General features: G+C 65.7%; 116 protein-coding genes (2 of these 116 running past the window's edge). 46 read left to right on the top strand and 70 right to left on the bottom strand.

From position 1 onward, the window contains the following. Nucleotides 1-424 carry the 5' end (the start) of a glutaminase gene (locus G9408_RS15540; protein ID WP_168454829.1) on the bottom strand. It extends 506 nt beyond the left edge of the window, so the window shows 424 of its 930 coding nt (coding positions 1-424); its start codon is at nt 422-424; its stop codon lies off the left edge, out of view. A 229-nt stretch (nt 425-653) separates the two neighbouring features. Here G9408_RS15540 and G9408_RS15535 point away from each other — a divergent pair, with 229 nt between their 5' ends. From G9408_RS15535 to G9408_RS15515, 5 genes are all read left to right on the top strand, one after another. After that, the gene (locus G9408_RS15535; RefSeq protein ID WP_168454828.1) at nt 654-3,062 is read left to right on the top strand and encodes a ligase-associated DNA damage response DEXH box helicase; all 2,409 of its coding nucleotides are present in this window, start codon (nt 654-656) and stop codon (nt 3,060-3,062) included. Between the two features lie 220 nt (nt 3,063-3,282). Further along, nucleotides 3,283-4,344 (top strand): retroviral-like aspartic protease family protein, encoded by a 1,062-nt coding sequence (locus G9408_RS15530; protein ID WP_168454827.1) that lies wholly within the window; start codon nt 3,283-3,285, stop codon nt 4,342-4,344. A gap of 28 nt (nt 4,345-4,372) precedes the next feature. After that, entirely contained in the window at nt 4,373-5,089 is a 717-nt protein-coding gene (pdeM, locus tag G9408_RS15525) for a ligase-associated DNA damage response endonuclease PdeM (RefSeq protein ID WP_168454826.1), read from the top strand. Nucleotides 5,090-5,281: 192 nt separating this feature from the next. Then, nucleotides 5,282-7,990: a TonB-dependent receptor gene (locus tag G9408_RS15520; protein WP_168454948.1), complete on the top strand. Its 2,709-nt coding sequence runs from the start codon at nt 5,282-5,284 to the stop codon at nt 7,988-7,990. Nucleotides 7,991-8,242: 252 nt separating this feature from the next. Continuing rightward, complete coding sequence (locus G9408_RS15515; protein WP_168454825.1) at nt 8,243-11,050, top strand: TonB-dependent receptor; 2,808 nt, start codon at nt 8,243-8,245, stop codon at nt 11,048-11,050. 199 nt (nt 11,051-11,249) lie between these two features. Here G9408_RS15515 and holA read toward each other — a convergent pair whose 3' ends face one another. From holA to G9408_RS15495, 4 genes are all read right to left on the bottom strand, one after another. After that, nucleotides 11,250-12,281 carry a DNA polymerase III subunit delta gene (gene holA / locus G9408_RS15510; protein WP_168454824.1) on the bottom strand — a complete coding sequence of 344 codons (1,032 nt, stop codon included), beginning with the start codon at nt 12,279-12,281 and terminating at the stop codon, nt 11,250-11,252. A gap of 6 nt (nt 12,282-12,287) precedes the next feature. Continuing rightward, nucleotides 12,288-12,824, bottom strand: a complete 537-nt coding sequence (gene lptE / locus G9408_RS15505) for an LPS assembly lipoprotein LptE (protein WP_168454823.1) — start codon at nt 12,822-12,824, stop codon at nt 12,288-12,290. Nucleotides 12,825-12,957: 133 nt separating this feature from the next. Next, the gene (leuS, locus tag G9408_RS15500) at nt 12,958-15,507 is read right to left on the bottom strand and encodes a leucine--tRNA ligase (protein ID WP_168454822.1); all 2,550 of its coding nucleotides are present in this window, start codon (nt 15,505-15,507) and stop codon (nt 12,958-12,960) included. 51 nt (nt 15,508-15,558) lie between these two features. Continuing rightward, nucleotides 15,559-16,020: a DUF3576 domain-containing protein gene (locus G9408_RS15495; RefSeq protein ID WP_168454821.1), complete on the bottom strand. Its 462-nt coding sequence runs from the start codon at nt 16,018-16,020 to the stop codon at nt 15,559-15,561. 282 nt (nt 16,021-16,302) lie between these two features. Here G9408_RS15495 and G9408_RS15490 point away from each other — a divergent pair, with 282 nt between their 5' ends. Beyond that, nucleotides 16,303-17,016 carry a hypothetical protein gene (locus G9408_RS15490; RefSeq protein ID WP_168454820.1) on the top strand — a complete coding sequence of 238 codons (714 nt, stop codon included), beginning with the start codon at nt 16,303-16,305 and terminating at the stop codon, nt 17,014-17,016. A 90-nt stretch (nt 17,017-17,106) separates the two neighbouring features. Here G9408_RS15490 and G9408_RS15485 read toward each other — a convergent pair whose 3' ends face one another. After that, the gene (locus G9408_RS15485) at nt 17,107-17,748 is read right to left on the bottom strand and encodes a thiamine phosphate synthase (protein ID WP_168454819.1); all 642 of its coding nucleotides are present in this window, start codon (nt 17,746-17,748) and stop codon (nt 17,107-17,109) included. A 56-nt stretch (nt 17,749-17,804) separates the two neighbouring features. Between G9408_RS15485 and G9408_RS15480 the strand changes: the two genes are divergently transcribed. Further along, nucleotides 17,805-18,470 carry a YggS family pyridoxal phosphate-dependent enzyme gene (locus tag G9408_RS15480; protein ID WP_168454947.1) on the top strand — a complete coding sequence of 222 codons (666 nt, stop codon included), beginning with the start codon at nt 17,805-17,807 and terminating at the stop codon, nt 18,468-18,470. A 75-nt stretch (nt 18,471-18,545) separates the two neighbouring features. After that, a complete protein-coding gene (locus G9408_RS15475) occupies nt 18,546-19,466 on the top strand; it encodes a hypothetical protein (protein WP_168454818.1) in 921 nt (306 codons plus the stop codon). 28 nt (nt 19,467-19,494) lie between these two features. Here the strand turns inward: G9408_RS15475 and G9408_RS15470 are convergent, their stop codons facing one another. After that, nucleotides 19,495-20,007, bottom strand: a complete 513-nt coding sequence (locus G9408_RS15470) for a DUF4402 domain-containing protein (RefSeq protein ID WP_328804483.1) — start codon at nt 20,005-20,007, stop codon at nt 19,495-19,497. An 86-nt stretch (nt 20,008-20,093) separates the two neighbouring features. Between G9408_RS15470 and G9408_RS15465 the strand changes: the two genes are divergently transcribed. The 5 genes from G9408_RS15465 (at nt 20,094) to G9408_RS15445 (ending at nt 25,697) form a co-directional block, all read left to right on the top strand. Continuing rightward, nucleotides 20,094-21,173 (top strand): type III polyketide synthase, encoded by a 1,080-nt coding sequence (locus G9408_RS15465; RefSeq protein WP_168454817.1) that lies wholly within the window; start codon nt 20,094-20,096, stop codon nt 21,171-21,173. After that, nucleotides 21,170-21,883 carry a methyltransferase domain-containing protein gene (locus G9408_RS15460; RefSeq protein WP_235957859.1) on the top strand — a complete coding sequence of 238 codons (714 nt, stop codon included), beginning with the start codon at nt 21,170-21,172 and terminating at the stop codon, nt 21,881-21,883. Before G9408_RS15465 ends, G9408_RS15460 begins: the two co-directional genes overlap by 4 nt. Beyond that, nucleotides 21,880-22,977 (top strand): NAD(P)/FAD-dependent oxidoreductase, encoded by a 1,098-nt coding sequence (locus G9408_RS15455; RefSeq protein WP_168454816.1) that lies wholly within the window; start codon nt 21,880-21,882, stop codon nt 22,975-22,977. The genes G9408_RS15460 and G9408_RS15455 overlap by 4 nt, the downstream gene beginning before the upstream one ends. A 94-nt stretch (nt 22,978-23,071) precedes the next feature. Next, entirely contained in the window at nt 23,072-23,470 is a 399-nt protein-coding gene (gene msrB / locus G9408_RS15450) for a peptide-methionine (R)-S-oxide reductase MsrB (RefSeq protein ID WP_168454815.1), read from the top strand. 55 nt (nt 23,471-23,525) lie between these two features. After that, on the top strand, nt 23,526-25,697 hold the full coding sequence (locus tag G9408_RS15445; RefSeq protein WP_168454814.1) for a transglycosylase domain-containing protein: 2,172 nt from the start codon (nt 23,526-23,528) through the stop codon (nt 25,695-25,697). 3 nt (nt 25,698-25,700) lie between these two features. Here G9408_RS15445 and G9408_RS15440 read toward each other — a convergent pair whose 3' ends face one another. Genes G9408_RS15440 through G9408_RS15430 form a run of 3 tightly spaced genes read right to left on the bottom strand, consistent with a single transcriptional unit; the run spans nt 25,701 to nt 27,500 of the window. After that, entirely contained in the window at nt 25,701-26,459 is a 759-nt protein-coding gene (locus G9408_RS15440; protein WP_168454813.1) for a M48 family metallopeptidase, read from the bottom strand. Then, nucleotides 26,413-26,859, bottom strand: a complete 447-nt coding sequence (locus G9408_RS15435; RefSeq protein ID WP_168454812.1) for a YcgN family cysteine cluster protein — start codon at nt 26,857-26,859, stop codon at nt 26,413-26,415. Before G9408_RS15435 ends, G9408_RS15440 begins: the two co-directional genes overlap by 47 nt. After that, entirely contained in the window at nt 26,856-27,500 is a 645-nt protein-coding gene (locus tag G9408_RS15430; RefSeq protein ID WP_210423396.1) for an SCO family protein, read from the bottom strand. Before G9408_RS15430 ends, G9408_RS15435 begins: the two co-directional genes overlap by 4 nt. Before the next feature lie 86 nt (nt 27,501-27,586). On the opposite strand from G9408_RS15430, the gene G9408_RS15425 reads away from it, so the two are divergent. The 4 genes from G9408_RS15425 to G9408_RS15410 are packed head-to-tail and all read left to right on the top strand — an operon-like array spanning nt 27,587 to nt 30,618. Then, nucleotides 27,587-28,207: an ankyrin repeat domain-containing protein gene (locus tag G9408_RS15425; protein WP_168454811.1), complete on the top strand. Its 621-nt coding sequence runs from the start codon at nt 27,587-27,589 to the stop codon at nt 28,205-28,207. A 57-nt stretch (nt 28,208-28,264) separates the two neighbouring features. Next, on the top strand, nt 28,265-29,539 hold the full coding sequence (gene ribB, locus G9408_RS15420; protein ID WP_120218367.1) for a 3,4-dihydroxy-2-butanone-4-phosphate synthase: 1,275 nt from the start codon (nt 28,265-28,267) through the stop codon (nt 29,537-29,539). 1 nt (nt 29,540) lies between these two features. Continuing rightward, entirely contained in the window at nt 29,541-29,966 is a 426-nt protein-coding gene (gene ribH, locus G9408_RS15415; RefSeq protein WP_168454810.1) for a 6,7-dimethyl-8-ribityllumazine synthase, read from the top strand. After that, nucleotides 29,959-30,618, top strand: a complete 660-nt coding sequence (locus G9408_RS15410) for a hypothetical protein (RefSeq protein ID WP_168454809.1) — start codon at nt 29,959-29,961, stop codon at nt 30,616-30,618. The genes ribH and G9408_RS15410 overlap by 8 nt, the downstream gene beginning before the upstream one ends. Before the next feature lie 96 nt (nt 30,619-30,714). Here the strand turns inward: G9408_RS15410 and G9408_RS15405 are convergent, their stop codons facing one another. Beyond that, the gene (locus G9408_RS15405; protein ID WP_168454808.1) at nt 30,715-31,800 is read right to left on the bottom strand and encodes an alkene reductase; all 1,086 of its coding nucleotides are present in this window, start codon (nt 31,798-31,800) and stop codon (nt 30,715-30,717) included. A gap of 113 nt (nt 31,801-31,913) precedes the next feature. Between G9408_RS15405 and G9408_RS15400 the strand changes: the two genes are divergently transcribed. From G9408_RS15400 to G9408_RS15375, 6 genes are all read left to right on the top strand, one after another. Continuing rightward, the gene (locus G9408_RS15400) at nt 31,914-32,825 is read left to right on the top strand and encodes a DMT family transporter (protein ID WP_168454807.1); all 912 of its coding nucleotides are present in this window, start codon (nt 31,914-31,916) and stop codon (nt 32,823-32,825) included. Next, nucleotides 32,825-33,496, top strand: a complete 672-nt coding sequence (locus tag G9408_RS15395; protein WP_168454806.1) for a COQ9 family protein — start codon at nt 32,825-32,827, stop codon at nt 33,494-33,496. The genes G9408_RS15400 and G9408_RS15395 overlap by 1 nt, the downstream gene beginning before the upstream one ends. A gap of 52 nt (nt 33,497-33,548) precedes the next feature. Then, complete coding sequence (locus G9408_RS15390; protein ID WP_120217752.1) at nt 33,549-33,800, top strand: FeoA family protein; 252 nt, start codon at nt 33,549-33,551, stop codon at nt 33,798-33,800. Continuing rightward, nucleotides 33,797-35,668, top strand: a complete 1,872-nt coding sequence (gene feoB / locus G9408_RS15385; protein WP_168454805.1) for a ferrous iron transporter B — start codon at nt 33,797-33,799, stop codon at nt 35,666-35,668. The genes G9408_RS15390 and feoB overlap by 4 nt, the downstream gene beginning before the upstream one ends. Before the next feature lie 31 nt (nt 35,669-35,699). Continuing rightward, nucleotides 35,700-36,242 carry a single-stranded DNA-binding protein gene (gene ssb / locus G9408_RS15380; RefSeq protein WP_168454804.1) on the top strand — a complete coding sequence of 181 codons (543 nt, stop codon included), beginning with the start codon at nt 35,700-35,702 and terminating at the stop codon, nt 36,240-36,242. A 130-nt stretch (nt 36,243-36,372) separates the two neighbouring features. Further along, the gene (locus G9408_RS15375; RefSeq protein ID WP_168454803.1) at nt 36,373-36,843 is read left to right on the top strand and encodes an MmcB family DNA repair protein; all 471 of its coding nucleotides are present in this window, start codon (nt 36,373-36,375) and stop codon (nt 36,841-36,843) included. A gap of 80 nt (nt 36,844-36,923) precedes the next feature. Here G9408_RS15375 and G9408_RS15370 read toward each other — a convergent pair whose 3' ends face one another. From G9408_RS15370 to G9408_RS15350, 5 genes are all read right to left on the bottom strand, one after another. Continuing rightward, nucleotides 36,924-37,538, bottom strand: a complete 615-nt coding sequence (locus G9408_RS15370; protein ID WP_168454802.1) for a riboflavin synthase — start codon at nt 37,536-37,538, stop codon at nt 36,924-36,926. A 9-nt stretch (nt 37,539-37,547) separates the two neighbouring features. Continuing rightward, nucleotides 37,548-38,522, bottom strand: coding sequence for a bifunctional diaminohydroxyphosphoribosylaminopyrimidine deaminase/5-amino-6-(5-phosphoribosylamino)uracil reductase RibD (gene ribD / locus G9408_RS15365; RefSeq protein ID WP_235957858.1), 975 nt, complete (start codon nt 38,520-38,522; stop codon nt 37,548-37,550). A gap of 4 nt (nt 38,523-38,526) precedes the next feature. Continuing rightward, nucleotides 38,527-38,994 carry a hypothetical protein gene (locus G9408_RS15360; protein ID WP_235957856.1) on the bottom strand — a complete coding sequence of 156 codons (468 nt, stop codon included), beginning with the start codon at nt 38,992-38,994 and terminating at the stop codon, nt 38,527-38,529. Between the two features lie 261 nt (nt 38,995-39,255). Beyond that, a complete protein-coding gene (locus G9408_RS15355; RefSeq protein WP_168454801.1) occupies nt 39,256-39,717 on the bottom strand; it encodes an acyl-CoA thioesterase in 462 nt (153 codons plus the stop codon). 7 nt (nt 39,718-39,724) lie between these two features. After that, a complete protein-coding gene (locus G9408_RS15350; RefSeq protein ID WP_168454800.1) occupies nt 39,725-41,551 on the bottom strand; it encodes an aminopeptidase P family protein in 1,827 nt (608 codons plus the stop codon). 69 nt (nt 41,552-41,620) lie between these two features. Here G9408_RS15350 and G9408_RS15345 point away from each other — a divergent pair, with 69 nt between their 5' ends. Together G9408_RS15345 and G9408_RS15340 are read left to right on the top strand one after the other, a co-directional pair. Continuing rightward, entirely contained in the window at nt 41,621-43,783 is a 2,163-nt protein-coding gene (locus G9408_RS15345; RefSeq protein WP_235957854.1) for a S9 family peptidase, read from the top strand. Between the two features lie 107 nt (nt 43,784-43,890). After that, the gene (locus G9408_RS15340; protein ID WP_168454799.1) at nt 43,891-45,336 is read left to right on the top strand and encodes a serine hydrolase domain-containing protein; all 1,446 of its coding nucleotides are present in this window, start codon (nt 43,891-43,893) and stop codon (nt 45,334-45,336) included. Here the strand turns inward: G9408_RS15340 and G9408_RS15335 are convergent. The 6 genes from G9408_RS15335 to G9408_RS15310 all read right to left on the bottom strand — a co-directional run bounded on the left by G9408_RS15335 (nt 45,321) and on the right by G9408_RS15310 (nt 51,238). Continuing rightward, on the bottom strand, nt 45,321-45,932 hold the full coding sequence (locus G9408_RS15335; RefSeq protein ID WP_168454798.1) for an HAD family hydrolase: 612 nt from the start codon (nt 45,930-45,932) through the stop codon (nt 45,321-45,323). The genes G9408_RS15340 and G9408_RS15335 overlap by 16 nt on opposite strands. A gap of 97 nt (nt 45,933-46,029) precedes the next feature. After that, nucleotides 46,030-46,155 (bottom strand): type B 50S ribosomal protein L36, encoded by a 126-nt coding sequence (ykgO, locus tag G9408_RS15330; RefSeq protein WP_003046794.1) that lies wholly within the window; start codon nt 46,153-46,155, stop codon nt 46,030-46,032. A 186-nt stretch (nt 46,156-46,341) separates the two neighbouring features. Next, nucleotides 46,342-47,811 (bottom strand): RNA polymerase factor sigma-54, encoded by a 1,470-nt coding sequence (rpoN, locus tag G9408_RS15325; RefSeq protein ID WP_168454797.1) that lies wholly within the window; start codon nt 47,809-47,811, stop codon nt 46,342-46,344. A 192-nt stretch (nt 47,812-48,003) separates the two neighbouring features. Continuing rightward, nucleotides 48,004-48,822: an LPS export ABC transporter ATP-binding protein gene (gene lptB / locus G9408_RS15320; RefSeq protein ID WP_168454796.1), complete on the bottom strand. Its 819-nt coding sequence runs from the start codon at nt 48,820-48,822 to the stop codon at nt 48,004-48,006. Between the two features lie 191 nt (nt 48,823-49,013). Continuing rightward, nucleotides 49,014-50,396 (bottom strand): phosphoglucomutase/phosphomannomutase PgmG, encoded by a 1,383-nt coding sequence (gene pgmG, locus G9408_RS15315; RefSeq protein ID WP_168454795.1) that lies wholly within the window; start codon nt 50,394-50,396, stop codon nt 49,014-49,016. A gap of 32 nt (nt 50,397-50,428) precedes the next feature. Next, entirely contained in the window at nt 50,429-51,238 is an 810-nt protein-coding gene (locus G9408_RS15310; protein WP_120218366.1) for a division plane positioning ATPase MipZ, read from the bottom strand. An 82-nt stretch (nt 51,239-51,320) separates the two neighbouring features. Here G9408_RS15310 and panC point away from each other — a divergent pair, with 82 nt between their 5' ends. Both panC and G9408_RS15300 read left to right on the top strand, forming a co-directional pair. After that, nucleotides 51,321-52,160, top strand: coding sequence for a pantoate--beta-alanine ligase (gene panC / locus G9408_RS15305; protein ID WP_168454794.1), 840 nt, complete (start codon nt 51,321-51,323; stop codon nt 52,158-52,160). A 140-nt stretch (nt 52,161-52,300) separates the two neighbouring features. Continuing rightward, nucleotides 52,301-52,615 carry an SEL1-like repeat protein gene (locus tag G9408_RS15300; protein WP_120217736.1) on the top strand — a complete coding sequence of 105 codons (315 nt, stop codon included), beginning with the start codon at nt 52,301-52,303 and terminating at the stop codon, nt 52,613-52,615. On the opposite strand, the gene G9408_RS15295 is transcribed toward G9408_RS15300, so the two are convergent. From G9408_RS15295 to G9408_RS15280, 4 genes are read right to left on the bottom strand one after another with little or no spacing between them, the layout of a single operon-like run. Then, the gene (locus G9408_RS15295) at nt 52,612-53,760 is read right to left on the bottom strand and encodes a GNAT family N-acetyltransferase (protein ID WP_168454793.1); all 1,149 of its coding nucleotides are present in this window, start codon (nt 53,758-53,760) and stop codon (nt 52,612-52,614) included. The two genes, G9408_RS15300 and G9408_RS15295, sit on opposite strands and share 4 nt — an antisense overlap. Nucleotides 53,761-53,768: 8 nt before the next feature. Continuing rightward, nucleotides 53,769-54,233, bottom strand: coding sequence for a RidA family protein (locus tag G9408_RS15290; RefSeq protein ID WP_168454792.1), 465 nt, complete (start codon nt 54,231-54,233; stop codon nt 53,769-53,771). A 10-nt stretch (nt 54,234-54,243) separates the two neighbouring features. Then, complete coding sequence (locus G9408_RS15285; RefSeq protein WP_168454791.1) at nt 54,244-54,885, bottom strand: HAD family hydrolase; 642 nt, start codon at nt 54,883-54,885, stop codon at nt 54,244-54,246. Continuing rightward, on the bottom strand, nt 54,882-55,145 hold the full coding sequence (locus G9408_RS15280) for a DUF3572 family protein (protein ID WP_168454790.1): 264 nt from the start codon (nt 55,143-55,145) through the stop codon (nt 54,882-54,884). Before G9408_RS15280 ends, G9408_RS15285 begins: the two co-directional genes overlap by 4 nt. A gap of 89 nt (nt 55,146-55,234) precedes the next feature. Between G9408_RS15280 and G9408_RS15275 the strand changes: the two genes are divergently transcribed. Beyond that, complete coding sequence (locus G9408_RS15275; RefSeq protein ID WP_120217731.1) at nt 55,235-55,597, top strand: response regulator; 363 nt, start codon at nt 55,235-55,237, stop codon at nt 55,595-55,597. A gap of 200 nt (nt 55,598-55,797) precedes the next feature. Here the strand turns inward: G9408_RS15275 and G9408_RS15270 are convergent, their stop codons facing one another. Continuing rightward, nucleotides 55,798-55,950 carry a hypothetical protein gene (locus tag G9408_RS15270; protein ID WP_168454789.1) on the bottom strand — a complete coding sequence of 51 codons (153 nt, stop codon included), beginning with the start codon at nt 55,948-55,950 and terminating at the stop codon, nt 55,798-55,800. A gap of 136 nt (nt 55,951-56,086) precedes the next feature. On the opposite strand from G9408_RS15270, the gene G9408_RS15265 reads away from it, so the two are divergent. Continuing rightward, nucleotides 56,087-56,572 carry an Lrp/AsnC family transcriptional regulator gene (locus tag G9408_RS15265; protein WP_168454788.1) on the top strand — a complete coding sequence of 162 codons (486 nt, stop codon included), beginning with the start codon at nt 56,087-56,089 and terminating at the stop codon, nt 56,570-56,572. Between the two features lie 126 nt (nt 56,573-56,698). On the opposite strand, the gene rpmG is transcribed toward G9408_RS15265, so the two are convergent. From rpmG to G9408_RS15235, 6 genes are all read right to left on the bottom strand, one after another. Further along, nucleotides 56,699-56,866, bottom strand: a complete 168-nt coding sequence (rpmG, locus tag G9408_RS15260) for a 50S ribosomal protein L33 (RefSeq protein WP_058818055.1) — start codon at nt 56,864-56,866, stop codon at nt 56,699-56,701. A gap of 217 nt (nt 56,867-57,083) precedes the next feature. After that, a complete protein-coding gene (locus G9408_RS15255) occupies nt 57,084-57,818 on the bottom strand; it encodes an energy transducer TonB (protein ID WP_168454787.1) in 735 nt (244 codons plus the stop codon). A 148-nt stretch (nt 57,819-57,966) separates the two neighbouring features. Continuing rightward, on the bottom strand, nt 57,967-59,277 hold the full coding sequence (gltX, locus tag G9408_RS15250; protein ID WP_168454786.1) for a glutamate--tRNA ligase: 1,311 nt from the start codon (nt 59,275-59,277) through the stop codon (nt 57,967-57,969). A 53-nt stretch (nt 59,278-59,330) separates the two neighbouring features. Continuing rightward, nucleotides 59,331-59,750: a DoxX family protein gene (locus G9408_RS15245; RefSeq protein WP_168454785.1), complete on the bottom strand. Its 420-nt coding sequence runs from the start codon at nt 59,748-59,750 to the stop codon at nt 59,331-59,333. 107 nt (nt 59,751-59,857) lie between these two features. Then, nucleotides 59,858-61,525, bottom strand: a complete 1,668-nt coding sequence (locus tag G9408_RS15240; RefSeq protein WP_168454784.1) for an NAD+ synthase — start codon at nt 61,523-61,525, stop codon at nt 59,858-59,860. Nucleotides 61,526-61,564: 39 nt separating this feature from the next. Next, a complete protein-coding gene (locus G9408_RS15235; protein WP_168454783.1) occupies nt 61,565-62,065 on the bottom strand; it encodes a DUF2306 domain-containing protein in 501 nt (166 codons plus the stop codon). 144 nt (nt 62,066-62,209) lie between these two features. Here G9408_RS15235 and G9408_RS15230 point away from each other — a divergent pair, with 144 nt between their 5' ends. The 9 genes from G9408_RS15230 (at nt 62,210) to G9408_RS15190 (ending at nt 71,227) form a co-directional block, all read left to right on the top strand. After that, on the top strand, nt 62,210-62,992 hold the full coding sequence (locus G9408_RS15230) for a LytTR family DNA-binding domain-containing protein (RefSeq protein WP_168454782.1): 783 nt from the start codon (nt 62,210-62,212) through the stop codon (nt 62,990-62,992). A gap of 72 nt (nt 62,993-63,064) precedes the next feature. After that, nucleotides 63,065-64,000: a ribose-phosphate pyrophosphokinase gene (locus tag G9408_RS15225; protein ID WP_120217724.1), complete on the top strand. Its 936-nt coding sequence runs from the start codon at nt 63,065-63,067 to the stop codon at nt 63,998-64,000. Between the two features lie 4 nt (nt 64,001-64,004). Further along, entirely contained in the window at nt 64,005-64,787 is a 783-nt protein-coding gene (gene hisN, locus G9408_RS15220; protein WP_168454781.1) for a histidinol-phosphatase, read from the top strand. Between the two features lie 137 nt (nt 64,788-64,924). After that, the gene (gene rpmI / locus G9408_RS15215; protein ID WP_120217722.1) at nt 64,925-65,128 is read left to right on the top strand and encodes a 50S ribosomal protein L35; all 204 of its coding nucleotides are present in this window, start codon (nt 64,925-64,927) and stop codon (nt 65,126-65,128) included. Nucleotides 65,129-65,141: 13 nt separating this feature from the next. Beyond that, on the top strand, nt 65,142-65,507 hold the full coding sequence (gene rplT / locus G9408_RS15210; RefSeq protein WP_120217721.1) for a 50S ribosomal protein L20: 366 nt from the start codon (nt 65,142-65,144) through the stop codon (nt 65,505-65,507). Nucleotides 65,508-66,022: 515 nt separating this feature from the next. Beyond that, complete coding sequence (locus G9408_RS15205) at nt 66,023-66,925, top strand: helix-turn-helix domain-containing protein (protein ID WP_168454780.1); 903 nt, start codon at nt 66,023-66,025, stop codon at nt 66,923-66,925. A gap of 80 nt (nt 66,926-67,005) precedes the next feature. Next, nucleotides 67,006-68,100 carry a phenylalanine--tRNA ligase subunit alpha gene (gene pheS, locus G9408_RS15200; RefSeq protein ID WP_168454940.1) on the top strand — a complete coding sequence of 365 codons (1,095 nt, stop codon included), beginning with the start codon at nt 67,006-67,008 and terminating at the stop codon, nt 68,098-68,100. Further along, nucleotides 68,097-70,484: a phenylalanine--tRNA ligase subunit beta gene (pheT, locus tag G9408_RS15195; RefSeq protein ID WP_168454779.1), complete on the top strand. Its 2,388-nt coding sequence runs from the start codon at nt 68,097-68,099 to the stop codon at nt 70,482-70,484. The genes pheS and pheT overlap by 4 nt, the downstream gene beginning before the upstream one ends. A gap of 191 nt (nt 70,485-70,675) precedes the next feature. Then, nucleotides 70,676-71,227 carry a methylated-DNA--[protein]-cysteine S-methyltransferase gene (locus G9408_RS15190; protein WP_168454778.1) on the top strand — a complete coding sequence of 184 codons (552 nt, stop codon included), beginning with the start codon at nt 70,676-70,678 and terminating at the stop codon, nt 71,225-71,227. Here the strand turns inward: G9408_RS15190 and G9408_RS15185 are convergent. Both G9408_RS15185 and mutS read right to left on the bottom strand, forming a co-directional pair. Continuing rightward, nucleotides 71,224-73,983, bottom strand: a complete 2,760-nt coding sequence (locus tag G9408_RS15185; protein WP_168454777.1) for a [protein-PII] uridylyltransferase — start codon at nt 73,981-73,983, stop codon at nt 71,224-71,226. The two genes, G9408_RS15190 and G9408_RS15185, sit on opposite strands and share 4 nt — an antisense overlap. Continuing rightward, nucleotides 73,980-76,643, bottom strand: a complete 2,664-nt coding sequence (mutS, locus tag G9408_RS15180; protein ID WP_168454776.1) for a DNA mismatch repair protein MutS — start codon at nt 76,641-76,643, stop codon at nt 73,980-73,982. The genes G9408_RS15185 and mutS overlap by 4 nt, the downstream gene beginning before the upstream one ends. Nucleotides 76,644-76,933: 290 nt before the next feature. Here mutS and G9408_RS15175 point away from each other — a divergent pair, with 290 nt between their 5' ends. Continuing rightward, a complete protein-coding gene (locus tag G9408_RS15175) occupies nt 76,934-79,198 on the top strand; it encodes an NADP-dependent malic enzyme (protein WP_168454775.1) in 2,265 nt (754 codons plus the stop codon). Nucleotides 79,199-79,307: 109 nt separating this feature from the next. Here G9408_RS15175 and G9408_RS15170 read toward each other — a convergent pair whose 3' ends face one another. After that, entirely contained in the window at nt 79,308-79,793 is a 486-nt protein-coding gene (locus G9408_RS15170) for an outer membrane protein assembly factor BamE (RefSeq protein ID WP_168454774.1), read from the bottom strand. Nucleotides 79,794-79,976: 183 nt separating this feature from the next. On the opposite strand from G9408_RS15170, the gene G9408_RS15165 reads away from it, so the two are divergent. Further along, nucleotides 79,977-80,507, top strand: a complete 531-nt coding sequence (locus tag G9408_RS15165) for a ubiquinol-cytochrome C chaperone family protein (protein WP_168454773.1) — start codon at nt 79,977-79,979, stop codon at nt 80,505-80,507. Next, on the top strand, nt 80,504-81,034 hold the full coding sequence (locus tag G9408_RS15160) for a YceD family protein (RefSeq protein ID WP_168454772.1): 531 nt from the start codon (nt 80,504-80,506) through the stop codon (nt 81,032-81,034). The genes G9408_RS15165 and G9408_RS15160 overlap by 4 nt, the downstream gene beginning before the upstream one ends. Before the next feature lie 130 nt (nt 81,035-81,164). Here the strand turns inward: G9408_RS15160 and G9408_RS15155 are convergent, their stop codons facing one another. The 29 genes from G9408_RS15155 to rpsL all read right to left on the bottom strand — a co-directional run bounded on the left by G9408_RS15155 (nt 81,165) and on the right by rpsL (nt 98,943). Beyond that, nucleotides 81,165-81,863, bottom strand: a complete 699-nt coding sequence (locus G9408_RS15155) for a hypothetical protein (protein WP_168454771.1) — start codon at nt 81,861-81,863, stop codon at nt 81,165-81,167. A 47-nt stretch (nt 81,864-81,910) separates the two neighbouring features. Next, nucleotides 81,911-82,570, bottom strand: coding sequence for an adenylate kinase (locus G9408_RS15150; RefSeq protein ID WP_210423394.1), 660 nt, complete (start codon nt 82,568-82,570; stop codon nt 81,911-81,913). 48 nt (nt 82,571-82,618) lie between these two features. Next, entirely contained in the window at nt 82,619-83,992 is a 1,374-nt protein-coding gene (secY, locus tag G9408_RS15145; RefSeq protein WP_120217709.1) for a preprotein translocase subunit SecY, read from the bottom strand. Between the two features lie 220 nt (nt 83,993-84,212). Next, entirely contained in the window at nt 84,213-84,737 is a 525-nt protein-coding gene (rplO, locus tag G9408_RS15140; protein WP_168454770.1) for a 50S ribosomal protein L15, read from the bottom strand. A 59-nt stretch (nt 84,738-84,796) separates the two neighbouring features. Next, nucleotides 84,797-85,003, bottom strand: a complete 207-nt coding sequence (locus G9408_RS15135; protein WP_067180143.1) for a DUF1737 domain-containing protein — start codon at nt 85,001-85,003, stop codon at nt 84,797-84,799. Between the two features lie 7 nt (nt 85,004-85,010). Then, entirely contained in the window at nt 85,011-85,196 is a 186-nt protein-coding gene (gene rpmD, locus G9408_RS15130; RefSeq protein ID WP_120217707.1) for a 50S ribosomal protein L30, read from the bottom strand. A 4-nt stretch (nt 85,197-85,200) separates the two neighbouring features. Further along, nucleotides 85,201-85,893: a 30S ribosomal protein S5 gene (gene rpsE, locus G9408_RS15125; protein ID WP_120217706.1), complete on the bottom strand. Its 693-nt coding sequence runs from the start codon at nt 85,891-85,893 to the stop codon at nt 85,201-85,203. Nucleotide 85,894: 1 nt separating this feature from the next. Next, entirely contained in the window at nt 85,895-86,248 is a 354-nt protein-coding gene (gene rplR / locus G9408_RS15120; protein ID WP_120217705.1) for a 50S ribosomal protein L18, read from the bottom strand. A gap of 3 nt (nt 86,249-86,251) precedes the next feature. Further along, nucleotides 86,252-86,785 carry a 50S ribosomal protein L6 gene (gene rplF, locus G9408_RS15115; RefSeq protein ID WP_120217704.1) on the bottom strand — a complete coding sequence of 178 codons (534 nt, stop codon included), beginning with the start codon at nt 86,783-86,785 and terminating at the stop codon, nt 86,252-86,254. Continuing rightward, nucleotides 86,785-87,189, bottom strand: a complete 405-nt coding sequence (gene rpsH, locus G9408_RS15110) for a 30S ribosomal protein S8 (RefSeq protein WP_120217703.1) — start codon at nt 87,187-87,189, stop codon at nt 86,785-86,787. The genes rplF and rpsH overlap by 1 nt, the downstream gene beginning before the upstream one ends. 12 nt (nt 87,190-87,201) lie before the next feature. Continuing rightward, nucleotides 87,202-87,507, bottom strand: a complete 306-nt coding sequence (gene rpsN, locus G9408_RS15105) for a 30S ribosomal protein S14 (RefSeq protein WP_120217702.1) — start codon at nt 87,505-87,507, stop codon at nt 87,202-87,204. Between the two features lie 52 nt (nt 87,508-87,559). Next, a complete protein-coding gene (gene rplE, locus G9408_RS15100; RefSeq protein WP_168454769.1) occupies nt 87,560-88,138 on the bottom strand; it encodes a 50S ribosomal protein L5 in 579 nt (192 codons plus the stop codon). Then, nucleotides 88,131-88,448, bottom strand: coding sequence for a 50S ribosomal protein L24 (rplX, locus tag G9408_RS15095; RefSeq protein WP_058805189.1), 318 nt, complete (start codon nt 88,446-88,448; stop codon nt 88,131-88,133). Before rplX ends, rplE begins: the two co-directional genes overlap by 8 nt. A 2-nt stretch (nt 88,449-88,450) precedes the next feature. After that, nucleotides 88,451-88,819, bottom strand: coding sequence for a 50S ribosomal protein L14 (rplN, locus tag G9408_RS15090; RefSeq protein ID WP_168454768.1), 369 nt, complete (start codon nt 88,817-88,819; stop codon nt 88,451-88,453). Nucleotides 88,820-88,879: 60 nt separating this feature from the next. After that, nucleotides 88,880-89,161: a 30S ribosomal protein S17 gene (gene rpsQ / locus G9408_RS15085; protein WP_120217698.1), complete on the bottom strand. Its 282-nt coding sequence runs from the start codon at nt 89,159-89,161 to the stop codon at nt 88,880-88,882. Between the two features lie 11 nt (nt 89,162-89,172). Beyond that, complete coding sequence (rpmC, locus tag G9408_RS15080) at nt 89,173-89,376, bottom strand: 50S ribosomal protein L29 (RefSeq protein ID WP_120217697.1); 204 nt, start codon at nt 89,374-89,376, stop codon at nt 89,173-89,175. 5 nt (nt 89,377-89,381) lie between these two features. Further along, nucleotides 89,382-89,813, bottom strand: coding sequence for a 50S ribosomal protein L16 (gene rplP, locus G9408_RS15075; protein WP_011543081.1), 432 nt, complete (start codon nt 89,811-89,813; stop codon nt 89,382-89,384). Between the two features lie 11 nt (nt 89,814-89,824). Further along, nucleotides 89,825-90,532 (bottom strand): 30S ribosomal protein S3, encoded by a 708-nt coding sequence (gene rpsC, locus G9408_RS15070; protein WP_120217696.1) that lies wholly within the window; start codon nt 90,530-90,532, stop codon nt 89,825-89,827. A gap of 1 nt (nt 90,533) precedes the next feature. Continuing rightward, the gene (gene rplV / locus G9408_RS15065; protein WP_011543083.1) at nt 90,534-90,914 is read right to left on the bottom strand and encodes a 50S ribosomal protein L22; all 381 of its coding nucleotides are present in this window, start codon (nt 90,912-90,914) and stop codon (nt 90,534-90,536) included. Continuing rightward, entirely contained in the window at nt 90,914-91,189 is a 276-nt protein-coding gene (gene rpsS / locus G9408_RS15060) for a 30S ribosomal protein S19 (protein ID WP_037556370.1), read from the bottom strand. The genes rplV and rpsS overlap by 1 nt, the downstream gene beginning before the upstream one ends. 3 nt (nt 91,190-91,192) lie before the next feature. Continuing rightward, nucleotides 91,193-92,029 (bottom strand): 50S ribosomal protein L2, encoded by an 837-nt coding sequence (rplB, locus tag G9408_RS15055; protein ID WP_120217695.1) that lies wholly within the window; start codon nt 92,027-92,029, stop codon nt 91,193-91,195. A 21-nt stretch (nt 92,030-92,050) separates the two neighbouring features. Further along, nucleotides 92,051-92,359, bottom strand: a complete 309-nt coding sequence (locus G9408_RS15050) for a 50S ribosomal protein L23 (protein WP_058806667.1) — start codon at nt 92,357-92,359, stop codon at nt 92,051-92,053. Then, nucleotides 92,352-92,978 carry a 50S ribosomal protein L4 gene (gene rplD / locus G9408_RS15045; protein ID WP_120217694.1) on the bottom strand — a complete coding sequence of 209 codons (627 nt, stop codon included), beginning with the start codon at nt 92,976-92,978 and terminating at the stop codon, nt 92,352-92,354. The genes G9408_RS15050 and rplD overlap by 8 nt, the downstream gene beginning before the upstream one ends. A gap of 2 nt (nt 92,979-92,980) precedes the next feature. After that, entirely contained in the window at nt 92,981-93,757 is a 777-nt protein-coding gene (gene rplC / locus G9408_RS15040) for a 50S ribosomal protein L3 (RefSeq protein ID WP_168454767.1), read from the bottom strand. Nucleotides 93,758-94,056: 299 nt separating this feature from the next. Beyond that, on the bottom strand, nt 94,057-94,368 hold the full coding sequence (gene rpsJ / locus G9408_RS15035) for a 30S ribosomal protein S10 (RefSeq protein WP_011543089.1): 312 nt from the start codon (nt 94,366-94,368) through the stop codon (nt 94,057-94,059). 147 nt (nt 94,369-94,515) lie between these two features. Continuing rightward, complete coding sequence (gene tuf, locus G9408_RS15030; RefSeq protein ID WP_168454766.1) at nt 94,516-95,709, bottom strand: elongation factor Tu; 1,194 nt, start codon at nt 95,707-95,709, stop codon at nt 94,516-94,518. A 119-nt stretch (nt 95,710-95,828) separates the two neighbouring features. Next, complete coding sequence (gene fusA / locus G9408_RS15025) at nt 95,829-97,922, bottom strand: elongation factor G (RefSeq protein ID WP_168454765.1); 2,094 nt, start codon at nt 97,920-97,922, stop codon at nt 95,829-95,831. A gap of 105 nt (nt 97,923-98,027) precedes the next feature. Further along, nucleotides 98,028-98,498: a 30S ribosomal protein S7 gene (rpsG, locus tag G9408_RS15020; protein ID WP_033074359.1), complete on the bottom strand. Its 471-nt coding sequence runs from the start codon at nt 98,496-98,498 to the stop codon at nt 98,028-98,030. Between the two features lie 73 nt (nt 98,499-98,571). Beyond that, the gene (rpsL, locus tag G9408_RS15015) at nt 98,572-98,943 is read right to left on the bottom strand and encodes a 30S ribosomal protein S12 (RefSeq protein ID WP_058805196.1); all 372 of its coding nucleotides are present in this window, start codon (nt 98,941-98,943) and stop codon (nt 98,572-98,574) included. Between the two features lie 306 nt (nt 98,944-99,249). On the opposite strand from rpsL, the gene G9408_RS15010 reads away from it, so the two are divergent. Next, complete coding sequence (locus tag G9408_RS15010; RefSeq protein ID WP_168454764.1) at nt 99,250-99,753, top strand: DNA-deoxyinosine glycosylase; 504 nt, start codon at nt 99,250-99,252, stop codon at nt 99,751-99,753. 143 nt (nt 99,754-99,896) lie between these two features. On the opposite strand, the gene G9408_RS15005 is transcribed toward G9408_RS15010, so the two are convergent. Both G9408_RS15005 and G9408_RS15000 read right to left on the bottom strand, forming a co-directional pair. Next, complete coding sequence (locus G9408_RS15005) at nt 99,897-101,198, bottom strand: metal-dependent hydrolase family protein (RefSeq protein WP_168454763.1); 1,302 nt, start codon at nt 101,196-101,198, stop codon at nt 99,897-99,899. Between the two features lie 42 nt (nt 101,199-101,240). After that, nucleotides 101,241-103,601 (bottom strand): S8 family peptidase, encoded by a 2,361-nt coding sequence (locus G9408_RS15000; protein WP_168454762.1) that lies wholly within the window; start codon nt 103,599-103,601, stop codon nt 101,241-101,243. A gap of 232 nt (nt 103,602-103,833) precedes the next feature. On the opposite strand from G9408_RS15000, the gene G9408_RS14995 reads away from it, so the two are divergent. The 3 genes from G9408_RS14995 to G9408_RS14985 all read left to right on the top strand — a co-directional run bounded on the left by G9408_RS14995 (nt 103,834) and on the right by G9408_RS14985 (nt 107,564). Beyond that, nucleotides 103,834-104,511, top strand: coding sequence for a pyrimidine 5'-nucleotidase (locus tag G9408_RS14995; RefSeq protein ID WP_168454761.1), 678 nt, complete (start codon nt 103,834-103,836; stop codon nt 104,509-104,511). Next, nucleotides 104,508-105,350: a 2,3,4,5-tetrahydropyridine-2,6-dicarboxylate N-succinyltransferase gene (gene dapD / locus G9408_RS14990; protein WP_168454760.1), complete on the top strand. Its 843-nt coding sequence runs from the start codon at nt 104,508-104,510 to the stop codon at nt 105,348-105,350. The genes G9408_RS14995 and dapD overlap by 4 nt, the downstream gene beginning before the upstream one ends. 123 nt (nt 105,351-105,473) lie before the next feature. After that, entirely contained in the window at nt 105,474-107,564 is a 2,091-nt protein-coding gene (locus G9408_RS14985) for a TonB-dependent receptor (protein WP_168454759.1), read from the top strand. A gap of 54 nt (nt 107,565-107,618) precedes the next feature. On the opposite strand, the gene gpmA is transcribed toward G9408_RS14985, so the two are convergent. Continuing rightward, complete coding sequence (gpmA, locus tag G9408_RS14980; RefSeq protein ID WP_168454758.1) at nt 107,619-108,305, bottom strand: 2,3-diphosphoglycerate-dependent phosphoglycerate mutase; 687 nt, start codon at nt 108,303-108,305, stop codon at nt 107,619-107,621. A gap of 188 nt (nt 108,306-108,493) precedes the next feature. Here gpmA and G9408_RS14975 point away from each other — a divergent pair, with 188 nt between their 5' ends. Beyond that, nucleotides 108,494-108,955 carry an Hsp20 family protein gene (locus G9408_RS14975; RefSeq protein WP_120217686.1) on the top strand — a complete coding sequence of 154 codons (462 nt, stop codon included), beginning with the start codon at nt 108,494-108,496 and terminating at the stop codon, nt 108,953-108,955. A gap of 279 nt (nt 108,956-109,234) precedes the next feature. Here the strand turns inward: G9408_RS14975 and G9408_RS14970 are convergent, their stop codons facing one another. Together G9408_RS14970 and G9408_RS14965 are read right to left on the bottom strand one after the other, a co-directional pair. Then, nucleotides 109,235-109,717 carry a GNAT family N-acetyltransferase gene (locus G9408_RS14970; RefSeq protein ID WP_328804480.1) on the bottom strand — a complete coding sequence of 161 codons (483 nt, stop codon included), beginning with the start codon at nt 109,715-109,717 and terminating at the stop codon, nt 109,235-109,237. After that, nucleotides 109,714-110,716: the 3' portion of a M14 family metallopeptidase gene (locus tag G9408_RS14965; protein WP_168454757.1), read on the bottom strand. 107 nt of this gene lie beyond the right edge of the window; only the last 1,003 of its 1,110 coding nucleotides appear in the window; the start codon falls outside the window, past its right edge; its stop codon occupies nt 109,714-109,716. Before G9408_RS14965 ends, G9408_RS14970 begins: the two co-directional genes overlap by 4 nt.

Genomic DNA, 110,716 nt, shown 5'->3' with positions numbered 1-110,716 from the left:
TGAATTCGACAATCTCTTCGGCCACCGTGTCGCCGTCCCGCCCGTCGATCAGCCGATCGGTCGTGGCGATCGCCCCTGCGTTGATCAGCGGGTTGCGCGGGATGCCCGATTCATTTTCGAGCTGGACGATCGAGTTGAAGGCGCTGCCCGACGGCTCGCGCCCGACGCTGTCCCATAGCGAGCTACCGACGCGGCGCAGCGCGAGCGCGAGCGTGAAGACCTTCGACACCGACTGGATAGAGAAGGCTTCGTCGGCGTCGCCCGAGGTGAGGACGCTGCCGTCGGGGAGCGCGAGCGCGAAGCCGAGCTTGTTCGGATCGACCTTGGCCAGCGCCGGAATATAGTCAGCGACACGGCCCTTGCCGAGCTGTGCGGTCGCCAATTGCATGGCTTCGTCGATATGCTGGCGGAGGTTTTCGGTCATGCACGGTGGGTACCGCAGGAGCGCGATGGAATGAAGCCATTTGAACCCCTTCGTCATCGTTGTCCACTTGCGCCAAGCAAGCGGCTGCTCCCCGGCGAAAGCCGGGGAACATATAGTTGTTCCAATGGGACAATCACCGTTCAAGTCCGGGGTGACGACGAAAGAGAGGGTCCGTGAGCCGGAGGCGAGAAAGCTTGCCCCTCACCCTCAGGCACGCCACATCCTGTCCATGGCCCTCCCCGCTCCTTTCACCGACTGGTTCGCCGCGCGCGGGTGGCGGCTGCGGCGGCATCAGGTGGATATGCTCGGCGCGGCGGAGCGGGGCGAGCATGCGTTGCTGGTCGCGGCGACGGGGGCGGGGAAGACTCTCGCGGGATTCCTGCCGACCCTCGTCGATCTCGCGGCGCATCCCTCCGACCGGCTGCACACGCTCTATGTGTCGCCGCTCAAGGCGCTGGCCGCCGACGTCGAACGCAATCTGCTCGGTCCGATCGCCGAGATGGGGCTCGACATCAGCGTCGAGAGCCGCAGCGGCGACACCAGTTCGGACAAGAAGGCGCGGCAGCGCAGCCGGCCGCCGAACATATTGCTCACCACTCCCGAATCGCTGTCGCTTCTGCTCTCCTATCCCGACAGCTTCGCGATGTTTGCCGACCTGAAGACGGTGGTGATCGACGAGATCCACGCCTTTGCGCCGGGCAAGCGCGGCGATTTGCTGAGCCTTTCGCTGTCGCGGTTGCAGCAGATCGCCCCCGCGATGCGCCGCGTCGGGCTGTCGGCAACAATTGCCGATCCGCCGCAATATGCCGAATGGCTGGCGCCCGAGGCGGCGGACGAAAGCGTCACCATCGTCACCGGCGAGGCGGGGGCCGATCCCGACATTTCGATCCTGCTGCCCGAGGGTGCGGTGCCCTGGTCGGGGCATTCGGGGCGCTATGCGGTGCATCAGGTGATGGAAGAGGTCGCGAAGAACCGCACGACGATCATCTTCTGCAACACGCGCGGGCTGGCCGAGCTGATCTTTCAGGAGCTGTGGAAGGTCAACGACCTCGGCCTCCCCATCGCGATCCATCACGGCAGCCTCGACCGCGAAGCGCGCCAGCGCGCCGAGGCGGCAATGGCCGAGGGGCGGCTGCGCGCGCTGGTGGCAACCTCCAGCCTCGACCTCGGGCTCGACTGGGGCGACGTCGATTGCGTGATCCAGATGGGGGCGCCCAAGGGGTCGTCGCGGCTGCTCCAGCGTATCGGGCGCGCGAACCACCGGCTCGACGAGCCGAGCAAGGCGCTGATCGTCCCCGGCAACCGTTTCGAATATTTGGAAGCGCAGGCGGCGCTCGATGCAGTCGAGGCGGGCGAACGCGACGCCGACCGCTTTCGCCCCGGCGCTCTCGACGTGCTCGCGCAGCATGTGATGGCGCTCGCCTGCGCCGCGCCGTTTAGGGAGGATGCGCTGCTCGCCGAAATTCGCAGCGCCGCGTCCTATCAATGGGTCGACGCCGCGCTGTTCGCTCGCCTGCTCGGATTCGTGCGCGATGGCGGCTATGCGCTCAAAAGCTACGACCGCTTCCGCCGCCTTGCCCCCGACGGACAGGGTGGCTGGCGGATCGCGCATCCGCGGCTCGCGGCGCAGCACCGGCTCAACGCCGGGATCATCGTCGATGCCCCGACGCTCGACGTGCGGTTCAGGAACGGACGGCGGCTCGGCACGGTCGAGGAATATTTCGCGAGCACGCTGTCGCCGGGCGACACTTTCGCCTTTGCCGGCCTCAGCCTTGAGGTCGAGGGCATCCGCGACACCGACATTCTTGTCCGTGCGACGAGCAAACCGGCGCGCATCCCTTCCTATGTCGGCGCGCGCATGGCGCTGACGACGCGGCTCGCCGACCGCGTGCGCGGGTTCCTCGCCGACCCGGCGAGCTGGCAGCGTTTCCCCGCCGATGTGCGCTTCTGGCTGGAGATGCAGGCGCTGCGATCGGTCCTTCCGCAACCCGGCGAGTTGCTCGTCGAGACCTTCCCGCACGAGGGCAATCATTATCTGGTCGCCTATCCCTTCGAAGGGTGGAACGCCCACCAGTCGCTGGGCATGCTGATCACCAAGCGGATGGAGCGCGCCGGGCTGCAGCCGCTGGGCTTCGTCGCCTCCGATTATGCGCTGGCGATCTGGTCGCTGCACCCGGTCGCCGATCCGGCGGCGCTGTTCGACCCCGCGATCCTCGAGGATGAATTTGCCCAGTGGGTCGAGGGATCGCACCTGCTCAAGCGGGCATTCCGCGAGGTCGCGGTGATCGGCGGGCTGATTGAGCGCCAGCATCCCGGCAAGCGCAAGACCGGCAAGCAGGTGACCTTTTCGACCGACCTGATCTTTGATGTGCTGCGCAAATATGAACCCGACCATCTGCTGCTCGAGGCCGCATGGGCCGACGCGCGCGAGCGGCTGACCGACGTCGCACGGCTTGGCGACCTGCTCGACCGCGCCGCGGGAACGATGCTGCACCAGAGGCTGGAGCGGATCAGTCCGCTGGCGATCCCGGTGCTGGTGTTGATCGGCCGCGAAAGCGTCGCGGGCGCCGACGTCGACGATGCGCTCCTCGGCGAGCTCGCCGACACGCTCGCGGATCAGGCGATGGGGTCGGATTGATCGCTCCTCCCTGTGGCGGAGCCATGGGGAGGTGGCAGCGGCGTGGCCGCTGACGGAGGGGCTTTGCACTGCCCTCGTTGCCCCTCCACCACCGCCTGCGGCGGCGGTCCCCCTCCCCATCGCTGCGCGACAGGGAGGATAAGATGTCACCTCGGCGTTTCGCTTGCTGCCAGCCCGGATGAGGCGTAGATTGCGGCAAAATATATAGAGGATGCCCGCGATGACCCACCTATTCAGGCGGTCGATGTTCTGGACGGCAATACTCGCCGCGCCGGTGCTGATCGGCGCCAGCCAAACACCCCCCGCCGCGCCGCCCGCCATCACGGCCCCGACCCCGCCGCCGACCGCCGCCGACGCGGTCGACGCGCTGATCGAACCGGCCACTACAAGCGAAATCGTCCCCTTCATCCAACCGTTCGACCTTGACGCGACGCGGCGGATGTCGGTTCAGGTCATGGTTGGCGGCAAAGGCCCGTTCGCCTTTCTGGTCGATACCGGCGCCGAGCGCACGGTCATCGCGCGCGAACTCGCCGCGCGGCTCGGGCTTGCCGAGGGCGGCAAATTGCGGCTCGCGACGATCGGCGGGTCGGCGACCGTCCCCAGTTTCCGCATCGCGGCGCTGCAAATGTCGAACCTGCATCTGGCATCGGTCGAGGCGCCCGCCTTTCACGGTCGCCATATCGGCGCCGCGGGCCTGATCGGCGTCGACATGCTGGAGGAACGCCGGGTGCTGATCGATTTCCGCAAGGAATCGATGCAGATTCTGGAAACGCGCCGCCGCGCCCCGTCGCTGATCAAGGATGATGACGCGATCGTTGTCACCGCGCGCAATTCGGCGGGGCGCCTGATCCTGTCCGACGCGCGGCTGCACGGCAAACGCATCGACGTGATCGTCGACACCGGCGCGCAGACCAGCGTCGGCAACATGGCGCTGCAGAGGCTCGTCGCCGAACGGCGCGCCAACCGCCTGCCCTTTGACGCGACCGAGCTCACCGCGGTGACAGGTGAGGACGTCCCCGCGGTGCGCACCGCGATCAAGCGCATCGTCATCAACGGCATGGACGTCAACGACCTGCCCGTCAGCTTTGCCGACAGCCAGGCGTTCCGCGTCCTCGGCCTCCACGACCGGCCCGCGCTGCTGCTCGGCATGGACAGCCTGTCGCTGTTCGACCGGGTCGAGATCGATTTCCCGAACCGGCGTGTCGTGTTCGACCTGCCCGACGGGGCGACCCGGCAAACCGGACAACGCTTTGCCGCGAATATGCCCGCGCGGGGTAGCTAGACCCGGATCGCTTTGCCATAGCGGCGCGATGTCCGCCGCCGCGCCCTTTTCCTTTGCCGGTCAATCCTTTCAGATGCTGGCCGATCGCGCGCTGTTCTGGCCGCGCCACGGCGCGTTGATCGTCGCCGACCTGCACCTGGAAAAGGGCAGCTGGTATGCGGCGCTGGGCCAGCCGCTGCCCCCCTATGACAGCCACGATACGCTCGACCGGCTGGCGCGGCTCGCGGGCGCAACCGGCGCGCGCGCGATCTGGTGCCTCGGCGACAGCTTCCACGACCGCGATGCCGCCACGCGCATCGTCCCGGCAATCGCCGCGCGCCTGCGTGAACGGGCGAGCGCGACGCAGCTCCTGTGGATCGCGGGCAACCATGACGGGCTGACCGGCGGCGCGTGGGGCGGCGAGATCGCCGACGAGCATGTCGCCGACGGTATCGTGTTTCGGCACCAGAGCGCAGCCCATGACACCCGTCCCGAAGTGTCGGGGCATTTCCACCCCAAGCTGCGGCTGACCGTCCGTGGCCGCCATGTGTCGCGCCCCTGCTTCGCGGGCGACGACCGGCGCCTGATTCTGCCCGCCTTCGGCACCCTGACCGGCGGACTCGCCGTCACCGACCCGGTGATCGCCGAAAATTTTGTCGGACCCTATCGCGCGATGCTGGTGGCGGGGGACCGCCAACTTTGCTTCCCCTGCGCTGGCCGCACGCGCGATGACGCTACGGCAAGCCGCATCCGACGCGCAAACTAGCCGCTAAACATCACCGAACGGGCGCTTTTTTGGCTGTGGCCAAAAAGCATCACCCTGCCAAAAACGACGCAAATGCGGGCGTTTCGCTGGATCGAACACGCAATTGAGTTATGTTCCCGCGGCAACAAAAATAATGAAATGTTGAGAGGAGTGCCCGACATGAAATCATCTTCCCTTTGTGCTGCCCGATTTATGCGCACCACGGCGCTGGGTGTGTCGATCGCCATGGCCGTCGTCGCCGCGCCGGCCTTTGCGCAGGACGCCCCCGCCGCCGAAACCGTCGATGACAGCGACGACACGCCGATCATCGTGACCGCGCAGGGCCGCTCGCAGCTGTTGTCCGACGTGCCGGTCGCGATTTCGGCGGTGAACGCCGAAACGCTGCAGAACAGCGGCGCCAACGACATTCGCCAGCTGAACCAGGTCGCCCCGTCGCTGCTCGTCTCGTCGACCGGGTCGGAAGCCAATGGTTCGGCGCGTATTCGCGGCATCGGCACCGTCGGCGACAACCCCGGGCTCGAAAGCTCGGTTCCCGTGTTCATCGACGGCGTTTACCGCTCGCGTTCGGGGATCGGCCTCAACGAACTGGGCGAAATCGACCGCGTCGAAGTGCAGCGCGGGCCGCAGGGCACGCTGGGCGGCCGCAACTCGTCGGCAGGCCTGATCAGCATCTATTCGAAAAAGCCCGAGTTTGATTTCGGCGCCAACGGCGAAATCACCTATGGTAATTATGACTTCCTCCGCTTTACCGGCAGCGTCACCGGCCCGCTCAGCGAAACGATCGCAGCGCGCCTCGACGGCGTCTATGTCCAGCGCGACGGTTTCTATCGCGACACGACGAACAGCACCGACGTCAACGACCGCGACCGTTATTTCCTGCGCGGCCAGATCCTGTTCGAACCGACCGACGCACTGTCGATCCGGCTGATCGCCGATTACACCTATCGCGACGAAAAATGCTGCGCCGCGACCTATGTCGACAACAGCGTGAACCCGTATATCGGCGACCTCAACAACCCGTCGACGCCGCTGACGCCGCTGCAGACCAACGGCAACAACATCATCAATGTGCTGCGCGACCTGGGGCAGCCGCTGTCGGCGTTCAATCAGGGCTATGGCCGCGCGATCTCGGTCAGCCCGGGGCGCAGCTTCGAGGGCCAGACCAAGGATTACGGTTTCTCCGGCCAGATCGACTATGATTTCGGCGGCGCGACGCTGACATCGATCACCGCGTACCGCGAATATCGTTCGAGCCAGGCGTCGGACACCGACTATGGCGCGGTCGATATTCTCTATCGCGCCCCGAGCGATGACGCCTATCGCCAGTTCCACACCTTTACGCAGGAATTGCGCCTGCAGGGCGAGGCGTTCGACGGAACGCTCGACTGGCTGGTCGGCGGCTTTTACGCCAACGAAAAGCTGACGGTGCGCGACAATCTGCGTTTTGGGAGCCAGTACGGGCGCTTCGCCACTTGCCGCATCATTTCGGGCGGCGGTCTTGCCGGGCTCTATTCGCCAACGTCGCCCGGCTGTCTCGCCGCGCGTCCGGCAGCCTTTGGCGCGGCGTCGCCGGCGATCTACGCCGCGTTCGACGTCCTCGACAGCATCAACGACCGCGGCACGACCAACGATCGTTATTTCCAGGAAGGCAACAACTGGGCGTTGTTCACGCATAATATCGTGCACATCACCGATCGCCTCGATCTGACGCTGGGGCTGCGCTACACCAACGACAAGAAGAAGTTCAACGCCACCTTCGGCAACGACAACACCGGCTGTACCACGGTACAAGGGCTTGTCGGCGGCTTCACGGGCGTTGCAGCGCTGGCGGCCGTGTCGCAAGGGCTGATCGGGCTGGCCTGCCAAGGCAATTCGACCGCAGAACTTAACGGCGTGTCGATCAACGACGACCGTAGCGAGGACGAATGGACCGGCACGGCGATCCTGTCGTACAAGCCGACCGACGATCTGCTCGTCTATGGCAGCTTTGCGCGCGGTTATAAGGCGGGCGGCTTCAACCTTGACCGCTCGGCGCTGAAGCCGCCGGTCGTTTCCTTCGCCTCGGTCGGCGGCGCACAGGCGCTGGTCGGCAATCTCCAGTTCGATCCCGAACTGGTCGACAGCTATGAAATCGGTGCCAAATATTCGACCGGCCCGTTCAGCTTGAGCCTGTCGGCCTTCCGGTCGGATTTCAGCAATTTCCAGCTGAACACCTTCAACGGCACCGTGTTCCTGGTTCAGACGATCAACGGCTGTGACAATCTGGTCGGTGGTCCCGGCGCCGATACCGACCTCAGCAACGCCACCGGCACCTGTGCGACCGACGATGTCACCTACGGCGTCCGCACGCAGGGGTTCGAGCTGGAGGCGCAGCTGGTCCCGGCGCGCAACTTCCGCGTCGCGGCAGGCCTGACCTATGCACGCACCAAATATCGGAGCGACCTGGTCGGCACCAAAAATGGCACGCCGCTCGATTCGGCGCTGCGCAAGCTGCCCGGCAACAATCTGTCGAACGCGCCCGAACTGGTCGCGACCGGCAGCGTGACCTGGACGCCCGAAATCGGCAGCAGTGGGCTGACCGGCCTGGTCTATATCGATGGCCGCATGACCAGTGATTATAACACCGGGTCCGACCTGTTCCCGCAAAAGGCGCAGGATGGCTATGCGCTGTTCAACGCGCGCCTTGGCCTGCGCGGCCCCGACGAGAAGTGGGGCGTCGAATTGTGGGCGCAGAATATCTTCAACAAAAACTACGCCCAGGTCGCCTTCAACTCGCCGTTCCAGGCGGGGACGACGGCGGCGCCGTTCGTCGACCCGCAATATCCGGGCGGCCGCCAGATCTTCTCGCAGTTCCTGGCCGAACCGCGGACCTATGGCGTGACGCTGCGCGGCAAGTTCTGACCGCACATCGCACCTGACGAGAGCGAGGGCGGGACCATCGGTCCCGCCCTCTTTTTTTGCCCCGAAACGCCGCCGCACCCGTCAAGCTGTTACCTCTGACAGCTGTGACCGAAAAGCCGCGCTCGGCGCGCAATGACGTTACGGCGCGGGCTGGTACTGGCCAGCCACCGCGATGTCATGATAGGTTCTGCTGCAAATAAGAAATCGTGCCGCTCTCCCGCAAAATTTGACCGATTGAGGAGGGCCAGATCCATGACCAATATTTCCAGCCGGACCGCCGGTTTGCTGCGCGCCAGCGCGGTCGGCGTGTCGCTGTCATTTGCCCTGCTGGCGACGCCCGCCACGGCGCAGGACGCCGGGGCCGAAACGAGCGACGAGACGATCATCGTCACCGCCACCCGGCGCAGCGAGGCGCTGTCCGACGTGCCGATCGCCGTGTCCGCAGTGACCGGCGAGACGCTGGAAAAGACCGGCGCAACCGACGTCCGCGCGCTGGGTCAGGTGGCGCCGTCGCTGCTGGTGTCGGGGGCGACCAGCGAGGTCAATTTCTCGGCGCGCATCCGCGGCATCGGCACGGTGGGTGAAAACCCCGGCCTCGAAAGCTCGGTCGGGCTGTTCATCGACGGCGTCTATCGCAGCCGCACCGGGGTCGGCCTGTCCGAACTCGGCGACATCGAACGCGTCGAAGTGCTGCGCGGTCCGCAGGGGACCTTGTTCGGGCGCAACTCGACCGCGGGGCTGATCAACATCGTCACCAAGGGACCGGACCTTGGGGCGTTCGGTGCCAAGGGGTCGGTCAGTTTCGGCAATTACGACTATTGGCGCGTCGACGGCATGGTCAATGCGCCGCTGGGCGAAAAGGCCGCGGTGCGCGTCGACGGGGTATGGCAACGCCGCGACGGCTTTATCGACAATGCGACCGCGGGCGAGCCCGACATCAACGACCGCGACCGCTGGCTGGCGCGCGGCCAGTTGCTGCTTGAGCCCAGCGAAACGGTGAAGCTGCGCCTGATTGCCGATTATAGCGAGCGCAGCGAGAATTGCTGCGGCGGCGTGCTGCTTAATCCGGTGCGCAACCTGACGCGCGGCGCCGACGGTTTCCCCGTCGCATCGGCGAACACACTGCTGCCGGTGCTGCAGGCGCTGGGCGCCAACCATCAGGTGCCGCCCACCGGTACCAGCTTCATCCGGACCCAGGCGACGACCCCCGGCGTGACCTATCGTTCGGATACGAAGGATTGGGGGCTGTCGGGCGAGCTCAGCTGGGATCTGGGCGGCGCATCGCTGACCTCGATCACCGCCTATCGCGATTACAAGAATGCGCAGGGCCAGGACGCCGATTTCAGCGCCCTCGACATCCTGCGCCGCACCGACCTCGACCGCCGTTTCCGCCTGTTCACGCAGGAACTGCGGTTGCAGGGCGAGGCGTTCGACGGGCGGCTCGACTGGCTGGTCGGCGGCTATTACGCCAACGAGAAACTCGATGTCGATGACGACATTGTTTACGGCAACAACTACGAACAGTTCGCCAACTGCCTGCTGTTCGCCAGCGCGCTGCCGACCGCGGTGCTGCCGACCAATCCGCAATGCGTGAATGTGCCGGTGGTGCAGGGGACGATCACCGCGCTGTCGGCGCTGCCGGTCGGCGACCCGCGCCGCGCGTCGATCCCGCTGCTGTCGGCGCTGATCGCCAACCCGGCGCGCCCCGGCTTCGGATCGCTCGCCGCCGCGCTCGGCCAGCCGACGCTGGCGATCAACGGCACCGGCAACCAGGGATCGACCTTTGCCCAGAAAAGCCGCAACTTTGCGGTCTTCACCCACAACAGCTTCGACATCGTCGAAGATATGCTGACGCTGACGATCGGCGCGCGTTACACCAGCGAACGCAAGACGCTGGACGCCGACGCCAATTTCAACAACGGCATCTGTCCGCTGGTGGTCAATTCGCCGTTCCAGTCGCTCGCGACCCTGCCCTGCGTGATCAACGGCACCGCGCCCGATCTACCGCGCGGCACCGCGGGAACGAAGTTCAAGGATAATGAATGGACCGGCACCGCGGTGCTCAGCTGGAAACCGACCCCCGAGCTGCTTGTCTATGGCTCGGTGTCCAAAGGGTATAAGGCGGGCGGGTTCAACCTCGACTTTTCGGCGCTCGACCGTACCTGTAACGTCACGTTCGACACCGCCTGCGCGGCGCGGCTGGCGCTGCCCGCCAACACCAGCGGCAACGGACGCCCCGAAGCGAGCGACCTGCAGTTCGCCAGCGAAAAGGTCGACGCCTATGAAATCGGGGTCAAATTTGACGGGCCGGGCTTTGACCTCAACGTCGCGGCCTTCTTTCAGGAATATAGCAATTACCAGCTCAACACCTTCAACGGCGTGAATTTCGAGGTCACCAATATCCAGGCGTGCAAGGATGATCTGGGCGGCGCCGACGCCGACGGATCGGCGACCACCGGGGCCTGCGCCGCCAACCGGCTGAAACCCGGGGTGCGGTCGAAAGGGGTCGAGATCGAGGCGTTCATTCGCCCCGCGCGTTATCTGTCGGTGAACATGGGGCTGACCTATGTCGACACCCTCTATCGCCGCAACCTGGTGGGCACGGGCGGGCGGCCACTGTCGCCGGTGCTGTTCCAGCTGCCCGGCCGCGGGGTGTCGAACGCACCGCGCTATGTCGCGACTGCCGGGATCAGCTGGACGCCGCCGATCGGCAGTTCGGGGATGAGCGGCCTCGTCTATTTCGACACTCGGCTGCAGAGCGACACCAACACCGGTTCCGACCTCGACATCGAAAAGGTCCAGGACGGCTTTGCGATCTTCAACGGGCGGATCGGCCTCTACGGCCCCGATCGCCGCTGGGGCGTCGAGCTGTGGGGGCAGAATCTGTTCAACAAGCGTTATTATCAGATCGGCGCCGACATGCCGTTACAGGGCGGCGGCACCTTCCGCGCCGTCGCGGCGCCCGCATCGAGCGGGCTCAGCGGGACCGCCAACCAGCTGTTCGTCGGTTTCCCTGGCGAACCGCGCACCTATGGCGTGACGCTGCGCGGCCAGTTCTGATCCGGCCTCTCCCCCTCCCCCATTCGGGGAGGGCGTAGGGAGGGTCTGTCGCAGCCGGGCACTGTTGCGTCAGACCCTTTCCTTTGGGCACCGGCCACTATCACCGTAGCCCTGAGCCTGTCGAAGGGCGCTTATGCCGATAAGCGCCCTTCGACAGGCTCAGGGCTACGGTTCGAATTTTGCAGGACCGGTTGAGTTATTACCGAGCGCGCGCCGCCTGGTGCGTGATGTCGGTCATCAGCTTGCGGAACAGCACCCCGCCCGGCGTACCCGATGATTTGAGCGCGCGTTCGCATTCGATCAGGCGGCTCATCAACCGGGCGACGCGCACCGAATCCCAGATGCGCAGCTGCGCCGTCACCGCGTCGCGTTCCTTCCAGAAAATACCACTGGTGCGCGCCGCGACGACGGTGGCGGGATGCGCCCCGGCATCGACCTCGGCGCGCAGCCGCGCCAGCGCCAGCGCGCGGATCGCCAGCGCGCGAATGATGCGGATTTCGGCGACGCCCACCGCCGCAGCCTTCGCCAGCATGTCGGGCAGGTCGCGCACCTTGCCGCCCAGCGCGACATTGATGCACTCGCTGACGTCTTCCTCATGCGTCGCGGCGCCCAGCGCGGCGATGTCGGCGGGGGTAACCTGGCGCTGGCGATCGGCGGCGGCGTCGAGATACAGAGCCATTTTTTCAATCTCGCGCCGCATCAGCGCCTGATCGCCCGACACCAGATCGACCAGCAATTGCGCCTCGGCATTGGCGAGCCGCAATCCCTGCTCCTCGGCGGCGCTCATCGCGATGCCGACCAGCGCGCGGCGGTCGGGCTGGTAACAGATCGCCGCGACGGCATGGTCGGAGCCCTCGACCAGCTTGACCAGTTTCGACTTGGCGGTGACCGACGCGCCGGTCGCGATCACCGGGTTGATCGCGGTCTCGGCGGCGAGCAGCGCCTCAACCGCCGCCAGGCTGTCGTCGCCGCTGCCGCTGAGTTCAAGCCGAATGATCCGCGCCGATGCGAACAGCGACATCGACGCCGCTTCGGCGGCGAGCAACGAGGGGTCCTGTGCGAGCTGCGTCCCCGACAGGTCGACCCGTTCGGCATCCTTGCCCGCGAGCCCGACCAGATGGCCGGCGACCGCGGCCATCGTCGCCTCGTCGGGGCCGGTCAGCAGCGTGAAGCGGAGCGCGGGGTCGAGGCGCGACTGGCGTTCGAGATCGGCGGGCTTGACGCTCTTCATCGCCGATTACGGCGTCGGTGCAGAGGTTGCCGTCCGGCCGCCGCCACGATCGACATAGACCGCGAGCCGCGTGACGATCTGATCCGAAATCCCCGAAGCGAGCCGTTCGAGCGCCGACGATTCGGCGGCGATCGTCGCATATTCGCTGCCCACGACGTCGATCCCGGCATCTTGTGCGGCGGTCGCGTCGAGCAGCACTTCGCCGCTCGCGGCATCGACGAGCTGATAGCGCGCGCGCAGCGTCCGGCGCTCGCGCGTCACCGCATCGTCGGCGCGGACGCCAAAGCCGGTGATCGAATCCTCGAGCCGCACGTCGAGCCGCAGGCGCTTGCCCGCGCCCTGTCCGCCCTGCGTCGCCTGCAACCGGTCGCGCAGTGCGTTGCGGACGAGCCAGCCCGAATGCCCCTCGATCGGCGCGACATCGACATCGGCAAGCACCGTTGCCACCGCGCCGCGGCTGCCGTTCGCGTAGAGCGGCCGCAGACCGCAGCCGCCAAGGGTGAGTGAAGCCGCGATGAGCGATGAGAGAAGGAGGTTACGCATCTTGTGCACCAGTAACCCTTATTCCGTTCGTGTCGAGCGAAGTCGAGACACCCGTCGGTCGTGCATGCCTTGGGGTGTCTCGACTTCGCTCGACACGAACGGGAAATGAAGCGGTTCGTTCCCTCAAATCCCGTCAGACAACAATGTTCACGAGCCGGTCGGGGACCACGATCACCTTCTTCGGCGCCGCACCGCCGAGCAGTTCAACGATGCGGGGGCGCGCGAGCGCGGCAGCTTCGGTGGCATCCTTGTCGAGCCCCTTGGCGAGCGTCATCGTATCGCGCAGCTTGCCCGCCATCTGGATCGCGATGGTGACCTCATCGTCGACCAGCAGCGCCGGATCGGCGGTCGGCCAGGCGGCATCGGCGATCAGCGTCGTAGTGCGCCGACCTTCCGGCAGCGCCGCCCAGGCTTCCTCGGCCAGATGCGGCAGCATCGGCGCGACGAGGCGGATCAGCGTCAGGCACGCCTCGGCGCGCGTCGCCGAAGGTTTCGCCTTTTCGATGTCGTTCGCCAGCGCATGGATTTTGGCGACTGCCTTGTTGAAGCCCAGCGCCTCGATGTCGGCCCCGACCCCGGCGATCGCTTGATGCAGCTTGCGCGCGAGGCCCAAGTCCTCACTGCCATCACCGACATTTTCGGTCTCGCCGAACAGGCGCCATAGACGCTGAACGAAGCGCCACGCCCCCTCAATCCCCGCCTCGCTCCACGGGAGGTCGCGTTCGGGCGGGCTGTCGGACAGCATGAACCAGCGCGTGGCGTCGGCGCCGTATTGGTCAAGGATCGCGTCGGGATCGACGACATTCTTCTTCGACTTCGACATCTTGATCACGCGGCCGACGTCGACCGGCGCGCCATCGGCTTCGAGCGTTGCGCCGTCAGCGCTGCGGCGAACCTCGTCGGGCGTGAAAAAGATCGGCGGCAGGCCTTCGCCCTGCGACCGGCTGTACGTCTCGTGCGTCACCATCCCCTGCGTGAACAGGCTGGCGAAGGGTTCGACGATGTCGATCATCCCCATCTTGTGCAGCGCGCGCGTCCAGAAGCGCGCGTAGAGCAGGTGGAGGATCGCATGTTCGACGCCGCCGATATATTGGTCGATCGGCAGCCAGCGGCGGATCACCGCCGGGTCGAAGGGCCGGTCGCTCGGCGAGCTCGCAAAGCGCAGGAAATACCAAGACGAATCGACAAAGGTGTCGAGCGTATCGGTTTCGCGCACCGCTTCACCACCGCACGACGGGCATTGGACATTCTTCCACGTCGGGTGGCGGTCGAGCGGATTGCCGGGGATCGAGAAATCGACATCCTCGGGCAGGACGACGGGCAGCTGGCCCTTGGGGACCGGCACCGTCCCGCACGCGTCGCAATGGATGAACGGGATCGGTGTACCCCAGTAACGCTGGCGCGACACGCCCCAGTCGCGCAGGCGCCACACGGTCGTACCCTTGCCCCAGCCTTCATGCTCGGCGCGCGCGATGACCGCCGCCTTGGCCTCGTCGATGCTCATGCCGTCGAGGAAGTGGCTGTTCACGAGGCGGCCCGGGCCGGTATAGGCCTCGTCACTGGTGAAATGCTGCGCTGTATCGTCGCCGTCGGCGATCACGCGGTGAACAGGCAGGCCATATTTACGCGAAAAATCGAGGTCGCGCTGGTCGTGCGCGGGACAGCCAAAGATCGCGCCGGTACCATAGTCCATCAGCACATAGTTCACGACCCACACCGGCAGATGCCAATTGGGATCGAGCGGATGTTCGACCGCAATGCCCGTGTCGAAGCCTATCTTCTCGGCGGTGTCGAGCTGTTCGGCGGCGGTACCCTGACGGCGGCATTCGGCGATGAACGCCGCCAGTTCGGGCGAATCCTTCGCGAGTTTTTCGGCAAGCGGATGGTCGGGCGAAATCGCCGCGAAGCTGGCACCAAACAACGTGTCGGGGCGCGTCGTGAAGACGTCGAAACCCGGCGCGCCGCCCGCCAGCTTAAAGCTGAATTCCAGCCCCTGCGACTTGCCGATCCAGTTTTCCTGCATCAGCCGCACCTTGTCGGGCCATTTGTCGAGGCTGCCCAATCCTTCGAGCAGATCGTCGGCAAAATCGGTGATCTTCAGGAACCACTGCGACAGCTTTTTCTTTTCGACCAACGCGCCGGAGCGCCAGCCGCGGCCATCGATGACCTGCTCGTTGGCGAGCACGGTCATGTCGACCGGATCCCAGTTGACGTAGCTTTCCTTGCGCGTCACCAGCCCCGCCGCGAAGAGGTCGAGGAACAGCGCCTGTTCCTGGCCGTAATAATCGGGCTCGCACGTCGCGAGCTCGCGGCTCCAGTCGATCGCGAGGCCGAGGCGTTTCAGCTGCGCGCGCATCGCGGCAATATTGTCGCGCGTCCAGCCGCCCGGATGGACGCCCTTTTCCATCGCGGCATTTTCGGCCGGCATCCCGAACGCGTCCCAGCCCATCGGGTGGAGCACGTCATGCCCGGTCATTTTCTTGAACCGCGCGAGCACGTCGCCCATCGTGTAATTGCGGACATGGCCGACGTGGATGCGTCCCGACGGATAGGGGAACATCTCGAGGATATAGGCCTTGGGCCTGTCGCTGCTGTCGGTGGTGGCAAAGCTGTTCGCCGCCTCCCACGCCTTTTGCCAGCGGGCGTCAGCGGCGAGGGCGCCAAAGCGCGGTTCGCGGGTCATTTGTAGGTTACCCCGTTTGTCTGGTTGTCGGCGCGAACCCGCGCCGCCGGATTAGTCCTTGAAGGCGCTGCGGCGCAGGTCGCGGGCGCGGGTGAGGATGATTTCCTCAAGCTTCTGAACGGTTGCGGCCTGGACCGGCGCGTCGACCCATGCGGCGCCCTGCGCCACCTGGCGCGAGGCGGCAACGCGCAGCGCGTCGGCGCGCAGGTCGCGGTCGAGGATCGAAACCGTCACCTTCATCCGCTCGCCGGGATTGCCCGGGTTCGCGTACCAGTCGGTGATGATGACGCCGCCCGACGAATCGGCCTGGAGCAGCGGCATGAACGACAGCGCGTCGAGCGAGGCGCGCCACAAATAGCTGTTGACGCCAATCGTCGTGACCTGGCTGGCGGCGAGGTCGGCGCGCGGCCGATCCTTGTTGGCGCATGCCGAAAGCCCAAGCGCGGCAAGCCCGAGCAGCGCGAACGCGATCGGACGGCGACCACGCGAAGCAAGGACGGAAAGCTGGGACATGCCGGTAACACCTTATCTATTTGGGCGCGGCCGGATCGCGAGAACCGCGCCGCGCAGAACGATATTGCCAGCGTCTCTATCGCCCTTGCCGCCGCCCCGCAAGCGCGGCAATTTCGGCGCTGGCGCGGTTCAGATTCTGGTCAGATTCGCCGAGCGACTGTGGTGATCGCGCAACAATTTCATCGAAAAGCGGTTTGGCCATAATAATTAGCTGGGAATCACTGGCAAAATGGTCGCAGGCAGCCTATCTCGTGAATCACTTGGGGTTGGAGTCGCAGGGTCATGACGCGGAAACCGCGGCATTTTTGGAAGGGCAGTCTCACCGCTTTGGCGGTGGTTTCGCTTGCCTTGCCGCCTGCGCTCGCCGCAATGTCGCGCTCGGAACGCATCCGTGACACCGCCTTGTCCGAAACATTGCTCGGTCAATTCACCCCGGCTTCGGGCGACCCCCGCCTGATCGCGCGCTATGCCAAGATGTCGGCAGAACAGCGCCGCAGCTTCAGCTTCACGCCCGCGCTCACCGATGACAGCCGCAAGAACCGCGCGATCACCGTCGTGATTCGGGCGCGCGACGACGCATCCAGCGCCGCGCGCACTTCGGCCATTGCCGCGGGTCGCACCGCGCCGATCGCGATCACCCCCGTCGCCTATAATCTGGGCGCGTCGGTCGGGTTCGAAAAATTCGTTACCCCGACGCTGCCGCGCGGTACCGACCTCAGGAACCTGCCGGTCGCCAAGGCGCCCGAACAGGCCGAAAAGAAATCGCGTTTTGCGACGCGGATGATCAGCCGCCCCGCCGACCCGAGCGGCGCGACCGATCGTATCACCGCGCCGGGCGATGCCGCGGCGGTCGATGTGGTCAGCAGCTACCGCCTGACCAAGAATATCGATGTTACTGCGGGCGTCCGTTACCGCGCCGACGACCGCGTCGAACCGCTGACCGACTCGCGTCGCGACAGCCAGGCGGTCTATGTCGGAACCGCCTTCCGCTTCTAGGCTGCATCGCTATTCGGGCCATAGCGGCCTGCAAATAGCAACCTTCCGCGCTTCCGGTGCTCACGCACATTAAGTGCGCTGCGCTCCGGGTCACGGAACGTCACTATTTTCGACTCGCTCTGACCCAAATAGTGACGCAGCCTTTGCCCCGCGCCGTGCCGCCTTTTCCTCCCACGCATCGATCGCTGCCCAGCCGGGTTTCAGGCCGCTCGTCCGACGGGTCAGCGCTCGGGCACGGGTGAGCGTCATTCCGCCCAGCGCGGTCGGCTGGCCGCCCGCGAGCCGCGCCAGCCGCGACCACTCCGCTGTGCCAAGCGCCTTGGCGCCAGGGTGCGAGCGTGTCGGGTGCAGCGGTGAGATGAAGACCGCGTCGGCCTTTGCGCGGCGCGCGCGGCGGGCCTCGCGCGCGTCATGCGCCGGCATTGTTACGATCAGGCGGAGCCGGTGTGCCTGCGCGGCGCGGCGCGCGTCATGCTGGCGGAGGTGAACGCCGTCGGCGCCGCACCGCCGCGCCACATCGGGCGACCCGGCGAGCAGGATCGTCAGCCCGCGCGCGCGCGCCGTGCGGATCAGCCGTCGCAACAGGCACCAGCGCGCGCCGGCAGCGAGGCTGTCGTGGCGCAGGACGATCCCGCTGCCCGGCGGCAGCAACGCCGCCAATCGCACGACACCGACCGCCAACCGCTCGTCGCTGAACAGCCATTGCGGCGGCAGGGGGTGGCGTCGGACCATCGCCCTTCCTATAGGCGCGTCGCAGGCGCACGCAACGCGCCGGGATCGGAAGAATGATGAGCGACGCGGCGGACAGACTGAGCGACGTACGGACCCGAATCGCCGACGCGGCGACGCGCGCGCAGCGCAAGGCGGCCGACATCTGCCTGATCGCGGTGTCGAAAACGCACGACGCCGCTGCAATCCGCCCGCTGGTCGCGACGGGCCAGCGCCATTTCGGCGAGAACCGCGTGCAGGAAGCCGCGACGAAATGGCCCGAATTGCGCGCCGAAACCCCCGGCATCATGCTTCACCTGATCGGCCAGCTGCAATCGAACAAGGCCGACGAAGCGGTCGCGCTGTTCGATGCCATCCATTCGGTCGACCGCTCGTCGCTGGTACAGGCACTCGCGAAAGCCTGCGACAAGGCGGGCAAGCAGCCGCAGCTGTTCGTGCAGGTCAATATCGGCGACGAGGAGCAAAAGGGTGGCTGCAAGGTCGCCGACTTGCCCGCTTTACTCGCCGAAGCCGAGACGGCGGGGCTGACGATCGACGGCCTGATGGCCATCCCCCCCGCCGACATCGAGCCCGCACCCTACTTTGCGCTGCTCGACGAACTGGCCGAGCGCCACGGCCTGCCGGGGCGCTCGATGGGAATGAGCAGCGATTATGAAACCGCGGTGATGCTGGGCGCGACGCATGTTCGCGTCGGCACCGCGCTGTTCGGAACGCGGGGGAACTAGGTCATTTTGGCCGGTCACTCGTCGCAAACGTCGGACTATGCCTCGAGCCGATGATCTGCGTATGGAGATGCAGTTATGACGCTGGTGGCAGGCCTGTTGCTTTTGATGGCGTCCGATCCGGGACAAGTGAGCGCAAGCCCGATCGCGCCGGTGCCGCAAGCGGAGGGGTGCCGCGTCCCTGACGGATGGGCCGAGGCGGAACGGCGGAAACCGCGCTATATCGTGTTTGGCGAACTGCACGGCACCCAGCAAGCACCCGCCTTCGTCGGTAGTCTGGCCTGCGCACTGGCCACCAAGGGCGAGCGAATTCTCTTGGCCGTTGAGAAGGATGCGACCGACGACACAGCGTTGCAAGCCGCATGGAAGTTGCCGGGCGATCAGTTCGGCAAGGCGTTGGCAAAGATCGGCTGGGTGGGGCGTCAGGATGGCGTCGCCAGTCAGGCGATGTTCGCGATGCTGGTGGATCTGCACGAATTGAAAGAAAGAGGCCTGCCCATCGGCGTCGTCGCGTTCAATGGCGATCGCGATGAAGCGCAAGCAAAGCGTTATGCCGATTTGGCGGGGCAAGGACCCCACGAAGCGGCGCAGGCCGAGAATATCGCGCACGCAGCCGAACGGGGAAATTACGATCGCGTCCTAGTGCTCGTGGGTAATTTCCATGCTAGAAAACAACGCGTTAATTGGGATGGCGTCCAGTTCGATCCCATGGCCGCGCGTCTGAACGGATTCGGCAACACCCTGGCCTTGAATATGCAGTACGCCGCTGGCACCAGCTGGGCCTGCATCCGAAAAGCGACGGCAGCTGCGCGTGACGAGACGTCTCTCACCGAAGATGCGCCGACGTGCGGGCTGCATCCGATGCGGGGAAACGCGGACTTGAACCGCAGCCCCTTTATCTCCGTTACCTCACCGACCGACGGCGATCCGCTACCGAATTATGATGGATTCTTTTGGGTAGGAACAATCACTGGCTCTCCGCCACTCGCGGCAGAATGAACGACCGCGTTCTGACGTTGCATCCGCCCTATTGATACTCCACCGTCACCGGAATCCGCCCGCGATAGTCGCCGTCGTCGGCGCCCGCGATCTGCAGTCGCCCGCCGAAGCGGAATTGCAGGCGGCCGTCGGGGCCGAGCCGTGGGGCCGCCGACAGGTCGGTGGCGAGGTCGGTGACGCGCGCGGTGCGGCCATGGCCGCCTTCCAGATCGACGCTCGCCGGCAGGATGACGCGCACTTCGGCGCCGGGCGCGCCGCGTACCGTGACGATACCGGTCAGCGCGAAACCACCCAGATCGACGACGTCGCCGCTGAGGCGGCGGGCGCCCGAGACCGGATCGACTGTCACCGCGCCGCCCATCGCGCCGACCGCAATGCGGCCCATGTCGAGGCGGGTTTCGACCTCGACGCGCAGCGGCACCTCGGCCTCGCGCGCCGCCGCGCCCGATGCCTTGTCGGGCGCGCAGAGCAGGCACTGTGCCGCCGTCGCGGGTACGCTGAGGCTGGTCAGCGCAAAGGCAAGGAAAAGGCGCAGTTTCACAGCGGACCGCTTAGCATGATCATGGTTAATCCCGCGTAAAATCGCCGCACCGCTAATCGCTGGCTAGTTTCCGGCTTTTCGGCCACATGTGCGCGATGACCACATCCCCGCCGTCCCCCCGGCTGAACGCGCTCGCCACCGCGGTGCCGGGCCACGACATCCACCAGGCCTTTATCGACTGGGCGACCCCGCGGCTGGCAGACGAGCGCGTCCGCGCCGTCTTTTCGCGGATGACCGCGCGGTCGGGGATCGAGCATCGCTGGTCGGTGCTGCCCCCCACATCCGACGGTGGATCGCCGGTCGCGTCGGGCGGCTTCTACGACGTCGCCGGGCTGCCGCCGACGTCGGCGCGGATGCACGCCTATGCCGACCATGCCCCCGAGCTCGCGATGGAGGCGATTGCCGCGCTGGGCGACGCGTTCGATGCGGCGCGGATCACCCATATCGTCGTCGCGAGTTGCACCGGCTTTGTCGCGCCAGGGATCGACCAGATCCTCGCGCGGCAGCTCGGCCTCGCGCCGACGGTCGAGCGGGTGCTGATCGGCTTCATGGGCTGCTACGCCGGGGTCACCGCGCTGCGCACCGCGCGGCATATCGTGCGGTCGGAGCCGCAATCGGTCGTGCTGGTGGTCAGCGTCGAATTGTCGACCCTTCACCTGCAACTCGAAGACACGCCCGAGCCGTTGCTCGCGATGCTCCAGTTCAGCGACGGCGCCGCGGCGGCAATCGTGTCCGCCGATCCCGTCGGTTTCGCATTGGGCGAGGGCGCCAGCCTGGCATTGGAGGACAGCGCCGACCTGATCCGCTGGGACATCGGCGATACCGGCTTTGCCATGCAATTGTCGGGCGAAGTGCCGGGGCGGCTTCGCGATGCGCTGTCGGCGCCCGAAGTTCGCAACAAGTTGTTCGGCGCCGGGGATCCGCCGCCGCTGCTCGCGGTCCATGCCGGCGGGCGTTCGGTACTCGACGCGGTCGAGGCGGCGCTTGGCGTCCCGGCGGCGGCGCTCGCCGACAGCCGCGCGGTGCTCGCGCGCTTTGGCAATATGTCGTCGGCGACGATATTGTTCGTGCTCGCCGACATGATGGCACGCGGGGCGACGGGCGAGGGGCTGGCGATCGCTTTCGGCCCGGGCCTTGCCGCCGAAGCGATCCGCTTCACAGCATGAACCCCTTCACCAGCCTTCACGCGCCGATCGACGCGGAGGAGGAGATGGACGCTGTAGAGCTGGCGCCCGCGCGCTACGCCCGGGTGCTCGCCGACCTGTCGCGGATCAACGCGCTGACGCTGGCGGCGCGGCCTACGCTGGGGTTTCTGGACCGCGTTGCCGCGCGCGGGGTCGGGACAAGGCCGTGGCGGATTCTCGATGTCGGTTTCGGCAGCGGCGACATGCTGGCGCGGATCGCCCGCTGGGGGAGCAAGCGCGGGGTCGCGCTCGATCTGGTCGGGGTCGATCTCAACCCGAAAAGCGCCCCGGTGGCCGAGGCGCGGCTGGGCCTGCGCGCCCAGCTGATCACCGGCGATTACCGCGATCTGGCGGGGCAGGGGTGGGACATCATCCTTTCCAGCCTCGTCACCCATCATATGACGCCCGCCCAGCGCGCCGAATTCCTGCACTTCATGGACGCACAGAGCGCGCGCGGCTGGCTGGTCAACGACCTCCACCGCCAACGCCTGCCCTTTGCCGGTTATCCGCTGCTCGCGGCGCTCGCGCAGGTCGATCCGATCGTTCGCCGCGACGGCCAGCTGTCGGTCGGACGCAGCTTTCGCCGCGCCGAATGGCAGGCGATGCTGGCTGACGCTTTGCCCGAAACCGCCGCGCACGCGCGCGTCTTTCGTAGCTTTCCCTATCGCCTTTGCGTCGAGCGGATCAGGTGACAGACGCCATCGTCATCGGCGCTGGACCCGCGGGTGCCGCCGCGGCAATCGGACTGGCGCGCGCTGGCGCCGCCGTACAGTTACTCGAGAGGACGCGCGAAACCGGCGACGCGCTGTGCGGCGGTTTCCTGAGCTGGCATTCGCTGGCGCGGCTCGATGCGCTGGGGATCGATCGCGCCGCGCTCGGCGGGCAGGCGGTCACGGGGGTGCGGCTGTTTGCCGGGTCGCGCCGCAGCGAGACGGACCTTCCACAAGCCGCATTGGGGGTGTCGCGTCGCCGCCTCGACACCGTCCTGCAGGCGGCGGCGGTCGCCGCGGGGGCCGATATGCGGCGCGGCGTTCATGCGACAATGATCGACGGCCAGACCGTGCAGACGCGCGACGGCGCGACCCTTGCGGCGCCGTCGCTGTTCCTGGCGTCGGGCAAGCATGGCTTTCGCGGGCAGGCGCGCGAACCCGAGGCATGGCAGCAACATGACCCCGTCATGGGCTTGCGGCTGCGGCTGCCGCCGCACCCTACGCTCGATCGCCTGATCGGCGACGCGGTCGAACTGCACCTGTTCGACCGCGGCTATGCCGGGCTGGTGCGGCAGGAGGACGGCAGCGCCAATCTATGCCTCGCCACCCACAAATCGCGGCTCGACGCGGCGGGCGGCGATCCCGCCACGCTGCTTCGGGCACTCGGCGCCGCGCATCCGCACCTTGGCGAGCGGCTCGCCTTCGCCGACTGGTCGCGGTCGATCGATGCGATCGGCCACGTCCCCTATGGCTGGAGCAGCGCCGATACCGCGCCCGGACTGTTCCGACTCGGTGATCAGGCGGGGGTGATCCCCAGCCTCGCGGGCGAGGGCATGGGGCTGGCGCTTGCCAGCGGCGACGCGGCGGCGGCGGCGTGGCGGCGCGGCGGCAGCGATGCCGCCCCCGCGTTCCAACAAGCGCTTGCGGCGCGCCTGCGGCGGCCCTTCGCCATCGCGAGCGCCGTCTGGCGGCTCGGCGAAAGCCCCCGGACCGCGGGCGGTTTGACATCGCTCGCGACCGCCTTTCCTTCGCTGGTGCGCGCGGCCTCGCGCGCGACGCGCATTGGCGACGGCTGAGCAGCTCCCCCTTGCGGGATCGCGGGTTCGACACGATATTGCGGGCGAACCGCGATGCCGCCCAAGACTGGCTCGCACCAAGGAGAAATCCGCCATGACCGACCACAGACCCCTCGACCCGATGGCGCATCATGTGCTGCGCGAGGGCGGCACCGAACGCGCCTTCACCGGCAAATATACCGACCACAAGGGCGACGGCCTGTATCGCTGCGCCGGATGCGGCGAGCCCTTGTTCGACAGCCGCACCAAATATGACAGCGGCTCGGGCTGGCCGAGCTATACTGCACCCGCCGAAAACGACGCGGTGACCGAACTGACCGACACCAGCCACGGTATGGTCCGTACCGAGGTGCGCTGCGCCAAATGCGACGGCCATCTCGGCCATGTCTTTCCCGATGGCCCCGGCCCGACGGGGCTGCGCTATTGCATCAACAGCGCGGCGCTTGACTTCGCCGAGCGCGGGCCGGATGAGGCTGAGACCGGCAAAGGCTGAAACGCTACCACCGGACTGAGAGATCAGGGGCGAAGCGAGGGAAGGAATACGGGCTTTGCGCCGCGAAAGAGAGCAGGCTTCGTCGAAGAAATCGCCATCGTCCACTAGCCGGAGCGGCACGTCCGACGCCGCGCCGTCGCGCTTTCGCGTCTGGGTGCGCCGCATTTTCCGCTGGGGGCTCGGGCTTGCGGTGGTCGGCCTCGTCGCGCTGGCGGTTGCCGTCGGCATCGCGGTGCAGCGGATGCCGAGCTTCGAAGAGCTCAAGAAATCGCCCGCCGGGCAAACGATCCGCGTCCGCGCCGCCGACGGCACAGTGTTCCTGTCGCTCGGCCCCAATTATGGCCGCTGGCTGACGCTGCGCGAAACGCCGCAGGTGATGCAGGATGCGATGGTTGCGGTCGAGGACCGGCGCTTTCGCTATCACCCCGGGCTCGATCCCGTCGGGATGGCGCGCGCCGCGGTCGTCGCGGTACAGAATCGCGGCAGCGGGCGGCGCCTGCAGGGCGCCTCGACGATCACCCAGCAGCTGGCGCGCAACATCTTTCTGTCGAACAGCTATGATTTCAAGCGCAAGGCGCGCGAAATGATCCTCGCGCTCGCGCTCGAATGGAAATTTTCGAAGGACGAGATCCTCGAACTCTATCTGAACAAGGTCTATTTTGGCGGCGGCAGCTATGGCATCGATGCCGCATCGCGCCGTTTCTTTGGCCATAGCGCGACCGAAATGTCGCTGTCCGAGGCCGCCGTCGTCGCCGGGCTGGTGAAGGCGCCGTCGCGCTATTCGCCGACCGCCGACGCCTCCGCTGCGCTCGGCCGCGCCGGGGTCGTGCTGAGCGTGATGGTCGACGCCGGGGTGATCACCCAGAGCCAGGCCGACAGTGCCAAACCCGCCGACGTCCAGCTGGCGCAGGAAACCGGGCAGAACAGCGCGCGCTATTTCAGCGACTGGGCGCTGCCGCAGCTCGACATGCTGATCGACGAAGGCAGCGAGGCGCTCGACGTTTACACCACGATCGACCTCAATATGCAGCGCGCGGCGACCGCGGCGATCCAGGCCAATACGCCGCGCGGGGTTCAGGGGGCGCTGGTCTCGCTCGACCGCGACGGCGCGGTGCGCGCGATGGTCGGCGGCACCGATTATGTGACGTCGAACTATAATCGCGCGACGCAGGCGCTGCGCCAGCCGGGATCGGCGTGGAAGCTGTTCGTGTATATGGCGGCGTTGGAGGCCGGGTATAAGGTCGACGACCCGGTGGTCGACGAGCCGGTGACGATCAACGGCTGGTCGCCGCGCAACTCGTCGGGACGTTTCGCCGGCCCGATGGATCTGCGCAGCGCCTTTGCCTATTCGGTGAACACCGTCGCGGCGAAGCTCGGCGACGAGATCGGCTTTTCCGCCGTCGCCAACATGGCGCGCCGGTTCGGCATCACCACCCCGGTCAACACCCACCCGTCGATGGTGCTGGGCAGCGCCGAGGTGCGGGTGATCGACATGGCCGCCGCCTTTGCCGCGGTGTCGCGCGGCGGCATTTCGGTCGAACCCTATGCGATCACCAAGGTCACGACCGCCGACGGCCGCCTGCTCTATCAGCGTCCCGCGGAGCGCGGGCAGGTGCTGGTCGATAATTGGGTCGCCGCGGGGATCACCGACCTGCTGCAGACCGCGGTCAACACCGGCACCGGTCGCGCCGCGCAGATCGGCCGCCCCGTCGCGGGCAAGACCGGCACGACGTCGAGCAACAAGGACGGCTGGTTCCTGGGCTTTTCGAGCGGGCTGACCACCGGCGTATGGATGGGCCGCGACGATGCGAAGGCGGTCGGCGGATTGCAAGGCGGGCGCGCGCCCGCGCAGGCCTTTGCCGATTATATGCGTGTCGCGGTGGCGCGGCGCCCGGTCGAGGCGTTCGACACCGAAGTCGTGCTGCCCGAATGGCAGCTAGAGGACGAGGACGAGGCCTATATGGGCGAGCCCGGCGAAGGCGGGCTGGTCGATGAAAATGGCATGCCGATCGAGCTGCCCTATGACATGCGCCCGCCCGAAGGCGCTGCACCCGCGCCCGCGCCCGAAGACGGCCCGGTGCTCGATCAGCAGTGGATCGAGGAGCAGACCGGGCGGCGCGGCCCCGGCGAGCCCGGCGCGGCGCCCAAAAATGGCGCGGTGCCCAAGGGGCAACCGCCGGCGACCAAGGCACCCGCGCAGCGACCGCCACCCGCCGAGTTCAACTAAGTTCTAGGCCGCAAAGCGGTAGCGGTGCAGGCTGCGCCCTTCGCGGCGCAGCCAGCCGCGGGCGGCGGCAACATCACCGTCGTGCAGCTCGTCGACCAGCGCATGGAAGGCAGGGCCATGGTCCATGTGTTCGAGATGCGCGACCTCGTGCGCGACGGTTGCGCGGCGGACATGGTCGGGCGCCATGACCAGCCGCCAGCTATAACGCAGATCGCCGCCCGAGGTGCAGCTCCCCCAGCGGCTCTGCGGATCGCCGACCCCGACACGGCCAACCGCCAGCCCCGCCCGCGCGGCGATGTCGCGGCTTTCGCGGTCGAGCAGGTCGAGCGCCTGCGCTTTCAACCAGCGTTCGACGCGGCGACCGACGGTTTCGGCGGGACCGCCGACGTGGAGGGCATCGGGCGTCATTGCGATTGCACGCGGCGCCGCGGGCAGCCATTCGATCCGGCGATCGATACCCCGGAACGGCACCGAAGCGCCAGGACCGACGATCACCGGCAGCGCCGCCTTGCCCACCTGTTCGGCCAGCCACGCCTGCTGCTCGCTCGCCCATTTCAGCGCCGCGCGGATATTTGTCCGCCGCGGCACGGTCAGCCGCAACTGGCCGCGCGCCGCGTCGAAAACCAGGCGGTAGCGCCGCGATTGCGCGTGCTGGACGACACGCACCGGCCAGGCGTCGTCGCCGACCTGAATGTAGGGCGCGTCGGCGCGCGAATTAAACCACGCGTTCGACAAGATGATTTTCCAGCGGTCCCGCGACATTCTCGCTGACCGTCCAGCCGGCGATCGACTGCCCGGCGCGGTGCACCGCGTCGCGGTCGCCGCACACCAGATAATGCCATGCGGGCAGCGGCTCGCCTTCGGCGCGCAGGCGATAGGCGCAGCTTTGCGGCAACCATTCGATGGTCCCAACCTTCGCCTTGGTCAGCGTCAGGCAATCGGGCACATGGCGGCGGCGATGCTTGTAGTCGCCGCACCGCGCGGTGGTCAGGTCGAGCAGGCGGCACGCGACATTGGTCGGATAGATACGCCCCGTATCTTCATCCTCGATCTTGTGCAGGCAGCATTTGCCGCACCCGTCGCACAGCGCCTCCCACTGCCCCGCGTCGAGACTGGCGAGCGGCGCTTCCCAAAAGGGGGGCGGCGCCGCATCCGCGGTCATTTGACCCACTTCGCCAGATCGGCGGCAACCGCTGCGGGCGCGCCTTCATCGGCATCGGTCGACGGATCGTCGAGCGGCAGCAGCGCCAGCGGCTTGCCCGCGGGGTCCATCAGGAAGGCGAGCTGGCTGTGCGCCATCAAATAGCGGTCGGGGGCCGAACCATCGACCTTGTTATAGGTGACGACAAAGGCCTTCGCGACCGCGGCAATCTGTTCGGGGGTGCCGGTGAGGCCAAGCAGGCGCGGATGATAGCGCGCCACGAACGGCTTCAGCGCTTCGGGGGTATCGCGCGCCGGATCGACGGTGATGAACAGCGGCGCGACCTTGGCCCCGCGCGCGGCGTCGGCCTTTTCGAAAGCGGCCAGCCCGCGCATCAGCTTTTGCAGGTCGACCGGGCAGATGTCGGGGCAAAAGCTGTAGCCGAAATAGACGAGGCGGTATTTGCCCGCAAAATCGCTGTCGCGGACCGTTTTGCCATTCTGGTCGGTGAGCGTGAAGGGCCCGCCGATCCGCGCCCCTTCGAGCGGCGGGGTCGTGGGCGGCGCATCGACGGGACCGCCGCATCCGGCCAGCATGGCGCCGAAAGCGACGATCAGGCTTGCACGGACAAGCTTTTGTCCCATATTCGCAATATTCATCATGCGGCCAGCCTTGGTCGGCTAGGCCGCGAAAATCAACTATTGTCGTCGCGATGTCGCGCCGATGCTTGCCAAGGGTCACCCCGATCATGTTCCGACGCGCGGAGTTCCGCCTCGCCGCCCTGTCTCTCGCGCTCGTCGCCACGACCGGCTTGCTCCATGGCCCGGCGCAAGCGCAGTTCCGCGGCGGCTACGCCTTTTTGCAGGCGGTCGAAAACCGCGACGGGACCAAGGCGACCGAAGCGCTGAAAGACGATGCGACGTTGATCAACACGCGCAATGCCGACACCGGCGAGACCGCGCTGGCGATCGTCGCCAAGCGCCGCGACGCGACCTGGCTGCGTTTTCTGCTCGCCAAGGATGCCGATCCGGCGATCGCCGATCGTCAGGGCATGACCCCGCTGATGCACGCCGCGCTGCTCAACTTCACCGACGGCGCGCAGGACCTGCTGAACGCCAAGGCACCCGTCGATCAGACCAATCGGCGCGGCGAAACCGCGCTGATTCTGGCGGTGCAGACCAAGAATGTCGCCATGGTCCGCCTGTTGGTGCGCAACCGCGCCAACCCCGACAAGGCCGATCATGTTACCGGCATGTCGGCGCGCGACTATGCCAAGCGCGACGACCGCACCGGGCAGTTGACGGCGATTCTCGACGCCAAGTCCGATGGGCCGGTTCGCGATCTGGGGCCGAGCTTCGGTCCGAACTGACGGGTTCAATGTGATTCCCTGATTGACAATCACATTACAGTGTGAGACATCTCAGTCATGTCCACACAGCTAATCGAGCGCATCCGCGCCATCGTCGATGACGGCAGCATGTCGCGGTCGGGCCTTGCCCGCGCGGCGGGGCTGCACGCCAACAGCCTGCGCGACCTCGAATCGCCCGGCTGGAATCCCACCGCCGAAACCTTGCGCAAGCTGGAAAACTGGCTGGCACACGGCAGCGACCTGTCGCCGATGGCGACCCCCGAAGAGATTATCGCCGAAGCGCGCAATGGCCGCATGTTCATCCTGGTCGATGACGAGGACCGCGAGAATGAGGGCGATCTGGTCATTCCGGCACAGATGGCAACTCCCGACGCGGTCAATTTCATGGCGACGCACGGCCGCGGGCTGATCTGCCTGACGCTGACCAAGGCGCGGGTCGACCAGCTCGGCCTTGAACTGATGAGCCGCGCGAACGGCACTCGCCACGAAACCGCCTTCACCACCTCGATCGAAGCGCGCGAGGGGGTCACCACCGGTATCTCCGCCGCCGACCGCGCGCGCACCGTGTCGGTCGCGATCGACGCATCGAAGGGCCGCGACGACATCGTCACCCCCGGCCATGTCTTTCCGCTGATCGCGCGCGACGGCGGCGTGCTGGTGCGCGCCGGGCATACTGAGGCGTCGGTCGACATCGCGCGGCTCGCCGGGCTCAATCCGTCGGGGGTGATCTGCGAGATCATGAATGACGATGGCTCGATGGCGCGGCTCGACGACCTCATTCCTTTCGCGCGGCGCCACGGGCTGAAGATCGGGACGATCGCCGACCTGATCGCGTACCGCCACCGTAACGACCGGCTGGTCGAATGCGTCGCCGACGAGCCCTTCGAATCGGATTATGGCGGCGACTGGCGGCTGAAATCCTATCGCAACAAGATCGACGGCAGCGTCAATCTGGTGCTGCAAAAGGGTGCGGTCGATCCCGCCGGGGTGACGCTGGTCCGTATGCACCCGGTGTCGATCTTCGACGACATCATGGGGCGTCCGGGGCCGAAAAAGCGGCGCCTGCAACGCTCGATGGAGGCAATCGGCGAAGCCGGATCGGGCCTGATCGTCATGCTGATGCGCCCACTGCCCGGATCGGCCGAAGCCGAAGCGACCCCGCCGCCGACCGGCGGCATGGACCTTCGCACCTATGGCATCGGCGCGCAGATTCTCGCCGACCTCGGCGTCCACGCGATGGAATTGCTGACCCCGTCGCACAATAATCTTGTCGGGCTGGAGGGCTATGGCCTGTCGGTCGTCGGCGAACGCTCGATCCCCGGAGAAGCATGACATGGCGCACGTCCTGATCGTCGAAGCCCGTTTCTATTCGCACCTCAACGACATGCTGCTGGACGGCGTGCGCAGCGCGCTCGAAGCCGAAGGGCATAGCCATGAAACGGTCACCGTGCCCGGCGCGCTCGAAATCCCCGCGGCAATTTCGCTCGCCGCCGATACCGGCCGCTTCGAAGCCTATGTCGCGCTCGGCGTGGTCATCCGCGGCGAAACCTATCATTTCGAGGTCGTGTCGAACGAGAGCGCACGCGGTATCATGGCGCTGACCCTCGACGGGCTGGCGATCGGCAACTGCATTTTGACCGTCGAAAATGAAGAACAGGCGCTTGCGCGCGCCGACAAGACGCGCAAGGATAAGGGCGGCGAAGCAGCGAAGGCCGCGCTCGCCATGCTCGCGCTGAAGGAACAATTCGGCATTGGTTGATCGCCCGCCCCCCAGCCGTCTTTCTGTCGTCGAGCGCGGCGGACGGCTGGTGGTGATCGACCGGGAAACGGGCCAGACGCCGCTGACCGCGGCGCAGCGCATGGAAATTCATGACCGCGCGTTGGGGATCGAACCGATCCGTCCCGAACCGCGGACCAGTGCGCCCGACCTGTCGGCAGCAGCCCGCGCCGAATCGGGACTGAGCGCGCGGCCCGCGCCGATGCAGCATCAAGCGGCGCCGGTTGATGGCGGCAAGCCGCGGGTCGCGGCGGCGATTGCCAAACGCGGCAAAGGGCCATGGGCATCCGAACCGGGCGACCGACCGCGCCTGAAAACCAGCGCCACTGCCGCACCCGCCCGAACGCCCAACCGGCCGGTACCACCAAGCGGTGTGCGCAAGACGATCGTGACCGGCAAATGGTGGGATGCCAAAGGACCGCGCACGATCGAGCTGGGGCCGAAGGGTCAACAGGCGCTGAGCGGCGGTTTTCTGACGCTGTTCGTTATCGCGGTGATCGCCGCGATCGTCGCGCTTTTTGTCGAACCGCTGCTGCTGTTCGTCGGCGGCTTTCTGCTGTTCCGTTTCGGCAGCAACATCCTGGGCCCGCTGGGCGCCGGGATCATCGACAAGGCGGTTGCGGAGAGAAATTGATCGTCGCCCCCGCGGAGGCGGGGGCCGTGTGAGCCTCATTCCGCCTCGTTGCGAAAACCGATAGCGGCCCCCGCCTCCGCGGGGCGACGATGTAAATTATGCGTCCACCAACGCCGGATAGTCGGTGTACCCTTCGGCGCCCGGCGAATACCAGGTCTGCGGGTTATCGGCGGCCCATGCGGCGCCGCTCTTGATCCGCTCGACCAGATCGGGGTTGCTGATGAACGGACGGCCAAAGGCGATCGCGTCGGCTACGCCGCTCGCCAGCGCCGCTTCGGCCTTCGCCACATCATAGTCGCTGTTGAGGATCAGCGGGCCTTTGAACGCCTTGCGGATCGCGGGCGACTGCTTCGGTACGTCGGTGTTGCCGAACGTCCCGTCGGGGCCGGGTTCGCGCAGTTCGAGGAAACCGATGCCAAGCGCGTCGAGCGCGGCGGCGGCGGCGGGGAACAGCTTTTCCGGCGCGCTGTCGTCGACGCCCTGCGTTTCGCCGTTGGGCGACAGGCGCACCGACACACGGTCAGCACCCCAGACGCCGGTCAGCGCTTCGGTCACTTCGCGCAGCAGGCGGATGCGGTTTTCGACCGGGCCGCCATAATCATCGTCGCGCAGGTTCGAATTGTCGCGCAAAAACTGATCGATCAGATAGCCGTTGGCGCCGTGCAGCTGAACGCCGTCAAACCCCGCTTTCTTGGCATTTTCGGCGGCGTGGACATAATCGGCGATCACGCGGGGGATCTCGTTTAATTCCAGCGGACGCGCAACTTCCAGGTCGCGGCGACCGACCGGGGTGTGCGCGCGCCCGGCGCCGACGGTGGCCGAAGCCGACACCGGCGGCTTGCCGTCGTTGAAAACCGAATGGACGAGGCGGCCCATATGCCACAGCTGCGCGATGATCCGCCCGCCCGCGGCATGGACGGCATCGGTTACCGGCTTCCACCCTTCGACCTGCGCGTCGGTCCATAGCCCCGGCGCCGACGGCCAGCCAAGGCCTTCCTGCGAAATGCCGGTCGCTTCCGAAATGATCAGTCCGGCCGAGGCGCGCTGGCGATAATATTCGACCGCCAGCTCGCCCGGGACAAAGCCCGGCCCGGCGCGGCCGCGGGTCAGCGGCGCCATGATGATGCGGTTCGGCGCCTCGATGGCGCCCAGCTTGATCGGGTCGAAAAGCGATACGGCCATAAATCCTCCACGTTCCAAATTTCCGGCGACGACCGATCGGGGCGCCGCTATGGCCCGCAAAGCTATGGACGCTGCGGTGCCTGCACAATGGTCAGTATCAAAAGAAAATCTAAATGACAGCCAAGATCGAAAGCCTCGACCCAGACGAACGCCCGATCCCGGTCGCCGGACGCTGGGCATTTCTGGCGCTGCTGGCGGGCAATATCGCGCTGTCGATTGGTGCGCTGCTGGTGCGCCTCGCCGACACCGGGCCAACCGCCTCGGCCTTCTGGCGCATGGCGATCGCCTTGCCTTTCCTGCTCGCGCTGGCGTGGCGCGAGAGCGGCGGGCGCATGCCGCCGCGCAATGCCATCGTCGTTGCGAGCGCTGCGGGCATTTTTTTCGCGCTCGACCTCGTCGCCTGGCACATCGGCATCCTGCAGACCAAGGTCGCCAATGCGACGCTGTTCGGTAATTGTGCTAGCTTGCTGCTCGTGATCTGGGGCATCTTCCTCGCGCGCAGCTGGCCGCGCGGGTGGCAGGCGCTGGCGATCCTGCTCGCCTTTGCCGGATCGGCGCTGCTCATGGGGCAGAGCTACGAATTGTCGCCCGCCTATCTGGTCGGCGACCTGCTCAGCCTGCTCGCGGGGGTGCTCTACACGGTTTATGTCATCCTGATGCAGCGCGTGCGCGGCACGCTCGAACCCTGGACCGCGCTCGCGATTTCGTCGGTGGTGTGCGTGCCGATCCTGTTCGGCACGGCCTTCGGTCTGGGCGAGGCGATCATGCCGCAGAACTGGACCCCGCTGATCCTGCTCGCGCTGACCAGCCAGATCATCGGGCAAGGGCTGATGACCTGGTCACTGCCGCGCTTCTCGCCGCTGGTGATCGGACTGACCCTGCTCGTCCAGCCCGCAGTGGCCGCGCTCGCGGGCTGGCTAGCATTCGGCGAACTGCTCGGCCCGATCGACATTTTCGGCGGCATGATGGTCGGCGCGGCGCTGGTGCTGATCCGGTTGCCGAACCGCCGCGCGGCGCCTATCTGATGCCTATGGCTTCGATCCTTCCCGCCGATCCGACCCTCGACGAGATTCGCGCCGCGCTCGCGCCGCTGATCGCGTCGTCGGCGGCGTTCGACGGCTTCAGCGCTGCGGCGCTCGCCGACGCCGCGCGCCGCGCCGCGGTCGACCCCGACGTCGCCCGCCTCGCCTTTCCCGGCGGCGGGCGCGACATGGTCGATGCGTGGTTCGCCGACATCGATGCACGCATGGCGGCGAAATGGCCCGCCGACAGGCTGGCCACGCTCAAGATTCGCGAGCGCATCACGGCGCTGGTCGAAACGCGCCTTGACCTGCTCGCGCCCGACCGCGAATCGCTGCGCCGTGCGCTCGCGCTGCTGGCGCTCCCCACCAACGTGCCGTTCGCGGCCAGGCTCGGCTGGCGCAGTGCCGACGCGATGTGGCGGCTCGCGGGCGACACCGCGACCGACTATAATCACTACAGCAAGCGCGCGATCCTCGGCGCGGTCTATGCCTCGACGATGGCGGTGTTCCTGAACGACGAGAGCGATGGTTACGCCGACACCCGCGCCTTCCTCGCGCGCCGGATCGCCCAGGTGATGCGCTTCGAAAGCTGGAAATACCGCCGCGCATCGCGCAGCACCGAACGCCCCAGCCTTGCGCGCTTTGTCGGGCGGCTGCGCTATCCGGGGCGATAGCGACACGATAAAGCACTGGCGCTCCCCCGGTGTTATTGATAATCGCTCGCAAATGAACTCGAAGCTCGATTCCGCGCCATTGGGCGTCGCCGTCCGTATTTCCCGTATCGATTGGGACGCCATGTCGCATGACGAAGGGCGACGGCTGCGCGAATTCGGGTTGATGGAAGGGATCGAAGTCACCCCGCTGCACCGCGGCAGCCTGTTTTCGCGCGATCCGCTGGCGCTGGCGATCGGGCGGATGCAGGTCATCATCCGCGCGCGCCAGGCGGCGATGATCGAAGTGGCGTCGACCGCGTCATGACCGGCGCCATCCCGACGATCGCCCTGGTCGGCAATCCCAACGCCGGCAAATCGAGCCTGTTCAACGCGCTGACCGGCGCGCGGCAAAAGATCGCCAATTATCCGGGCGTGACCGTCGAGCGCAAGGCGGGGCACGCCAGCTTTGCCGACGGGCGGCCGCTGGCGCTGGTCGACCTGCCCGGCAGTTACAGCCTGACCCCCGCGAGCCCCGACGAGGCGGTGACGCGCGACGTCGTGCTGGGCCAGCAGGCGGGCGAGCGCCGCCCCGATGCGCTGGTCGTCGTCGTCGATGCCGCCAACCTCGACAACCATCTCTGCTTCGCGCTCGAACTGATTGCGCTGGGGCTGCCGACGGTGGTCGCGCTCAACATGCTCGACCTCGCCGAACGCGACGGGCTGACGCTCGACCCCGCCATCCTGTCGCGCGAACTCGGCGTCCCGGTGGTCCCGACCGTCGCGGTGCGCAAGCGCGGCCTCGCCGATCTGCTCGCCGCGGTCGACGGCGCGATCCTGTCGCACCAGACGCAAGCGACTGCGCAGCCCGCGCCACCGCCGTCCGACGCCGCGCTGCACCAGCGCGCCCGCGCCATCGCGCGCGCGGTGACCGTCTCCGAAACCCCGGTGCGCCGCTGGACCCAGCGCGTCGATGCCGTGCTGCTGCATCCGGTCGCGGGCTTCCTGATCCTGCTCGCGCTGATGTTCGTGATGTTCCAGGGCGTCTATGCCTGGTCCGAAGCGCCGATCGGCTGGATCGAGGGCGGCATCGGCGCTCTGCAGGGCGCGGTCGATGCCGCGCTGCCCGACGGTTTCCTGCGCGGGCTGATCATCGAAGGCATCCTCGGCGGCGTCGGGTCGGTGATCGTCTTCCTGCCGCAGATCCTGATCCTGTTCCTGTTCATCCTGCTCCTTGAGGCGTCCGGATACATGACGCGCGCCGCCTTTTTGATGGACGGTATCATGGCCAAGGTCGGTCTGTCGGGGCGCGGCTTCATCCCGCTCCTCTCCAGCTTCGCCTGCGCGGTCCCCGGAATCATGGCGACGCGCGCGATCCCCGACCCCAAGGACCGGCTGACGACGATATTGATTGCGCCGCTGATGACCTGTTCGGCACGGCTGCCCGTTTACACGCTGATCATCGGCGCCTTCATTCCGAACAGCAATGTCGGCGGATCGCCCGTCGGCCTGCAAGGCCTCGTGCTGTTCGGCCTGTATCTTTCGGGCATCGTTGGCGCGCTGGTCGTCGCGCTGGTGCTGCGCCGCACCGTCGCCAAGGGCAATGCCGCAGGCTTCATGATGGAAATGCCGCGCTACCAATGGCCGCGGCTGCGCGACGTCGCAATTGCGCTGTGGCAGCGCGCGTGGCTTTTCCTGCGCCGCGCCGGGACGATCATCTTTGTGACTACGATCGCGCTATGGCTGCTGCTGAGCTATCCGAAGGTGCCGGAGGGCAGCGCCGAAAGCCAGGTCGATTACAGCGTCGCCGGTCGCATCGCGAGCGGGCTGGAGGTTGTCGTCAAACCGATCGGTTTCAACCACGACATCGCACTGGCGCTGATCCCCGCGATGGCGGCGCGCGAGGTCGCGGTGTCGGCGCTTGCTACCGCCAACGCGATCGAGGCGGGCGACGACGAGGAAGCGATGGCGCAATCACTGAGCGAACGCTTGCAAGGCCGCTGGAGCATCGCCACGGCGCTCGCCTTCCTCGCCTGGTTCGTGTTCGCGCCGCAGTGCATTTCGACGATCGCAATCACCAAGCGCGAGACCAATGGGTGGAAATGGCCACTGTTCATGGTTGGCTATTTGTTCGCGCTCGCCTATGCCGCAGCAGGTATCACTTACTGGACAGCCGTTGCCTTTGGACTAGGCTGATCCTTCCAACATTTTTGCGGAGCGGAGCGGCATGGCTGGCAGCGTCAACAAGGTAATTCTCATCGGCAACCTCGGCGCCGATCCCGAAATCAAGTCGTTCCAGAATGGCGGCAAGATCGCCAACATCCGCATCGCGACGAGCGAACAGTGGAAGGATCGGATGACCGGCGAGCGCAAGGAGCGCACCGAGTGGCACAATGTCGTGATCAACGGCGACGGGCTGGTCGGCGTGGTCGAACGCTATCTGAAAAAAGGCTCGAAGGTTTATATCGAAGGCAGCCTGCGCACCCGCAAGTGGCAGGATCGCGACGGCAACGACCGCTACACGACCGAAGTCGTGATCGCCGGCATGGGCGGCACGCTGACGATGCTGGACGGCGCCCCCGGCGGCGGCGGCGGATCGCGCGGCGGCGGTGACGACAGCTGGAGCGGCGGTGGCGGCTCGGGCGGTGGCTGGAACCAGGGCGGCGGTTCGTCGGGCGGATCGTCAGGCGGCGGCTTTGGCGGCGGTCCGAGCGGGGGCGGCGGACGCCCGCCATTCGACGACGATCTGGACGACGACGTTCCGTTCTGATCGTCTGCCGACGACTGGATTGAAACCGTAGCCCTGAGCCTGTCGAAGGGCGCTTATCGGATAGGCGCCCTTCGACAGGCTCAGGGCTACGGCTTTTGGATCGCGTCCAGCATCATGCAGATGTCCGGCCATGTCGATTGATGTCCTTACCGCCGCGGACGTGGCGCGCGGCGTCTGCCGCCTGTTCGCGCAGCAGGGGCTGGTAGCGATCCCCGAGGTGCCGCTGCCCAACGGGCGTCGCACCGACCTCACCGCGATCGACGCCAAGGGCAACATCACGATCGTCGAGATCAAGGTCAGCCGCGCCGACCTGCACGGCGACGGCAAATGGCCCGACTATTGCGACTGGTGCGACCGCTTCTACTGGGCGCTGGCTTCGGGGCTCGACCCCGCGATCCTCGAAACAGAGGGCTATCGCCCCGAAAGCTCTGGCCTGATCATCGCCGACCGTTACGGCGCGGCGGTGGTGCGCGAAGCGGCAAGCTGCAACCTCGCCCCGGCGCGGCGCAAGGCCGAACTGCTGCGTATCGGTCGGCTGGCGATGCGACGCTCGATGATCGCGATGGACCCCGAAATTGCGGCGGGCTGGGTCGAGGGTTGAGCGTCGCCCCCGCGAAGGCGGGGGCCGTTGGCAACCTGCTCCACGCCGATAGCGGCCCCCGCCTCCGCAGGGGCGAGGTATCAGGAACGCGCCTGCATCCGCGCCAGATAGCGCGCGAGGATGTCGATCTCCAGATTGACCGGACGCCCCGCCGCCGCCTCGTCCAGCGTCGTCATCGCCTGCGTGTGCGGGATGATGTTCAGCGTAAAGTGCGCACTGCCATCGGGCTGATCGGTGACGTCGTTGACGGTCAGCGACACGCCGTCGATGGTGATCGATCCCTTCGGCGCAATATGCGGCGCGAGGGCGGCGGGCGCCGCGACGGTCACCGTCACGCTGTCCCCGACGGGCACGACCGACACGATCGTCCCCACCGCATCCACATGTCCGGTGACGATATGCCCACCGAGCTCGTCGCCGACCTTGAGCGCGCGCTCAAGGTTCAGGCGACGGCCCGCGTCCCACATGCCCGGCGCAGTGCGCGCGAGCGTTTCGGCGCTGGCATCGATCGCGAACCAGTCGCCGTCGCCATCGCGCCCCTTGTCGACCACGGTCAGGCACGCGCCCGAACAGGCGATCGATGCGCCGAGGTCGATCGTGCTGGTGTCATAGGCCGTGGCGATGACCAGCCGCGTGTCGCCGCGATCCTCGCGCGAACGAACGGTGCCGATGTCGGTGATGATGCCGGTGAACATGGGGCGCGCTTATCCTTCTCTGACCCGCTCGTAAACGTCGAGTCGGTCGCTGCCAAGCAGGCGGCTGTCGGTCAGCCGCCAGCGACCATGGGCATCGGCCAGATCGGCGAGGCCGATATCGCCGAGCGCGGGCTTGCCGCCGCCGATCAGGATCGGCGCGCGATAGAGCAAGAGCCGGTCGACGCGGTCGTCGGCCAGAAAAGCCGACGCCGCCCCGGCGCCACCCTCGACCAGCACCGAATCGACGCTGTCGATCGATTCGGGCGATCCGACCGCGGTCCAGCCTGGCGGAGCGCTGCCTCGCGTCAGCAGCAGCCTTTTCGGGCTGCGCGCTTCCAGTCCGGACAGCCGCACGTCAAGTTGGGGATCGTCGGCCGCGAGCGTTCCGCGTCCGACGAGAATCGCCTGATGCTGCGTGCGCTCGAGGTGGCCGTGCGCGCGCGCGCGATCCCCCGTGATCCAGCGGCTCGAACCATCCGCCCGCGCGATGCAGCCGTCGAGCGACGTCGCGAGCTTCAGCGTCACGAATGGACGCCGCTCGGCCTGCCGCGTCCACCACGGCGCCATCGCGGCGCGCGCTGCGGCGGGAAGGACGCCTTCGACGACGTCGATCCCCGCGTCGCGCAAGCGCGCGATACCCTGACCGTTGGTTCGCGGGTCAGGGTCCTGCGCGGCGACCACGACGCGCGCAATTCCAGCGGTGATCAGCGCGTCGGTGCAGCAGGGGCCGCGCGGGCTGGCGTGGGCGCAGGGTTCGAGACTCACATAGGCAGTGACCCCGCGCGCCGCATTGCCGGCGGCAGCGAGTGCCATCGCCTCGGCATGGGGGCGCCCGCCCGCTTGCGTCCAGCCGCGTGCGATGACCTTCTCGTCCTTGACGATCAGACAGCCGACATTGGGATTGGGCGCCGCCGCCGGTCGTCCGCGCCGCGACAGCGCGATGGCGACCGCCATCCAGTCGGCATCGGCGGGCCGTCGTTGCATGCGCTCAGTCGGCTGCCTGCGCTTGCGGCCCGCGCGCGGCGCGTTCGGCGAGCGTCGAACGTACGGCAGCGACGGGCTTTTTCTGCTTCGCCGCCGCCGCTTCCGCTTCGCCCAGCGTTTCGCGGGTTACCTTGTCGGCCTCGGCCGAATCATATTCGACCCCCATCATATCGGCGAGTCGCTGATATTCGGCGCGCTTTTCGGCATTGGCGCGCGTCGTTTCTTTGGCGCGCGCGACCCAATCGGCGCGGATTTCGGCGGCGCTGCGGTCGGCGGCCCAGTTTTCGAAATAGATGATCTGAGCCTTCGGCTCCTCGGTGCGGATCAGATGTTCGGAAAAGCCGTAGAAAACGACGATCGGTAGCACGATCGCGACACCCCAGCTGGCCCAGCGGTGCGGACGCGGTTCGCGGACATAGGCCCAGAAATCGGACAGGCCGCCGCCGATATCGACGTTGTTGAACATACCCATGGCAGCAATTTAGGCGATCTCGCGGCGATTGGCGAGAGGGCGACGATTGCACCGAACGATTGCGGCGCAGGCCATTGATTGCAAAAAATGCAATTGCAGATGTTCATTTCGCAGTTGCACAATTTTTTGTGCGCTGCAATATGAGCATGCCTTTTAGGCATCCTCTCCCAAAACTTTCATGGGCCGCCCCTCGGGCGGCCCTTTTTTTCGACCTTTTTGGTTGAGAGATGCCGCTAATAGGCTTTGCCGGTGATTCGCGAATCACGCCTGCAACGGCATCCGCCTTTCGAATCGGCGCACTTCGGCGATGAAACTGCCGGGCAAGGGCGTCGCGCCGCCGCTGTCGAGATCGACATGCGCGTAGCTGATCGCAATATCGGTCAACCGCTCGGCGCCGCGAAAAATCGCGCAATGGACGGTGAAACTCGTCCGCTCGAACCGGCTCACCCGCGCCGCGATCGTGATTTGCTCGTCGAGCCGCGCCGGGGCGTGATATTCAATTTCGCACCGCGTCTCACGAATATCTGTACCATATTGGTGAAAATAGGGACCGGGCTGCCCCTCTCCCAGCGCGCGAAAATATTCGGTCACGCCGATATCGGCATAGACCAGATAATTGCCGTTGAAGACGATGTTCTGACCGTCGATCTCGTTGAAGCGCACACGCACCGTTTCATGGACCCGAAAATCCTCGCGCGGCACCTCGCCGTTGCTGCTGTCCATCGCCGCCTCAGGCCGCGAGTGCGGCGGGGGTGCGGTCGAGCGGCGCGCAGGCCGCTTCGAGCCAGGCGCGATCGTCCGCGCTCAATCCCGGCGCCAGCTTGGCGAACACCTCGGCATGATAGGCATCGAGCCAATCGGCCTCGGCAGGCGACAAAAGCGCGGTTTCGACCAGATTTTGCGCGATCGGCGCAAAGGTGATCGTCTCGAACCCCAGCATATCCTCTTCGGCGCCATCGATGCGGACGGGCGTGACGACCACCAGATTTTCGATGCGGATGCCAAAGCTGCCCGCCTTGTAATAGCCGGGCTCGTTCGACAGGATCATGCCCGCATGCAAAGGCTCCTCGGTTCCCGCCTGTCCGCCCGCGGGCTTGGCGATTCGCTGCGGCCCTTCGTGCACCGCCAGATAGCTGCCGACGCCGTGCCCGGTACCATGCGCATAATCGACCCCGTCGGCCCACAGATATTGCCGCGCGAGGATGTCGAGCTGGCTGCCGCGCGTTCCCTTGGGAAAGCGCGCCGTCGCCAGCGCGATATGACCCTTGAGCACCTGCGTGAAGCGGCGGCGCATTTCGGCGGTCGGCGCGCCGATCGCGATCGTGCGCGTGATGTCGGTGGTCCCGTCGTCATACTGGCCGCCCGAATCGACGAGATAGAGCGTGCCGGTCTCGATCGCGCGGTTGGTCGTCTCATCGACCTTATAGTGCGGCAGCGCGCCGTTGGGACCGGCCGCCGAGATGGTGTCGAACGAAAGGTCGCGCAGCGCGCCATTGGCGTCGCGAAATTCGCGCAGCTTCGCCGCGGCGCCGAGCTCGTCGAGCCCTCCCTGCGGCGCCACCTCCTCCATCCATTTGAGGAAGCGCGACACGGCGACGCCGTCGCGGACATGCGCCGCGCGCGTGCCGCTCAATTCGGCGTCATTCTTGATCGCCTTGGGCAGCACCGCCGGATCGCGATGCCGCGCGATCTTCGCCCCCGCACCCTCGAGCGCGGTAAAGATCGCCGCGACCGCGCGGTCGGGATCGACCGCTACCGCCTTGTCCTTAAGGTCCACGAGCGCCGCCTCGAACGCATCGCGATCGTGGATCCTCACGCTGTTACCGAGGTGCGCGCGCACAGCGTCGGTGACTTTCTCGGGCGCGATGAACAGATCGGCGGTCGCGTCGGCATGAAGCAGCGCGAAAGCCAGCCCGACCGGGGTGTGACTGACGTCGGTACCGCGGATGTTGAACGTCCACGCGATCGAATCGAGCGCAGTCATCACCGTCGTGTCGAGACCGTTCGCCTTCAGCCAGTCGGCGATGATTTCGCGCTTTTGGGTCGCGGCCTGCCCCGCGAGCGCCGCGTCGTGGACGGTGACCACCGCCGCGCTCGGCACCGGCTGGTCGTCCCACGCCGCGTCGAGCGGGTTCGCGTCGACCGCGACGAGGCTCGCCCCCTTCGCCGCCAGCGCCTTTTCAAGGCCGCGCGCCCAGTCGATGCTGTGGAGCCACGGATCATAGCCGACCTTCTGACCCGCGCTCACGTTGGCGCCCAGCCATTCGGCGACGCTCGACTGCGGCACGCCGACATAGTCGAACAGCGACCCGTCGACCTGATCGCGCACCTGCACCGTGTAGCGTCCGTCGACGAAGACCGCGGCCTTTTCGGGCAGCACCGCCGCGGTCCCCGCCGATCCGCCGAAGCCCGTCAGCCACGCCATGCGCTGCGCATAATCACCGACATATTCGCTCATATGCTCGTCGCTGATCGGCACGACAAAGCCGTCCAGACCCTGCGCTTTCAGTTCGGCGCGGACGCGGGCAAGACGATTGGCGTGGATGGTGCTGGACATCAGACGTTCCTTATTCCTACATCGCGGGCGATCCCGCCCGATCCGGGCGACACCGCGGGGGATTTTTCGATGCGCGCTATTTGGATGTTTCTGGCGGCAATTGCCACCCCGCTTGTCGCATCGCCGCCCCTGCTTGCCCAACAGAAAGACGCCGCCTTGACCAGCCCCGCCCCTGCCCCGCTTGCCGCCCCGGTCGCCGAGAAGCGCCCGCACGAAACGGTGCTGCATGGCAAAAAACTCTCCGACCCCTATCACTGGCTGAAGGACGAGAGCTATCCGGTGATCGATGACAAGGATGTGCTCGACTATGTAAAGGCCGAGAATGCCTGGTTCGATGCCGCGATGAAGCCGCACGCTGCGCTCGTCGAGACGCTGTTCCAGGAGATGAAGGGCCGCATCAAGGAAGCCGATTCGTCGGTGCCGCAAAAGGACGGCGACTGGGTCTATTGGGTCGAATTTGAGGAAGGCGCCGAATATAAGAAATGGTATCGGCGGCCCGCGGCGGGCGGTGATGCCGCGCTGATCCTCGACGAAGTCGCGATGGCGAAGGACAAGGAATATTTTCGCCTGTCCGACGTGTCGATCAGCCCCAATGGCAAGCTCATGGCCTATGCGGTCGATGACAATGGCTCGGAACGCTTCGAGGTGCGCTTCACCGACCTGACGACCGGCAAGGCGCTGCCCGACGTCATCCCCGGCACCCTGTCGTCGCTGGTGTGGACCGAGAACAGCAACGCGCTGCTCTATGGCCTTGCCAATGAAAACTGGCGCACCGACAATGTCCATGTCCATTATCTCGGCACCCCGGTCAGCGAAGATGTCCGCATCTACAAGGAAGCCGACATCGGTTTCGGGGTCGGCGTCGGCAAGACCGCCGACGACGCCTATATCGTGATCGCGACCGGCGACAATGAAACGAGCGAAGTCTATCTGCTCCCCGCCGACGATCCCGGCGCCGAACCGATGCTTGTCTCCGCGCGCAAGAAGGGCCGCGAATATAGCGTCGATGTCCGTGAAAAGACGCTCTACATCCATACCAACGACGACCACGCCAACTTCCGCATCGCGACCGCCAGCCTCGACCGGCCCGGCGAATGGCAAACGCTGATCCCCGGCTCCGACGACAATTACATCACCGGCCTGTCGATCTTCCGAGACTATTTCGTCCTCGAATCGCGCGAAAAGGGCGTCGATCAGGTCGACGTGCGCCGATACGACGCGCCGCTGACCCCGGGCCGCATCAAATTTCCCGAGACGACCTATGTCGCCGGATTAGGCGACAATCCCGAATATCATCAGGACAAGCTGCGGCTCGACTATGAATCGATGGTCACCCCCGACACCGTGTATGATTTTGATATTGCAAGCAAAAAACTCGAAACGCTCAAGGTTCAAGAAATTCCATCCGGTTATAATCATGACAACTATGTAACCGAATTGGTGAACATGCCCGCGCGTGACGGTACCCCGGTGCCGGTGTCGCTGGTGTATAAGAAAGGCACGCCGCGCGACGGCAGCGCACCGATGCACCTCTATGTCTATGGCTCCTACGGCTATCGCGTCCCGCCAGGCTTTTCGACCACTCGCCTCAGCCTCGTCGATCGCGGCATGATCTATGCGATCGCGCATGTCCGTGGCGGCGACGACCTCGGCCGCGCCTGGTATCTCGCGGGCAAGACCACCGCGCGCAAGAACACGTTCAACGACTTCATCGACGTCGCCAAAGGGCTGATCGCCGCCAAATACACCAGCGCAGGCAAGATTTCGATCGAAGGTCGCTCGGCGGGCGGGCAGGTGATAGGGGTCGTCTATAACGAGGCGCCGGAACTGTGGGGCGCGGTGCTCGCGGGGGTGCCGTTCGTCGACGTGATCAACACGATGGTCGACGAGACGCTGCCACTGACCCCCGGCGAATGGCCCGAATGGGGCAATCCGATCACCGACAAGGCCGCGTTCGACTATATGCTGAGCTACAGCCCCTATGACAATGTGACCGCCAAGGCCTATCCGCCGATGCTCGTATCGGCAGGGCTCAACGATCCGCGCGTCACCTATTGGGAGCCCGCCAAATGGGTCGCCAAGCTGCGCGCGACGCGCACCAACAACGCGACCCTGCTGCTGCGCACCAACATGGGCGCGGGCCATGCGGGCAAGTCGGGCCGCTGGGGCGCGTTGCGCGAGGATGCCGAAGAATTCGCCTTTGTGCTGACGCAGCTCGGGGTCGAGAAATAAAGTACCGGTACCAATAGCGCGAAGCCTGCGACAGGCGCGCGACATTTCGGCACATCGGCGCGACAGATCGGACTCATCCCGCCCTTCCACCAAAGGGAGGGGATTCGATGATGTTACGACCGATCGCTTATATTTTGAGCACCACCACCTTGTTCGCGATCGCGGCGCCCGCGGGCGCGCAAACCGGCGCTGACGCCGACGCGGCCGCCGTCGCGCAGCGCCTGCTCGACACGCTCCGCGAAACCAACGGTGTCCCCGGCATGGCGGCGGCGGTGTGGCAGGACGGCCGCATCGTCTGGGACGGTGCGAGCGGGCAGCGCGATCACGCCAGCGGGGCGCCGGTCACGCGCGACACGCTGTTCCGGCTCGCCAGCGTGTCGAAGATCTTTACCGTCGCCGCGGTCATGCAGCTCGCCGAGCAGCGCAAGATCGATCCCGACGCCCCTGTGCAGGATCAATTGACGTGGCTCGGCGCGCGCTGGCCAGCGATCACCCCGCGCCAGCTCGCCGCGCATGTCTCGGGCTTGCCGCATTATCAGGCGATCGATGCGGATCGCGGATCGCGTCACTACGCCACGGGGCGCGATGCCGTCGCGATTTTCGCGGGACGCGACCTGCTGAGCCCGCCGGGAACTGCGTACAGCTATTCGTCGTGGGGCTATAGCTTGCTCGGTGCGCTGGTCGAAGAAAAGGCCGGGCGCCCCTTCACCGACTATGTCAGAACGGAGGTCGCACCGGGGCTCGCGATCCGCGCCGACGCGACCGACAGCGGCGACCCCGACGCCTCGCGCGCCTATGGCTTCGACCAGCGGCGCGTGGTCGATCTGCCGCGCCACGATTTCAGCTACACCTGGGGCGGCGGCGGGCTCAGCGGCACCGCCAGTGCGGTCGCAAGCTTCGGCGGGCGCATGATCGACGGCCGCGTCGTGCGCCCCGAAACCTTTGATGCGATGCTCGTGCCGGTGAAGCTCGCCGATGGCAAAGCGGCAGCGGCGGAGGATTATGAGGTCGGTTTCGGCTGGCGCATCGGGAGCGATGCCGACGGCGCGCCCATCGTCCATCACAATGGCGTGGCGCTTGGCGCGCGCAGCACGCTTGGCCTGTGGCGCAGCGAACGCACCGCCGTCAGCCTGCTGTCCAATGCGTCGTGGGTGTCGCGGATGGAACCCACCGCGCAGATGATCGCCGCGCCCTTCCGTGCCGCACCCGCCGGGCTGGTCGCCGCCCAATGCCCGCTCGCCGCGCAGCGCTATCGCGGCACCTTCGGCGACGTCGCGGTCGAAGGCACGGTGCGCTTCCGGATCGAGGCGGGGCTGTGCGTCGGCACCGCCGACCAGCACCCCGCGATGCTGGCCTATTTCGGCACCGCGATGCAGCGAAGCGACGCGCCGCTGACGATCGTCGGGCTCGACCCCAAAGGCGGCCTGACCCGCGCGGGGATCGTCAATCCGTTCGGTATCGCCGATCTGCGTGCACAGGCCGACGGCAGCTTTGCCGCGCCGATCACCACGACGCGCCGCCTGGTGCTGTGGTTCGATCAGCCGGGCAGGTAACCGCGCGCGACCAGATCGCGTTCGAGCATCGCCGCGCCGCCGAACAGATGGCCGGCGATGCCGACCGATTCGGCACCCGCGATATTCGCCGCGACATCGTCGATGAACAGCGCGCCCGCGGGATCGATGCCGAAGCGCTCGATCGCGAGGCGGTAGATCGCGGGATCGGGCTTCATCAATTTTTCGGTGCCCGACACGATGATACCCTGAAAACGGTCGAATACCGGCTGGGTCGGACGGAAGTCTTCCCAGAATTCATGGCCGAAATTGGTGATCGCAAACAGCGGCACCCCCGCATCGTCCAACCGCGCCACCAGCTCGAGGCTGCCCGGCATCGGCCCGGGAATCGTTTCGTTGAAGCGCGCCGCATAAGCGTCGATCAGATCGTCATGTCCCGGAAATTCGGCCTTGAGCTCGGGCAGCATCGCGGCGAGCGGGCGCCCGGCATCATGCTGGAAATGCCATTGGGGCGTAACGACGTTGGTCACGAACCATTCGAGCTCGTCCCGGTCGTCGATCAATTTCGCGAACAGGTGGCGCAGGTCCCAGTCGAACAGGACGCGGCCGACATCAAAAATCACCGATCGGCGAATCATGGGCACTCCGGACACGCGAAAGCGCCGCCGGAAGCATCCGACGGCGTTACGCTGACTTCGCTATACGCGCGGGGCAGCAAACGCCCCGACAGGACAATCAGCCCTGGCGCGCCTTGAAGCGGCGGTTGGTCTTGTTGATCACATAGGTACGGCCACGGCGACGGATAACGCGGTTATCCCGGTGGCGGTCCTTCAGCGACTTCAGGCTGTTGCGAATCTTCATCGTTCTGTTCCGTAAATCTTGGCGTGTTGACGCGAAGCGGCGCAACTATGGGGAAGCGGGTAAAAAGTCAACCGGCTCCCGACGAGAAAACGTCGCCCCCGCGAAGGCGGGGGCCGTTGTCGGGCTTGCGCCACACCGCTGCGTAAATCTCCAGCGGCCCCCGCCTTCGCGGGGGCGACGGGATTGCTACCCCGCCAAAGCCTTCTGCCGCCGCCGCTGCACCGACGAGCCATAGCCCATCGCTTCGCGATATTTGACCACCGTGCGCCGCGCGATGTCGTGCCCCTCGGCGGACAGTTTCTGCGCGATCGTCTCGTCGGACAGGATCGCCTTTGGATCCTCGCCCTCGATCATCGCCTTGATTCGGCTCTTTACCGCTTCGGCCGACACCGCACCGTCGCCCTCGGTCGCCGAAATGCCCGACGAAAAGAAATATTTGAGCTCGAACAGCCCGCGCGCGCAGCTGAGGTACTTGTTGCTCGTGACCCGGCTGACCGTCGATTCGTGCATGCCGATCTCCTCGGCGACCTGCCGCAACGTCAGCGGGCGCATGTGCGCGACGCCGTGCAGGAAAAACCCTTCCTGCTGCTTCACGATCGCGCTCGCGACCTTGATGATGGTGCGCTGGCGCTGGTCGAGTGCGCGCACCAGCCAGTTCGCGCTCGCGAGCTGTTCGGACAGCCACGCCTTGCTCTTGGCCGCCGCGCCGGTGGCCAGTTCGGTGTAATAGCGGCGATTGACGAGCAGGCGCGGCAAGGTGCCGCTGTTGATCTCGACCGCCCACCCTTGCGCGGTCCGACGAATATAGAGGTCGGGAACCACCGCCTGCGACGCATCGCCGCCGAACTTCAACCCCGGCTTGGGATCATAGCCGCGAAGCTCGCGGATCATATCCGCCAGATCCTCGTCATCGACCCCGCAAATCCGCTTCAGCTGGGGAAAGGCGCCCTTGGCGACCAGATCGAGATGCGCAATCATCGTCGCCATCGCCGGGTCATAGCGATCGGCCTCGCGCGCCTGGATCGCGATACATTCGGCAAGGTCGCGCCCGCCTACCCCCGACGGATCGAAGCATTGGACGCCCGCGAGTACGTTCTCGACCAGCGCGAGCGGCACGCCGAGCCGCTGCGCCATCTCGGCAAGATCGGCGCGCAGATAGCCCGCTTCGTCGATCAGCGCGACGAGCTGTTCGGCGATCATCGCCTCCAGCCCGCTGAACCGCTCGCCGACCTGCGCCAGCAGATGTTCGTGCAGCGTCGCATCCTCGCCGGCGAAGCTGTCGAAATCGATGCCTTCGCTATCGCTTCCCGACAGGCCGACATTGTCGCTGGCGCTGTCGTGGTGAAAGCTTTCGGCGGTCATGTCGACGTCAAGGTCGTTCGCGGTGCCGCTGTCCGACGACAAGGCATGGTCGGCATCGAGCGATGCCGCGTCGCTGATCGGCGCGTCGTCCCCCGGGCCATCGTTCGTATCGCCCACACCGCCATCACCGTCCGCCGACGCGGTATCGAGCAGCGGATTACCCTCGAGCGCCTCGGCGAGATAGGCTTCGAGTTCGAGATTCGACAGCGCCAGCAGCTTGATCGCTTGCTGCAGCTGCGGCGTCATCACCAGCGATTGCGACTGGCGGAGATCGAGGCGTGGACCCAACGCCATCGGGTATCAGCAACCCTTTACCCCGTTCGTGTCGAGCCCCTCGACTGCCTTGGTAGTCGCTCGGGATAGACTTCCGGCTTTGCCGGAAGTCGAGACACGTGAAGCCATGCGCGTACTCGGCGTGTCTCGACTTCGCTCGACACAAACGGAAACGGAAAGCGGCTCATTCAACACCGATACGGCCCACATCGCTCACAAGGAGAAACCCTCGCCCAGATACAGTCGCCGCACCTCGGGATCGGCCACCAGTTCCTCGGGCGAACCCGCGAGCAGCACCTTGCCGTCATAAATGATGCAGGCGCGGTCGACGAGGTCGAGCGTTTCGCGGACATTATGGTCGGTGATCAGCACCCCGATGCCGCGCGTCTTCAAATCGGCGACAAGGTCGCGGATGTCGCTGATCGACAGGGGGTCGATCCCCGCAAAAGGTTCGTCGAGCAGCATGATCGAAGGGTTGGCGGCGAGCGCGCGGGCGATCTCGGCGCGCCGCCGTTCGCCGCCCGACAGCGCCATCGCCGCCGCGCTGCGCAGCCGCGTCAGCCCGAATTCGTCGAGCAATTCCTCCAGCCGCCGCTCGCGCGCGATCTTGTCGGGTTCGGCCAGTTCGAGCACCGCGCTGATATTCTGTTCGACCGTCATGCCTCGAAAAATCGAGGTTTCCTGCGGCAGATAACCGAGGCCGAGGATCGCGCGGCGATACATCGGCAGCGCAGTGATGTCGGCTCCGTCGAGCATGATGCGCCCGGCGTCGGGCTTCACCAGTCCCATGATCGAATAGAAACAGGTGGTCTTGCCGGCGCCATTGGGACCGAGCAGCCCGAGCACTTCACCCTTTGCCACCGACAGCGAGACGTCGGAGAGCACGACGCGCTTGTCATAGCTTTTGGCGATCGAAATGACCGCGAGCCCATTGCCCGCCGCGGCGTCGTCGCGGACATGCGCCTTATGCTCGGCGATGCCGTGGTCGGCGTCGGCGGTCAGCACGGGCGGGGTCGCTTCGTCGTCGGTCATTTACACGTCGCTTCCTGAGGAGACTTGTGCGGGCGTTACCCGAGGATCGCAGCCAAGGTCAATCTGGCAAGATTTTTGCAGGGTTGTCCCCGTCCCTTTTAGGGAGGGGTTAGGGGTGGGTCGCGGCAGGCGTTCTTTCGTCGCCGCATACGCTCCACCGTCCCCTCCCTAAAAGGGAGCGGAGTTGGAGATTAATGCCCCGCCTGCGGACCCCGCACGACCCCCGACAGGCCGAGCTGTTCGTCGATCGCCGCCATCAGCCGCGCCAGCGCCGCCTCATCCTTAGCCTCGGCGCGCGCCACCAGCACATCCTGCGTGTTCGAGGCGCGGAGCAGCCACCACCCGTCGTCGGTGAGCACGCGGGCGCCGTCGGTGCGGTCGACCTTTGCCCCCGATGCGGCGAGCCGCGCCAGAACTTCATCCACAATGGCGAATTTGCGCACCTCGTCGACCTGGAAGCGCAGCTCGGGCGTGTTGACCATCGGCGCCATATTGCCGCGCAGTTCGGTGACGCTCTGCCCCAGCTTCGTCGCCGCCTCGATCAGCCGCACCGCGGCGTAGGGCGCGTCGTCATAGCCAAAATAGCGGTCGGCGAAGAAGATATGCCCGCTCATCTCGCCCGCCAGCGGGCTGCCGGTTTCCTTCATCTTCGCCTTGATCAGGCTGTGGCCCGTCCTCCACATCAAAGGCTGGCCGCCGAGTTCGGCGACGCGGTCGAACAGCGCTTGGCTGGCCTTCACATCGGCGATGATCGTCGCGCCGGGCGCGTCGGCAAGCAGTGCCGCGGCATAGATTTGCAGCAGCTGGTCGCCCCAGATCACCCGCCCCTCGCCGTCGATCGCGCCGATCCTGTCGCCATCTCCATCGAAAGCGACGCCGAAATCGAGATTCCTCTCCGCGACGAGCTTTCGCAGATCGGCCAGATTCTTCTCTTCGGTCGGATCGGGATGGTGGTTCGGGAAATGGCCGTCGATGTCGGTAAACAACAGGAAATGCTCACCCGGCAGCTTCGCGGTGAGCTTTTCGATCACCGTCCCCGCCGCGCCGTTGCCGGCGTCCCAGCCGATGCGGAAGGCGCTACCGGCGAAACCTTCGACCAGCCGGTCGACATATGCGTCGATGATGTCGATGCTCTGCGTGGCACCTTCGCCAGTTTCCCAATCGCCCGCGGCAGCCATTTCGCCGATCCGCTGGATGTCCGCGCCATAGAAAGGACGCCCCTGCATCACAAATTTGAAGCCGTTATAGTCGGTGGGATTGTGGCTGCCGGTTATCTGGATGCCGCCATCCACCTCTTCGGTTGACGCCGCATAATAGAGCATCGGCGTCGGCCCGAGCCCGACGTTCAGCGCGTCGATACCAGCGGCGTTGATCCCGGCGATCAGCGCGTCGGCGAGCATCGGCGACGACAGCCGTCCGTCATAACCGACCGCGATCCGCTTGCCCCCTCCGCGCGCGACGAGCGTCGCGAAACTGCGCCCGATGGCATAGGCGTCCTTGTCCGACAGCGTGTCGCCGACCACGCCGCGGATGTCATATTCGCGCAGCATCGTGGGATGGAAATTGTGCGTCATAATGCTCTCAGTCTTGTGCGGTGGCGGAGGTGTCAGGCGGCGGCGAACAGATCGCCGTCGGGGTGCAGCCGCTCGCGCGCGGGGAGGTTCAGCCCACCCATCGCTTCGCGCAGCTCCTGGCGCGCAACGACATGGCCGATGCCCATGCCGCCGAGATGCGCCTTGTCGAGCAGGGTCAGACCCGCAGGAAACAGCTCGCGATAAATCACACGTTCGCCAAGCCCCGGGATGACGCGAAAGCCGACGCGGCGCGACAGCTGGTTCAGCGCCTCGCCGACGCGGCGCATATTATGCGCGTCGACGTGCTGGAGGCGGTTGCGCAGGATGATCCAGTCGATCGTCCGCCCGTCGCTCTTGGCGCGCGCCTTGCGCGTGTCCCAGATCAGCTCCGAATAAAAGCTGGGGCGAGTGACCTGAAAACTCTCGGGATCGACCTGACCGATCAGGTCGAAATCGATGAAGCTGTCGTTGATCGGGGTGACCAGCGTGTCGGCGGACGTCGCCAGATGGCGCGCAAACACATCGTCGCGGCCGGGCGTGTCGGCGATGAAATAATCGACATCGTGCGACAGCCGCGCGACCTGCGCGTCGAGTTCCTCGATCGTCGAACCCTCGAACACCTCGAAATGCGGCGTCGGCAGGTCGATATCGCGGCGTTTGGCGGTATTGATGCGGTTCTCGAGATAGCGGTGAAAGGTGCGCTGGCGCGGGTCGAGATCGAGCCCGGCGACCTTCCACCCCTGACTCGCCAGCGCGACCGCGAAATGGACGGCGCAGGTCGATTTGCCGGTCCCGCCCTTTTCATTGGCAAAGATGATGCGGTGCGGGGCGGGGTTCGTCATGAGCGTTGCGATTTTCCTGTTGGCGGCGCATGGGAGCCGCTCGGGTGGCCGTTGCGTCGCCATTATCGGAGGGCGGGCAAGCGTGCAAATCATCCGTGACCTCGCAACGCTGCACCGCGCTATCGCGGCGCTGAAGCAGGACGGCAAAAGTGTCGCGCTGGTGCCGACGATGGGGGCGCTGCACGACGGCCACCTCTCGCTCGTCCACATGGGGCGGCGCGTCGCTGACCACGTCGTCGTCTCGATCTTCGTCAACCCGACCCAATTCGGCCCCAACGAGGATTTCGCCGCCTATCCGCGCGACGAAGCGCGCGACGCGGCCCTGCTGGTCGAGGAAGGCGTCGCGCTGCTCTGGGCGCCCGACGTCGCGGTCATGTATCCCGGTGGACACAGCACGCATATCGAGGTTGCCGAACTCGGCGCCGATTATTGCGGCGCCGCGCGCCCCGGCCATTTCGACGGGGTCGCGACCGTCGTTGCAAAATTGTTCAATCAGGTTCGTCCCGACATCGCGATCTTCGGCGAAAAGGACTGGCAGCAGCTCGCGATCATCCGCCGCATGGCGCGCGACCTCGATTTCCACCTCGACATATTGGGTGCGCCGATCGCGCGCGATCCCGACGGCCTCGCGCTGTCGTCGCGCAACGCTTATCTGTCGGCCGAGCAGCGCGCTGCCGCGACCGCCTTTCCCGATGCCTTGAAAGCCGCCGCAAGAGCGATTGCCCAGGGCGGCGATGTCGATGCGGCGTTGACCGAAGCGGCGGCGGCGATCGTCGCGGGCGGCTTTGACAGCGTCGATTATGTCGCGCTCGCCGATGCCGACAGCCTTGAAAGATTGTCCGTTTTTCGGAACCCGGCGCGCCTGCTCGCTGCCGCGCGGATGGGCAAAACGCGGCTGATCGACAATTATCCGGTGAGTTGATTACGACGAAAATCGGCAGAATCGCGCCACTTTGGCGCACTATCCACAAGAAATCGCGCCCCGCGTTAACGCTTTGTTGACCATAAGTCGCAAGGTTAGACCCCGAAGCCTCCTGTGGGGGGAGGCGACAGGGGGTTTTTATGGCCAACAGTCTGAAGTCCGCGCAATTTCTGATCGAAAGCCGCCTGCTCGATGCGGCGCGCGGCGACGCCAATGCCTATTTCGATCTGGGGATCGCATTTTCCACCGGGACCGGCGGGGTCGATGTCGATCTGATCCAGGCGCATAAATGGTTCAACCTCGCGGCGCTCGGCGGCAACAAGGAAGGCCAGCAATGCCGCGCCGACCTGTCCGACGAAATGAGCCGCGACGAGATCGCCGAAGCGCAGCGCCAAGCGCGCGCCTGGCTCGACGAGACGGCGCGCCGTCCTGCCGCCCGCCGCTTCGCCGCCTAGTCCTTCCGCTTGAAGGGCGTATGCCCTTCCAGCCAGTCCATTTCGGCTTCTTCGGCGCGGCGCTCATGCTCCAGAAAATCGGCGACCGCACGGCGGAATCCCGGATCAGCGATGAAATGCGCCGACCATGTCGCGACCGGGCCATAGCCACGCGCGAGCTTATGCCCGCCTTGCGCGCCCGCCTCGACCCGGCGCAGCCCGCGCGCAATCGCGATGTCGATCGCGCGGTAATAGCATAGCTCGAAATGCAGATAGGGGATGTCGGTCAGGCACCCCCAATAGCGGCCGTAAAGCGTGTCGGCGCCAAGAAAGTGCAGCGCGCCCGCGACCGGCCGGTCATCATCATAAGCGATGAGCAGGATCACCTGCTCCGCCATCCGCGTCCCGATCAGATCGAACGCCGCGCGCGTCAGATAGGGATGCCCCCATTTGCGCGCGCCGGTGTCCTGATAGAAGAGCCACATCGCATCCCAATGCTCGGGGCTGATCGCCGCACCGGTCAGCTCCTCGATCCGCAATCCTTCGACCGCCCGCGCGCGCTCCCTGCGCAGCTGCTTGCGCTTTGCCGAGGTCAGCGTGGCGAGAAAATCGTCGAAGCTGGCGTAGTTCGCATTGGCGAAATGAAACTGGATGTCGCGGCGCACCAGCCAGCCCGCGCTTTCGAACAGCGGCATCTGGTCGGGCGCGACAAAGGTCGCATGCGCCGACGACAGCCCGTTCTGGCGCACCACCGCTTCGGCGGCGCGGATCAGCAGCGCCGCATCCTCGTCGCTATACGCCAGCAGCCGCGGCCCCGGCACGGGGGTGAAAGGCGCTGCGATCTGAAGCTTGGGATAATAATCACCGCCCGCACGCGCCCAAGCGTCGGCCCAGCCCTGGTCGAACACATATTCGCCTTGGCTGTGCGATTTGAGGTAAGCAGGCGCGGCGGCAAGCAGCACACCCGCCGCGTCCTCGACCAGCAGCGGCGCCGCCTGCCAGCCGGTGCCCGGCCCGACGCTGCCCGAGTCCTCGAGCAGCGACAGGAAGGCATGGCTGACAAACGGATTGTCGCCGCCGGCCAGCGCGTCCCATGCCGCGGCGTCGATTGCGGCGACACCGGTGCCGAGCGAGATCGTCCGTGCGGGCGGGTCGGCTTCGGCCATCGCCAGCCTTAGGCGGGCTTCACCGCGACGATCGCATCGGCCTCGACCGCAGCTCCGAGCGGCAGCACCGCAACGCCGACGGCGGCGCGCGCATGGCGGCCTGCTTCGCCGAACAGCGTCTCGAACAGTTCCGACGCGCCATTGGCCACCTTCGCCTGATCGGTGAAGCTCGGCGCGCTGTTGACGAAGACGCCGAGCTTGACGACGCGCTCGATGCGCGACCAGTCGCCGCCGATCGCCTGGCCGATCTGTGCGACGAGCATCAGCGCAACGCGCTGCGCCGCGTCCTGACCGCCCGCCACATCCATGTCATCGCCAAGCCGCCCAGTGACAACCTGCCCGTCGCGAAAGGGCAGCTGGCCGCTGACATAGAGCAGGCCATTCTGCTCGACGACGGGGACATAGGAGGCAACCGGTGCCGCAGCCTTGGGAAGTTCGAGGCCGAGTTCGGCGAGTTTGGCGGCGATGTCCATGATGCGTCCTTTATGCGAGTTCGGGGGTGGGGGCGGGGATGTTTTCGGTCAGCCGCGCCAATATCCAGTCGCGCGCGACATTCCAATCGTCGATGCGCGCATGGGCATGTCTGGCGGGGGCGATCTTGTCGGCGATCGCGGGTTCGCCAACCAGATGTAGCCGCCACACTTCGGGCGCTTCGTGCGCCACCGAGCTGTGGTGGTTCGCGAGGTCGTCGATGAAGATTACCACCGAAGGCCGATATTGTTCGATCAGGCGGCGCACCGGTTCGCCCTTGCCGCCGCGGCTGCCGATCACCGGCGCGTGGAAATCATGGCTCGCCAGCTGGTCGATCCGCGCCTGCTGATGGTCGGGGCCGACATTGGTCAGGACGACGATATCGGCCTGTTCGGCGATCGTCGCCATCGCGGCGAGCGCGCCGGGAATTGGATATTGCCGCGGCATTTCGGTGCGGAAAAAGCTGTCGAGCAGCGGCCAGACTTCGGCCGCCTCCAGCGGGGTGCCGCATTCCTTGCGCTTGAGCGCCCCGGCGAAGCTCGCATCCTCGATGCGAAACAGCACGCCATGTTCGGCATCGACCCATTCGGCAAAGGGAACGACCATGTGCATCAGCACCTCGTCGCAATCGGTGATGACGAGCGGGCGGTTCATGGGTGCAATCCTTCAAGGCGCAGCGAGGCCGCCGCGATGGCGGCGGGCGGCACTTGCAGCGCATCGGCGCAGGCGACAAGGTCGTTTTCATAGCTCGTCAGAAACGACAGGATCGCCGCGAGTGTCGCCTGCTCGCCCAGTGAGGATCGGAGGTCGCTCGGCGCCAGGCCGGTGAGCCCGAGCAGCCGCTCGGCGCGCGGTTCGTCGGTCAATATCCAGCCGAGCGCCTGAAGCGCCAGAGCCGCGTCATCGTCGTGCAAGGCATTTTTCCCTTCAACGGGAGGCAATTGTGTCGTGCGGCCGATTCGCCTAAACGGGCCGCGAACGCAAGGTGGGGAAGCGGAGTATCATGGGCAAGACCATATTGGTCGTCGAGGATAATGAGCTGAACCTGCGCCTGTTCTGCGACCTGCTCAACGCCCATGGCTATACCGCGCACCCGGTCCGCGACGGGCGCGATGCGCTCAACAAGGCGCGCGAGATTGCCCCCGACCTGATCATCATGGACATCCAGCTGCCGCATGTCAGCGGCTTGGAGCTGATCGGCCAGATGAAGGCCGACCTGACATTGCGCGCCGTGCCAATCATGGCGGTCACCGCCTATGCCGGCAAAGGCGACGAGGAACAGATCCGCGCCGCAGGCGCCGAGGCCTATGTGTCGAAACCGATTTCGGTGATCAAGTTCATCGAAAGCGTCGGGGCGTTTGCCTGAGCGGGCGGGCGCGGGCGCGCGGCGGAAGCAACACGTCGCCCCCGCGCAGGCGGGGGCCGCTGTCGATTTACGCGGCAGCGCAGAAATAGGCGGCTAGCGGCCGCCGCCTTCGCGGGGGCGACGTTGTTAGTATGTCCGCTGCCTACCCCAACCGTAACGCCTGCACGCCCGCCAAAGCGAGACCCGGCCAGTCCGCGACGTCAGCCGTTATAACGCCGCACTTTCTCCGTCCCACGCGACGGGCTGCGTTCGCTCCACGGGGCAGCATAATGGATCGCCACCATCGCGGAGGAAGCTTCGATCACCGCGCTCCACACGCGATGGAAACGGTTCGAATCGGGGATTATCGTCATTGTTCGTCTCCTGCGTCGGGCGCCGCAGCAAGGGGGAGAGGGCGGGCCCGACGGGGCATTTTTAGGCCGAAGGGAACGGCGATTGGCGCCAAAATTGACCGTGCGGGCGACCAATTTTTGCGCTATTTGATCAATCATGCGAAAAATCGCCGACCTTGACCGTTTCGACCGGCAGCTCTTGGCGCTGGTCCGCCAGAACAACCTCGAGCCCGCGCGCGTGCTCGCCGACAAGATCGGCCTGTCGCTCTCGGCGGTGCTCCGCCGCCTACGCCGCCTGCGCGACGAAAAAGTGATTGTCGCGGACATAGCGGTGGTCAACCCGGCGCTCACCGGTTCGGCGCTGACCATGCATGTGCTGGTCCAGATGCAGCAGGCGGGGCCGCAGACGATGGACAATTTTGCCCGCGCGATCGTGCATCATCCCGAAATTACCGGGGCGTGGGACATTACTGGCGAGGATGATTTCCTGCTCAAGGTGCAGGTCGGCTCGATGGAGGAATATGATGCCTTCACCCGTCGCGCGCTGGGCGAGGACAAGGGCGTTCATTCGTTCACGACGTTGATCGCGATCCGCAACATCATCGAAAACGACGTCGCGCGGCGCCCGCTGCGTGACGGGTGAGAACGGCGGGAGGAGCGCTTCGTTCCGGCACGAAAAAGGGCGGCGCAAAAGGCCGCCCCTTGATCCCGGCTTTCGCCGGGATGATGCATCGTCAGCCCGTCCAGCACTGCCGAACGGGTCGATGCATCACTTGATCTTCGATTCCTTGAACTCGACATGCTTGCGCACGCGCGGGTCGTACTTCCGCACCGACATCTTTTCGGTCATCGTGCGCGGGTTCTTTTTCGTGACATAGAAAAAGCCCGTGTCGGCGGTGCTAACCAGCTTGATCTTGACGGTCGTCGGCTTGGCCATGGCCCTGTTCCTCGAAATAACTGCACATCCGCCGGAGCTCCGGAGGACGCGGCGGGACTAAGGGCCCCGACGTTGGTGTGAAAAAACTCAGGGGCCGCGCGACGCCGCGCCGCCCCCAAAACTTCGCGCGCCTCTGACCGGATTCGACGCTTCTGTCAAGCAAAAGAGCGGGCGGACGGCAGCGAGCCGTCCGCCCAGGAGGGGTCTTGCCGAGCGATCAGGCCGCCTTGATCTCGAAACGGACGCGCATTTCCTTCCAGCTTTCCTCGGGAACCCCGCCGCGCGTCGCCGGCTTGAAGCGCCATTTTGCGAGCGCGCGCCGCTTTGTTTCGACAAAAAAGCCGGGGCTGTCGGTGCTGATGAGCTCGACGGCCTTTACCCGCCCGTCGGTGCCGATGAGGACGCGGACCTTTGCCACACCCGCGATCTCGCGCCGCTGCTCGCTCGCGGGATAGTCGGGCTGGAAAGCGCCCGCGTAACGGGGGTCGAGCTCGGCGAGAACCAGCTTCGGAAGCGGCGGCGGATCGGCGGGCCGGGCCGGAGGTCCGGGATCGATCGGGCCCGGGTCGATGACGACCGGCCCTTCGGTGACCCGATTGTCGGTGGTCGGATCGGCAGCGATCGGCGAATTTACGGTATCGATTGCGGAGGTCGACCGTTCGATCGGTCCCGCCTTTTTGGCCGGTTGCGGCGGCGGATCGATCGGCTTGGCAAGGTCGATGAGCGTGCCCAGCAGCGGTTCGGACTTCGGCGGCGGCGCCATGACCATCGGTGACAGTGCGACCGCCGCAACGAGCGCGGCGGGCAGGCCGACGGCAAAGAGCGCCGCCACCGGATGGCGGCGATGGTCGCTGCCGTAGCTGTTGCGCGGCAGCAAGGTCGGTCCCGCCGCTGGCGCCGTCGTCGCCTCGGGCGCGGTCATGATGGTCGAAATCAAGGGTATCAGGGTCATGGCATCTCTCCTTGCCTGTCAGACCCGGCCCCGCCGTGCTTTGACCACTGCTATCGGCCAAGTCCGGTGTGAGTGATAATATATCATAACTATCTATGTCAAGCTTAAGAGTAGGGAAGCAGGACGCGGGCTTACCGTTGTTGCTTGGCTAGCTGGCGGCCAGACGCGCGATCGCCTGATCTTTCGCGATCAACGGCAGCAGTTCCGCCATATCGGGGCCATGGTCGCGCGCGGTCAGGGCACGGCGGAGCGGCAGGAACAGGCTGCGGCCCTTTGCCCCGGTCGCTTCCTTCACCGCCGCGGTCAGCGCATGCCAGGGGTCGGCGCTCCAGTCGATCGTGGGCGCCGCGGCAGCAGCGGCGGCCAGCACCGCGCGATCGGCCGGGTCGGCGAGCGGCGTCGAAAGCGGTCCGTCGAACACCCCCACCCAATCGGCGGCCTCTGCGACCGTCATCAGATTGGGCCGGACCGCATGCCAGCGCGCCGCGGTGATCGCGGCGGGCAAGCGGTCGGCGACCGTTTCATAGTCGGTCTGGTGCAGGATCTTCTGGTTGAGCAGCGCCAGTTCGGCCTCGTCGAAGCGCGCCGGGGCGCGGCCAAAGCGTGCAAAGTCGATATGCTCGATCAGCGGCGTCAGGCTGGTCACCGGCTCGACCGGATCGCTGGTACCCAGCCGCGCGAGCAGCGCCGCAAGCGCGATCGGTTCGATCCCCTCATCGCGCAAACTGGCCATGCCGAGCGAACCGAGCCGTTTCGACAATTTGCCCTCGGTACCCACCAGCAGCGCCTCGTGCGCGAAATGCGGTGGCGCGGCGCCCAGCGCGGCGAACATCTGGATCTGCGTCGCGGTATTCGACACATGATCCTCGCCGCGCACGACATGGGTAATGCCCATTTCAATATCGTCGATCACGCTGGGCAGCAGGTACAGCCAGCTGCCGTCGGCGCGGCGCACCACCGGGTCAGACATGGTTTTTGGCTCGAAATGCTGTTCTCCACGAACCAGATCGGTCCACTCGATCGGCGCGTCATGGTCGAGGCGGAAACGCCAATGCGGCGCCACGCCGTCGGGTACGGGGGCATCCGCAGCCTTGCGTTCATAGACCGGCGGCAGCCCACGTGAGAGCAGGATCTTGCGCCGGATGTCGAGTTCTTCGGGGGTTTCGTAACAGGCATAGACCCGCCCCGCCGCCTTGAGCTTGTCGAATTCGGCTTCGTACAGCGCAAAACGCGCCGACTGACGCGCCTCTCCGTCGATGTCGAGACCAAGCCACGCCAGGTCGGCGCGAATCGCATCGACATATTCGCCCTTCGACCGTTCAAGGTCGGTATCGTCGATACGGAGCAGAAAGCGCCCGCCATGCCTCCGCGCCCAAAGCCAGTTGTGGAGCGCGGTGCGGACGTTGCCGACATGCAGGGTGCCGGTCGGCGAGGGGGCGAAGCGGGTCACGACGGTCATGCCGCGCGCCTATAACCACTTCGCCCGCCCCGCGCGACCCCAAGCGTGCCGCGTCAGGAGCCGCGGCGGCGCTCTGGCCAATAGGCCCAGGCGATGGTCAGCAAAGTGACGATCAGGATGACGCTATATTCCATTCCATTGCGCCCCGCGCCGACCACGAACCAGCCAAAGGGCAAATGGACCATGATCATGCCGAGCGTCAGGATCGCCGCATGACCAAGCGCGGCAAAACTCGTCCAGCGCCGAGCGAGCATCAGTACTGGGCCGACGAGTTCGAACAGGGTCACCGCCAGCGCCCAAGCGAATCCCATCGGAAAGCCCTGGCCTTCCAGCCAGACGCCAAACGGCGCCACGCCGCCCGCGATCAAGCGGAAAGCGCCATGAATCAGAATCAGTAACGCGACGGTGATCCGCAGCACGTCGAGCGCCCGCTCGGCCTTTTGCGGTGACGCCTTTTCACCAAATAACGCCATATCTTGCTCCCCCTTGATTATTTCCCGATCCGCAAGCTTAGCGGCGAGTGGCAAGGGAACGAAGAGGGGAGGCGTACCGGTACCCGCCCGTTATCGGCGATGGGGGGTCAGCCGGTGCGGAAACCGTGGGTGATCGGATAACGCCGGTCGCGCCCGAAATTGCGCGTCGACAGCTTGACCCCCGGCGGCGCCTGACGCCGCTTATATTCGGCGAGCATCAGCAAGCGTTCGATCCGCACCACCGCATCGCGGTCGAACCCATATTTCGCGACGACATCATCGACGCTGGCCTCTTCTTCGACCAGCATGTGCAGCATGCGGTCGAGATCGGGATAGGGCGGCAGGCTGTCTTCGTCCTTTTGGTCGGGACGCAGCTCGGCGCTTGGCGGCTTGGTGATGATCGTTTCCGGCATCACCGGCGCGACCGGATTGCGCGACAGGCGCGGCACATTCTCGTTGCGCCACTTGGCGACCGCAAACACCGTCATCTTATAAGCGTCCTTGAGCGGATTATAGCCGCCCGCCATGTCGCCATAGATCGTCGCATAGCCGACGCTCATCTCGCTCTTGTTACCCGTGGTCAGCAGCATCGGACCAAATTTGTTCGACAGCGCCATCAGGGTCACGCCGCGGATACGCGACTGGACATTCTCCTCGGTAATATCGACCTCGCGGTCGGCAAAGCTGCCCGCCAGCATCGTGTCGAACGCATCCACCGCGGCCGCGATCGGAATGGTGTCGAGCTTGCACCCGATCAATTCGGCACAGCCCGCCGCATCGTCGAGGCTCGCCTGGCTGGTAAAGCGGCTCGGCAGCATTACGCACCACACTTTGTCGGGGCCGAGCGCGTCGGCGGCGATCGCGGCGCAGATCGCCGAATCGATCCCGCCCGACAGCCCGAGCACGACGCCGGGAAAGCGGTTGCGTGTCACATAGTCGCGCAGCGACACGATCATCGCGCTGTAAATGTCGGCGGGGTGCGCCTCCCATTCGGCAATCGCACCGGGGGCGCAGGTCCAACCGGCGCCATCCTTCGTCCAACACGTTTCCCGTTCTTCCTCTTCCCAATCGGTCAGCCGGTGTGCCGTCGTACCATCGGCGTTGAGTACGAACGAGCAGCCGTCGAACACAATCTCGTCCTGCCCGCCAATGCGGTTGAGGAAGATCAGCGGCAGCCCGGTCTCGGCCACGCGGCTGGCGAAGACCTGCGTCAGCCGCCGCTCGTCCTTGTCGATTTCATAGGGGCTGCCATTGACCGAGATCAGCAGTTCGGCGCCCTGGTCGGCCAGATGCCGGCAAACTTTCGGCAGCCACCCGTCCTCGCAGATCGGCAGCCCGAGCTTGATCCCGCGCCAATCAACCACGTCGGGCAGCGGGCCGGAGACAAAGATGCGCTTTTCGTCGAAAGTACCGTAATTGGGCAGTTCGTGCTTGCGCCGCGTGGCGACGATCTTGCCGCCATCAAGCAGCGCGACGATGTTATAAAGGTCCGCCCCATCGCGTTCGACCGACCCGACCAGCATCGCCGGGCCGCCATCGCCGGTTTCCAGCGCCAGTTCGGCCAGCAGGGTCGCGGCGCGTTCGGCCAGCGCAGGTTTCAGCACCAGATCCTCGGGCGGATAACCGATCAACTGGAATTCGGGGTAGAGGATCAGGTCGGCCTCTGGGTGGCGCGCCCGAACGCTGCGCATCGCATCGGCATTGGCGGCAAGGTCGCCGACCGCCTGCGTCATCTGGGCCATCACGATGGTGAGCTTTTGGACGGCGTCGGTCATGCCGCCGAGCCATACGCCCGGCGGCGGCGATTGCAATGCTCAGCCGAACAGAAGATCGGGAAGGAACCGTCCCGGCATCATGGCAAAGGCGCCCGCAACGATCAGTCCGATATAAACCCCGCGCATCGCGCGCTGGTGCGCAATGATATTGCCGCGCCGCGCATGCCAGATGCCCATGGGAATCGAATAAAGGGTGATCACCGAAAAGATGTGGATCGGACCGATGCCGCCCGTCAGCCCGCGCAGCCAGAAGCTGTCGATCGCGGTCACCAGCATCAGCAGCGCCCAGACGCGCCCCGCCGCCTTGTGCCCGCGCGTTCCCTTGGGCGCCCACAGCACGAAAGCGCCGAGCGGCACCGCAGGGATCACGGTGCCGAGATGGATCCATAGCGCCCAAGCCGGGGTGCGATATTCGCCCTGTCCGCGCATCAGATAGCCCAGCGCCAGTACCGCGGCGGTGACCGCGGCAGTCTGGGCGACCGCGCGGATAAAGGGGGTGTAACGGCGGATGGGCGAGGCGGCTGCGGCATGGGTGGTCATCGGATAGTCCTTGCTGGTCGATGCACCGCAGATGCCGCACCGCGATTGGCGGGCAATCGCGACTTCGCCGGTCGGGCCGAAAACTTCGCGAATCCGGCGCAGCTGCCAATTGACGAAGCGCCAAGTGGCAGCCAGACCGGCGTCATGGCGCGGAAAATTGCGATCGAAAGCTTTCTGATGATCGTCGCGGGGATCATCCTCGCGCTGATCGGCCCGTTCGGCAGCTACGAATTGCCGCTGGTGCAGCGACTCATCCTGTGGCCGCTGCTGGTCCTCTGCGGTTATCCGATCTTCGGCGGCCTCGGCGCGGTGGCACGCTGGCTCGCCGAGGCGGTGCGCATCCCTTATGCGGTGACCGTCGCGCTGGGGCTGATCGTCGGTTCGATGCCGATGACCCTGCTCGTCATGCTGCTCTGGCGGCGCGCATCGGTTGGCGAGGCGCTCCAGTCGCCGCTGCTCGGCGCAATTTATCTGCAGGTGCTTGTGATCGGGGTGATCATCCACACGGCAATGTATCTGCTCTTCCGCCCCGCCGCCGATCCCGAACCGACGACGGCCGCGGTGGCTCCGCCGCCGCCGCAACCTGTCGCCGCGAATGCCGGCAGCGGCGCTGCTGAACCGACGGCGCCAACATTGCCGCTCCCGCCCGGCTTCGGCCCAGTGCGCGCTCTGAAAGGCGAGGATCATTATGTCCGCGTCATCGGCGACGGTCGCGAAGAGCTGATCCTGATGCGGCTGCGCGATGCCATCGAGCGGCTCGGCCATGCCGACGGCCTGCGCGTCCATCGCAGTTGGTGGGTGGCGCGCGGCGGGGTGACCGCGGTACGCCGTGACGGACGGGCCGCGATCCTGACGCTAGCTGGCGGGCAGGAGGTGCCGGTATCGCGCGACATGATGCCGCAGCTTCGCGCCGCGGGATGGCTTTAAGCACTTCCCCTATCGCCCCCCGCTGGCTAAGGGGCGCGCAATCCTATCCGCCGCGAAAGGGCCGCGCACCCCATGAAACTGATCTCCGGCAACAGCAACCTGCCTCTCGCCCGCGCCATCGCGGACTATCTGGAACTGCCGCTGACCGACACCAGCGTGCGCCGCTTCGCCGACGAGGAAGTGTTCGTCGAGATCCATGAGAATGTTCGCGGCCAGGACGTGTTCATCGTCCAGCCGACCAATTTTCCGGCCAACGACAATCTGATGGAGCTGCTGATCATCACCGACGCGCTCCGCCGCGCCTCGGCGAAACGCATCACCGCGGTCATCCCCTATTTCGGCTATGCCCGCCAGGACCGCAAACCCGGCCCGCGCACGCCGATTTCGGCGAAGCTTGTCGCCAATCTGATCACCACCTCGGGCGCCGACCGCGTGCTCGCGATCGACCTGCACGCCGGGCAGATCCAGGGCTTCTTCGACATCCCGACCGACAATCTCTACGCCGCGCCGGTGATGAGCGCCGACATCCAGGCGCGCTTTGGCGACCGCAATCTGATGGTCGTGTCGCCCGACGTTGGCGGCGTGGTCCGCGCCCGCGCGCTTGCCAAACGGCTCGACAACGCGCCGCTGGCGATCGTCGACAAGCGCCGCGAACGCGCCGGCGAATCCGAAGTGATGAATATCATCGGCGACGTTTCGGGCCGCTTCTGCATCCTGATCGACGACATCGTCGATTCGGCAGGCACTTTGTGTAACGCCGCCGGGGCGCTGAAGGCTGCGGGCGCCGAGGGCGTCGTTGCTTATTGTACCCACGGCGTCTTGTCCGGCGGCGCGGTCGCCCGCGTCGAAGCGAGCGAGCTCACCGAACTCGTCATCACCGACTCGATCCAGCCGACCGACGCGGTCAACGACAGCAAGAAGGTTCGCGCGCTGACCGTCGCCCCGCTGCTTGGCGAGGCGATCAAACGCATCGCCGACGAATCGAGCGTTTCGTCGCTGTTCGACTGATCGCATGACGCTCGAATCCGACATCGCCCTCGCCCATCGCCTCGCCGATGCGGCGGGCGCGGCGATCCGCCCGCTGTTCCGTTCGGCCTGGGCGCACGAAGCCAAGCCCGACGCCTCGCCGGTGACCGAGGCCGACCGCGCCGCCGAAGCCGCGATGCGCCGCCTGCTCGACGCCGAAGCGCCGCGCGACGGGATCATCGGCGAGGAATATGGGACGGAGCGCCCGGAAGCGTCGCGGCAATGGGTGCTCGACCCGATCGACGGCACCGTCAGTTTCATGGTCGGACGCCCGATCTTTGGTACGCTGATCGCGCTGCTGCAGGATGGCTGGCCGGTACTGGGCATCATCGACCAGCCAATCGCGGGTGAACGCTGGGTCGGCGCGGCCGGACAACCGACCTTGTTCAACGGCCACCCAGCGCGGGCGCGAAGCTGCCGCACCCTCGGCGACGCGGTGCTCGCGACCACCGGCCCGCAATATTTCAGCGATCATGACGGCGAGCATTTCATGGCGCTCGCCGCCAAGACCGCGCACAAGCGCATGGTCTTCGGCGGCGATTGCTATAATTATGGCCTGCTTGCGAGCGGGCATATCGACCTGGTGGTCGAGGCTGGCCTCAAGCTGCACGACTTTGCCGCGCTGGCACCGATCGTCGAGGGTGCGGGCGGGACGATGTGCGACTGGAACGGCGATCCGCTGAGCGCCGACAGTGCGGGGCATGTCATCGCGCTTGGCGATCCGGCGCGACTCGAGGATGTGATCGAAGGCCTCGCCTGCCATCATTGAATGCACGCCCGGCGCTGCGACACCCGCAACGCTTGCATTTCCGCGCGAATCCCCCTAAGCGCGCCGCTTCCGATTGTACCGGCTGGCGACAAGGGCTGCCAGGCCGATACGCAAACGGACTTCAAAAGGAGACCAAAATGCCCAAGATGAAGACCAAGAGCGGTGTGAAGAAACGCTTCAAATTCACCGCCTCGGGCAAGGTGAAGCACGGCGTCGCCGGCAAGCGCCACCGCCTGATTTCGCATAACGCGAAGTATATCCGTACCAACCGCGGCACCAGCGTGCTCAGCGATTCGGACGCAGCCCATGTGCGCCTCTGGGCGCCCTACGGCCTGAAGTAAGGAGCGCTAGACCATGTCACGCATCAAACGCGGTACGACGACGCACGCCAAGCACAAACGGATTCTGGAGCAGGCGAAGGGCTATTATGGCCGTCGCAAGAATACGATCCGCATCGCCAAGCAGGCGGTCGAAAAGGCCGGCCAATATGCTTATCGCGACCGCAAGGTTAAGAAGCGGAGCTTCCGCGGCCTGTGGATCCAGCGCATCAACGCCGCGGTCCGCGCCGAAGGCTTGACCTATTCGCAGTTCATGCACGGCGTGAAGCTGGCCGGGATCGAACTCGACCGGAAGGTCATGGCCGACCTCGCGATGAACGAAGGCGCGGTCTTCACCGCCATCATCGCCCAGGCGAAAGCGGCGCTGCCCAAGGCAGCCTGACGCTTTTCGGCCGAACGGCACGAAACAAGGGCGGTCCCGGCGGGGCCGCCCTTTTTCGTTAGCGTCTGGGCGGCGGGGGTGTCGACTGACGGCCAATTGCGGTCATACCACCATCGTCATCCCGGCGAAGGCCGGGATCTCACCCTACCGGTTTACTGCACCGGCGAGATCCCGGCCTTCGCCGGGATGACGAATAAGGGAAGGCTGGGAATCCCCCCCCAAAGCGGCCACTCGCCCCACCCCGAACGAAGAAGCGGCGCGAAGCTTTCGCCTCGCGCCGCTTCGACAATGGTTCCAGTGGGAAACCATCGCCCCCCCGCCCGTTCCGAAAAGCCGTGGGTCGCAGAAAGCTGCCGGCCGGGCGAAGTTTGCAAATTTTTGCCCGTCGGAGAGCACCTCCAAAGGATGATTGGCGCAACTATGAAGAAGTTGGGGCGTAGAAAATTGTACAAACCCGACAGAGAATGGCGTCAAAATGTTGTTTTTCGTCGTTAATGCTCGTTAGAGGGATGTCGATGCCCGAACGCAGCACGCCCGATGCCACCCCGTCCGACGTCCGAATCGCCACCCGGTTTTTCGCGGTGTCGTCGGCGCTGCGCTCCTATCTCAGCACCATCTATCTCACCGAAGTGTCGGTACCCGCAGGGACCCGCGTCGACGACTATCTTCACCCCGAATGGGCCAATTTGCGCTTTGTCGACGGCGACGTCCCGTTGGCGTCGGTCGGCGGCGCCCCGGCGATCCCGACGCCGCATTTTATCGCGACCGGCCCGACAAGCACCGCCACCTATTTCGCCGTCGGCAATATGCGGGTCTGGGGCATCGGCATCGTGCCGCTGGGGTGGGCAAAACTCATCCCGCTGCCGGCCGACGAAATGGCCGACCAGTTCTGCGACGGTGCCGCGCACCCCGCCTTTGCCGCATTCGCGCCGCTGGGCAATAAGTTGCGCGGGGTGAATGATGTCGATGCCGCCGCCGCCATGATCGACGCCCATTTCTGCGCTTTGTTGGGTGACGCCCCGCCCGACGATCCCGCGATCCTCGCGGCGCACCGCGCGCTTGTTGACGACGACCTGTCGACCGTCGCCGACCTGTCGGCCAAGCTGGGGCTGTCCGAACGCTCGATCGAACGCCTCAGCCATCGCGCCTTCGGCTTTTCGCCCAAGCTCCTGCTGCGCCGCCAGCGCTTTCTCCGCTCACTGGCGCGCTTCATGCTCGACCCGTCGATGGCGTGGATCGATACGATGGATCATCATTATTATGACCAGGCGCAATTCACCCGCGACTTTGCCAAGTTCATGGGAATGAGCCCGCGCGAATATGCCGCGCGCCCCAAACCGATCCTGGGCGCCGCCGCAAAGGCGCGCGCCGCAGCGATCGGCGCGCCGGTACAGGGGCTGCACAAGCCCGGCGGATAACCCCCCAGGGCTTGACCCACGCATTGCGTTCGGTGCAAGCGGCGGCGCGGCTTTTGGTCGCCGCTGCAGGACGAATGATGATGAGTGATATTCAGGCCGTTCAGGCCCGGCTGGTGGACGACATAAATGCGGCGAGCGACCTCGACACGCTCGAAGCGCTGCGCGTCGCCGCGCTCGGCAAGGCGGGCAGCATCACCGCGCTCCTGAAAACGCTAGGGGGGATGAGCCCCGAAGAGCGACAGGCGCAGGGGCCGCGGATCCACGCCCTGCGCGAAAGTGTCACCACCGCGATTGCCAGCCGCAAGGCGGCGCTCGACGCCGCGGCGCTCGACGTCAAACTCGCCGCCGAAGCGATCGACATGACGCTCCCCGCCGCCGACACCCCGCGCGGCAGCGTGCATCCGGTCAGCCAGGTGATGGACGAACTCGCCGAAATCTTTGCCGACATGGGCTTTGCGGTCGCGACGGGTCCCGAGATCGAGGACGACTGGCACAACTTCACGGCGCTCAATATCCCCGAGACGCATCCGGCGCGCGCGATGCACGACACCTTTTATTTCCCCGACGCGAACGCCGACGGGCAAAAGATGCTGCTGCGCACGCATACGTCGCCGGTGCAGATCCGCACGATGATGACGCAGGAACCACCGATCCGCATCATCGCCCCCGGCCGCGTCTATCGCAGCGACAGCGACGCGACACACACGCCGATGTTCCATCAGGTCGAAGGTCTCGTCATCGACCGCGGCATCCATATGGGGCATCTCAAATGGACGCTCGAAACTTTCCTGAAGGCCTATTTCGAACGCGACGACATCGTGTTGCGGCTGCGCCCGAGCTATTTTCCCTTCACCGAACCGTCAGCCGAGGTCGATGTCGGTTACAAACAGGAAAAGGGGCGCCGGATCGTCGGCGGCAACGGCGACGACGAGGGCCATGCATGGATGGAGCTGCTCGGCAGCGGCATGGTCAATCGCCGCGTGATCGCCAATTGCGGGCTCGACCCCGATGAATGGCAGGGCTTTGCCTTCGGCGTCGGCGTCGACCGGCTGGCGATGCTCAAATATGGCATGGATGACCTCCGCGCCTTCTTCGACGGCGACCTCAGGTGGCTGTCGCACTATGGGTTCAATGCGCTGAATGTCCCCACGCTTAGCGGGGGGATTTCGGCATGAAGATCACCCTCGACTGGCTCCGCGAGCATCTCGACGGCACCTACGGCGTCGACGATGTGGTCGCGACATTGAACCGTATCGGCCACGAGGTCGAAGGCGTCGAAAATCCCGCCGAGAAACTCGCCGGTTTCCGCGTCGCAAAAGTGCTGACCGCGGAAAAGCATCCGCAGGCCGATAAATTGCAGGTACTGACCATCGACACCGGCGACGGCGCCGCGCCGCTCACCGTCGTGTGCGGCGCGCCCAATGCGCGCGCGGGAATGATCGGTGTGCTCGGCCTGCCCGGTGCGGTCGTGCCGGCGAACGGTATCGAACTGAAAGTCGCCGCGGTGCGCGGGGTCGAATCGAACGGCATGATGTGCTCGTCGCGCGAGCTGGAACTGGGCGACGATCATGACGGGATCATCGAACTTCCCGCCGATGCGCCGATCGGGACGCCCTTTGCCGACTATAGCGGCGCGGGCGATCCGGTGGTCGACATTTCGATCACCCCCAACCGGCAGGACTGCATGGGCGTGCGCGGCATCGCGCGCGACCTTGCCGCCGCCGGGCTCGGCGCGCTGAAGCCGCTCGACGTCCCGACGATCATCGGTGAGGGCGCCCCCGCGACCGAAATCGCGACCCTCGACCCAGAAGCCTGCCCCGCCTTCTTCGGCCGCACGATCAGCGGCGTCACCAACGGCACCGCCCCCGAATGGATGCGCCGCCGGTTGGAAGCGGTCGGCCAGCGCTCGATCTCGGCGCTCGTCGACATCAGCAACTATGTGATGTTCGACCTCGGCCGCCCGAGCCATATCTATGACCGCGCCAAGCTTTCGGGCGCGCTCGTCGCGCGGCGCGCGCGGGACGGCGAAACGGTCACTGCGCTCAACGGCAAGGACTATACGCTCACCGACACGATGACGGTGATCGCCGACGACAATGAGGTCCACGACATCGCGGGCATCATGGGCGGCGAGCATAGCGGGTGCAGCGAGACGACGACCGAGGTGCTGATCGAGGTCGCCTATTTCGCCCCCGAACGCATCGCGCTCACGGGGCAAGCGCTCGGCCTGTCGAGCGACGCCCGCAGCCGGTTCGAGCGCGGGGTCGACCCCGCGTTCCTCGATGATGCGACCGCGATCGTGACGCAGCATATCCTCAATATCTGCGGCGGCCAGCCGTCGACGGTGACGCGCGCGGGTACCCCGCCCGCCGAGGTGAGGACGATCGATTACGACCCGGCGCTGTCGGCGACGCTCGGCGGTATCGCGATCGCGCCCGAACGGCAGCAGGAAATCCTCTCTGCGCTGGGTTTCAGCGTGACCGAACAGGGGGGCCGCTGGCAGGTGGCGGTACCGAGCTGGCGCCGCGACATGGACGCCGCCCCCGACGTGGTCGAGGAGGTCACGCGCATCACCGGGTTCGACGCGATCGCGTCGGTCGCGCTGCCCCGCACCGATGGCGTCGCGAAACCGACCGCGACCCCCGAACAGCTGACCGAACGCCGCCTGCGCCGTGCCGCGACATCGTCGGGTTTCCATGAAGCGGTGACCTGGTCGTTCATCAGCGAAGCCGAAGCCGCGCCTTTCGGCGGCGGCGCGTGGAGCCTTGCCAATCCGATCAGCGAAGATCTGAAGGTCATGCGCCCGTCGCTGCTGCCCGGCCTGCTCGCCGCGGCGGCGCGCAACCAGAATCGCGGTGCCGACAGCATTCGCCTGTTCGAGATCGGGCGCCGCTACCTTTCCGAAGCCGAGCATCCGACGCTGGCGATCCTGATGGCAGGCTACAAAAGTGCGCGCGGCTGGCAGGCGGGCAAGGCCGCTCCGTTCGACGCGTTCGACGCGAAGGCGGCGGCGCTGGCGTTGCTCGACGCCGCGGGTGCGCCCGCCGACCGGTTGCAGGTCATGGAAGCGGTCGCCGAGGGTAGCATCTGGCACCCCGGCCAGTCGGCGACGCTGCGGCTCGGTCCCAAGGCGGTGCTCGCCGAGTTCGGCGCGCTCCATCCCGCGCTGACCCGCGCATTCGACGTCGACGGTCCGGTGATGGCGGTGCAGATTTTCCTGGACGCGATCCCGGCAAAACGCGCGAGCGGTCCCGCGCGCGCCGCATTCACGCCCCCGGCGCTGCAAGCGGTGCGCCGCGACTTCGCCTTCCTCGCGCCCACGAGCCTGACCGCCGCCGAGCTGGTCCGCGCGGTGCGCGGCGCCGACAAGGCAGCGATCGTCGGCGCACGGCTGTTCGACCGCTTTGTCGGGCAGGGCGTGCCCGAGGGGCAGGTGAGCTTGGCGGTCGAGGTCGAGTTGCAGCCGGTGGACAAGAGCTTCACCGACGCCGAGCTGAAGGCGATCGCCGACAAGGTGGTCGCAGCGGCGGCAAAGGTCGGGGCGGTGCTGCGGGGGTGAGGCTGTAAGGCAGCGGTCGGGTTACAAGCGATTGCAGTCATAGCACGATCGTCATCCCGGCGAAGGCCGGGATGACGGATAAAGGAAGGTCCGCTCACCACCTCAGAACGGCTGGGCTGGCCGCCCTTTTCGGTGGCTATGGCTTCGGCGCCGTCCGGCCCTATATCTCCGGTAAGGACGGAGAAACGCGCATGGCCGGGCCAAGCCAGTATCAGCTTTTCGAAACCGCGGCGGGGATCGCCGCGATCGGCTGGGCGGGCGCCGCCGTCACCGCGTTGCGGCTGCCCGCGCCGACCGCGTCCGAAACCATTCGGTCGATCGAGCGGCGCCTGCCCGATGCGGTTCGCGCCGAACCGTCGACGGGAATCGCGGCGGTAATTGACGCCGTGATCCGTTACTTTGTCGGCGAACGCACCGAATTTTTCACGGTGGCGGTCGATCCGAGCGAGCAGCCACCCTTTTACGCCCGCGTCTATGACCATGTGCGCACGCTCGGCTGGGGCGAAACGACGAGCTATGGCGCGGTCGCACGCGCGCTGGGTACCGGGCCCGAACAGGCGCGCGCGGTTGGGCAGGCGATGGCAAGCAATCCGGTTCCACTGATCATCCCGTGCCACCGTGTGCTGGCAGCGGGCGGCGCACTCGGCGGCTTTTCGGCACCGGGCGGTTCGGTGTCGAAAGCACGAATGCTCGAACTCGAAGGCGTGCGGCTTCCGCCGGTCCAGCAGGGGTTCGATTTCTAGGCCGCCACCGCTTCCTCACTCGCGCTCCCCGCCGCCTCCAGCAGCCGTTTCTCCAGCGTCTTCACTCGCGCCGCGCTGTCGATCTTGTCGCCGATCAGGTCGGTGACATAGAAGGTATCGACCGCGCGTTCGCCATAGGTCGCGACATGCGCGCTGTGCACCGTGACCTTCGACTGGAACAGCGCATAGGCGAGCTGGTTGAGCAGCGCGGGGCGGTCCTGCGCATTGACCTCGATCACGGTGAAGCGGTTCGACGCCTTGTTGTCGACGAAGACGCTCGGCGCGATACGGAACGCTTCGGCGCGGGTGCGCGGCAGTGCGCGCGCTTCGAGTTTGGGGAGCAGTTTCTGGCGGTTGGCGAGCGCGTCCTCGATCGCCCGCGTCAGGCGGCCGATCTGCCCCGGCTCGTCGAACGGGCGGCCGATCGGATCCTGGACGAGGAAATTGTCGAGCGCGAGGCCGTCGCGCGTCGTGTGGATGCGCGCATCGATGATGTTGCCGCCCGCCAGATGGATGCCCCCCGCGATACGGTAAAAGAGCCCCGGATGGTCGGCGGCGAGCACCATCACCAAGGTCGCGCCGCGATCGTCGTCGGGGACTGCGGCGATGTGCAGCGGCGCATCGCCCGCCTGCCGGATATGGACAAGGTTTGCGGCGATGACTTCGATCGGCTCGGCGATCCAGTAGCTTTCAGGCAGCCGCTTCGCGACCTTTTCGAAGCTTTTCTGGTCGAAACCGAACTGCGCCGCGACGGCTTCCTTCTTGCTGGCAATGCGTTGTTCGCGGCCCTTTTGCTTGTGGCCGAGGCGCAGCACCTCCTCCGCCGCGTCATAAAGTTCGGTGAGCAACTGCCGTTTCCAGCTGTTCCACACGCCGGGGCCGACGGCGCGAATATCGACCACGGTAAGCACGAGAAGCAGGCGCAGGCGTTCGGGGCTTTGCACCTGTCCCGCGAAGTCGAGGATCGTCTTGAAATCGGCGAGGTCGCGCTTGAATGCGGTCGCCGACATCAGCAGGTGGTAGCGCACGAGCCACGACACGGTTTCGGTCTCGGCCTCGCTCAGCCCCAGCCGTGGGCAGACGCGCAGCGCGAGCTCGGCGCCGAGCACGCTATGGTCGCCGCCACGCCCCTTGGCGATGTCGTGGAGCAGCACCGCGACATAAACGGTGCGGCGCGAATGGATCTGCCCCATGATCGCGGTCGAGAGCGGATGATCGTCCCCCAGCCGCCCCTGTTCGATGTCGGCGAGCAGGCCGATCGCGCGGATCGTATGTTCATCGACCGTATAGTGGTGATACATGTCGAACTGCATCTGCGCGACGACGCGGCCAAAATCGGGCACGAAACGGCCGAACACCCCCGCCTCGTTCATCCAGCGCAGCACCGTTTCGGGATCGCGCGGAGACGTCAGCACGTCGAGGAACAGCGCGTTGGCGCGCGCGTTGCGGCGCACCCCCTGCGTCTCGATCAGCTTCGCATCATGGCGCGCCTGCCGCATCGCCTGCGGATGGATTTCGAGGCCGTGCTTGTCGGCGAGCGCGAAAATCTCGACCAGCCGGACGGGGTCGGCCTGAAAAAAATCATCCGACGGCAGCGCGAGTCGTCCGCGGTCGAGAACGAAGCCGTTGAGCTTGCCCGGCCGCCGCCGGATCGTCGGCAGGAAGCGCCGCCCGCGCGCCGCGAGCTGTTCATCGAGATGCGCGAGGAAGGTACCGGTAACGTCGCCGACGCTTTTGGCGTGGAGGAAATAGAGCTGCATGAACCGCTCGACCGCGCTTTTGCCAGGGCGGTCAGCAAAGTGCATCCGCCGCGCAATTTCGGGCTGGAAATCAAAGGTCAGCCGGTCCTCGGCGCGCCCGGCGAGCGTGTGGAGGTGGCAGCGGACCGCGAGCAGGAAATTTTCGGCGCGCTCGAACTGGCGCAGCTCGCGCGCGCTGAGCAGCCCCGCGTCAACGAGCTCGGGAACGGTGCGCACGCGGTGGATGAACTTGCCGATCCAGAATAGCGTGTGAAGGTCGCGCAGGCCGCCCTTGCCCTCCTTCACATTGGGTTCGACGACATAACGCGAATCACCCATCCTTTTGTGGCGCTCGTCGCGCTCGGCGAGCTTTTCGGCAACGAAGGCGCGCGCATTGCCCGCGACGACTTCGGCATCGAAGCGCACCGACGCCTGGTCGTAAAGCTCGCGGTCGCCCCAGATGAAGCGGCCTTCGAGCAAAGCGGTGCGGATGGTGAGGTCGTCCTTGGCGGCGCGCACCATCTCGTCCAATGAGCGGCTCGAATGGCCGACCTTCAACCCCAGATCCCACAGCGTGTAAAGCTGCGCCTCGATCACCTGTTCGGTCCAGCTCGTCTGCTTAAATGGGGTAAGGAAGCCGATGTCGATGTCGCTGTGCGGCGCCATTTCGCCGCGGCCATAGCCGCCGACTGCGATCAGGGTGATGCGCTCGCCCGCCGAGCGGTTGTTCGCGGGGTAAAGATGCTGGATGGTGAAATCATGGCTGAGGCGGACGATCTGGTCGATCAGGAAGGCGGTCGCCTGCGCCGCGACGCGCCCCGCCGAGGGACGTTCGCGCAGGCGGCGTTCGACCTCTGCCCGGCCCGCCTCGAGCGCATCCTTGAGCAGCGCGACCATCGCGCGGCGGCGCGCGCCTGCATCGCTGGTTTCGGCGGCGATCTCGTCGAGCCGACCCGCAAGCGCGCGGCGATCGATGATCGCGCGGCGCTGGTCGAGATTGTCGAACAAATTGCTCATGCCTCGTCGGCCATCAGGCGTTTGAGCGTATAGAGCGCGTCGAGCGCCTCGCGCGGGGCGAGCGCGTCGGGGTCGATGCAGCTAAGCGCCTCGCGCAGCGCATCCTTTGCCGCGGCGGGCGCTTCGGCGAGGGTTGCGGCGAACAGCGGCAAATCGTCGAGCCCCGCGGCGAGCCCGCCGGTCGCCTCGCGCCCCGCCTCAAGCTTGGCGAGCACCGCTTCGGCGCGCTTCACGACCTTTGGTGAGACCCCCGCGAGCCGCGCGACCGCGAGGCCATAGCTGCGGTCGGCGGGGCCGTCGGCGACCTCGTGGAGCAGCACCAGATCGCCCTGCCATTCGCGCGCGCGGACATGGTGGAGCGACAGCGCGTTCAGCGTTTCGGCGAGCCGCGTGAGCTCGTGATAGTGGGTGGCGAAGAGGCAGCGGCACCGGTTGACCTCGTGCACCGCCTCGACCACCGACCAGGCGAGCGCGAGCCCGTCATAGGTCGAGGTGCCGCGCCCGACCTCGTCGAGGATCACAAAGCTTTGCGGGGTCGCCTGTGCGAGGATCGCCGCGGTCTCGACCATTTCAACCATGAAGGTCGAGCGCCCGCGCGCCAGATTGTCGCTCGCACCGACGCGGCTGAACAGGCGATCAACGAGCCCGAGCCTCGCCGCCGCGGCGGGAACAAAACCGCCCGCCTGCGCGAGCACGACGATCAGCGCATTTTGGCGGAGGAAGGTCGATTTACCGCCCATGTTCGGGCCGGTCACGAGCCAGAGGCGGTCGTTCTCCGTCAGCGACACGTCGTTGGGGACGAAGCGTTCGCCCGATTTGGCAAGCGCGGCTTCGACGACCGGATGGCGCCCGCCGGTGACGTCGAGGCACGGCGTGTCGGCAAGGTCGGGGCGGCACCAATTATGGCTCATCGCATGGTCGGCGAGCGCCGCAGCGACGTCGACGCGCGCGAGCACGTCGCACGACGCGGCGATCGCCTCGCGCCGCGCGATCGCGGCATCGGTCAGGGCTTCGAGATGCGCGGCCTCGGCGGCGACGGCGTGGACGCCCGCCTGCGTGACGCGGCTCGCGGCTTCGTGGAGATCGGACGAGTTGAAGCGCACCACCCCCGCGAGCGTCTGGCGATGGGTGAAGCCCGATTCGGGGGCCATCAGCGCGTCGGCATGCTTCGCGGGCACCTCGACATGATAGCCGAGCACGCCATTGTGGCGGATCTTCAGCGACGCGATGCCGGTGCGGTCGCGATAATCGGCCTCGAGCGCGGCAATCGCCTTGCGCCCGTCGCGCGCGGTTTCGCGCAAGGCGTCGAGCGCATGGTCGTACCCCTCGGCGACATAGCCGCCCTGCGCGGCATCGACCGGCGGGGTTTCGATGAGCGCGCGCGTCAGTTCGTCGACGAGCGCGCCATGCCCGTCCAGCCCGGGGAGCAGGCGCGCGAGCAAAGGCGGCAGGTCGGCGCGGCGCGCGAGGCGTTCGCGGAGCAGCCGCGCGCCGCCGAGCGCATCGCGCAGCTGCGCCAAGTCGCGCGGACCGCCGCGTCCGGCGACGAGGCGCCCGAGCGCACGACCGGCATCGGGAAGCGCGCGCAGCGCCGCACGCAGTTCGCCGCGCCAGAGCGCATCGCGCGCGAGCGCATCGACAAGGTCGAGCCGGTCGAGGATCGCCGCCTTGTCGGTGAGCGGGCTCGCCAGATCGTCGGCGAGCAGCCGCGCGCCAGCCGCGGTCACCGTGCGATCGATCGTGCCGAGCAGGCTGCCGTCGCGCGTCCCTGTCATCGTGCGGACGAGTTCGAGGCTTTCGCGCGTCGCCGCGTCGATCGCCATGCGCCCCGACGCAAGGTGCCGCAGCGGCGGCTGGAGAAAGGTCGGCGATCCGGTGCCGACATGGTCGAGATAGGCGACAAGCGCACCCATCGCCGCGACCTCGCCGCGCGAAAACGCGCCGAAACCGTCGAGCGTCTGGACGCCGAAAAAGGCCTCGAGCCGTTTCTGCGCGCCCGTGCTTGCAAAGTCCGACGATGGTCGCCGCACGATCTGGCGCGCCGACGAGACCGGCAGGTCGCCCGCGCTCTCGCTGAGCAGCAGTTCGGACGGCGCGAGCCGCGCGAGTTCGGCGTCGACCGCCTGCCGCGCGACCGCGACGACCTCGAACCGCCCGGTCGAAATGTCGGCGGCGGCAATCGCGACCTCGCCGTCGGTACCGACCTCGGCGAGCGCGGCGAGCCGGTTGGCGCTGCGCCCTTCGAGCAGGCTTTCCTCGGTCAGCGTTCCCGCCGTCACGAACCGCACGATGTCGCGCGCCACGAGCGCCTTCGACCCGCCGCGCGCTTTCGCCTCCGCCGGGGTTTCGACCTGTTCGGCGATCGCGACGCGGTGGCCGGCGCGGATCAGCCGCGCGAGATAGGATTCGGCGGCATGGACGGGCACGCCGCACATCGGCACAGGCTGTCCGCCATGTTCGCCGCGCGACGTGAGCGCGATGTCGAGCGTCGCCGCCGCCGCCTTGGCATCGTCAAAGAAGAGTTCGAAAAAATCGCCCATGCGATAAAAGAGCAGGCAGTCGCCCGCCTTGTCCTTCAGCGACCAATATTGCGCCATCATCGGCGTCGCGGCGGGCGCGGCTTGGTTGGAATTGGCAGCGGATCGGGCAGTGGCGGGCATGCGCCCTGCTTAGTGATTGGGGGACGCAAGGCAAGGTCGGGGTAGCGGGTGCGGGCGGAACGGGCCGATATGGGTTAGGAAGCGGACGGCATAATCAACCGTCGCCCCCGCGAAGGCGGGGGCCGCTAGCGCCCTATTGCGGCGCATCTGCGTAAACCGACAGCGGCCCCCGCCTTCGCGGGGGCGACGACCGGGCTCGCTCGAAAACATTGCCGGTTACAATCGCCGCCGGTGACGTTAGGGAATGGGCTCGGGCGCGCGTCTGGCAAATTCAACCAAGGGGAACAGCGATGGACAGCGGCAGCAAGGTGCAGTTTTCGGACCGCGAGGCGTTGCTTTACCACGAATATGGACGCCCCGGGAAAATCGAGATCGTCGCATCGAAGCCGATGGCGACGCAGCGCGACCTGAGCCTGGCCTATTCGCCGGGCGTCGCGGTTCCGGTGAAGGCGATCGCCGAAGATCCGGCGACCGCCTATGATTATACGATCAAGGGCAATCTGGTCGCGGTGATCTCCAACGGAACCGCGATCCTCGGGCTCGGCAACCTTGGCGCGCTCGCCTCGAAGCCGGTGATGGAAGGCAAGGCGGTGCTGTTCAAGCGGTTTGCCGACGTCGATTCGATCGATCTCGAGGTCGACACCGAAGATCCGCAGCGCTTCATCGAGGCGGTCGAGCTGCTCGCGCCGAGCTTTGGCGGCATCAACCTGGAAGATATTGCCGCGCCCAACTGCTTCATCATCGAAGCCGCGCTGAAAGAGCGCATGAACATCCCCGTGTTCCACGACGACCAGCACGGCACCGCGATCATCACCGCGGCGGGGCTGATCAACGCCTGTTACCTGACCGGGCGCGACCTTTCGACGGTGAAGGTCGTCGTCAACGGCGCGGGCGCCGCGGCGATCGCCTGCACCGCGCTGATCAAGGCGATGGGCGTAAGGCACGAAAATGTCATCATGTGCGACCGCAAGGGCACTATCTATCAGGGCCGCACCGACGGCATGGACCAGTGGAAATCGGCGCATGCGGTGCCGACCGAAGCGCGCGACCTGACGGAGGCGCTGGTCGGCGCCGATGTGTTCCTGGGCCTGTCGGCGGCGGGCGCGCTGAAGCCCGCGATGGTCAAGGACATGGCGCCCGCACCGATCATCTTTGCAATGGCGAACCCCGACCCCGAAATCTCGCCGCCTGACGCCCGCGCGGCACGGCCCGATGCGATCATCGCGACGGGGCGGTCGGACTATCCGAACCAGGTCAACAATGTGCTGTGCTTCCCCTTCATCTTCCGCGGCGCGCTCGACGTCCATGCGACCGCGATCAACGAGGAGATGAAGATCGCGGCTGCATACGCCATTGCCGACCTCGCGCGCCAGCAGGTGCCCGAGGAAGTCGCTGCGGCCTATGGCGGGCGCGCGTCGAGCTTTGGCCCCGAATATATCATCCCCTCGCCCTTCGATCCGCGGCTGATGGAAATCGTGCCTGCTGCGGTCGCCAAGGCGGCGATGGATACCGGGGTCGCGCAGCGGCCGATCGCCGATCTCGACGCCTATCGTACCTCCCTGCGCGCACGGCTCAACCCGACGACCTCGGTGCTGACGCTCGCCTATGAGGCGGCGCGGAACAATCCGAAGCGCGTCGTCTTTGCCGAGGGCGAGGAAGAGACGGTGCTGCGCGCGGCGATCCAGTTCCGCGACGGCGGCTATGGCATTCCGGTGCTCGTCGGGCGCGAAGGGCTGCACGACAAGCTCCGCGCGATGGGGGTCGCCGATGCCGAGAGCTTTGAAGTGCACAACAGTGTCAATTCGCCGCATGTGCCGGCGATGGTCGACATGCTGTACGAGCGGCTCCAGCGCCGCGGATATTTGCGCCGCGACGTCGAGCGCATGGTCAACCGCGACCGCAATATCTTTGGCTCGCTGCTGCTCAAAATGGGGCTCGGCGATGCGATGATCACGGGAACGACGCGTACCTATTCGCAGTCGATGCGCGAAATCCGGCGCGTGATCGACCATGCCGAGGGCAAGACGCCGTTCGGTATCCATGTGCTCGTCGACCAGCATCACACGATCTTCATGGCCGACACGACGGTCAACGAGCGACCGTCGGCCGAAATGCTCGCCGACATCGCCGAGCGCACCGCGCAGGTCGCGCGGCGCATGGGCCACGAACCGCGCGTCGCTTTCCTGTCCTATTCGACCTTCGGCAACCCTGAGGGGAGCTGGCTCGAGAATATTCGCGAGGCGGTGGCGATCCTCGACCGACGCCAACCGGCGTTCGAATATGAAGGCGAAATGGCGCCCGACGTCGCGCTGAACGCCAAGGTGATGAAAAATTACCCCTTCTGCCGCCTGTCGGGACCCGCGAATGTGCTGGTCATGCCTGGGCTGCAATCAGCAAACCTGTCGGCAAAGCTGCTGCGCGAGCTCGGCGGCGGCGCGGTGATCGGCCCGATGCTGATAGGCATGGAAAATCCGGTGCAGGTCGCGACGATGGCGTCGACCGCGTCGGACCTGGTCACGCTCGCGGTGCTGGCGGCGGGCGGGATCGCGCAGTAGTATAAGGGCGCGTCGCCCCCGCGAAGGCGGGGGCCGTTATCGGGGTAGCGCGAGGCCGCCAGCGGCCCCCGCCTTCGCGGGGGCGACGGCTCGAACCTATTTCCAAATGCTACTGACCGCTGGGCGCCCCCGCGCCCGGTGCACCGACGGCACCGATATTGCCGAAAATATCTTCGAAGAAGCTACGCTCGCGGCCCAGCGTCGGCGTCTTGTCGCCTTCGGGGCTGATCTTGCTCACCAATTCCAGTCCGGTGCGGTCGACCGCGGCGACATTGCCCGCGGCGTCGAAGCGGACGCGCAGCACCTGCTGGTCGACCGGGCGCGGCTTGGCGAAGGCGAGCTGGCGCGTTTCGCGCGAGACATAATAATATTCATTGTCGCTGAACTGGCCGACGAAGGTCGGACGGCCGAGCGTCTTTTCGACCGATTCGCGGTTATCGACGCCGGGGGTGATCGCGGTGGTCAGCAGCGGATCGACGACATAGCCCTGCCGACCCTTGAGCTGCGCGCAACCGCTGGCGGTCAGCACGACGGCAAGTCCAAGGACGATCAGGCGCGCGCGCGGAGCGGCAGACGAAAGCTTGAAATTCGGCATCTATAATCTCCGTTGCGCCTGTCGCGGCCTTTGCCAGCGGTCGGCGCTCGCTCTCGCGCCTCTTAACCGCAAGCAGATGCGGCGCACAAGCTGCTTGTGGCGCGGCGAAGCTTGCCAGAAGCTGACCGGTGCGGCGGACCGGCGCCCCTTTTCGGCGGCACGAATTGCGCCTAAGCGGTGGGCATGTTTTCGCTTCGCAATCTCTTTCGTTCGCAGCCCGACCCGCGCGAGGCGCGTCGCCCGCTGTGGAACGCCGTCGTCGCCGCCGCGCGCGCGCCGCACTGGTATGCTGAGGGTCTGGTCCCAGACACGCTCGACGGGCGTTTCGACATGGTCAGCCTGGTCCTCGCGCTCGTCCTCCACCGGATCGACGACGATCCCGCACAGGCGCGCGCCGGGGTCGAACTGACCGAATTGTTCGTCACCGACATGGACGGCCAGATGCGCCAGATCGGGTTCGGCGACATGGTGGTCGGCAAGCAGATCGGCCGCATGGTCGGGGCGCTGGGCGGGCGATTGGGCGTCTATCGCGCCGCCGACGGGTCGGAGGAGCTCCGCGCCGCGCTGGTCCGCAATCTGTGGCGCGGTAGCGCGCCCGATGCGGCCGGGCTGGCGCATGTGATGGCCGAAGTCGCCAAGCTGCGCGCGGCGTTGGCGGCAACCCCGGTGGCCGAACTAATCGTCGCGGACCGGCTGGGCGGAGCGCCGGCGTGAGCGCGGCGAGCGAATTTTCGCTGATCCTGACGCTGGCCGATGCGGCGCAGGGGCGCGCCGTGGCGGTCGAAGCCGATCCCGAGGCGCGCGCGCGAATCGCAAAGCGACTGGGGTTGATCGCGGTCGATCATTTTTCTCTCACCGCCGAAATCCGGTCCGTTGCGGGCGGGATCGGCGCCAAGGGGGCGGCGCGCGCGACCATCGTCCAGTCGTGCGCCGCGACCGGGCTGCCCGTTCCGGCGGCGGTGGACGAACCGTTCGATCTGCGTTTCCTGCGCGATATCGACGCGCCGGTCGACGCCGAGGAAGAGATTGAGATCAGCAGCGAGGATTGCGATCTGCTGCCGCTCGAAGGCGATCGCATCGACCTGGGCGAGGCCGCGGTGCAGACGCTGTCGCTGGCGCTCGATCCCTTTCCCCGGCACCCCGACGCCGACCGGATTCTGGCGGAGAAGGGCGTGCTGAGCGAAGAGGCGGCGGGACCGTTTGCGGCGCTGGCCCGGCTGCGCGGGAAACCTGACGGTTAGCGGCAACGCGTTCCTCTCAAACCGTTCGTGCTGAGCTTGTCGAAGCACCGTCGTTCTACTTACGACGCCAGAAGAAAGGGCGGCCCTTCGACAAGCTCAGGGCGAACGGATCATATTTTGTCGTCGGCGCTTAGCGCCCGCCTTCGGGCTCGGCCTTCGGCGTCTCCTCGACCAGATCGGCGACCGCGGCGTCGAGCCCCGGCTCATTCTCGGCGGGCGGGGTTTCGGTGGCGGGCTTGGCAGCCGCTTCGGCCGCAGCGGCCTTTTCCTCGCGGCTCGGTGGCAGCGCGCCGCCGAGCGCATTCGCGAGTCCGATCAATTGTTCGCCGATCACCTTGTCGACCGCGGGCGCGATGTCGGCGACCTTGAAGCGCATATAGCCGCCGACGACATAGTCGAAACGCAGCGCGCTGCCGGTGGGGGTGGCCTTGATCTGGATCGTCAACGTGCCGTTCAGCGCTTCGCCCTGCAGCGGACCGAAGGCGCCCGACAGGCGGAGCAGCTGGCCGGGTTTCGAAAACAGCACGCGCGCATGCTGGACGCTGCCAACCCCGGCGCCGGTGTCGGGCAATTTTTCACAGAAGCAGCCGCCCGCCTGCGAATCGAGCCAGAAGTTCGCGGCATCGCCCGACCAGCTATGGTCCTTCGACCACCAGTTTTGCGGCATCCGCAGCATTTTCCACACGTCGGCGGGGGTCGCGGCGACCTGCGCGGTATGCGCGACGGTGAAACCGGCGTCGCTTTGATCGACGACTTTGGCGGTCGCGGCGGGCGCGAGAATGAGCGCCGCAATCATCGTGGCGCCTGCGAAATATCCGGAAATTGCCATCAGCCTGTCCCCCTTGGTGCCTCAATAACCGGCGCCGAGGGAGCTGACTAGCCAGCAGGGGCGAGGATCGCCTCGATCGCGTCGTTGACCTGATCGATCGGCGCCATCCCGTCGACCCGCGTCACGATGCCGCGCGCTTCGTAGATCGGCAGGATCGGTGCGGTCTTGGCGCGATATTCGGCCATGCGGGTGCGCACGGTTTCTTCATTGTCGTCGGGGCGGCGCTTGAAGTCGTGGCTGCCGCAAACGTCGCAAACATTCTCCACCTTGGGGAGCTTGTAACGGTCGTGATAGCCGGCGCCGCAATTGCCGCACGAAAAGCGTCCGGTGATGCGATCGACGAGCGCGTCTTCCTCGACCAGCAACTCGATGACATGATCGAGCTTGCGGCCGCGATCGCTGAGGATCGTATCGAGCGCGTCGGCCTGCGCCGCGGTGCGCGGGTAGCCGTCGAAGATCACCGAGGTTTCATTGCCGAGCGCGTCGAGCCGTTCACCGATCAGCCCCGAAACGATTTCGTCCGACACCAGCTCGCCCGCGTCCATCACCGCCTTGGCCTGGACGCCGATCGGGGTTCCCGCCTTGACCGCCGCGCGCAGCATGTCGCCGGTCGACAGCTGAACCATGCCATGCTCGTCCTCGAGCCGCACCGCCTGCGTTCCCTTGCCCGCTCCCGGCGGACCGAGCAAAATGATATTCAGCGTCATGGAAGCCCCTGTTGCCTCTGCCGTGTCGCAGTTGCCGTAGCGGGCGCTTTAGCGCCGCGCAACGCCGCCTTTCAATTTCGCCTTTTTGATCAGGTCGCCATATTGATGCGCGAGCATGTGGCTCTGGATCTGGCTGATCGTGTCGATCGTCACGTTGACGATGATCAGCAGGCTGGTGCCGCCGAGCGCGAAGGGAAGCCCCGATTGCGCGATGAAATATTCGGGGACCAGACAGATCGCCGCCAGATAGGCCGCCCCCAGCACGGTGATGCGCGTCAGCACATGGTCGAGATAGGCGGCGGTGTTCTTGCCGGGACGGATGCCGGGGATGAAGCCGTTCTGACGCTTCAGATTGTCCGCGGTTTCTTCGGGGTTGAAGACGACCGCGACATAGAAGAAGCAGAAGAAGATGATGCCCGCGGCATAGAGCGCCATATAGAGCGGCTGACCATGCGCCAGATACTGGTTCAGCGTGATCAGGAAATCGCCCATCGCGGTATCACCCTGGACATTATTGCCCATCATCTGGGTGATCGTCAGCGGCATCAGCAACAGCGACGAGGCAAAGATCGGCGGGATGACGCCCGCGGTGTTGACCTTGAGCGGCAGATGGCTGCGGTCGGCCTGCATCCCGCCGCGCTGCGTCGCGCGCTTGGGATATTGGACGAGCACACGGCGCTGGGCGCGCTCCATGAAGGCGATGAAGGCGATGACGAGGATGGCGCCCGCGAACACCGCGACCACCGTGCCGCCGCCCATCGACCCTTCGCGGACCTGGGTGAACATCTGGGCAAAGCTGCGCGGCAGCTGGGCGAGGATGCCCGCCATGATGATCAGCGACACGCCATTGCCGATCCCGCGCGCGGTGATCTGCTCACCAAGCCACATCAGGAACAAGGTACCGCCGACGATGCTGATCACCGCGCCGATCCGGAACATCATGCCCGGATCGACGACTGCGGCGATGCCCTGGCTGGCGCCGAGGGTTTCGAGGCCGACGGCGATGAAATAGCCCTGGATCGCGGTCAGGAACACCGTGCCGTAGCGGGTATATTGGTTGAGCTTCTTGCGCCCGCTTTCGCCCTCTTTCTTGAGCGCGGCGAGGCTGGGCGACAGGGCTGCCGCGAGCTGCACCACGATCGACGCGGTGATATAGGGCATGACGCCGAGCGCGATGATGCTCATGCGCTCCAGGCTGCCGCCCGAGAAGGTGTTGAAGATGTCGAGGACGCCGCCCGATGCCGCCTGGCTGTACAGCGTCGACAGCGCGACCGGATCGACGCCGGGCAGCGGGACGAACGACAGGAAGCGGAAAACGATCAGCGCGCCGATCGTGAACCAGATGCGGTTCTTGAGTTCGGTCGCCTGGCCGAATTTCGAGAAATTGAGGTTGGAAGCAAGCTGGTCGGCGCGTGAGGCCATGGGTAGTTTCCTCGAGGATATTCCGGACCGCGCCCCCCGCGACCCGGCGCCTATGTGCGTTCGCCGGTTACGAAGCGCAAGGGGAAAGGCCTATTTTGCAACGCAGCTGGTCGATACCGGCTGCTTCATCCGTTCGTGTCGCGCGAAGTCGGGACACGAACGGGGATAGGGTGTGTTCAAATGACAAAGGGCGGTTCCTGAGGAGCCGCCCTTGTCTGAACTATTCGGCCTTGGCTTTGGCCCGGCGCTGGGCCTTCTTGCCTTCGGGCGCCGCTTCCTTGACTTCGGGAAGCTCGACCTTGCCACCGGCCTTTTCGACCGCTTCGATCGCGCCCTTCGACGCACCGGCGACCGCGAAGTTCAGCTTGGCGGTGAATTCGCCCTTGGCGAGGAGGCGGACGCCGTCCTTGCCACCGCGCGCCACGCCAGCGGCCTTCAATGCGGCGTGATCGATGACGGCCTTGGCATCAAGCTTCTTCGCGTCGACGAGCTTCTGGATCATGCCCAGATTGACGATCGCAAAGTCCTTGCCAAAGATGTTGTTGAAGCCGCGCTTCGGGATGCGCATGTGGAGCGGCATCTGGCCGCCTTCGAAGCCGTTGATCGCGACGCCGCTGCGGGCCTTCTGACCCTTTTGGCCGCGGCCGGCGGTCTTGCCCTTGCCCGAGCCGATGCCGCGTCCGACGCGCATGCGGCCCTTGCGGGCACCGTTGTTGTCACGAAGTTCGTTAAGCTTGATCGTCATGTTGCACTCGCTTTCGCTGTGGTCGCGCTTTGGACTGCCGTTTTTCCGGGGAAAGACGTTCAGTCCGGTTCAATTTCACTCGATGGCTGAAAACCGGGATAGGGTCCGGCCTTTTCCATCACAATGGCCTGGGCGACATAGCCGCGGCCATCAACTTGGGTGATCGAGGGGCTGCCATGAAGCTGCCACCCCCGGTTGAGCAATCCTTCGACCCGCGCGCAAAAGGCGCTGTCGTCGGGACCGGTCAACAGGCGGTAGAGCTTCATCGCGCCTTTAGCCCTCGACGACTTCCACCATGTGCGGAAGCTTGCGGATCATGCCGCGCACTTCGGGGGTGTCGACCAGTTCGACCTCGCGGTGCATCTTGCCGAGGCCGAGGCCCGTCAGGATGGCACGCTGGCCCTTGGGACGACGGATCGGCGAACCGATCTGGCGGATCTTGATCTTCTTGTCGGCCATGATCTTACTCCGTCACCGCTGCCGCTTCGGCTTCGGCTGCCCGGTCGGATGCACCGCCGCGCTTGATCAGATCCGACACCTTCTTGCCGCGACGCTGCGCGACCGACTTGGGGCTGGTCTGTTCGCCGAGCGCCTCAAAGGTCGCACGGATCATGTTATAGGGGTTCGAGGTGCCGTTCGACTTGGTCACAACGTCGGCCACGCCCAGCGATTCGAACACGGCGCGCATCGGACCACCGGCGATGATGCCGGTCCCGGCGGGTGCCGAACGCACGGTCACCAGACCGGCGCCGAAATGACCGCGGCCATCATGGTGCAGCGTGCGGCCATCGCGCAGCGGAACGCGAATCATCGCCTTCTTCGCGGCAGCGGTCGCCTTCGAAATGGCTTCGGGCACTTCGCGCGCCTTGCCATGACCGAAACCGGCGCGGCCCTTGCCGTCGCCAACGACGACGAGCGCGGCGAAACCGAAGCGCTTGCCGCCCTTCACGGTCTTCGAAACGCGGTTGATGTGGACGAGCTTTTCAATGAGCTCTTCACCACCATCTTCGTCGCGCGGGCGACGGTCGTCGCGGCGACCACGGCCACCTTCGCGACCACCGCGGCCACCGTCGCGGCCGCCACGGCCACGGCGCGGCGCGCCGGTGTTTTCGGTCGCTTCGACAGCGCCTTCGGCGTTCTGTACTTCGTCAGCCATATTAGAACTCCAATCCGCCTTCGCGAGCCGCGTCGGCCAGCGCCTTGATGCGCCCGTGGAACAGGAAACCGCCGCGGTCGAACACGACCTGGGTCACGCCGGCCTTTTTCGCGGCAGCGGCAAGGCGCTTGCCAACGTCGGCAGCCGCCGCGGTGGTCGCGCCGGTCTTGCCGCGGACATCCTTGTCCAGCGTCGACGCGGCGGCCAGCGTCTGGCCGGCGGCATCGTCGATAAGCTGGGCATAGATATGCCGGCCCGAACGGTGCACCGACAGGCGCGCGCGCCCACCAGCCCGCTTGCGAAGGGCAGTACGAACGCGCTGGCGGCGTTTTTCGAATGGGGTAAGATGTGCCATGGCTTACTTCTTCTTGCCTTCTTTGCGGAAGATGTACTCGCCGCGATATTTGATGCCCTTGCCCTTATAGGGCTCCGGCTTGCGCCAACGGCGGATTTCCGCCGCGACCTGGCCGACCTTCTGCTTGTCGATGCCGCTGATCTCGATCGTCGTATTGTCCGGCGTCTTGATCTCGATGCCTTCGGGCACCGCAAAATCGACATCATGGCTGTAGCCAAGCTGCAGCTTCAACGTCTTGCCCTGCGAGTTGGCGCGATAGCCGACACCGGTGATTTCGAGCACCTTGGTGAAACCTTCGGTCACACCGGTGACCAGATTCTGCACCAGCGTGCGCTGCATGCCCCAGAACGCGCGCGCTTCGCGGGTTGCGTTCGCGGGCTGCACCGAGATGCTGCCTTCGCCGACTTCATAATTGATGAGGTCCGAAAGCGGCATCGCGAGGGTGCCCTTGGGACCCTTCACCGACAGCTGGCCGCCGTCGATCGCGGCGGTGACACCGCCGGGGATCGCTACTGCCTTTTTACCAATGCGCGACATCAGAACACCTCCGCCAGCACTTCGCCGCCGACATTTTGCTCGCGGGCTTCGGCGTCCGACAGGACGCCGCGCGGGGTCGACACGATGGTGATGCCAAGGCCGTTGCGCACGATCGGCAGGTCCTTCGACCCCGAATAGATGCGGCGGCCCGGCTTCGAAACGCGTGCCACATGGCGGATCGCCGGCTGCCCTTCGAAATATTTGAGCTCGATGCGGATGCCCTTGTGCTCGCCCTTGGCGCCCAGCGCTTCTTCGCTGTAACCGCGGATATAGCCTTCGCGCTGCAGAACATCGAGAACGCGGACGCGCAGGGTCGACGCCGGCGTCAGGACGCTGTCCTTCTTCGCCGTCTGGCCGTTGCGGATGCGGGTGAGCATATCACCCAAAGGATCGGTCATTGCCATCTTGTCAGTCCCTTACCAGCTCGACTTAACAACACCGGGGATCAGGCCCTTGTTGGCCAGATCGCGGAGCTGAATACGGCACAGCCGGAATTTGCGATAATAAGCGCGCGGGCGGCCCGTCATCTCGCACCGGTTACGGATGCGGGTCGGGTTACCATTGCGCGGGATTTCCGCCATCTTGAGGCGCGCGATCAGACGCTCGCCATCGTCGAGCGAGGTGTCCGCGGCAATCGCCTTCAGCTTCGCATAACGGCCGGCATATTTCTTCACCAGCTGCTTGCGACGCTCATTTTTGTTCGTCGAACTCAGTTTCGCCATGACTTAAGTTCTCTTTCCTTCTTGAAAGAGCCGGCCTGGTCCCGTCGGGGACTCAGGCGGCTGCCTTTTCTTCGGCTGCGATCGGGAACGGGAAGCCGAACAGCTTGAGCAGTTCGCGGGCTTCGTCGTCGGTACGCGCCGTGGTGGTCACGATCACATCCATGCCGCGCACCTGGTCGATGCGGTCATAGTTGATTTCGGGGAAGATGATCTGCTCTTTCAGGCCCATGGCATAGTTGCCACGACCGTCGAAGCTGGTCGCCGACACGCCACGGAAGTCGCGGATGCGCGGCATTGCGATCGTGATCAGGCGATCGAGGAATTCATACATGCGTTCGCGGCGCAGGGTGACCTTGCAACCGATCGGCATGCCTTCGCGCAGCTTGAACTGTGCGATCGACTTCTTCGCCTTGGTCACGACGGGCTTCTGACCGGCGATGAGTTCCATCTCGGCAGCGGCCGCTTCGACCTTCTTCTTGTCCTGCGTGGCTTCGCCGACGCCCATGTTGAGCGTGATCTTTTCGATCTTCGGCACTTCCATCGCATTCTTGTAACCGAATTTTTCGGTCATCGCCTTGACGATCACATCGTCATAGCGCTTGCGCATGCGCGGGGTGTAGGTGTCAGCCATTGATCGTCTCCCCGGACTTCACGGCCACGCGGACCTTCTTGCCGTCCTTGGTTTCAAAACGAACGCGCGTCGGCTTGCCGGTCTTGGGATCGGCCAGCGCAACCTTGCTCGCGAACAGCGGCGCTTCCTTGCGTTCCAGGCCGCCCTGCGGGTTGGTCTGGCTCGGCTTGCGGTGCCGCGTGATGATGTTGACGCCCGCGACGACAACCTTGCCGTCCTTCGGCAGGCTCTGCGTCACTTCGCCGGTCTTGCCCTTGTCCTTGCCGGACAGGATGACAACCGTGTCGCCCTTCTTGATCTTGTTGGCCATGGTCAGAGCACCTCCGGCGCCAGGCTGATGATCTTCATATAGCCACGGCCGCGCAGTTCGCGGACGACGGGGCCAAAGATACGCGTGCCGATCGGCTCTTCATTCTTGTTGACGAGCACGGCGGCGTTGCTGTCGAAACGGATCACCGAACCGTCGGCGCGGCGCACATCCTTGCGCGTGCGGACGATGACGGCGCGATGCACGTCGCCCTTCTTCACCTTGCCGCGCGGCTGGGCTTCCTTGATCGACACGACGATGACGTCGCCGACGCCGGCGGTGCGGCGCTTCGATCCGCCCAGCACCTTGATGCACTGGACGCGCTTGGCACCGCTGTTGTCAGCGACTTCCAATTGTGACTGCATCTGAATCATCGATGCACTTCCTTCTCTTTTGGCCTACCGGGCAACCCCGGCGGTTCCGTGAAACTCAGCTCAGGCGTCAGCAGCCGGAGCCGTCGGGCTCTGGGGCTTGCTGTGGGTGTCGACCTTGTCGAGCACCTTCCACGTCTTCAGCTTCGAAATCGGCTTCGTTTCCTCGATGCGGACGGTTTCGCCAGCCTTGATGGCATTGTCCTCATCATGGGCGTGGTACTTCTTCGAGCGGCGGATGATCTTCCCGTACAGAGGGTGCTTCACCTTCCGTTCGACCTTCACCACGACGGTCTTGTCGCCCTTGTCGGACACCACCGTACCGGTCAGAATGCGCTTCGGCATCGATAGTCTCCTTATTTCGCGGCCGAGCGCGCGCGCTCGGTCTGCTGCGTCTTGATGCGGGCGATCGAACGCCGGACTTCCTTGACGCGCGATGCTTTTTCAAGCTGGCCGGTGGCCGCCTGGAAGCGGAGGTTGAACGCCTCGCGCTTCAGTTCGCCAAGCTGTTCCGACAGTTGGTCGTCGGTCTTGGCCTTGAAATCTTCGGTCTTGGCCATGGCCCTTAACCCTCCAGGTGCGAGGTGTCGCCGAGACGGGCGATCACCTTCGTCTTGATCGGCAGCTTCATCGCCGCGCGTTCGAACGCCAGCGCGGCCACCGGGCCGGGAACGCCGTCGAGTTCGAACAGGATGCGACCCGGCTTCACGCGCGCGGCCCAATATTCCGGCGAACCCTTGCCCTTACCCATGCGGACTTCGGCAGGCTTCGACGACACGGGGACGTCGGGGAAGATGCGGATCCACAAACGGCCCTGGCGCTTGATCGCACGGCTGATCGCACGGCGAGCCGCCTCGATCTGGCGCGCGGTGATGCGCTCGGGTTCCATCGCCTTCAGGCCGTAGGAGCCGAAGTTCAGGCTGGTGCCACCCTTGGCATTGCCATGGATGCGGCCCTTGAACGCCTTGCGGAACTTGGTTTTTTTCGGTTGCAGCATGTCAGCAGTCCTTAGCGGCGGTCTTCACGAGCCGGACGGACGCCGGTCGTCTGTGCGTCGAGCATCAGACGGTCGGTCGCCATCGGGTCGTGGCCGAGGATCTCGCCCTTGAAGATCCACACCTTGATCCCGCACACGCCATAGGCGGTGTGGGCGGTCGATTCGGCATAGTCGACGTTGGCGCGCAGCGTGTGCAGCGGCACCCGGCCCTCGCGGTACCATTCGGTGCGCGCGATTTCCGCGCCGCCGAGACGGCCGGCGCAGTTGATGCGGATGCCTTCGGCGCCCAGACGCATCGCCGACTGCACCGCGCGCTTCATGGCGCGGCGGAACGCGACGCGGCGTTCGAGCTGGTCGGCAATGCCCTGACCGACGAGCTTGGCGTCGACTTCGGGCTTGCGGATTTCGACGATGTTCAGCGACACGTCGCTGCCCGTCAGTTCACCGAGCTTCTTGCGCAGCTTTTCGATGTCCGCGCCCTTCTTGCCGATGATGACGCCCGGGCGGGCGGCATAGATCGAAACGCGGCACAGTTTCGCCGGACGTTCGATCACGACCTTCGAGATCGCGGCCTGCGGCAGGGTCTTGAACACATACTGACGGATCTTCAGATCCTCGACCAGCATGCGGCCATAGTCCTGGCCTTCGGCGAACCAGCGGCTGTCCCAGGTGCGGTTGACCTGCAGGCGCAGGCCGATCGGATTGCTCTTCTGGCCCATCTTACGCCTCTTCTTCCTGTTCGCGCACGACGATGCGGATGCGGCTGAACGGCTTGACGATCCGGGTCGACTTGCCGCGGCCACGCGCATGCCAGCGCTTCATCGACAGCGACTTGCCGACGCTCGCTTCCTTGACGACGAGCGCGTCGACGTCGAGGTTGTGGTTGTTTTCCGCGTTGGCGACGGCGCTGGCGAGAACCTTGCGCACGTCAACCGCCATCGCCTTCTTCGAGAAAGCGAGGACGTTCATCGCGTCTTCGACCTTGCGACCGCGGATCAGCGCGGCGACGAGGTTCAGCTTCTGCGCCGACCCGCGGATCTGCGTGCCGACCGACAGCGCCTCGTTATCCGCAACGCGGCGGGGGGACTTTTCCTTGCCCATTAGCGTTTGCCCTTCTTGTCAGCCGCGTGGCCGGGGAAGAAGCGCGTCGGCGCAAATTCACCCAGCTTCATGCCGACCATGTCTTCGTTGACCGATACCGGCACGAACTTGCGGCCGTTATAGACGTTGAAGGTCAGCCCCACGAACTGCGGCAGGATGGTGGACCGGCGCGACCAGGTCTTGATCGGGGCAGAGCTGCCGCCGTCCTGGGCCGTTTCGGCTTTCTTGAGCAGATGGAGGTCCACAAACGGACCCTTCCAGACCGAGCGAGCCATGGCTTACCTCTTCTTCTTCGCGTGACGCGACCGGATGATCATCTTGTCGGTCGACTTGTTGTGGCGGGTACGGGCGCCCTTGGTCGGCTTGCCCCACGGGGTCACCGGATGACGGCCACCCGAGGTGCGGCCTTCACCACCACCATGCGGGTGGTCGACCGGGTTCTTCGCAACACCGCGCGTCAGCGGGCGCTTGCCGAGCCAGCGGCTGCGACCGGCCTTGCCGATGTTGGTGTTCTGGTTGTCGGGGTTCGACACCGCGCCAACCGTACCCATGCACTCGCCGCGGATGTAGCGCTGCTCGCCCGAACCGAGACGCACGATCACCAGGCCGCGGTCGCGACCAACGACCTGGGCGTAGGTGCCTGCCGAACGGGCGATCTGGCCACCCTTGCCCGGCTTCATCTCGATATTGTGGACGATCGTGCCGACCGGCATCTGCGACAATTCCATCGCATTGCCCGGCTTCACGTCAGTCTTCTTGCCCGCGACGATGGTGTCGCCGACCGCCAGACGCTGCGGCGCGAGGATATAGGCGAGTTCGCCGTCCTCATATTTCACCAGCGCGATGAAAGCGGTGCGGTTGGGGTCATATTCCAGACGTTCCACGGTGGCCGACATGTCCCACTTGCGACGCTTGAAGTCGATGAAGCGGTACTTCTGCTTGTGGCCGCCGGCGATGCCGCGCGACGTCACATGACCCTTGTTGTTGCGACCGCCGGTCTTGCGCTTGCCTTCGGTCAGCGCCTTGACGGGCTTGCCCTTCCACAGCGCCGACTTGTCGACGAGGATCAGGCCGCGCTGTCCGGGGCTGGTCGGATTATAGGATTTAAGTGCCATTTTCTCTGCCTCTTCCTACAATCAGACGCCGGTCGTGACGTCGATCGACTGGCCTTCGGCCAGGCGAACGATCGCCTTCTTCACGTCGCTGCGGGTGTAGGGCTTGCCCTTCCAGCGCTTGGTCTTGCCCTTGGTGACGAGCGTGTTCACGCCGATCACCTTGACATCGAACAGCGCCTCGACGGCGGCCTTGATGGCGGGCTTGGTCGCGTCGTTCGCGACCTTGAACACCACCGCGTTGTTCTCGCTGAGCAGCGTCGACTTTTCGGTGATCACCGGAGCGAGGATCACGTCATAGTGACGCGCGTCGACTGTTTTTGCCTTAGCCATTGAAACGGGCCTCCAGCTTTTCGACCGCCGCGCGGGTCAGGACCAGCGTGTCGGCACGGATGATGTCATAGACGTTGGCGCCAGCCGCCGGCATCGAGTCGACACCGATCAGGTTGGCCGATGCCATGGCGAAGCTTTCATGGACCGCATCGCCGTCGATGAAGAGGGCGCGGTTGCCGAGTTCGAGCTTGCCGAGCTTGCCGGCGAGCGCCTTGGTCTTGGCATCCTTGAGCTCGAGCGTGTCGAGAACGACGATCTTGCCGCCCTTCGCCTTGTCGCTGAGTGCCATCTTCAGGCCGAGCGCGCGGATCTTCTTGTTCAGCGAGTGGCCGAAGGTGCGGGCCCGGGGGCCATGCGCCTTGCCGCCGCCGATGAAGATCGGCGCCTTGCGATCGCCGTGACGCGCGGTACCGCCGCCCTTCTGGCGACCGAATTTCTTGCCGGTGCGCGACACATCGCTGCGTTCGCGGGCGGCACGGGCCGGGCCACGGCGCTTTTCGAGCTGCCATGCGACAACGCGGTGCAGGATGTCGGCGCGAGCGTCGACGCCGAACACATCGTCGTTGAGATCGATGTCGGTGCCGGCTTTACCGTCGAGGGTTTGAACCTTGACCTTCATGATCAGGACTCCTGTGCGCCGTCGGTGGTGGCGGTGTCGACCACGGTTTCTTCGACCGGGGTTTCGACCGGCGCATCAGCCGGGGCTTCGTGATTGGCGTTCGCGGCGCTCTTGATGCCCGCCGGATAGGGGGCTTCGGGGTGGCGCGGCAGCTTGACCGCATCGCGGACCATCAGCCAGCCGCCCTTCGATCCAGGGACCGAACCCTTGACGAAGAGAAGGCCGCGCTCGGCGTCGGTGCGGACGATTTCGAGATTCTGCTGGGTGCGGTTGCGCGCGCCCATGTGGCCGGCCATCTTCTTGTTCTTGAAGACGCGGCCCGGATCCTGGCGGTTACCGGTCGAACCATGCGCACGGTGGCTGATCGAAACACCGTGGCTCGCGCGCATACCGCCGAAACCCCAGCGCTTCATCGCACCGGCAAAGCCCTTACCCTGGGTCACGCCCTGGATGTCGACGATCTGGCCAGCGACGAAATGGTCGGCCGACAGTTCGGCGCCGACGTCAAGCGTCGCGTCGTCGGCGACGCGGAATTCGACGACCTTCGCCTTGGGTTCGACTTCGGCCTTGCCGAAAGCGCCACGCTGCGGCTTCGCAACATTCTTCGCCTTCGCCGAGCCGGCACCGAGCTGGACGGCAACATAGCCGTCGCGTTCTTGTTCGCGCACGGAAATGACCTGGCAGCCTTCGAGGCTCAGGACGGTGACGGGCACATGGCGGCCGTCGTCCTGAAACAGGCGGGTCATCCCCATTTTCTTCGCGATCACGCCAGTCCGCATGATCAATACTCCTCAACAGAGGCCGGGCGGACCATTCCGCACGGCTTGCGGGACCCATTGGGACATTGCCCCGACGGAACCCTCCCAGCCCAAATTTTGATGCATCGCCCCGTCCGGGCTGAGGTGCCGCCTTCCCGAAGGAGAAGCGGCGAGACGGGGGACGCAGCCCGGATAAATCCGGCGGTATCCTCCGAAACCTGAATGTGTTCCTGCGAAAGCAGGAACCCAGGGCGGTTTCAGCGCGGCCTGTCGGCCGCTTCTACCCTGGGCTCCGGATCAAGTCCGGAGCACGCCGGCTTTTAGGCCAGCTTGATCTCGACGTTCACGCCCGCGGCAAGGTCGAGCTTCATCAGCGCGTCGACCGTCTGCGGGGTGGGCTGCACGATGTCGAGCAGCCGCTTGTGGGTACGCACCTCGAACTGCTCGCGCGACTTCTTGTCGATGTGCGGGCCGCGGTTCACGGTGAATTTTTCAATGCGCGTCGGCAGCGGGATCGGGCCGCGAATAAGCGCTCCGGTACGACGCGCCGTGTCGGCGATGTCGGTGGTGGCCTGATCGAGCACGCGGTGATCAAAGGCCTTCAGGCGAATGCGAATATTCTGCGTTTCCATGACTGTTCCAGTCGAATCCCGTCTGACGATGCGAAAGAGCCGAAATGGCCTGTACCGGCCCCCTCGAGGAAGCCGGTCCGGCCATCAAAAATCTTTAAGCTACGAGCCGCGCGAATCGGTCCGAATCGCGCGGCTCGCGGCCCTATATTACTTTGTGATGGTCGCGACAACCCCTGCGCCGACCGTGCGGCCGCCTTCGCGAATCGCGAAGCGCAGACCCTGGTCCATGGCGATCGGGGCGATCAGCTTGACCGACAGCTGGACGTTGTCGCCCGGCATCACCATCTCGGTGCCCTCGGGAAGAATGACTTCGCCGGTGACGTCGGTGGTGCGGAAGTAGAACTGCGGACGATAGTTCGCAAAGAACGGCGTGTGACGGCCACCTTCGTCCTTCGACAGGACGTACACTTCCGAGGTGAACTCGGTGTGCGGGGTGATCGAGCCGGGCTTCGCCAGAACCTGGCCACGCTCGACTTCTTCACGGCCAACGCCACGGATCAGCGCACCGATGTTGTCGCCAGCCTGGCCCTGGTCGAGCAGCTTGCGGAACATTTCGACGCCGGTGACGACGGTCTTCTTGGTGTCCTTGATGCCGACGATTTCGACTTCTTCACCAACCTTGACGATGCCGGTTTCGACGCGGCCGGTGACAACCGTACCACGACCCGAGATCGAGAACACGTCTTCGATCGGCATCAGGAAGGGCTTGTCGAGCGGACGTTCCGGCTGCGGGATCCACGCGTCGACGGCTTCCATCAGCTTCAGGATCGCGTCCTTGCCGATGTTGTCGTCGCGACCTTCGAGGGCGGCGAGCGCCGAACCCGGGATGATCGGAATATTGTCGCCGTCGAAGTCGCGCTTCGACAGTTCTTCGCGGATTTCCAGCTCGACGAGTTCGAGCAGTTCGGGATCGTCCAGCTGGTCGACCTTGTTGAGGAAGACGACCATGGTCGGAACGCCGACCTGCTTCGCGAGCAGGATGTGTTCCTTGGTCTGCGGCATCGGGCCGTCAGCGGCCGACACGACGAGGATCGCGCCGTCCATCTGGGCGGCACCGGTGATCATGTTCTTCACATAGTCGGCGTGACCCGGGCAGTCGACGTGCGCATAGTGGCGGCCGTCGGTTTCATATTCGACGTGTGCGGTCGAAATGGTGATGCCGCGCTCGCGCTCTTCGGGAGCCTTGTCGATGTTCGCGAAGTCGACGGCGGCGTTGCCGGCGACGTTTTCGGCGAGCACCTTGGTGATCGCTGCGGTCAGCGAGGTCTTGCCATGGTCGACGTGACCGATGGTGCCGATGTTGCAGTGCGGCTTCGTCCGCTCAAATTTAGCCTTGGCCATGATGGTATAACCTTCTTGTTCAATGTTTGCGTTGATCAGTCCTGGACGAGCCTGCTGAATCAGGCGCCGCCCTTAGAGGGTCTTGCCGCGCGGTGCAAGCCCGCGCGGCTTCAACCCCATCAGGCCATCTTGGCCTTCACTTCTTCGGCGACGTTGGTCGGCACTTCTTCATAATGCGAGAATTGCATCGAGTAGCTTGCGCGACCCTGGCTGAAGCTGCGCAGCTGGTTCACATAACCGAACATGTTCGCCAGCGGCACGATCGCTTCGACGACCTGGGCGATGCCCCGGCTGTCGGTGCCCTGAATCTGCCCGCGACGGCTGTTAAGGTCGCCGATCACGTCGCCCATGAATTCCTCAGGGGTAACGACTTCGACCTTCATCACCGGTTCGAGCAGCTTGATGCCGGCCTTTGCCGCCACTTCGCGCATCGCCGCGCGGCCCGCGATTTCGAACGCCAGCGCCGACGAGTCGACGTCGTGATACGCGCCGTCCGTGAGCTTGATTTCGAAGTCGATGATCGGGAAGCCGATCATATGACCGTTTTCGGCCGACTCGCGCATGCCCTTTTCGACCGACGGGATATATTCGCGCGGAATGTTACCGCCCTTGATCTCGTCGATGAACGTGATGCCCGCGCCGCGTTCGCCCGGAGAAACGGTGACCTTGACGCGGCCGAACTGGCCCGAGCCGCCCGACTGCTTCTTGTGGGTATAGTCGACGTCGACGGCCTTCGCGAGCGATTCGCGGTACGCCACCTGCGGCGCGCCGACGTTCGCTTCGACCTTGAACTCGCGCTTCATGCGATCGACGAGGATGTCGAGGTGAAGCTCGCCCATGCCCTTGATGATCGTCTGACCCGATTCATGGTCGGTCGACACGCGGAACGAGGGATCCTCGGCGGCCAGGCGGTTGAGCGCGATGCCCATACGTTCCTGGTCGGCCTTGGTCTTCGGTTCCACCGACAGCTCGATCACCGGCTCGGGGAATTCCATCCGCTCGAGGATGATCGGCGCGTTGGTGGCGCAGAGCGTGTCCCCGGTGGTGGTTTCCTTGAGGCCGGCCAGCGCAACGATGTCGCCCGCATAGGCTTCTTCGATGTCTTCGCGGCTGTTCGCATGCATCAGCAGCATGCGGCCAACCTTTTCCTTCTTGTCCTTCACCGAGTTCAGATACGTGCCCTTGTTGAGCGTACCCGAATAGATGCGCGCGAAGGTGAGCGAGCCGACGAACGGGTCGTTCATGATCTTGAAGGCGAGCAGCGACAGCGGTGCCGCGTCCGACGTCTCGCGCGAGTCGGGCTGGTCGGTGTCGGGGTTGATCCCCTGAACGTCGGGAATGTCGAGCGGCGAAGGCAGATAGTCGACAACCGCGTCGAGCAGCGTCTGGACGCCCTTGTTCTTGAACGCCGAACCGCAAAGGACCGGAACAAACGCCTGCGCCAGCGTACCCTTGCGGATCAGCTTCTTCAGCGTCGCGACGTCGGGGACGGTGCCGTCGAGATAGGCTTCCATCGCCTCGTCGTCCTGTTCGACGGCGAGTTCGACGAGCTTTTCGCGATATTCGGCAGCCTTGTCGGCGAGGTCGGCGGGGATTTCTTCATAGAAGAATTCGGCGCCGAGGCTTTCGTCCTTCCAGATGATCGCGCGTTCGTTGACGAGGTCGACGAGCCCCTTGAAGCCGCCTTCCGAACCGATCGGCAGATACAGCACAGCCGGGGTCGCGCCGAGGCGATCGATGATCGTCTGGACGCAATAATAGAAATCGGCGCCGGTGCGGTCGAGCTTGTTGATGAAGCACATCCGCGGAACCTTGTACTTGTCCGCCTGACGCCACACGGTTTCCGACTGCGGCTCAACGCCGGCAACGCCGTCGAACGCGGTGATCGCGCCGTCGAGCACGCGCAGCGAGCGCTCGACTTCGATGGTGAAGTCAACGTGGCCGGGGGTGTCGATGATGTTCAGGCGGTGTTCCGGACCCTGACCTTCGTCGGCTTTCCACAGGCAGGTGGTGGCGGCCGACGTGATCGTGATGCCGCGTTCCTGTTCCTGCTCCATCCAGTCCATCGTCGCAGCGCCGTCATGGACTTCGCCGATCTTGTAGGACTTGCCGGTGTAGTAAAGGATACGCTCGGTCGTGGTGGTCTTGCCGGCGTCGATGTGCGCCATGATACCGAAATTGCGATAGCGTTCGAGCGGATGGCTGCGTGCCATGATCTTTTCCTTGGGTTTGGGGGGCGGCCCTGCGAGCCACCCCCGATATAGGAACGATTGTTACGATTGCGAGACGCCCCCATAACGCAGGGAGCGCCCCCGCAATTACCAGCGGTAGTGGCTGAAAGCGCGGTTGGCTTCGGCCATGCGGTGCGTGTCTTCGCGCTTCTTCACTGCGTTGCCGCGGTTGTTCGACGCGTCGAGCAGTTCGCCCGACAGACGCGCGGCCATCGTGGTTTCGCTGCGGTTGCGCGCGGCGGTGATCAGCCAGCGGATCGCCAGCGCCTGCGCGCGGTCGGGGCGGACTTCGACCGGAACCTGATAGGTCGCACCGCCGACCCGGCGGCTGCGGACTTCGATGTTCGGACGGATGTTCGCGAGCGCTTCGTGGAACACGCCGAGCGGTTCCTTCTTGGCGCGGGCTTCGACCGATTCGAGCGCACCGTAAACAATGCTTTCGGCAACGGACTTTTTCCCGTCCAGCATGACGCTGTTCATGAATTTCGACAGCACGACATCCCCGAAACGGGGGTCGGGCAGGATTTCGCGGCGTTCAGGACGACGACGACGAGCCATGGGTAATTCCTTTTACAACAGCATCCCGGCGCATTGGCGGCTCGGGATGATCAAATAGCCGAAAAAGCGGTCCTTACTTCGGACGCTTCGCGCCGTACTTCGAACGGCTCTGCTTGCGGTCCTTCACACCCTGCGTATCGAGCACGCCGCGCAGGACGTGGTAACGCACACCGGGAAGGTCGCGGACACGACCGCCACGGATCAGCACGACGCTGTGCTCCTGGAGGTTGTGGCCTTCGCCGGGGATGTAGGTGATGACTTCGCGGCTGTTGGTCAGGCGGACCTTCGCAACCTTGCGGAGCGCCGAGTTCGGCTTTTTCGGGGTCGTCGTATAGACACGGGTGCAAACGCCGCGCTTCTGCGGGTTCGCGTCCATCGCCGGGACTTTGGACTTCACCTTCTGGGGAGTCCGGCCCTTGCGGACCAGCTGGTTGATCGTGGGCATGAATGCTTCACCTTTACATGTCCGCCCATCGGGGCGAACGGTTACTGTACCGCGGTGGATGAAGCATCGGTCCGAAACCCGCAGAAATCCGCGGAAAACAGGCGACCTTGTAACAGCAAAAGACCCCGGTCGATCGCAATTGATCCCCGGAGGCTCCATCCGCGCCAGCAATGTTCAAGCGCTGTTGCAACTGAAAAAGGCGGCAAACCGCCCTTTTCGGTCGAGCGCGCCCCTAGACCCGATTCCCGTCGCGGTCAAGGGGTGGGCAATATTGTTGCGCCGGTTCGCGCGGGCTATCGGCCGCGCATGACCATCACCCGCCACGCCAGCTTCGCTCCCCAAGTGGCAGCAGACACCCGGTTGCTGATTCTCGGCAGCCTGCCGGGCGCACGGTCGCTCGCCGCACGGCAATATTATGCCCATCCGACGAACCAGTTCTGGCGCCTGCTCGGAGTGCTCATCGACCAGCCGCTTGCCGACCGGAGCTACGACGACCGGCTTGCCGCGTTACGCGCGGCGAAAATCGGTTTGTGGGATGTGATCCGTTCGGCGGCGCGCCGGTCGAGCAGCGATAGCGAGCTTCGCGAGGTCGAAGCGCACGACCTTGCCGCGCTGATCGCCGGGCTGCCGGAGCTGCGCATGATCGCGTTCAATGGTGGCAAGGCCGCGGCGATCGGGCGGAAGCAGCTCCCGGTGATCGACGACCTCGCGCTCGTCGATCTGCCGTCGAGCAGCGCCGCGAATACGATCGGCTATGCGGCGAAGCAGGAGCAGTGGTTGGCGTTGCGCGCGGCGTTGGCGAACCGATAATCCTCTCTGTGCCGAAGGCATGGGGAGGGGGACCGCTCGCGAAGCGGGGGGTGGAGGGGCCGCACCGTCGTGTCATTGCCCCTCCGTCAGCGCTTCGCGCTGCCACCTCCCCATGGCCTGCGGCCACAGGGAGGATATTTCGGTCAATCGACCACCGCTCCCCGCGCCATCACGAAATCGACCTTTTTCAGCACCCGCACGTCGGCCAGCGGATCGCTCGCCACCGCGATGATGTCGGCGCTCTTGCCCACGGCAATGCTGCCGATCTCGTTCGACAGGCCGAGCAGGTCGGCGGCGTTGACCGTCGCCGCCTTGAGCGCTGCGACCGGGGTCATGCCGTGCTGGACCATCAGCTCGAATTCGTCGCCGTTGCGGCCGTGCTTCGACACCCCGGCGTCGGTCCCGAAGGCGATCTTCACCCCGCGCGGGACAAGCTGTTCCAGGCTCTTGCCGGTGATGCCGATGCGCCACTGGATCTTCGCCAGCACATCGGGTTCATAGGCCGCGGCATTGGCGGCGATGCGTTCCTTATAGCCGTTCACGGTCGACAGCGTCGGGACGTAATAGGTCTTCGATTTCGCCCACGCGGCGATCGTCGCTTCATCGAGGATGGTGCCATGTTCGATCGAGTCCGCCCCGGCATCGATCGCAAGGCGAATACCGTCGGCACCATGTGCATGGACGGCGACCTTTTTCCCGAACAATTGCGCGGTTTCGACGATCGCCCTCGCTTCATCATCGAACATCTGTTTGCCAAGGCCCGCGCCGATGCGGCTGTTCACCCCGCCGGTCGAAGCGAATTTGATAACGTCGGCGCCGCGCCCGACCTGAAGCCGCACCGCGCGGCGGCAATCGTCGGCGCCGTTGCAGGTGTTGCCCGCGCCTGCGAAAAAGGGACGCAGCTCGTCGCGATAGCCCAAGGAGCCGTCCATATGCCCGGCGCTGCCCGAAATGCTCGCGCCCGCATCGACGATGCGCGGCCCCTGCACCTTGCCCGCCAGGATGGCATCGCGCAGCGCGAGGGTCGCGCCGTCGCCATCGCCAAGATTGCGGACCGTGGTGAAACCGGCGCGCAGCGTCTTCATCCCGTTGACCTGCGCATTGAACGCCTGCGCCGCGGGGCTGAGCGTGACATCCTCGAGCTGCCCGGCGATCCCGCCTGCGTCGCTGGTCAGATGGACATGGCTGTCGATGAGGCCGGGGAGGACATATTTGTCCTTGAGATCGATCAGCGTCGCGCCGGGTTCGGCGGGTTGATAGCCGTCGGTTACCGCAACGATCCGGCCATTTTCGACGATAATCGTCGAAGCGCCGCGCACCGGCTTGCCCGGTTCGGCGAGCAATTGTCCGGCGTGAATCACGGTGCGCGCGGGCGTCTGCGCGGCGAGCGGCGACGCGAGCGCGGCGCCGAGCAGCGCGAGCGGAAGGCAATGGATCGGTTTCATTCTGGCATCCCCTGATTGGCGTTTGGGGAGTGTTAGAGCCGATCAGAAGCCGAGCGTAAAGCGCAGCGCCGCACCCTTGTCGTCGGGCAGCGCGGCGATATGGCCGGGATCGCGGCGGATCCAGCTGTTGGCGATCAGGTCGCCGCCAAGCAGCGACAGCGCATAGCTCGCCTCGACGACCAGTTCACGCCCGGTGGGCGCAAGATTATAGGGGCGACGGGCGAAGTCGGTGCGCCCGCTGGCATAGTCATGCGCGACGGGAAGCATCAGGTCGACGCCGCCGCGCGCGACACGCAGCGGCTGGGCCATGCGAAGCGCGGCGCGGTCGCCGGGGCGAAACAATCCCGCCTTGGCGATGTCGACCGAGAAGGCCGACGACCACAGCGCCCCGCCCGCAACCAGCCCGTCGCGATCAGGACGGGTCCACATTTGTCGCCACGCACCCGTCAGGCTCCAGCCCTTTATCAGTGTGACGCCCAGGCTGGCGTCGCCGACCAGACTGGTTGCGCCGCCAGACCCAAACACCGGGCCAAGCCGCGCGCCGAGCAGGCTGTCCGATTCGCGCAGCCAGCTGCCACCGAGCGCGACGCGGGCGGAACCGAAGCGGGCGTCCCACGCGGCGCCGACCCGCTGGTACCGGCTGTCGCGGCCCGATCGGTAACGGAGCAGCGGATCGTCCTGCCAGCGCGAACCCGATACCCAGCCGTCTTCCAGGACGATGCTGACATGGTGATTGGCCGCGATATTGTGGCGCAGCATCGATCCGATACCCGGACTGGCGGCAAAGCCCAGCCCGTCGTGCGCGCCGTCGCCGATCAGCATCGCATGATCGCTTTCACCGCGTTCGCCCGCGAGCAATCCGCTTGTCCCGCGCCCCGCCGCAAAGCCGATGCGCGTCCGCGCGTCGAGGCGCGTCACCACCGATGCGGCAAGGGTGCGCGCGGCCTGCGCATCGTGAAACGACAGCCCGGCGAGCGCGCCGCCCCTGCCCGTTCCGGTCGCGGTCACCAGCGACAAGGCAGTGGCCCGGCTGGCGGCGCTTTGCTGGCGGATCAACCCGCCAAGCGCGCCCGACAATTTGAAATCGGGGCGGCGCGGCGCCAACGACTGGCCGAAATCGACGCTGAAGGCGCGGCCGAAACCGTCGGTGACCAGCCCGACCGTCGCCCCGGTGCCGACCGCCCCCGCGTCGCCCATCGGCCCGCCGAGTACCCCCAGCGCGCTGCCCAGATTGACCGCCGTCGCGGTCCCCGCCAGTGCCGTCGCCCCCATCGGCTGGAACGCGCGCGCGATGTCGAGAATGCCCTGCCCGTACACGGCGTCGTCGCCCGCTGCGCCCGCATCGCGCGCCGATTGATAGAGCAATTGCACGACCTGTTGGCTCGACAGGTTCGGAAACGCCTGCGCCAAGAGCGCCACCGCGCCCGCGACTTGCGGCGCCGCGAAGCTGGTCCCGCTGATGACGAAGACAAAATTGCCCTCGGTTTCGATCACGCCATCCTTGTAGGTGCAGCACACATCCTCGCCGAGCGCCGCCAGATAGGATCCGGCGTAGATCCCGGCCCGGTTGCTGAAGTCCGACCGGACGCCATTTTCGTCGACCGAACCGACGATGATGACCAAGCCGCCACCGGCATCGCGCATCCCCTGCGCAAAAGGTTCCGGGTTGTTGGGATCGTTGCCGCCCGCGGTGGTGTCGCCCTCATTCCCCGCCGAAAGGACGACGATGATCCCGGCCGCGGTGGCGCGTTGCACCGCGCTGCGCAAGGTCGCGCCGGGCGGATCGTCGCCCCCCAGCGAGATGTTGACGACGCGCGCGCCAGCGCTGATCGCGCGATCGAGCCCCGCGGCAATCGCGCTTTCGGGAAACTGGCATCCGCTTTCGTCGTTGGCCGGATCCTCGGTGGCGCAGCTTCCCGGCCGGTCGGCGCGCAGCACGAGCAGATTGGCGTTATAGGCGATGCCCATCGTCCCCGCGTCGTTTTTCGCCCCGAGCAGGATCTGCGCGACATTGGTGCCATGCGTGCCTTCGCCATTGATCCCGCGCGATCCGGCAAGATCGGCCGAGAAAGACGAAATGCGCCCGGCAAACTCCGGGCTGTCTTCGTCGATACCGTCGTCGATGACCCCCGCCAAAATGCCCTGCCCGCTCGCCCCCGCCTGATAGGCCGTGATCGCGCCGTGGAAATTCACCCCATCCGATCGCCGCGTTTCGGGCGTGTTGAAATTGCCTGTCGGCGGCGGGGTCGGGGTCGGCGTGGGGGTCGGCACGGGGGTTGGGGTCGGCGCCGGAGCCGCGGGCGGGGCCGGGGTCGGCGCAGGCCGCGCCCCGCCCCCGCCGCCACAACCGGCGAGCGACAGCGCGGCGATGCTGAGCAAGGCCGACAAGGGACGGCCAGACATCCGCCGGATATTTTCGGGTCGGTTCGCTTGGGCCATCGCCATTCCCCTGACTTTCGTCATCCCGGCGAAGGCCGGGATCTCGCCCTCTGACTTCGACGCGTCGTTGCGATTCCGGCCTTCGCCGGGATGACGGTCAAGCTAGCATCGTCCCATCTATATCTACAGATATTGCGGTCCGGTAAAACGACCGCGCTTGCCGCCGCCCACCCCAGCCCCTATGCGCCGCCACGCCATGTCCGTTCCCCTCGATCATATCGACGCTTGGGTCTTCGATCTCGACAACACGCTCTATGCGCCGTCGGCAAAGCTGTTCGACCTGATCGACGCGCGGATGGGCGCGTTCATCATGCGCTTGCTCGGCGTCGACGCGGTCGAGGCGCGGCGGGTGCAAAAGCAATATTTCCACGATCATGGTACGACGATGGCGGGGCTGATGCGCCACCATGACGTCGATCCCGAGACGTTTCTGGTCGACGTCCATGACATTGCGCTCGACCGGATCGCACCCGACATGCGGCTTCGCGCAGGGCTTGAGCGCCTGCCGGGGCGGCGACTGGTCTTCACCAACGCCGACGCCGATTATGCGGCGCGGGTGCTCGATGCGCGGGGCATTGCCGATCTGTTCGACGGCATCTGCGACATTCGTGCCACCGCCTATACGCCCAAACCCGATCCCGCGGCCTATGCCATGATGACCACCCATCTGGACATCGACCCTGCGCGCAGCCTGTTCGTCGAGGATATGGCGCGCAACCTGACCCCCGCAAAAGCGCTGGGGATGACCACCGTCTGGCTGGACAATGGCAGCGAAAGCGGCCATCGCGACCACCTGCCGGATCAGGTCGATTTTCATGTGAACGACATCACCGACTGGCTCGACAGCCTGCCTTTACCATGGGGAATTTCATGACCACCGACCTGCAAAGCACGATCGAAGCCGCGTGGGATGCGCGCGACACGCTGGGCCTGACGACGACCGGCGCGGTGCGCGAGGCAGTGGACACCGCGATCGCCGGGCTCGATGACGGCAGCTATCGCGTTGCGACACGCGACACCGACGGCGCGTGGCAGGTCAACCAGTGGCTGAAAAAGGCGGTGCTGCTGTCGTTCCGCCTCAACGACATGGCAATCATCGATGGCGGCCCCGGCGGCGCAACCTGGTGGGACAAGGTGCCTTCGAAATTCGCCGGCTGGGGCGAGAATCGTTTCCGCGACGCCGGTTTCCGCGCCGTCCCCGGTTCGATCGTCCGCCGCGGTGCCTTTATCAGCAAGGGTGCGGTGCTGATGCCGAGCTTCGTCAATATCGGCGCCTATGTCGGCGAGGGGTCGATGGTCGATGCCTGGGCCACCGTCGGCAGCTGCGCCCAGATCGGCGCCAACGTCCATCTGTCGGGCGGCGCCGGGATCGGCGGTGTACTAGAACCTCTTCAGGCCGGCCCCGTGGTGATCGAGGACGGCGCCTTCATCGGCGCGCGCGCCGAAGTCGCCGAGGGGGTGATCGTGCGCGAGGGCGCGGTGCTGTCGATGGGGGTCTATCTCGGCGCCTCGACCAAGATCATCGACCGCGCGACGGGCGAGATTTTCATTGGAGAAGTGCCACCTTACGCCGTTGTGGTCCCCGGCGCGATGCCCGGCAAGCCGCTGCCCGACGGGTCGCCCGGCCCGTCGCTTTACTGCGCGGTGATCGTCAAGCGCGTCGATGCGAAGACGCGCGCCAAGACGGGAATCAACGAGCTGCTGCGCGACTGAATCGCTCGCCACTCGTCGAAGAGTGTCTCAGCTTGGTAGAAGTTTGACATAATTTTACGACAGCCCTGCCCAAGACGGCGCGCGGTGCGGCGAACGGTCGCTGACTGGGATGGGGGATCGACTATGCGTGGTTTTTCGGGTGCTTCGGCATCGGCGGTCGCGCTCGCGCTGGCAAGCCCCGCCGCCCTGGCGCAGGAGGTCGGCGCCGTCGCTCCGTCGGCGACCGACGCGCCAACCAACGGCGCGCAGCGTTACACCCCCGGCGATTTCGCCAGCTTTTCGCCGCGCACCGCGCTCGACATGGTTGAAAAAGTGCCGGGATTCCTGATCGTCACCGGCACCAACGGGGGCGCCCGCGGGCTGGGTGCGGCGACCGAGAATGTCCTGATCAACGGCGAACGTATCGCCAATAAATCGACCGACGCGCGCAGCGCCCTGCAACGCATTGCCGCTACGCAGGTCGCCTATGTCGATATCGTCGACGGGGCCAGCCTGAATGTTCCAGGCTTGACGGGCCAGGTCGCCAATGTCGTCCTGGTCGCGGGCACGGCACAGGCGGGATTCACGACCACAATCCGCTGGCAACCCGACTGGCGCCCACGGCTCGACGACAATTGGCTGAACGGCGAGGTTTCGACGACCGGCACGATCGGCGGCACCAATGTGACGCTCAGCCTGAAGAATGAAGCCAATCGGAATGGCCATTGGGGTCCGGAGCAACGGTTTGACGGCAACGGCGTGCGGCAATCAACGCGCGACGAGTTGGCTAGCTACAGCGGTGACAGGCCGCGTCTCGCTTTGGCTCTCGCGCGCACCACGGCCGGCGGCGACAAGTGGAATTTCAATATGGGCGGCCAGTTGCAGAAGCTCGTCGATGCGGCGAGCAGCATCGCGGTGGGGCCAACGAACGGCGCTTTGCGCGAGACGTTCAAATCGGTTGAAGACGAGCATAATTTCGACGTCGGCGGCGACTATGAATTTGGGCTGGGCAAAGGACGGCTCAAACTGATCGGACTCTACCGGTTCGAACATAGCCCCAATGTCGACACCTTCATCGTCGACAGGGCGATTGGCGGGCGCAGCGGCGAGCGGTTCACGCAAACCGCCGACGAGGGCGAGTCGATCCTGCGCAGCGAATATGGCTGGCGCACCGCGGGCGGCACCGACTGGCAGGTCGCGCTGGAGGGGGCGTATAATACGCTCGACGTCGATGCCGAGTTCGCCACGCTCCAGCCCGACGGCAGCTTCCTGCCCGTCATCTTCGGCGGTGAAAAGACCAGGGTCGAGGAAAAGCGCGGCGAAGCATCGCTGACCTGGGGGCGCGCACTGGCGCCGAACCTCACCGCGCAGATCAACCTTGGCGCCGAATATAGCGCGCTGTCGTCATCGGGTCCTGATGGCCTGACGCGCCGCTTTGTGCGGCCGAAAGGGAAGCTCGCGCTGGCGTGGAAGGTCGGGCCGCGGACCACGATCAACTATCAGCTCCAGCGCCGCGTCGACCAGCTCAACTTCTTCGATTTTGCGAGTTCCGTCGATGTCGCCAACGGCCAGGGCAACGGCGGCAACGGCCTGCTGGTGCCGCCGGTGGTCAACCGCACCGAGCTGGAGTTCGTTCAGGACCTGAGCGCATGGGGCAACGCCTCGGTCGCTTTCGCTTATGCCTATGCGCAGGATCTGGTCGACCAGATCCCGCTGTCGCCGACCACCGAAGGCCGCGGCAATCTGCCGGGTGCGCATCTTTATCGCATCAGTTCAAAGGCGACGCTGCTGCTCGACCGGCTGGGCTGGAAAGGCGCGCGCATCAACAGCGACCTGACCTGGCGCCGCAACCGCGTGCGGGATCCGCTGACGGGCAGTTGGCGCGATCAGAGCGAGGGGCAGGAGTATCTGGTCGATGTCAGTCTGCGCCACGACATCCCGGGTTCGCAGCTCGCGTGGGGAGCCAGTTATTTCGACGAACATTTCAGCCCCAATGTGCGGCTCAATGCGATCGAAAATGAATATAACGACGGCGCGTTCGTTGCCGCCTTTGTCGAGCATAAGGATGTCGCGGGTTTCACGGTCAGGCTGACGTACCGCAATCTTGCCGGGCAAAAAAACCGGTTCGACCGCACGGTCTTTGTCGACCGGCGCAACGGGCCGATTGCGTTCAGCGAAAGCCGTCGGCGCGAGTTCGGACGATATTTCCAGCTCACCGTGACCGGGACGCTTTGAGCACCGTCATCCCGGCAGCGCCGGGCTGACGAGAGAAGGGCGTGAGGCCGCCTTTTACCGCTCGCTCAGATAATAGCGTTCGCGCGCAGTCAGGTCGGCGTTCAGTTCGTAAACGATCGGCTGGCCGGTCGGGATTTCGAGCCCGGTGATGTCGGCGTCCGAAATGCCCGACAGATGCTTGACCAGCGCGCGCAGGCTGTTGCCATGCGCCGAGATCAACACTGTCTTGCCGGTTGCAAGCTGGGGCGCGATCGCGCTTTCATAATAGGGAAGGACGCGCTCGATCGTGTCCTTCAGGCTTTCGGCCGAGGGGATCGCGATACCGGCGTAGCGCGGATCGCTCGCCAGATCCCACGGTGAGCCGGCTTCGAGCGGCGGCGGCGGAATGTCGAAGCTGCGGCGCCAGATCTTGACCTGTTCGTCGCCATGCTTCGCCGCGGTCTCGGCCTTGTCGAGCCCGGTCAGCCCGCCATAATGGCGCTCGTTCAAACGCCAATCCTTGGTCACCGGCAGCCACAGCCGTCCCATCGCTTCGAGCGCAAGGTTGAGGGTCTTGATCGCGCGCGACTGGACCGAGGTGAAGCAGGTATCGGGCGCGATCCCCTTCGTCTTCATCAATTCGCCCGCGGCCCAAGCCTCGGCGGCGCCCTTTTCGGTGACATCGACATCCCACCAGCCGGTGAAGCGATTTTCGAGGTTCCATTGCGACTGGCCGTGACGAATGAGGATGAGCTGGGGCATTTCGGATCCTTGCGCTGGAGAGTTTCGCAGCCCCTTAGCGCGGCTTTTCGACGAACGCCAATCGCCCTCTTGAAATGGTTTCAAGCGCACCCAGATTTGCAGCATCCGGTCGCCGATACGGGGCCGGGTGGCGATCGCGGCGCGCCGCCGCGGTCCCTGACTTCGCTTTTGAGAAAGGAAGAAAGACCATGCGTAACAGCTTTGACTGGACCCCCTATCGCCGTTCGACCGTCGGTTTCGACCGGCTGTTCGATTTTCTGGAAACGAGCGGTTCGGGCGCCGAAAATTATCCGCCGTTCGACATCGAAAAGGTCGCCGACGACCATTTCCGGATCACCGTTGCGGTTGCCGGGTTCAAGAGCGACGAAATCGAGATCGTTGCGCAGCAGAATATGCTGACCGTCAGCGGCCGCAAGGCGCCGGTCGCCGAAGGCGAAGGCCGCCAGCTGCTGTATAGCGGCATCGCGACGCGCGCGTTCGAGCGCCGCTTCCAGCTCGCCGATTTCGTGCGCGTGAGCGCCGCCGACCTGGCTGACGGACTGCTGATCATCGACCTGGTGCGCGAAGTGCCCGAGGCGATGAAGCCGCACAAGATCGCGATCGGCGGCAATGCGACCCCGACGTTGGTCGAGGACAAGCAGGCGGCGTAATCTGGCCGCAGTCCATACCCCGCACGGGGTATATGAGCGGGGTCCGGAGTCCCTTCCGGACCCCTTTTTCGTTTGGGCAGCTTGCCCGACAAGCGGAGCGTCTTGAGCGAGGTCGCTTTGACCAGTTGTTTCGCACGAAGACACGAAGATGTCGGCCTTTCCGCGAAGCGGCCTTTTCCTTGCCAAGTTGCAGCAAGGCGCAGAGCCGCCAAAAACGGGAAGCCTGATGACCGATCGCTGTTTCTTCGTGTCTTTGTGTCTTCGTGCGAAACTATTGTCTCAGACCACCCGCGTCATGAAGCGGCTGAACGGGTCGGGTTTATAGTCGGCGAAGGGCGCGCAATCGTCGAAGCCATAGCGGCGGTAGAGCGCGATCGCAGGCTCGAACGCCGCGCCCGATCCGGTTTCGAGGCTGAGCCGCGCCAGCCTCCGCCGCCTCGCTTCGTCGATGATATGGTCGAGCATCCGCGCTGCCACGCCGCGGCGCAGGAAGGCATCGGCGGTGCGCATCGACTTGATCTCGCCATGCGCGGCATCGAGTTGCTTCAGCGCCCCGCATCCCGCCAGCGTATCGCCGTCGTGGATCGACCAGAAGGTCACATTGCCCGCGCGCAATCCGTCGAAGTCGAGGAAGTGACAGCTGCCCGCGGGCGAATTGGCGAGCATCCCCGCAAAATGCTGTTCGAGCAGCGCGCGGATGGCGGCGCCCGACAGATCGTCTTCGACGATCCGCCAGTCGCCCTCCCCCGCGCCGCTCGTCACAGCATCTGATCGAGCGTCGCGAGGCACGCGTGCGCCAGCAATTTTGATCGTTCGGGCGACCAGCCGACCGCCGGATCGGGCAGGTCGTCATTGTCCTTGAACGGCATTTCGATCGTCATCGACACCGCGCCGAAACGCTCGGCGAGCTGGGTCGTCGACATCGACAGATTGGCCTTGCCCGGTGCCGCTTCGCTATAGCCAAGCGCGACCTGAAAGTCGGGGCTGTTCGCGGCGAGCGCGGCCTGGAACGCCTTGTATTTTTCCATCTGTCCGGACTTCAGCGAAGGGATCCCCTCGAACCCCGCGAGGAACACCGCGGGGATCGCTTCATCGCCATGGACGTCCATCGCCCAATCGACGCCCGTTTCATCCATCGCATTGCGGACGCACAGGACTTCGGGGCTGCGTTCGGCGGTCGGATTGTCCCATTCGCGGTTGAGGTTCACGCCCGCAAAATTGGTCCGCAAATGGCCGCGGCACGACCCGTCGGGATTCATGTTCGGGACGATGTGGAAGCGACATTTCCGGAGCAGCGAGCGCGCGTGCGGATCGGCGGGGTCGGTCAGCTTTTCCAGCGCACCCTCGACCCACCATTCGGCCATGCTCTCGCCCGGATGCTGGCGGGCATAGAGCCAGACCTGCGTGTCGCCGCTCCCCATTTCGAGGCAGTCGATCGGCTGGCCTTCGAGGCTGGTGCCGAGGCAGCGATAGGTGACGCCCTCGCACTCCGCGACGCTGGCGACGAGATCGTGGTGGCGCTCCATCGAGAAGGGCGCGAAATAGGCGATGTAGAGAATGGGGCTTTCGGCGGTATGCCGGATGGTCAGCGTGCCGGCATCATAGCTGGTGTCGAGGCGGAACCAATAGTCGCGGTCGTAGCTTGCGCACGCCGCATAGCCCGGCCAGCCGTCAGGATAGGCCGAGCTGTCGAGCCCGGTGATCGCCAGATCGAGCGCGTCGCCGATCGTGCACGACACGCGGAAATGAAACCATTGGAAG

Origin of the sequence: Sphingopyxis microcysteis (assembly GCF_012274265.1) — a bacterium.
Lineage (GTDB): Bacteria > Pseudomonadota > Alphaproteobacteria > Sphingomonadales > Sphingomonadaceae > Sphingopyxis > Sphingopyxis microcysteis.
Note: the sequence above shows the minus strand (reverse complement) of the source record. Positions and strands in the feature narration are given on the sequence as shown.

What these genes read in the sequence shown, in the direction of transcription:
- rplO (WP_168454770.1), bottom strand. Translation starts at nt 84,737, where the DNA reads ATGACGATCAAGCTTAACGAACTTCGTGACAACAACGGTGCCCGCAAG.
- ribH (WP_168454810.1), top strand. Translation starts at nt 29,541, where the DNA reads ATGGCGCACGTCCTGATCGTCGAAGCCCGTTTCTATTCGCACCTCAAC.
- G9408_RS15000 (WP_168454762.1), bottom strand. Translation starts at nt 103,601, where the DNA reads ATGTCTGGCCGTCCCTTGTCGGCCTTGCTCAGCATCGCCGCGCTGTCG.
- G9408_RS14995 (WP_168454761.1), top strand. Translation starts at nt 103,834, where the DNA reads ATGTCCGTTCCCCTCGATCATATCGACGCTTGGGTCTTCGATCTCGAC.
- G9408_RS15230 (WP_168454782.1), top strand. Translation starts at nt 62,210, where the DNA reads ATGGCGCGGAAAATTGCGATCGAAAGCTTTCTGATGATCGTCGCGGGG.
- G9408_RS14985 (WP_168454759.1), top strand. Translation starts at nt 105,474, where the DNA reads ATGCGTGGTTTTTCGGGTGCTTCGGCATCGGCGGTCGCGCTCGCGCTG.
- G9408_RS15425 (WP_168454811.1), top strand. Translation starts at nt 27,587, where the DNA reads ATGTTCCGACGCGCGGAGTTCCGCCTCGCCGCCCTGTCTCTCGCGCTC.
- G9408_RS15490 (WP_168454820.1), top strand. Translation starts at nt 16,303, where the DNA reads ATGACGCGGAAACCGCGGCATTTTTGGAAGGGCAGTCTCACCGCTTTG.
- rpmI (WP_120217722.1), top strand. Translation starts at nt 64,925, where the DNA reads ATGCCCAAGATGAAGACCAAGAGCGGTGTGAAGAAACGCTTCAAATTC.
- rplE (WP_168454769.1), bottom strand. Translation starts at nt 88,138, where the DNA reads ATGGCTGACACCTACACCCCGCGCATGCGCAAGCGCTATGACGATGTG.
- tuf (WP_168454766.1), bottom strand. Translation starts at nt 95,709, where the DNA reads ATGGCCAAGGCTAAATTTGAGCGGACGAAGCCGCACTGCAACATCGGC.
- G9408_RS14975 (WP_120217686.1), top strand. Translation starts at nt 108,494, where the DNA reads ATGCGTAACAGCTTTGACTGGACCCCCTATCGCCGTTCGACCGTCGGT.
- lptB (WP_168454796.1), bottom strand. Translation starts at nt 48,822, where the DNA reads ATGACCGACGACGAAGCGACCCCGCCCGTGCTGACCGCCGACGCCGAC.
- G9408_RS15270 (WP_168454789.1), bottom strand. Translation starts at nt 55,950, where the DNA reads ATGACGATAATCCCCGATTCGAACCGTTTCCATCGCGTGTGGAGCGCG.
- rplC (WP_168454767.1), bottom strand. Translation starts at nt 93,757, where the DNA reads ATGCGGACTGGCGTGATCGCGAAGAAAATGGGGATGACCCGCCTGTTT.
- pheT (WP_168454779.1), top strand. Translation starts at nt 68,097, where the DNA reads ATGAAGATCACCCTCGACTGGCTCCGCGAGCATCTCGACGGCACCTAC.
- G9408_RS15485 (WP_168454819.1), bottom strand. Translation starts at nt 17,748, where the DNA reads ATGGTCCGACGCCACCCCCTGCCGCCGCAATGGCTGTTCAGCGACGAG.
- G9408_RS15390 (WP_120217752.1), top strand. Translation starts at nt 33,549, where the DNA reads ATGAACTCGAAGCTCGATTCCGCGCCATTGGGCGTCGCCGTCCGTATT.
- G9408_RS15350 (WP_168454800.1), bottom strand. Translation starts at nt 41,551, where the DNA reads ATGTCCAGCACCATCCACGCCAATCGTCTTGCCCGCGTCCGCGCCGAA.
- mutS (WP_168454776.1), bottom strand. Translation starts at nt 76,643, where the DNA reads ATGCCCGCCACTGCCCGATCCGCTGCCAATTCCAACCAAGCCGCGCCC.
- G9408_RS15235 (WP_168454783.1), bottom strand. Translation starts at nt 62,065, where the DNA reads ATGACCACCCATGCCGCAGCCGCCTCGCCCATCCGCCGTTACACCCCC.
- G9408_RS15310 (WP_120218366.1), bottom strand. Translation starts at nt 51,238, where the DNA reads ATGACGAACCCCGCCCCGCACCGCATCATCTTTGCCAATGAAAAGGGC.
- G9408_RS15010 (WP_168454764.1), top strand. Translation starts at nt 99,250, where the DNA reads ATGACCATCACCCGCCACGCCAGCTTCGCTCCCCAAGTGGCAGCAGAC.
- G9408_RS15400 (WP_168454807.1), top strand. Translation starts at nt 31,914, where the DNA reads ATGACAGCCAAGATCGAAAGCCTCGACCCAGACGAACGCCCGATCCCG.
- secY (WP_120217709.1), bottom strand. Translation starts at nt 83,992, where the DNA reads ATGGCCTCACGCGCCGACCAGCTTGCTTCCAACCTCAATTTCTCGAAA.
- rpsJ (WP_011543089.1), bottom strand. Translation starts at nt 94,368, where the DNA reads ATGGAAACGCAGAATATTCGCATTCGCCTGAAGGCCTTTGATCACCGC.
- G9408_RS15290 (WP_168454792.1), bottom strand. Translation starts at nt 54,233, where the DNA reads ATGGACATCGCCGCCAAACTCGCCGAACTCGGCCTCGAACTTCCCAAG.
- rpsH (WP_120217703.1), bottom strand. Translation starts at nt 87,189, where the DNA reads ATGGCAATGACCGATCCTTTGGGTGATATGCTCACCCGCATCCGCAAC.
- lptE (WP_168454823.1), bottom strand. Translation starts at nt 12,824, where the DNA reads ATGCGTAACCTCCTTCTCTCATCGCTCATCGCGGCTTCACTCACCCTT.
- G9408_RS15155 (WP_168454771.1), bottom strand. Translation starts at nt 81,863, where the DNA reads ATGGCAATTTCCGGATATTTCGCAGGCGCCACGATGATTGCGGCGCTC.
- G9408_RS15360 (WP_235957856.1), bottom strand. Translation starts at nt 38,994, where the DNA reads ATGGGTATGTTCAACAACGTCGATATCGGCGGCGGCCTGTCCGATTTC.
- G9408_RS15295 (WP_168454793.1), bottom strand. Translation starts at nt 53,760, where the DNA reads ATGGCCGAAGCCGACCCGCCCGCACGGACGATCTCGCTCGGCACCGGT.
- ykgO (WP_003046794.1), bottom strand. Translation starts at nt 46,155, where the DNA reads ATGAAGATTCGCAACAGCCTGAAGTCGCTGAAGGACCGCCACCGGGAT.
- rpsC (WP_120217696.1), bottom strand. Translation starts at nt 90,532, where the DNA reads ATGGGCCAGAAGAGCAATCCGATCGGCCTGCGCCTGCAGGTCAACCGC.
- G9408_RS15475 (WP_168454818.1), top strand. Translation starts at nt 18,546, where the DNA reads ATGACGCTGGTGGCAGGCCTGTTGCTTTTGATGGCGTCCGATCCGGGA.
- G9408_RS15465 (WP_168454817.1), top strand. Translation starts at nt 20,094, where the DNA reads ATGTGCGCGATGACCACATCCCCGCCGTCCCCCCGGCTGAACGCGCTC.
- msrB (WP_168454815.1), top strand. Translation starts at nt 23,072, where the DNA reads ATGACCGACCACAGACCCCTCGACCCGATGGCGCATCATGTGCTGCGC.
- leuS (WP_168454822.1), bottom strand. Translation starts at nt 15,507, where the DNA reads ATGACCCGCGAACCGCGCTTTGGCGCCCTCGCCGCTGACGCCCGCTGG.
- G9408_RS15375 (WP_168454803.1), top strand. Translation starts at nt 36,373, where the DNA reads ATGTCGATTGATGTCCTTACCGCCGCGGACGTGGCGCGCGGCGTCTGC.
- rplR (WP_120217705.1), bottom strand. Translation starts at nt 86,248, where the DNA reads ATGGCACATCTTACCCCATTCGAAAAACGCCGCCAGCGCGTTCGTACT.
- rplP (WP_011543081.1), bottom strand. Translation starts at nt 89,813, where the DNA reads ATGCTGCAACCGAAAAAAACCAAGTTCCGCAAGGCGTTCAAGGGCCGC.
- rplX (WP_058805189.1), bottom strand. Translation starts at nt 88,448, where the DNA reads ATGGCCAACAAGATCAAGAAGGGCGACACGGTTGTCATCCTGTCCGGC.
- G9408_RS15205 (WP_168454780.1), top strand. Translation starts at nt 66,023, where the DNA reads ATGCCCGAACGCAGCACGCCCGATGCCACCCCGTCCGACGTCCGAATC.
- G9408_RS15480 (WP_168454947.1), top strand. Translation starts at nt 17,805, where the DNA reads ATGAGCGACGCGGCGGACAGACTGAGCGACGTACGGACCCGAATCGCC.
- pdeM (WP_168454826.1), top strand. Translation starts at nt 4,373, where the DNA reads ATGTCCGCCGCCGCGCCCTTTTCCTTTGCCGGTCAATCCTTTCAGATG.
- G9408_RS15395 (WP_168454806.1), top strand. Translation starts at nt 32,825, where the DNA reads ATGCCTATGGCTTCGATCCTTCCCGCCGATCCGACCCTCGACGAGATT.
- gltX (WP_168454786.1), bottom strand. Translation starts at nt 59,277, where the DNA reads ATGACCGTCGTGACCCGCTTCGCCCCCTCGCCGACCGGCACCCTGCAT.
- G9408_RS15355 (WP_168454801.1), bottom strand. Translation starts at nt 39,717, where the DNA reads ATGGACAGCAGCAACGGCGAGGTGCCGCGCGAGGATTTTCGGGTCCAT.
- fusA (WP_168454765.1), bottom strand. Translation starts at nt 97,922, where the DNA reads ATGGCACGCAGCCATCCGCTCGAACGCTATCGCAATTTCGGTATCATG.
- holA (WP_168454824.1), bottom strand. Translation starts at nt 12,281, where the DNA reads ATGAAGAGCGTCAAGCCCGCCGATCTCGAACGCCAGTCGCGCCTCGAC.
- G9408_RS15240 (WP_168454784.1), bottom strand. Translation starts at nt 61,525, where the DNA reads ATGACCGACGCCGTCCAAAAGCTCACCATCGTGATGGCCCAGATGACG.
- rpmC (WP_120217697.1), bottom strand. Translation starts at nt 89,376, where the DNA reads ATGGCCAAGACCGAAGATTTCAAGGCCAAGACCGACGACCAACTGTCG.
- G9408_RS15300 (WP_120217736.1), top strand. Translation starts at nt 52,301, where the DNA reads ATGGCCAACAGTCTGAAGTCCGCGCAATTTCTGATCGAAAGCCGCCTG.
- G9408_RS15345 (WP_235957854.1), top strand. Translation starts at nt 41,621, where the DNA reads ATGCGCGCTATTTGGATGTTTCTGGCGGCAATTGCCACCCCGCTTGTC.
- rpsN (WP_120217702.1), bottom strand. Translation starts at nt 87,507, where the DNA reads ATGGCGAAACTGAGTTCGACGAACAAAAATGAGCGTCGCAAGCAGCTG.
- rpsG (WP_033074359.1), bottom strand. Translation starts at nt 98,498, where the DNA reads ATGGCTCGTCGTCGTCGTCCTGAACGCCGCGAAATCCTGCCCGACCCC.
- G9408_RS15050 (WP_058806667.1), bottom strand. Translation starts at nt 92,359, where the DNA reads ATGGCTAAGGCAAAAACAGTCGACGCGCGTCACTATGACGTGATCCTC.
- rplT (WP_120217721.1), top strand. Translation starts at nt 65,142, where the DNA reads ATGTCACGCATCAAACGCGGTACGACGACGCACGCCAAGCACAAACGG.
- G9408_RS15275 (WP_120217731.1), top strand. Translation starts at nt 55,235, where the DNA reads ATGGGCAAGACCATATTGGTCGTCGAGGATAATGAGCTGAACCTGCGC.
- G9408_RS15495 (WP_168454821.1), bottom strand. Translation starts at nt 16,020, where the DNA reads ATGTCCCAGCTTTCCGTCCTTGCTTCGCGTGGTCGCCGTCCGATCGCG.
- feoB (WP_168454805.1), top strand. Translation starts at nt 33,797, where the DNA reads ATGACCGGCGCCATCCCGACGATCGCCCTGGTCGGCAATCCCAACGCC.
- G9408_RS15460 (WP_235957859.1), top strand. Translation starts at nt 21,170, where the DNA reads ATGAACCCCTTCACCAGCCTTCACGCGCCGATCGACGCGGAGGAGGAG.
- rpsQ (WP_120217698.1), bottom strand. Translation starts at nt 89,161, where the DNA reads ATGCCGAAGCGCATTCTGACCGGTACGGTGGTGTCCGACAAGGGCGAC.
- G9408_RS15170 (WP_168454774.1), bottom strand. Translation starts at nt 79,793, where the DNA reads ATGCCGAATTTCAAGCTTTCGTCTGCCGCTCCGCGCGCGCGCCTGATC.
- gpmA (WP_168454758.1), bottom strand. Translation starts at nt 108,305, where the DNA reads ATGCCCCAGCTCATCCTCATTCGTCACGGCCAGTCGCAATGGAACCTC.
- G9408_RS15340 (WP_168454799.1), top strand. Translation starts at nt 43,891, where the DNA reads ATGATGTTACGACCGATCGCTTATATTTTGAGCACCACCACCTTGTTC.
- rplF (WP_120217704.1), bottom strand. Translation starts at nt 86,785, where the DNA reads ATGTCGCGCATTGGTAAAAAGGCAGTAGCGATCCCCGGCGGTGTCACC.
- G9408_RS15515 (WP_168454825.1), top strand. Translation starts at nt 8,243, where the DNA reads ATGACCAATATTTCCAGCCGGACCGCCGGTTTGCTGCGCGCCAGCGCG.
- G9408_RS15225 (WP_120217724.1), top strand. Translation starts at nt 63,065, where the DNA reads ATGAAACTGATCTCCGGCAACAGCAACCTGCCTCTCGCCCGCGCCATC.
- hisN (WP_168454781.1), top strand. Translation starts at nt 64,005, where the DNA reads ATGACGCTCGAATCCGACATCGCCCTCGCCCATCGCCTCGCCGATGCG.
- rpoN (WP_168454797.1), bottom strand. Translation starts at nt 47,811, where the DNA reads ATGGCGTTGGGTCCACGCCTCGATCTCCGCCAGTCGCAATCGCTGGTG.
- G9408_RS15530 (WP_168454827.1), top strand. Translation starts at nt 3,283, where the DNA reads ATGACCCACCTATTCAGGCGGTCGATGTTCTGGACGGCAATACTCGCC.
- G9408_RS15265 (WP_168454788.1), top strand. Translation starts at nt 56,087, where the DNA reads ATGCGAAAAATCGCCGACCTTGACCGTTTCGACCGGCAGCTCTTGGCG.
- rpsE (WP_120217706.1), bottom strand. Translation starts at nt 85,893, where the DNA reads ATGGCTGACGAAGTACAGAACGCCGAAGGCGCTGTCGAAGCGACCGAA.
- rplV (WP_011543083.1), bottom strand. Translation starts at nt 90,914, where the DNA reads ATGGGCAAGGAAAAGTCCCCCCGCCGCGTTGCGGATAACGAGGCGCTG.
- rplD (WP_120217694.1), bottom strand. Translation starts at nt 92,978, where the DNA reads ATGAAGGTCAAGGTTCAAACCCTCGACGGTAAAGCCGGCACCGACATC.
- rpmG (WP_058818055.1), bottom strand. Translation starts at nt 56,866, where the DNA reads ATGGCCAAGCCGACGACCGTCAAGATCAAGCTGGTTAGCACCGCCGAC.
- G9408_RS15405 (WP_168454808.1), bottom strand. Translation starts at nt 31,800, where the DNA reads ATGGCCGTATCGCTTTTCGACCCGATCAAGCTGGGCGCCATCGAGGCG.
- G9408_RS15440 (WP_168454813.1), bottom strand. Translation starts at nt 26,459, where the DNA reads ATGTCGCGGGACCGCTGGAAAATCATCTTGTCGAACGCGTGGTTTAAT.
- rpsL (WP_058805196.1), bottom strand. Translation starts at nt 98,943, where the DNA reads ATGCCCACGATCAACCAGCTGGTCCGCAAGGGCCGGACTCCCCAGAAG.
- G9408_RS15255 (WP_168454787.1), bottom strand. Translation starts at nt 57,818, where the DNA reads ATGACCCTGATACCCTTGATTTCGACCATCATGACCGCGCCCGAGGCG.
- rplN (WP_168454768.1), bottom strand. Translation starts at nt 88,819, where the DNA reads ATGATTCAGATGCAGTCACAATTGGAAGTCGCTGACAACAGCGGTGCC.
- G9408_RS15520 (WP_168454948.1), top strand. Translation starts at nt 5,282, where the DNA reads ATGCGCACCACGGCGCTGGGTGTGTCGATCGCCATGGCCGTCGTCGCC.
- G9408_RS15435 (WP_168454812.1), bottom strand. Translation starts at nt 26,859, where the DNA reads ATGACCGCGGATGCGGCGCCGCCCCCCTTTTGGGAAGCGCCGCTCGCC.
- rpsS (WP_037556370.1), bottom strand. Translation starts at nt 91,189, where the DNA reads ATGGCTCGCTCGGTCTGGAAGGGTCCGTTTGTGGACCTCCATCTGCTC.
- ssb (WP_168454804.1), top strand. Translation starts at nt 35,700, where the DNA reads ATGGCTGGCAGCGTCAACAAGGTAATTCTCATCGGCAACCTCGGCGCC.
- G9408_RS15185 (WP_168454777.1), bottom strand. Translation starts at nt 73,983, where the DNA reads ATGAGCAATTTGTTCGACAATCTCGACCAGCGCCGCGCGATCATCGAT.
- ribD (WP_235957858.1), bottom strand. Translation starts at nt 38,522, where the DNA reads ATGCAACGACGGCCCGCCGATGCCGACTGGATGGCGGTCGCCATCGCG.
- G9408_RS15535 (WP_168454828.1), top strand. Translation starts at nt 654, where the DNA reads ATGGCCCTCCCCGCTCCTTTCACCGACTGGTTCGCCGCGCGCGGGTGG.
- G9408_RS15165 (WP_168454773.1), top strand. Translation starts at nt 79,977, where the DNA reads ATGTTTTCGCTTCGCAATCTCTTTCGTTCGCAGCCCGACCCGCGCGAG.
- G9408_RS15150 (WP_210423394.1), bottom strand. Translation starts at nt 82,570, where the DNA reads ATGACGCTGAATATCATTTTGCTCGGTCCGCCGGGAGCGGGCAAGGGA.
- G9408_RS15370 (WP_168454802.1), bottom strand. Translation starts at nt 37,538, where the DNA reads ATGTTCACCGGCATCATCACCGACATCGGCACCGTTCGTTCGCGCGAG.
- ribB (WP_120218367.1), top strand. Translation starts at nt 28,265, where the DNA reads ATGTCCACACAGCTAATCGAGCGCATCCGCGCCATCGTCGATGACGGC.
- G9408_RS15430 (WP_210423396.1), bottom strand. Translation starts at nt 27,500, where the DNA reads ATGATGAATATTGCGAATATGGGACAAAAGCTTGTCCGTGCAAGCCTG.
- pgmG (WP_168454795.1), bottom strand. Translation starts at nt 50,396, where the DNA reads ATGACGCACAATTTCCATCCCACGATGCTGCGCGAATATGACATCCGC.
- rplB (WP_120217695.1), bottom strand. Translation starts at nt 92,029, where the DNA reads ATGGCACTTAAATCCTATAATCCGACCAGCCCCGGACAGCGCGGCCTG.
- dapD (WP_168454760.1), top strand. Translation starts at nt 104,508, where the DNA reads ATGACCACCGACCTGCAAAGCACGATCGAAGCCGCGTGGGATGCGCGC.
- G9408_RS15175 (WP_168454775.1), top strand. Translation starts at nt 76,934, where the DNA reads ATGGACAGCGGCAGCAAGGTGCAGTTTTCGGACCGCGAGGCGTTGCTT.
- G9408_RS15135 (WP_067180143.1), bottom strand. Translation starts at nt 85,003, where the DNA reads ATGAAGCTCTACCGCCTGTTGACCGGTCCCGACGACAGCGCCTTTTGC.
- G9408_RS15335 (WP_168454798.1), bottom strand. Translation starts at nt 45,932, where the DNA reads ATGATTCGCCGATCGGTGATTTTTGATGTCGGCCGCGTCCTGTTCGAC.
- G9408_RS15005 (WP_168454763.1), bottom strand. Translation starts at nt 101,198, where the DNA reads ATGAAACCGATCCATTGCCTTCCGCTCGCGCTGCTCGGCGCCGCGCTC.
- G9408_RS15245 (WP_168454785.1), bottom strand. Translation starts at nt 59,750, where the DNA reads ATGGCGTTATTTGGTGAAAAGGCGTCACCGCAAAAGGCCGAGCGGGCG.
- rpmD (WP_120217707.1), bottom strand. Translation starts at nt 85,196, where the DNA reads ATGGCCGACAAGAAGATCAAGATCCGCCAGATCGGTTCGCCGATCCGT.
- G9408_RS15190 (WP_168454778.1), top strand. Translation starts at nt 70,676, where the DNA reads ATGGCCGGGCCAAGCCAGTATCAGCTTTTCGAAACCGCGGCGGGGATC.
- G9408_RS15285 (WP_168454791.1), bottom strand. Translation starts at nt 54,885, where the DNA reads ATGAACCGCCCGCTCGTCATCACCGATTGCGACGAGGTGCTGATGCAC.
- pheS (WP_168454940.1), top strand. Translation starts at nt 67,006, where the DNA reads ATGAGTGATATTCAGGCCGTTCAGGCCCGGCTGGTGGACGACATAAAT.